Origin of the sequence: Pseudomaricurvus sp. HS19 (genome assembly GCF_009857815.1) — a bacterium.
Classification (GTDB): domain Bacteria; phylum Pseudomonadota; class Gammaproteobacteria; order Pseudomonadales; family Cellvibrionaceae; genus Pseudomaricurvus.
In genome coordinates this window covers 1-114,064 of the sequence record NZ_WVVW01000002.1, presented here as the reverse complement: position 1 = coordinate 114,064, position 114,064 = coordinate 1, and the positions used below count along the sequence as shown (strand labels likewise).

Sequence of the window (114,064 nt, the reverse complement as noted above, 5' to 3'; positions counted from 1 at the left end):
GTCGCCCTTTTTTACATACTGGCCATCGCGGAACTGTTTCTCCTGCAGGTAGCCGGTGACGCGGGCACGTACCTCTACACGAGCGACTGCCTCAAAACGTCCGGGGTACTCGGTCCACTCAATCAGCTGGTGGCGCAGTGGTTGGGTGACGTCTACTTCCGGCGGCGTGGGGGCTGCCCCTGGAGCGGCGGGTTCATTACAACCAAGCAAGACGAATGGCAGCATCAGGCCGCAGAGTGCAAACAGTTTCTTCACGTAATTACCTCGGATGACAACAGTTCCGGACACAGTTAACGGCATAGACCCCTGCCGTGATTGTGGCAAGGTCCGGGTGGGCTGTGCGGCGGTATGCAGGGCTTGGTACTGAGTGGTACCAGTAGAGCCGGAAAGGATAAATCAGATTATTGTTTAGAAAAATGCTAGATTTCTTAATGATCTTTTAAGTGGGGCTTAATAATGGACAAGCGACAGCTGGATGGCTTGCTGGCTCTGAAGCTGGTAGCGGAAAGCGGCCACTTCACCGCTGCAGCCAAGACCCTGGGGGTGACCCCCTCGGCGGTAAGCCAGATGATCAAGCAGCTGGAAGGGCGGCTGGGTGTGGCGCTGCTGAGTCGCACCACCCGCAGCACCAGCCTGACAGAGGCGGGTGCGCGTTTTATGGCTGAGGCGGGCGTGGCGCTGGACCAGATCCTGGTTGCCATGGAGAACGTCCGCTCCTTTGCCGCCAGGCCGGCGGGTACGTTAAAGGTGACCTTGCCGCGGGCAGTGTACCCGGCTTTTATTTCGCAGCACATTGCCAGTTTTACCGCCAAATACCCGGAGATCACCCTGGAGCTGCACTTTGAGGATGAGCGCACCGATATTGTTGGCCGGGGATTCGATTGTGGCATACGGCTGGCGGATATTGTGGCCAGGGATATGGTGGCGCTGAAACTCTATGGCCCGGTGCAGTTCTCCATCGCTGCGTCGCCGGGCTATCTGGACCGCCATGGACGGCCGCTGCACCCCCGTGACCTGCTGCAGCACAATTGCATTCGCCCCCGCTCCGGCTCGTGGATCTATGACAGCTGGGAGTTTGTAGTGGATGGCAAGGAGGTGGCGGTACAGGTGAGTGGTTCCCTGATTTTCAGTGATACCTTGCTGATGCTGGACGCTGCCTGCCGTGGCACAGGTCTGGTGTTTGCCACGGCCGATATGGTGAGTCAGTTTGTGGCAGAGGGACGACTGGAAACGGTGCTGGATAAGTTCACCATTCAGCGGGAAGGCTTCTACCTCTACTACCCGCATCGGGCACAGGTGCTGCCCAAGTTGCGGGCCTTTATCGATCATCTGCGCGCCGCACGGCTTTCGGTGCCGCCGGTTCCCGGGATTTCGATATAGCCCGGGATTTCGATATAGACAGGCGGCCAGCGTAAAGCGAGCAGGACGTTTCCCTGCCGTGCGGTCCCGGGAAGGGTTGCCTGCGCGATGGTGCAGGCGTTCAATCAGCAACAATGATTAACCGTAATCCCCTCATAAGAGAGATAACTATGGATTTGGGCTTAACCAACAAGGTGGTAATCGTTACCGGTGCCACAGCCAATATTGGTCGCGCAGTGGCGCTGGAGTTTGCCGCTGAAGGTGTGCAACTGGTGGCGGTGGGTCGCGACCGGGAGGCCGGTGCCCGGCTGGTGGCCGACGCGCTGGAACGCGGCGCTGAGGCTGCCGAGTTTGTAGTGGCAGACCTGCTCGACCCGCAGGCGCCGGCGCAGATACTGGCAGCCGCCGAGGCCCTGGGGGAAGTCGAGGTACTGGTCAACGGTGTCGGCGGTAATGTGGACCAGGGTTTCTTCGTGGACTCAGATCCCGACAAGTGGGCCGGCGATATGGACCTCAACTTCGGCACTGTACTGCGCATGACCCGGGCGGTGTTGCCGGGCATGGTGGCGCGCAAGCGTGGCAGTGTCATCAATATCGGCTCCACCGCCGGGCTGGTGGGTGATTACATGCTGCCGGTCTATTCGGCCATGAAAGGCGCGGTGCACAGTTTTACCACCGTACTGGCGAAGGAGGTGGGACAACACGGTGTGCGGGTGAATGCCGTAGCGCCTTACGCTACCTTTGCCAAGGACCCGTCCGCCTTCAGTCGCGGCAGTCGTTTCCATCCGGAGAGCGGTTTTTTCAGCAGTCAGGCGCAGGAGCTGTCCGACTACGATCGCAGCATGCGCCAGCGCCGCCCGGTGGTGGGTCGTCCCTTTGCCGTGCCTGAGGAGATCTCCGGGCTGGTGGTCTACCTGGCGTCCGAGCGGGCCGGCTTTGTCACTGGTCAGGTGTGGTCGGTGGACGGCGGGTCGCTGCTCTAGACCATGGTCTGAATTCTCTCCGCCATGGCGGGTGCTACACTGCCGCCACCGCAGGCTTCCCCCTTTGAGAACCAGAAACAGGCCGGCGGTGTGGAGGAGAGAGAATGGCTGTACGTCAAAGGGTGGGGTTGTTTGCTTCCTGCCCGGTGGACCTGATGCGACCCAGCGTTGGCTTTGCCAGCGCCACCCTGTTGCAGCGCGCTGGCTTCGCGGTAGAGGTACCACCGCAGAGCTGCTGCGGGCAGGTGAACTTCAACAGCGGCATGCCGGAACAGACCCGGCAGCTGGCGTGGCAATTGATCACCACCTTCGAAGCTTACGACTACACCGTGGTCCCCGCCGGCTCCTGTGGCGGCATGATCCGCCACCACTACCCCGAGTTATTCAAAGGCGATCCGCGCCTGCCGCGGGTGCGGGAGTTCTGTGAGCGGGTCTATGAGTTGACCACCTTTCTGGCGGAAGTCGCCAACGTTTCACTGGAGGACATTACCTCCGCGTCGGCACTCACCGATGTGGTTACCTACCACGACAGCTGCGCCGGTCTGCGGGAGATGGGTATCAAGGCGCAACCCCGTGAACTGCTGCAGAGCAGCGGCGTTACCGTCACCGAGATGGCAGAGACCGATGTCTGCTGCGGTTTCGGTGGCGCGTTTTGCGTGAAGTTCAGCGACGTCTCCGGTCGCATGGCCGACAACAAACTGGATAACGCCTGTGCCGCCGGTGCCAACCTGGTGGTGGGGGGCGATGTCTCCTGCCTGTTGCACCTGGCCGGGCGTGCCCAGCGTCGCGGCCTGCCATTGCAGTTCCGTCACGTGGCCGAAGTGCTGGCCGGTGACTTTGGCACTCCGGCCATCGGTGAGGCAGAAGGTGGCAGCCATGAGTCATAACTTCATCGTGCGCTCACAGGAGGCGCTCACCAACGAACAACTGCAGTCGGCGCTGGCCAAGGCCGGTGGTGGCTTTGTGGCCCGCAGGCAGAGTGCCATTGACCAGGTCCCCGATTTCGAACAGATGCGCGACCAGGCGCAGGCGGTGCGGCAAAAATCCCTCGCCAACCTGGACATTTATCTCGCCTACTTTGAGCAGCAGGTGGAGGCCGCTGGCGGCAAGGTGCACTGGGCCCGGTCGCCGGAAGACCTGCGCCGTATTGTGATCGGCATTTGCCAGCAGGCCGGTGCCCGCACCATCGCCAAGGGCAAATCCATGGTGGGGGAGGAGGCACACCTCAATGCCGCGCTGGAAGCGGCGGGCATGATCCCCTGGGAGACCGATCTCGGCGAGTACATCCTGCAGCTGGCGCAAGAGCCCCCGAGTCATATCGTTGCCCCGGCGCTGCACAAGACCAAGGCCGAGATCGAAGCCCTGTTCCGCAACGCCCACCAACTGGGAGAGCGTGACCTGCAGGAGGTGAAGGCCATTGTGGACGAAGCCCGCGATGTCATCCGTGAGCGCTTCCTGACCGCGGATGTGGGCATCACCGGCGCCAATATGCTGATTGCCGAGACCGGCACCGCAGTGCTGGTCACCAACGAGGGCAACGGCGACCTGAGCAGCTGTTTGCCCAAAACCCACATCATCACCACCACCTTTGACCGGGTGGTGCCCACCTGGGAAGACGCGTCCAAGATTATTCGGGTGTTGGCCCGCAGCGCCACCGGCCAGCCCATTACCTCCTACACCAGTTTTTTCTCCGGCCCGAAAGGCGAGAACGATCACGATGGACCGGAGGCGTTCCATGTGGTGCTGCTGGATAACCACCGTTCGGAGATCCTGGCCAGCGATTACCGGGAAATGCTGCACTGCATCCGCTGCGGCGCCTGTATGAATCACTGCCCGGTCTATCAGGCGGTGGGTGGCCACGCCTACGACAGCGTCTACCCGGGCCCCATGGGCGCAGTGCTGTCGCCGCTGCTGCGCGGCTACCCGCAGGATTACGAACTGCCCAACGCCTCTTCCTTCTGTGGTCGCTGCGAGTCGGTGTGCCCGGTGCGGATTCCCCTGCCGGGCCTGATGCGTAAGCTGCGGGAGCAGGAGCGTCAGGTGGCACCGCCACCCCGCGTCAACCGCACACTGCTCAGCAGTTTCGCCTGGCTGGCGAGCAAACCGGCACTCTACCGCCGGCTCACCAGTGCGGGCAGCTGGCTGCTGCACAAGTTGGGTCGCGGTAAGGGCCGCCTGCACAAGGTACCGCTGGCCAGAGGCTGGTCGCAGCAGCGGGAGCTGCCTTTGCCGCAGGGCGCCAGCTTTCAGAGCCAATGGGAGCAACACCTTAAAGACAAGGCGAAAAAGTCTTCACCGCAAGGAGGTGGCCGTGGCTGATGCAGGCTTCCGCCAGAAATTGTTTAACCGCATTTTGGCGGCCAATAACAAGACCGCTCTGCCTGACGATCTGGAGAGCGCGTTTCACCAGTTGATTGCCGCGGACAAAGGCAAGGATGCCGGACTGGCTCCCATGAAAGATCTGCTGGCCAGCTTTACCCGCAATGCGACCTTGAGCGGTGCGGAGATCTTGCCGGTGCAGGCGCTTGAGGAATTACCCGCGCTGCTGGCCAGCCGTATTCCGGCAGGCAACTCGCTGGCACTGTCTCCGCAGGCAGAGTTGAACTCCCTGACCTGGCAAACGCCCGTCTCGGATGAACGCAGCGCGCAGTGGGGCATAGCTTGTGCCGAGCTGGCCATCGCCGAGACCGGCACCTTGTGTCTGAGCAGTCGCAGTGTGCCCAGTGCATTACTCTACCTGGTGGAGTTTCTGGTGGTGGTGATAGAGCCGGCGCAGATCGTGGCGCGACAGGAGGGGGCATGGCGCAGTGCGGGTATCAGCTCCGGCCACCGGCCCCGCGCCATGCACCTGATCACCGGCCCGTCGCGGACGGCGGATGTGGAGCAGACCCTGCAGGTGGGCGCTCACGGCCCGAGGGAGTTGTTGATTGTGGTGCTGGATCCCTCGTCCGTGCCCTAGCCGGTCATCTGGGGTGCAGCCATCCCGGCAGCAGTGCCCAGGGATCAAGACCCTCCACACTCCTTGGTTGTATGCCATTTTCGCTCAGCCACCCGGCGAGGGTGCCGCCGGTGTAACCATCAAACATATCGGTGCAGCCGCCGCGAAATTCTCCACCGATAAAAATCTGCGGCAGGGTGACAGATTCGGTTTGCTGGCGCAGCCACTCGCGAATGATGCCGCCGCGGTTGTTCTCCTGATAGGCCACGGAATCCACATCAATGCTGCGGTAGGGAATCCCCAGCTGCTCAAACAACTTGCGCACCGACCAGCAGAACTCACACCACTCCAGGGCAAACATCACCACCGGTTGGTCCGGATCGGCAATCACTGACTGCAGCCAGGCGGCAGTTTCGGCATCAACTTCCGGTACCTGTGTGGGGACGGCGGCGCTGCCGGTGGCATCGAAACGGTAGCCGGGGGTGGAGCGGGAGAGCTGCAGTTCCAGCTCGCTCATCTCCGCCGGGATATCCTCGAACAGTGGTGTGCTGATGTAGCGCTCGCCGGTATCCGGCAGCATGCACAGGATATTGCTGCCGGGCTCCGCCTCGCGGGCTATGGCCAGCGCGCCGGCAAAGGTCGCGCCCGAAGAGATGCCCACCAGAATGCCTTCACGGCAGGCGAGCTGCCGCGACCAGTGCAGGGCGTCCTTGCCATCAATAGGCATAAAGCGGTCAATACGCTGTTGCTCCAGCACCTCGTTGGCCAGCCCGGGAATAAAATCCGGCGTCCAGCCCTGCATCAGATGCGGGCGAAAACGGGGGTGGCTCTGGCCTTGCGGCTGGGGTTCGCCACTACCGAGAATGGGGGAGTTATCCGGCTCGCACACCACAATCCGGGTCTGCGGGCTGCGTTGCCGCAACACCCGGGAAACACCACTGAGGGTACCGGAGGTGCCGGTGCCGGTGACCCAGTAATCGAGGGTGGTATCGGCAAAGTCGTCGAGAATCTCCACCGCCGTGGTGCGGGCGTGAACCTCGGCATTGGCGGGGTTCTCAAACTGCCGCGGCTGCCACCAGCCATGTTTTTCCGCCAGTTCCCGGGCCTTGTTGACCATGCCGGTGCCCTTCTCGGCGGCGGGTGTCAGTATCACCTTGGCGCCGAGGAAGCGCATCAGGCGGCGGCGTTCCACACTGAAGTTCTCCGCCATGGTGATCACCAGTGGGTAGCCTTTCTGCGCGCACACCATGGCCAGGCCGATACCGGTATTGCCACTGGTAGCCTCAACGATGGTCTGGCCCGGCTGCAGTTCACCGCGGCTTTCCGCATCTTCAATAACACCCAGGGCCAGCCGGTCCTTGACCGAGCCCATGGGGTTAAACGACTCCACTTTCACGTAGAGGTTGATGCCCTCGGGGGCGAGGTTGTTGATACGCACCACCGGCGTGTGGCCAACGGTGTGGAGAATAGAGTCATAACGAACGCCCATGCTGCTGTCCCTGAAGTGGTGTGCGATTCGGAAAGTATAGATGCTGGGGCGTGTTATCCCTGTGCCCTGTGGGGATTGTCGGTGCCACGGTGTGAGCGCGCAAGTGGCTGCGGCCAGGGGATATCCGCCAGGCACAAAAAAGCCCGGAACATAGGCCGGGCTTTTGGGGCTAACCGGTACAGGAGGATCAGGGATCGACGTAACCGGTCACTTCCAGGTCAAAGCCGGAGAGGGCGTTGTATTTCACCTGGCGGCCCAGCAGGCGGAACTGACGTACACCCAGGTCGCGCAGGATCTGGGAGCCCAGGCCAATGGTCAGCTGTGTGCTGCGACCACCGACGGCGGCAGGGGCGGGAGTCTCGCGCTTGCCAAGGGCGATGTCGACGCTGGCCAGCAGGTCATCCGGGTGTTCCTGACCGCCGAGGATCAGCAGTACACCGCCTTCTTCCTGAATCTTCTGCAGGCAGCGCTGGGTGTTCCAGCCGATGCTGTCACTGGGCTGTGTGCAGATAATGTCACGCAGGGTGCTGGTGAACTGCACCCGTACCAGGGGTTCGGTACCCGGCTCCAGCTGGCCCTTGGTGACGGCCAGGTGTACATCGCCATGGCAGGTGTCGCGGTAGGTGTGCAGGGTGAACTCACCGTGGTCGGTGTTGATGGTGCCCTCACTGACTTTTTCGATACTGCTTTCGTTGTGCACACGGTAGTGGATCAGGTCGGCAATGGTGCCGATCTTGATGCCGTGCTCCTCGGCAAACTTCTCCAGTTCCGGGCGACGGGCCATGGTGCCGTCCGGGTTCATGATCTCGCAGATCACACCGGAAGCATCAAAACCGGCCAGTCGGGACAGGTCGCAGGCGGCTTCGGTGTGGCCGGCGCGTACCAGTACACCGCCGGGCTCGGCAATCAGGGGGAAAATATGGCCGGGCTGCACAATGTCGTCCGCCTTGGCGTTGCGGGCTACAGCGGTACGCACGGTGAGGGCGCGGTCGGCGGCGGAAATACCGGTGTCCACGCCGTGGGCGGCTTCAATGGAGACGGTGAACTTGGTGCCAAAACCGGATTTGTTGCGCTCTACCATCAGTGGCAGCTTGAGGCGCTCACTGCGCTCGCGGGACATGGGCAGGCAGATCAGGCCGCAGGCGTAGCGGGCCATAAAGGCGATGTGTTCGGCCTCGACGCACTCGGCGGCCATAACGATGTCACCTTCGTTCTCGCGGTCTTCGTCATCCATGAGGATGACCATTTTGCCGAGACGGATGTCCTGGATGATTTCTTCAATCGTATTGAGTGCCATGATAAATCCTGGTTTGCCCGGAGGGGTGCTTGCGCTGCCGCCGCAGGGCGGAAAAGCTGGTGATAAAACGACCGGCGGCATACTACGCGCTCAGAGGGCGTCAGTCAAAGCTCCGACAGCCCCGGAGAGGGGAGCAAAACGGTGCCGGATATGGCGTTCCGAAGGTCGGATTTGCTGCCCGCAGAACCAGTATAGAAGCGCCCCGGGTAATTGCCGGGGCTGGTACGGGTGCTTATTTTCGGCCGTGGCCGGCACCGTGGTCCAGGGTACCAAACAGCCAGTCGTAGAAAGGGGTGATGGTGGCGTAGTTACCGCTGGTGAAGCGGGAGTGGTGTACGTGGTGCAGGAACGCCGCATAGTGCCAGTAGCGGAAGGGAAAGCGGGCCTCCGCTTCCACCTGATCGTGGTTGTGGGTATTGATCGCCAGGTAGGCGACGTGGGTAACCAACAGGGTAATCAGGCTGAATTTGCCCAGCAGCAGGCTCAGTACGCCGACGCTGGCCACAAACAGCACCACCCCGATGACCGTCTCCAGCGGGTGCAGGTAGTTGGAATCCTGGCGGCAGGGGTTTTTGTTCTGGTGGTGGATGGCGTGTACCTGCAACAGCGGCCCTCCCAGGGGGCCATCGTGAAACAGGAAGCGGTGGGTCAGGTAATAGAAGAAGTCATAGAACATCAGGATGACGACGATATCGAGGCCGATCTTCCACCAGGGCTGGCTGGCATCGGTAAGACAGAAAGGGAACACCAGCAGGAAGCCGGCCAGCAGGGGCACCGTTCCCCAGAAACGGCTGCGGGACTGGGCCTTGCGATAGTAGTCCCTCTGCATGCGCGAGTCGGCCACCTGTTGATTCAGCACCTGGGTTTGCCGCAGCACCGGAATCAGCCTGCCTAACAGGTTCAGGGCGGTAAGGATCAGGGCAACGCCCACCGCCAGATAGAGGGAGAGCAAAAACTGGTAGTGCTCACCGAGGGTAGAAGCCAGGGTCGACATGGTTGCGCATTCCTGAGTGGGTGTGGTTTTTTATCGTTATTGTTCATGGCGCTCTCCTGCCGCCATCTGCCCCCTGGACCGCTATTTCCGGTATACGCCTGCCGGTTGACGTGGTTCGGGGCTATCCCTAGTATCTTACTGACTAATTGGTCAGTAAGAGGTGATGATGGTAGCGGAGCCCAAAGCCACCCGCAAGCGAGTTGATCCCCGCTTACGCCGCGCGCTGATTATGGAAGAGGCGGTCAGCCTGATTGGTGAGTGCGGGTACAACGGTTTCAACCTCCATGACCTGGCGCGCCGTTGTGGCCTCTCCAATGGCGGTGTGCTTTATCATTTTCCGTCCAAGGAACACCTGTTTCTGGCCATGCTGGAGAGCCTGCACCAACAGCAGGAGGCCCATCTGCAGCCCCTCGTTGATCAGCTGCAGTCCGAGCTCGCCACCGGTGGAGTCAGTCGCAGTACACTTCGTCAATTACTTCGTGGCATCGCCGTGGCCGGGCAGGACAGGCCGGCGGTGGCGCAGGTATTTCTCACCCTGAAGGTGGAGTCCTCTCACCCCGGCCATCCGGCCTACGACTATTTTCAACGTGTGGACAGGCAAACCCGCGACCTGTTACTCAGCGCCTGCAGTGGGCTGGTAGCGGAGCCGTTACGCCTTGCGCGGCAGTTACAGGCGGTGCTGGATGGATTGCTGGTGGTGTGGTTGCGGGAGGAGAAGGGTTTTGACTTTGTGGCCGAAGTGGATGCGGCCTTGGAAACATTGCTTCCGGGCGGTTGAGTCCGGGCTGTGAATTCTGGGCGGGGCCAGTGGCGCTCACTGGAAGGTGCTGCGTAACGGATCTGTAGCTGATCCGCCAGGCATACCGCTATCGGCATGCCTGGCGAAGTGCCGAAGGCTGGGGATCAGACCCGCTGCAGGGATTTTTCCAGATCGAGCACTTTGCGACGTGCCAGCGCCAGGTTGGAATTCTTTTTATCCAGCACCTGATAGAGGAACAGGCCTTCGTTGGAGGTGCTGGGGCGAATGATGTGCAGCTGGGTGCCCAGGGTAATGAGGATATCCTCAATACCACCTTCAATTCCCAGTGACTTCATGGTGTTGAGTTTGGCTTTTACCACCTCGCTGTTACCGGCAGCTGCCAGCTCCAGGTCCACACCGGCGCCAGCACTGCCCAGCAGCATGCCCGAGGTGTAGTCGACGATAGCGCAACCCAGTGCGCCATCAATGTCCATCAAACCCGAAAGTGTTTCATTGATATTGGCCATCTTGTTAATTCCTCAGTGCTTGGTAATTTGACAAAGCGTGTTGACGTTCTGTCAGTGAAAAAATCAGTGAAAATTATTGCTAATCTGTTCGGCCAGGCGGCTGATCATGACCCTGAGCTGACCGATGTTCATTGACTCATCGGCTGACATGGTGAGCACAAACTCCCCCTGCTGCAGTTGCAGTGAGACAAAGGCTACATTGCCCTTTTCCGATTCAATAAAGGCAACCCGGAATGGTTTCAGCAGAATCTGTTTGGAAACCGCGTTGCTGACAGAGTGCAGGGTACTGGATGCTGCCGCCAGGGTGTCCAGCTCGAAGTGGATCCTGTCCAGTGAGCGACTGACAATGGGGAAGCCGTCGGAGGTGGCCAGGCAGATCAGGTCAATGGCGGCGTAGTTTTCCATGTGCTGGCCGAAGGCGCTGTCGGCATAATCTCTCAGTTCTGTGTTAGCTGGCATCGGCTACTCCCACCTCAACGAACTCCGGTTGCTGAAATATATCGCCTGCGCTGTCGAGCGAATGGAACAGCTCCAGCAGCATAATGGATGACTCCACATCCCGGGGATCCACTGGCAGGATCGGGGCCACCAGGTTGTGCGCCGCGAGGGTAAACTCGATGTAGTCAACGAGGACTTCCAGTTCATCGCCGGTGGCGTCTTCGGTATGACTGATGCCCACCACTACTGGCAGGCCGTTGCTGTGGGGCTGGTAAAACCGCAGTATGTGCTCGAGGTCCTCCAGGTTCAGGCCGTCGCCATATTTCACCAGGATTAACAGACCCCACAGCCCCTGCCGCACGGTTTCCCACAGCAGTGAAAACCGCCGCTGACCAGGCAGGCCGTAAAGCCCGAGCGCGGTGTCTTCATCCAGCGACAGGCGCCCATAGTCGATACCGACTGTGGTGAATTCTTTGCCAATATCAACGCTGGAGCGGGCCTCTGTGGCGAACGGCGAGATCTCGCTGATGGTATTGATAAGTTGGGTTTTTCCGGCGCCGACCTCACCGACAATGGCGAGCTTTTTGTAGATTTTGTTCATAGGATCAGCTGACCCGTAATCTGGTGTTGGTCAGGAATTTTCTCATTAATGCACCGAAGCGATCTCCCGACGACGTTTGGACCGGTTCGGTTTCGGTTGCTTCTGAGCTGCTGGCGGCGGCCTCCATGGGAGCGAAGACCAAAACGCCAATGTGATTCAGTTGGCTGAGAAATTCAGTAAGCTCCGCTTCACTGCGCCACAGGCAGTGCCGGAATAATTCCTGGTAGCTGATCTTGCCCTTGCTCATCAGGGCGCAGGCCTTCATGACCTGGGAAGAGAGCTTGACCTGACTGGCCTTGGGCCAGGCGCGGATCGACAATAAATGTGTGTGCAGGCGTTCGGTGTCTGTGCCCGTATCAACGGCGTCTGCGGTAACTTCCCGGGTTGCGGCAGGTAAGGTCTCTGCAGGTGCGGTGACGATGGCTGGTGAAGGCGTAAATATGGTGTGAAAAAGCGCAGTAGCTGCTGGCTGGTCGGTTTTAAGATGCGGCTCCAGCTCGGTTTTAATACGTTCCAGATGGGCTGGTGTGGTGTGTCCGCCGGGACGGATGTAGCGCATGTTCCAGCCGCTGAATACCGGTTTTTCGCAGCGATAGTTGGCAATGATTGTCAGCGTTTCTATCTGGTAGTCGCGTCGGGCTTTGTAAATTGCTTCGCCAATGGTGTCCTGATGACCTTCAAGAATCTGGAAGATGATATCTTCCTGCACCAGGAATATTCCCTGAATCTGCTTGCTGGAATTGAAAATTCGCGATCGGTTGAATATATCAAGAACCTGTTCGCAGAGTTGACTTCGATTCGAGCTTGATAGCTTGCCGATGCAAGCGATTCGTCTCATAGGATAACTTAACCCCGATGCCATCTTGGCTTACCACAAAATGCAGACGACCTGGGTGTCGTCGCCAAAAGGAAAACTGAACCACGCAATATAGTTTGTACTTTTGGTCGTGCTTCTTCCTGATTTGTTTTCGATCCTAGTCATCTTTTGTATTGCCAGCAATGGGCTCTTTATACGTTTTTGTCACAGGAAAATTGCAATATTAAAAATTTGGTTCTGATGTTTGTTGCGGTTTATTTTTTGTGATTATCTTTTGTTCGGATCGCATGTAGTTAAGTGTCTTTCGTTCAAAATACGAACATAAAAGCCTTTCGGAGAAAATGGTTTTATGCGGCGCGGATCTGCTGCGATATGTACAGCGTTTGCTGAAAAGGTAAACTGGCTCACAAAAAAATAAGTCGTCAGTTAATGGTCAGGGTGCGTGCACCATAGTGGTTGTGCATGCACCACGGCGGTTCGCGAGTTGTCCGGTTCAGCATGCGCGGAAGTCGTTCAAGGATAGCTGTGCACGGCAGCCGGGGCGGTCATTCTTTCGGATAGTTCGGGTGCGACTTGGGTCGTGCGCCGATCGGTGACTGAGGATGGCTCGCCGACACCCATCACTGCAATTATTCCCCGGCGTGAAGCCGGTATGATGTTGCCGCACTAGACCAACCGGATTCGGGGGCACGACCGGATGCACAATCTTCCTGTAATCGCCATTTGTGGTGTGCCCGGATCGGGCAAGTCTTCACTGACCGCTGCGCTGGTACTAGAAACCGGCGGCCTGCATCTGGATATGGATGAGTATCAGACCTTTACCGACCAGGATGTTCACGCAATTGCCGCCCAGGCCGATCACACAGGGTTTTATAATCTTTTCGATGTGCCGGAGCTGGATACCCACCTCGCTGGCCTCAAGTCCGGGCAAGCGGTAGCATTACCAGGCGCCCGGGAGGCGCTCAGGGCCATGGGCCCTATTGTGTTCGAAACCCACTTTGGACGTGCGCATCACAAAGCCGGGCAATATATAGATGTAATGATCTGGCTCGATTGCCCCCTCGCCCTGGCGCTGACACGCAAGCTCAGTTTTTTCCTGGATGAATTCCTGCGGGATGACCACCAGTACCTGCCGCTGCTGGAACACTGTGGTTTTGAACCGCTGTCGATTACATGCCTGCCCCTGGAGAGCGATTTCCGCCTGATCCTGGCTCGCAAACGATAGCGGTGCCGCGGGTTTGACTGATCCGTTCGGATAACCATCTGCCGGTGGAGCCGGACCGTGTTGCCGGGAGGGCGGCACATTACTTGCGTGATGTTTTACTTTTGCGCAGTTGATAAGGAGGCATGATGAGTTTGCGTAATGCCGTACAGTTGATCTGCTATCCAAACCGGATGGGAGAGAATCTGCAGGACCTGCATGAGGTCATTAATCACTATTTCTCCGATTGCATCGGAGGTGTTCACATACTCCCCTTTTTCCCCTCCAATGCGGATGGTGGCTTTGCGCCATTAACCCACCGCGAAGTAGAGCCCAGCTACGGGGGTTGGGCCGATATTGAAGCGATCTCCGCGGAATATGATCTGGTCTGCGATGTGACCATCAACCATATCTCCGACGAGTCGGTGGAGTTCCAGGACTATATCGCCAACGGCAAGGATTCGGAGTTCGCCGAGCTGTTTGTGGATGTGGATGCGCTGGGTGAGATCAGTCACGATGATCTGGCCAAGATTCACATACGCAAGGAGAAAGAGCCCTTTCGCGATGTTGTGTTCGCTGATGGTTCACAAGGACGGGTGTGGTGCACGTTTACCGAGCATCAGGTAGACCTTAACTACCAGTCAGAGAAAACCTACCAGTTTATGGCGGAGAATATGCAGTTCCTCGCCGGCAAGGGTGTGAAGTTGTTTCGTCTTGATGCTTTCGGTTACACCACCAAGCGCATCGGCAGCAGTTGTTTCCTGGTGGAGCCGGAAGTTTACCGGCTGCTGGAGTGGGCTAACGAGGTGGCACAGATGCACGGCGCGGAGATCCTGCCGGAGGTGCACGACCATCCCAGCTACCAGTACGCCATTAGTCGCCGCAATATGCACCCTTATGGTTTTGCGTTGCCACCGCTGGTGCTCTACACCCTGCTGGATCGCAACAGCAAATACCTGAAGGACTGGTTGCGCATGTGTCCGCGCAATATGGTCACGGTGCTGGACACCCATGACGGCATCTGCATCCCCGATGTGGAATCCATCCTGCCGGAAGACAAGATCGCTTTCCTGATTGATAACATCGACAGCCGCAGTGCCGATCCGATCCTGCGTCGTTCAGCGGTAAATGTACACAGTGTCGGCGCGATTTATCAGCTCACCTGTACCTTCTACGAAGCGTTAATGAAAAACGACGACGCTTACATTGCGGCCCGCGCCATTCAGTATTTCACGCCGGGAATTCCGCAGGTCTATTACGTCGGGCTGTTGGCGGGTTGCAACGATTATGACCTGATGGACAGTACCGGTGAGCTACGGGATATCAACCGCCACTTCTACAGCAAGGAGGAGATCGCTGAAGCTGTGGAGCTTCCGGTGGTGCAGCGGCTGCTGCAGCTGACCCGTTTCCGCAGCGGTTATCCCGCGTTTGACGGGCACTTCGAGCTTAACTATTCCAGCGCCTGCAGTGTCAGCATGGCCTGGCGCCACGGTGACTACTACTGCAGCCTGTTTGTGGATCTCAACTTCAATACCACGACTATCGAGTACTGGGATGAGGAAGACAAGGCGATGGTCAGCGAGCGTTTCTGAGACTTTTGCTGCGATTACCAGAAAGCAATCACAACCGTTGCAGTTAACAGTGTCAGCAGGGTGGCACCAACACGCAGGCCAGCGCTGACGGCAGCCGGCTCCCTGCCGGTTATGATCGCGGCCTGCTCAGCGCTGGCAGGCTGCCAGTTGCAGACTTGTTGCAACAGCAGGATAAAGATCAGGGTTGCGGCGAAGAGGATGCCGGCAAGGATAGTGAAATGCAGCCCCAGCCATCCCAGCTGTTGGGCGCAAAAACAGATCAGTGAAAGGGCGTGCCCGGCGACCGTGCCAGCCAGCGCAGCGCGGGCGCCGACCCGATGGCTGATAAACGCGGCGGCAAACAGTGCCACCAGTGGTGGCGTCACAAAGGCAAAGGTCTGCTGCAGGTAGGCAAATATCCCCGGGAAGCTGTCAATCATCGGTGCCCACAGTGCCGCCAGAACCATCAGTATCAGTGTGGTGATTCTCCCCCAGCGCGCCAGTGCCTGCGGTGACAGTTGGTGATGCCGTGGCTGCACAAAATCCACCATCACCAGTGTCGAGCTGGAATTCAGGGTGGAGTCGACACTGGACATGATCGCTGCCATCAGTCCCGCCAGCATAAGGCCCGCCAGTCCCGGTGGGGCGTATTCGGCAATCAGCCGCGGAAACACCGTATCGGCCCGTTCCAGGTCGCCGAACAGGCTTATCGCCATCACCCCGGGTAACACCATAATAAACAGCGGCAGCAGTTTGAGTGCAGCGGCTATCAGTGCGCCGCGCCCGGCCGCTTCGGCACTGCGGGCACCCAGCAGGCGCTGCGCCACATACTGGTTCATGGTCCAGTAGTAAAAGCCGAGAATGGGCAGGCCAATAAGGGTGCCGAGCCAGGGCAGGGCGGGATCATCCAGCGGCCGGATCAGTGACAACTTCTCCTCGCTGACGCTTGCAGTTACGGCCTCCCAGGAGTAGTCGAATTCGCCGAACACAATAAGGGTCAGTACCAGCGATCCCAGCAGCAGGATCACAGCCTGGAGTACGTCGGTGTAGACCACTGCACGCAGGCCCCCGGCGGTGGTGTAGAGACCGGCAAATAGTGCCATCACGGCGATGGTGGGTGCCAGCTCCAGCCCTGGGATAAACAGCATCATCACCAGGGCGCCAGCGTAGAGGCTGCCGGCGGTATCCAGCACGATACTGAGAAACAGGGTGCAGGCGGAGAGGTACTTGCGCAGGCGACTGTCGAAGCGCCGCTCCAGAATCTCCGGTACCGTGGTCAGCCGCTGGCGGATGAAGACCGGCGCCACAAACAGCGCAGAGAAGAGCAGCACCAGTGCCGCCATCCATTCGTAGTTGGCCACCGAGATCCCATACTCCCAGGCGGCGCCGGGCAAACCGATCAGGGTGGTGGAGGAGATGTTGGAGGCAAACAGTGACAGGCCAATCACACCGGCGCCGAGGCTGCGGCCGGCGAGAAACAGTTCGTCGGCGTTGGGCTGGCGCCGGGTAACCAGGGCGCAGACGCCAACCACCAGTAACAGGTAGAGCACAAGGATAGTGATATCGAGTGAATGCAGAGCCACGGCGAGGCTGTCCCCGGTTGTGTTGTCGATTCCGTTTGCGCCGGTACAGTTGACCCAATGGTAAAACATTCATGGCGCGCAATTGCAAATTTGGGCGTTGCCCTGCTTCCGGATTGCGAATGTCGCAGGGGATTTCGACTCTGCTATGCTCTCAAGGGCAGCACTAACGGTGCATGAGAGATAACAAGCTATAACAAGCCAGAGAGAACAAGGAGTTCGACCAATGAAAGTACGTGGCTCAAGAGTGATGATGGCAATCCTGGCAGCGGGATTGCTGGGCGCCTGTGCACAGCTGAACCCACCACCGCCGGAAGTCAGCCACGACGGCCTGCTGCTGGTGCCGGACACCAAGTTTGCCATGGTGTACCGGGCCGCCGATGCCGACTTCTCGGCTTACCGCCAGGTGGCGTTGGCGCCCTGTGCGGTAGCTTTCCGCAAGCGCTGGCTGCAGGACCAGAATAACTCCCGCATGGACCTGTCCAGCCGGGTGACCAAAAAGGATATGGCCCGCATTCAGGAGAGCCTGGGCGGCATCTGCGACAGCCACTTCCATGAAGCCATGGCCGCCAGCGGCCAGTTCACGCTGGTGGACGATGCGCAGGCATCGGATCAGCCCGCGCTGCTGTTAAAGCCCGCCATCGTTAACCTTGATATCAATGCTCCGGACACCATGAGCGCGGGCATGAGTCGCAGCTACACCACTTCCGCCGGTGAGATGACGCTCTATCTGGAGATCTACGACGCCACCACCGGCGCTATCCTGGCGCGGGTGGTGGATCGTCGCAAGGACCCGGACAGTTCGCGTATGGAGTGGAGTAACAGCGTCACCAACCGCGCCGATGCCGATCGCATCTTCCGTCGCTGGATGACACAGTTGCAGGAGGGACTGGCAAAAGCAGTCGCAGCCGGCGGCTGATACCGGGCTGCGACTGCGGTGAGCGGGGGTCCGAATGGCCGCCGCTGTCACCAGTCACTGACAAGCGCTGGCGCAGTCCGTATCATCTGCCTCCAGATTTATCTGGAGACCCGACTATGACTTCGTCCCCCATTCGCCTCACCGAGTACAGCCACGGCGCCGGTTGTGGCTGCAAGATCTCCCCCCGGGTGCTGGACCAGATTCTCGTTTCACAGCTGCAGCTGCCGGATTTCCCCCAGCTGCTGGTGGGCAACAGCAGCAAGGACGACGCTGCTGCCTTTGACCTGGGTGGCGGTCAGGTGGTGCTAAGTACTACCGACTTCTTTATGCCCATTGTGGATGACCCCTTCGATTTTGGTCGTATCGCCGCCACCAACGCCATCAGCGACATCTACGCCATGGGCGGCCAGCCGCTGATGGCCATCGCCATCCTCGGCTGGCCGGTGAACAGCCTGCCGCCGGAGGTGGCGCAGCAGGTGGTTGAAGGTGGACGCCAGGCCTGTGCCGATGCTGGCATTCCCCTGGCCGGTGGCCACAGCATTGACGCGCCGGAGCCTATCTTTGGTCTCGCGGTTACCGGTCTTACCCGTCGCGAACACCTGAAGCAAAACAACCAGGCGCAGGTGGGGGATCGCCTCTATCTCACCAAGCCGCTGGGTATCGGCATCCTCACCACCGCCCAGAAGCAGAAGAAGCTGCTCCCGGAGCACACCCACCTGGCCCGCGACATCATGTGCCAGCTGAATAAGGTGGGTGCCCTGGCCGCACAGCTGGATGGGGTGACCGCCATTACCGATGTCACCGGCTTCGGCCTCATGGGGCACCTGCTGGAGGTGGCGGAGGGCAGTGGCGTACAGGCACTGGTGAATGCGGCCGCCGTACCGGTGATCCCGGAGGCGCGGGACTATCTGGCGCAGGGATGTGTCCCCGGTGGGACGGGCCGTAACCTGGAGAGCTACGGCCACAAACTGGCGCCCATGGCGTCGCCGGTGCAGCAGCTGTTGTGTGACCCGCAAACCAGCGGTGGCCTGCTGATTGCGGTACGGCCAGAGCAGGCGCAGGCGTTGGAAGCCCTGCTGGCCGGGCACGGACTCCACGCCTCCAGCATCGGCGAACTGGCCCCGGCGGGTGAGTTTGCGGTCATCGTGCGCGGAGAGATTGAGCTGTGAGTCGCCCGGACGCCAAAGCCGACGCCAACGATTTTCGCCATATATTCCTCAACGATATCCCGTTGATCGATACCCGCGCACCGGTGGAGTTTGCCAAGGGGGCCTTCCCCACCAGTATCAGCCTGCCGTTGATGACCAACGAGGAGCGGGCCCAGGTCGGCACCTGCTACAAACAGCGGGGTCAGGAGGAGGCCATCAAGCTGGGGCACCAGCTGGTACAGGGTGAGGTCAAGGCGCAGCGGGTAAACGCCTGGATCGACTTTGCCACGCAGAATCCGCAGGGCTACCTATATTGTTGGCGCGGCGGCCTGCGCAGCCAGATATGCCAGCAGTGGATGCATGAAGCGGGCTGCGATTTCCCCCGCGTTGGTGGCGGCTACAAGGCCATGCGCCGTTTCCTGATCGATGAATTTGAACGTATCTGTGCCAGCCAGTCGTTGCTGCTGTTGGGCGGCCGCACCGGCTGTGACAAGACCGGGCTGGTGCAGGAGGTGCCGCAGGCGGTGGACCTGGAGCAGTTGGCCAACCATCTCGGCTCCAGCTTTGGCCGTCGTCCCGGTGGCCAGCCAACCCAGCTCAATTTTGAAAACGCGGTAGCGGTGGCCATGCTCAAGGCGGAGCAGCAGTCACAGCAGCTCGGCCAGCCTATCCTGTTGGAAGATGAAGGCCGTTTGGTGGGTCGCTGTTCACTGCCTCTGCCATTGACCAAAGCCATGAGTGGCTCCGCCATTGTGCTGCTGGAAGTGTCGCTGGAAGAGCGCATTGAGCACACCTACCGCAACTACATTCTCAATCGTCAGCTGGAGTGGCAGCAGCACCTGGGCGAGGAAGCGGGCTTCGACGCTTTTGCCGACGACCTGCGACAGTCGCTGCACCGGGTGCGGCGGCGGTTGGGCGGCGTACTCTACCAGGCACTGGAGCAGTTGTTGTCCGTGGCACTGGAACAGCATCGCCAGGGCAATACCGAGTTGCACCGGCAGTGGATTCGCGCGCTGCTGGTGGAGTATTACGACCCTATGTACGACTACCAGTTGAGCAAGCGCCAGCAGTTGATTGTGTTCCGCGGCGATCGCGCCGCGGTGCGTGACTATCTAAAAGGTCATCTAAAGGGCAATCTGCAGACCACTCCGCAGACCGGCCGTCATTAATTTATTTACCGAACATCAGACACAGGGAACTGTTATGAACTTTCTGCGTTATATCCGCCATACCTGCCTTCTGGCTTTGTTGCTCTGCGGCGCCGCTGTGCAGGCGGAGACTTTTGTTTTCACTGCTATTCCCGACCAGGATGAAACCCAGCTGCAGGAGCGTTTCGGCAAGGTGGCGGACTACCTCAGCAAGGAACTGGGGGTGGAGGTGCGCTATATCCCGGTGAAATCCTACGCTGCGGCCATTACCGCTTTCCGCAACAACCAGGTGCAGCTGGCCTGGTTTGGCGGTCTCTCCGGTGTGCAGGCGCGGCGTCTGGTGCCGGGCTCGGTTGCCCTGGCACAGGGTTATGAGGATCAGTTCTTCAAGAGTTTCTTTATCGCCCACAAGAGCGCCGGCCTGCAGCCAGGTGAGACGCTGCCCGAGGCCCTCAAGGGCAAGACCTTTACCTTCGGCAGCAAGGGTTCCACCTCCGGTCGCCTGATGCCGGAGTTCTACCTGCGGGAGCAGTTCGGTATGGCGCCGGAGAAACTCTTCTCCCGGGTCGGCTTCTCCGGTGATCACAGCCGCACCATTGCCCAGGTGCAGGCGGGCGCCTACCAGGTGGGGGCGGTGAACTACGCCGTGTGGGAGAGCGAACTGGCCGCCGGCAAGATCGACACCGACAAGGTGCAGGTGATCTGGACCACCCCTACCTACCCTGATTACCAGTGGAGCATTCGCGGTGATGTGGACAAGCGTTTCGGTGCCGGCTTCCAGGACAAGGTGCGTGCAGCGCTGCTGGACATGAAGGATCCCGAGCTGCTGGCCAGTTTCCCGCGGCAGAGCTTTGTGCCCGCCAGCAACGACGACTACGACCCCATCGAAGAGACGGCCAAGGCCATCGACCTGCTGGACTGATGCATGACTGAGGACGCGCTCCTGTTCCGGCTCACCGGTGTCAGCCACAGTTACGGTGAGCAGCCGGTGCTGCACGGGATTGACCTGTGTGTGCGCCGTGGCGAGAAGCTGGCATTGCTGGGGCCGTCGGGGGCGGGCAAGTCCACGCTGCTGAACCTGCTGTATGAGCAGCGCCCGGGCGAGTGCGCCCTGCAACCCCAGGGCGGCGCCCTGGTGGAGTTGCTGTCGGTCTATCACAACATTTTTATGGGCGGCCTCGACCGGGTTGGTACCCTGGCCTCGCTGTGGAACCTGGTGCGGCCGCTGCCGGCAGCGCGACGGGACATTACCGCCATGGCTCACCAGTTGGGCCTGGAGGAAAAACTGTGGCACTCGGTGGATCGCCTCTCCGGCGGCCAGCGCCAGCGGGTGGCCATTGGACGCGCGCTTTACCGGCAGCAACCCATCTACCTGGGTGACGAGCCGGTGTCGTCGCTGGATCCGCTGCAGGCGCAGCTGCTGTTAAGCCACGTGCTGGCGCAGCACGAAACCGCGGTGGTGAGCCTGCACAACCGGCGCCTGGCATTGGAGAACTTTGATCGTGTCGTGGTGCTGCGTGACGGTCGCATCTGTTGCGATAGCCCGGCGGCGGCACTGAGCAGCGAGCAGCTGGATGCCTGGTACCTGCAGGCCAGTTCCCCTGATGGGCACCCGGTCGCTGGTACCACCGATGACGATAGCTGGGTGATCCGCACCTCATGATGGTCGCCCTGCGCCAGTCCCTGCAGCAATCCAGTGTGCGCAGCCTCAACAGTGTCTGCCTGCTGATGATCATCGCCGCGCTGCTGGCGCTGCCCTTTGCCGACTTCCGGATCTACAGCGTCGACCCCTGGAGTGAGTTGTCGCGGATCGGCATGGGCCTGCTGCTGCCGGGGTGGCAACAACCGCTGTCGCTGCTGCAGGCCATAGTGCACACCATCGCCTTTGCCCTGTTGGCGGTGGCCATCGCGGCGCCGCTGGGGTTACTGCTGGCCATGGTGTTTCGCTGGCGGGTGGTACGCCTGTTTTGCGCGGCGGTACGCTCGGTGCACGAGCTGTTCTGGGGGCTGATCTTTATGCAGCTCTATGGCATCAGCGCCCTCACAGGTCTGCTCGCCATCCTGGTGCCGTTTACCGGCATGTTCGCCAAGGTGTTCGCCGAGATCTTCGAGCAGCAGTCCAATACTCCGGCACAAACCCTGCCGCAGGCGGCCCCGGCGTTGGCGCGTTACGTCTACACTCTCATTCCCCAGTCGCTGCCGGCGCTGCTCAGTTACACCCGCTATCGCTTTGAGTGCGCCCTGCGTTCCAGTGCCATCCTCGGCTTTATCGGCCTGCCCACCCTGGGATTTCACCTGGAGAGCGCCTTCAAGCAGGGGTACTACAGTGAAGCCGGCGCCCTGCTGTGGGCGTTCCTGTTACTGATTGCCTCCATCCGTTACTGGTTGCGTCCGCGCCTGTTGCCCCTCTACCTGCTGGCGGCCATCTGGGCGCTGCCGGAGACGGTGGGTTTCAGCAGTGGCGGTTCACTGTGGCGCTTTATCAGTGAGGATATCTGGCCCACACCGCTGCTGCAGGGGGATTGGCCGGCGCTGGCGGAGTGGGGCGCGGAGATGTGGCAGCGGCAGGTGTGGCCTGGGCTGCTGCAGACCCTGTTGCTGACCCAGGTGGCGGTGGTGCTGACCGGAGTGGTCATTCTGCTCACCTATCCGCTGGCATCCAGGTCACTGGCAGGGCCCTGGATGCGCTGGCCCGGACGCTTCCTGTTGCTGGCCCTGCGCTCGGCGCCGGAGATGGTGCTGGCCTATATTTTCCTGCTGCTGTTTGGTCCCTCCGGCCTGCCGGTGGTATTGGCGCTGGCGCTGCACAACGGTGGCCTCATCGCCTTCCTGGTGGCCAACGCCAGCGATGCCGAAGAAGCCAGCCGTACGCGGCGACCGGATGATCCCACCGGCCTGAAGCGCTACGCCTACGTGGAGACGCCGCGGCGCTTTCCGGCCCTGCTGGCGCTGCTGTTCTATCGCTGGGAGGTGATCCTGCGGGAGAGTGCCATTATGGGATTGCTGGGGGTGGCGACACTGGGCTTCTTTATCGACTCGGCGTTTGAAGAGATTCGCTACGACCGTGCCATGTTGCTGATCGTGGTGGGAGCGTTGCTGAATATGGTGGTGGACACGGTTTCCCGGCGCCTGCGACGTAGTTTTGCTGTAGCGCCGGTGTGACGTTTGGTACTGCCCCCTGTCATTGCGTCAGCCCATAATCGGTTTATGATTCTGCCCTGGCTTATCTGAGCAATCGCACACGGGTTACCCATTACAACAATAAAACGACATCAGGGACTGTTAACAAAAGGACTGTTACCAGAGAGATTATGACCAAATCAGACTTGTTAAGGCATTGGCGCTTCCGGGTACACCGGGTGCAGATCGGTCACTACGAAGCGGGCCGTGCCTGCGAGCGGCGTCATCTGTGGCTCGGCATTCCCGCGGTGGTGCTCACCACCCTGGTGGGCACGGCGGTGTTCTCCTCGCTGCAGGAGTTCTCCGATCAGCAGGCGCTGATCTATCCAAAAATTATTGTCGGTTTTTTCAGTGTCACTGCTGCGGTGCTGGTGGGGCTGCAGACCTTCCTGCGTTATTCCGAGCAGGCCAGCAGCCATAAAAACGCCGGTGCCAAATACTCCCACCTGAAACATCGCATTGAGTTGCTGGCGGTACTGCCGCCAGCCACCGATGAGGCGTTGAAGCGGGAGTTGGCGGATATCGAGCTGGAGTGGGACCGGGTGCGGGAAGAGAGTCCCAACCTGCCAACGTCTATCTGGCGCCGCATGGAAGCCGAGATCACTTTTGAAGACGATCTCGAGTCCCAGCCCGGGTTTGGGGCTCTGCTCTGAGTCGTGCGCCTGCTGACGCTTTGTTGGCAGTTGCAGAGTTCAAGCGGGTGGGTCGTGTTTGTGTTGTCCCGGCCAGCGGATTAGCATGGGGTGGTGTTGAGTTGTGACTCCCCTGCTGTTTTATGTCTGTTTTACGCCGTTTCCACCGTTCTCTTGAGCATCAACAATTTCTCTCCGCCCTTGCCAATCGCCGCCGGTTGCTGGTCATACAGGACCTGGATGGCGTCTGCATGGGGCTGGTGCGTGATCCCCGTGAACGCGTTATGGATATGGCCTACATCGAGGCCGTCAGGCGCATGCAGGGCCGCTTCTTTGTCCTCACCAATGGCGAGCACATCGGCTCCAGGGGAGTGAATGGTATTGTCGATACCGCGGTAGCCGCGAGCGGGTCTGCGGCTGCCAGTGGGTCTGGCTGGTATCTGCCCGGGCTGGCGGCAGGGGGCGTGCAGTTGCAGGACAGCTGCGGCCGCGTTTCACACCCGGGCGTCAGTGAGCGGGAGCTGGCATTCCTGGCCTCGGTGCCCGCCTGGTTGCTTGCGCGCCTGGGGCCGCGCCTGGTTGCCCCGCCCTTCAATCTCTCAGCAGAGGCGGTTGAGCAACTCCTGCAGGTTATCGTACTGGATAACCTGGTCTCCCCGACCCTGAATATCGGCGCCTTGCTGAACCATTTTCGCGGCGACCTGATGTTGAGCCAGGGCGCCCAGCAAATGGCGCTGGGCTTGCTGTCAGAGCTGATGCAACAGGCAGAGCAACAACAGTTGGGGGAGTCGTTCTTTATTCACCTGGCGCCCAACCTTGGCAGCAGCGGTGGTGTGGAGCGCCTGAAGCTGGCGAGTGCCACAGATATGGGGACCACCGACTTCCAGTTTATGTTGCGGGGTGCCATCAAGGAGGCGGGCGTACTGGTGCTGCTCAACCACTACTATTTTGCCGGCACTGGTGAGTTTCCGCTGGGCGAGGATTTCAGTGCCCGCAGGGCACCGATCGATATCGACTCCATGGTCGCGCTGGCAAAAGCGCAGTTTGATCCGCAGTTGATGCCAACCCTGGTCGGGGTGGGCGATACCGTAACCTCGGTTGCTGCTGAGCCGGGTAACTACACCCGTGGTGGCAGTGACCGGGGGTTTTTAACCCTGGTGCAGCGCCTGGGTGGGGTGCTCGACAGCGACACCGCGGTGGTGTTTGTTGACAGCAGTGGTGGCGAGTTGGACCGTCCGGGCGTCAATCCCCGCCCAATAGACTCCGGCTCCCCTGTGCCCATCGGTGCCCTGCAGGGCATTACCGATAGCGCGGACCCGCTGGAGATCAACGTGATATTCCCGGATGGTTACCCGCAATACACAGACTTCTTTGTGCGGCTTGCCAATCAAAGGTAAGCGGTCGGCGCTGACGTAACATTACTCGCTGTGGCTGAGAATCCGGTCGTAAGTCACGGCCATATTCTCGCTGCTGACATCCGCTACCTGCGCCGCTGCCAGCACATCTTCCGAGGCCAGCCAGGCTCCCTCGGCATCCTCATGTGCCAGGGCGATACTGAGGGCGTGGTTCAGTTCGTAGGTGGCCCAGGGGAAGTTGGAGGAACGCAAGGCGGACTGCATGGCGTTCTGCACCAGGCTGCGCACACTCATGTGCACGTCTGAAAACGGCACCTCGTCGACGCGACCGGCAGCGGCATCGACACAGGCTTTCTGGCTGTAGGAGATATGGCTGCGGCAGGCGAGCGGTCGCACCGGGTAAATCACACAGGCGCCCTTGTGGATGTAGGGGCAACGCTGCCGCAGGGCCACGCGCTCCTCCTCACTGCAGTTACGGGTCATTTCATCCGCGTCCGCCAGCCGCTGGCGGATATCCAGCCCCCGGTCGCGCAGCTGCACTTCGGTAGCCTGCAGGTAGCGAGCCACCAGGAACACCTCCGGTGCGGTAGCCACCACGCGGATACTGCAACAGGTGGCGCAACCTTTTGTGCAGTCCGGCTCCGGCAGCCCTTCTGACTGCAGCTCTACAGAACCTTCGTAACTGGTGAAGAGAAGGGTCAGCAGGGCGGAGAGCATGGTGTCGTTGCCGCGCTGCGCAGTGAGTACCTGACTGAACTGTTCATGCATGGCGCGGAAGAAGTCCAGCGCTCCCTCATCGGGCTGACTCACTCTGCGTTCTCCTGTTGTGGTTTACGGGCATACAGCGTTCGTCGAAAAGTCTACGGCCACTCAGGAGTTGTTGTTTTGATGTAGCTCATGGAGCGCTTGAAAACAGGTAGCAGCTGTCAGGCGTGCAGTCGGGAGTATCTGCCTTGCCGGGGAGGGTAGAGAATAACGGCGGAGAAGTGCTGGAATGACACCTGCTACTGAGGGCCGGGCCTCGCGGAACGAGGCCCGGATGCAATTTTAAAAATTAAACGTGGCTCCGATATTCAGTGTACCGATGTCCATGGCGTACAGGTCAAAGCCTGACTCATCTTCCAGAGAGTCATCGACGAAGATGTCACCTTCGTAGGCAATGCGGAAGGTCAGCGCTGACATGTTCTGCGGGGTAAATTCACCGCCGAAGCCATAATGGAAACCGAGATAACGGTCGGAATCATCGGCATCCACGTCAACACTGGAGAGGCCAACAATGGCGAAGGGGCGCCAGCCGCTATTGAAGGTGTAGCCAACGTTGGCCGCCAGCGAGATGGCGGCAATCCCAAAGGTGAAGGCCTCATCACCATTAATCTCATAAACCACATCGCCGTAATCAATGTAGCTCACCTCGACACCGACAATGCGGTTGAAGCGATAGCCGGCCTTCAGCAGCAGAGCAGTGTCATCAGTCTCGGTGTCGACGTCATAGCGGTCGCCGGTAATGAAGCGCAGCTCATCTTCCAGGTCATCCGAAAAACCATCGTCATCAAAACCCACAGAGCCAAAGCCAGCACCAACAAACCAGCGTCCGCTATTGCCGGTGTGGTGACTGTCGGCGGCTTGGACAAGGCAAGGCACAGCCAGTAACAGGCCAGCAAGTACTCTCTTCATTGTTTCATCCCTTTTTGTATTTGGTCAGTACGCAACAAAAATTGAACCCATCAATCCCTGAGTCAATTCTGGTCGCAGATTGTAGCGGAAATATCCACGACTCTGGCTGACAAAGTACCACTTTATGGAATAATTACACATTCAGTTGTGTGCCTGTGGAGACCTTCAATCCCGGGCGCGCCCCGCAACTCTCATTTGGGCAATTTCGGAATTCAATATGATCAGTCTGTGGATGGAGCAGGTCGCTCCACAGCCGGCACGCCCGGCCTTGCAGCAGAACACAGACACGGATGTTGTTATCGTGGGTGCGGGCTTCACCGGCCTCTGGACTGCCTACTACCTGAAGCAGGCGCAGCCACAGCTGCGCATCACCATTCTCGAAGCCAGACAGGTGGGCTATGGGGCCAGTGGCCGCAATGGCGGCTGGCTGCTGGGAGAGATCGCCGGCGGCGACAAGCTGCTGCAAGCCCTGCCCGGGGCGGAGCGCCAGTCCGGGCACCGGCTATTACAGGGAATCCCCGACGAAGTGGCACGGGTGACAGAACGCGAGGGCATTCACTGTGATTTCAAAAAAGGCGGTGTGCTTTATTGCGCGGCTCGCTACCCGGAACAGCAGCAGCGCCTGCAGGCACACCTGAGCGAATGCCGGGACTACGGTTACAGTACCAGTGACCTGCAGTGGCTTGATCAATCAGGCCTGCAGCAGCGCTTGCAGATGGCCAACAGCTACGGTGCGCTGTTCACTCCCCATTGCGCCACGGTGCAGCCCGCCAAACTGGCGCTGGGGCTGGCGGCGGTGCTGGAGCAATCCGGGGTAGAGATTTTTGAGAGCAGCCCGGTGGTGCGCTGGCAGAGTGGTGAGGTTGCCACGCCATCAGCGACCATCAAGGCCCGCTGGGTGGTGCCGGCGGTGGAAGCCTATGGCAGCCAGCTCAAGCCCATGCAGCACTACCAGCTGGCGGTGCAGAGCATGATTGTGGCCACCGAGCCGCTGCCGGAATCTGTGTGGCAGTCCATCGGTCTGGCCAACGGCGAAGCCTTCTGCGAGGCATCGCGCCTCATCAGTTACGGCCAGCGCAGTGCGGACAATCGTATGATCTTCGGCGCCCGTGGTGGCTATCGGTTTGGCGGTGGCTTGCGTGCCGATGCGCCCCTGAGTGCCGGCGAGATGGAGCTGCGCCGGCACCTGATGCAGCAATGTTTTCCCCAGCTGGAGGGCGTCAGGATCACCCACAACTGGGGTGGCAACCTGGCGCTGTCACGCCGTTTCCATCCGCACATGCTGTGCGACTACGGTCCCCGCATCGCCGTTGCTGGTGGCTACGCCGGTGAAGGGGTGGGTGCCAGTAACCTGGCAGGACGCACCCTGGCGCACCTGATTACGGAGCAGGAGTCGGAGCTGGTACGCCAGCCCTGGGTGTTGCGTGACAAGCCCCTTTCCGCCTTAAAGCGCTGGGAGCCTGAACCGCTGCGCTGGCTCACCTACAAAACCGTGAACCAGCTGTATGCGCTGGAGGATCGGGTACTGTCTGCGCCTACCCCCGCCTGGCAGCGGCGCCTGGTGAGCGGGTTGGCGGATGTTTTGGAAGGAGTGATCTCCTGAGTCCTGCCACTGGCTGATCATTGCAGTCACTGGCTGTCCCGGCTGTTTTCGGACGTTCCTTTACGGGCAGCAACCATAGATCGGTGGCGCTCTGTTTTGGGGCGCCCGGATTTTCTCCTGGTCTGTTTTGAATCAATTTGCCGCGGCTGTCCAACCCGGTCTCGACTATTCTCCTTTTAAAAAGACGCCGTGCCAGTTCCGCGATGGGGCAGCACGTCCCCGGGTGGCGGCCAATTACTCTCCCGAATCCAGTGGCCGATTCCCTTTGCCGGGCAGGCAGGATCTTTGTGCCGCGTAATCTTGCTGACAACCGGTTGTCACAGGAACGATTTATGCTAGGCGAGAGTAGCGGGATAGCGGCCAGGGATTTGGGGCCGGGAAGGTTTCCGTTTCGCAGTAGCGCCGGGCGAATCCGGTGGCAGGTTACAACGCCAGTCATGCCTGGTGTGGCAGTAGCAGTACAGTTCTATCAAGCGCAATTTCTATTAAGAATAGTTATTCGTAAGTGTTGTTGCTATTTGGGAGCTTTCTTGGATACGGAACCTGAACACGGCTGTCTGGAGCAGTTGCTCGGCGCCTACGGTGTTGCTACAGATTTTATCAATTACGCGGGTGAAACCGTTGCCATTCCCTGGGAGAACCGGCTCAGGGTGCTGGAGCTGCTGGAGGTGGATGTCAGCACCAGGGCGGCGGCCGAGGCGTCCCTGTTGCAGATCAACAGCCAGCGCTTTGACAGCTGGTTGCCAAAGGCGCTGGTGGTAAACGCCGGACTCGCCGAACAGATTCCCGTGCACCTGGACGTGGTGGACCTGCCCATCCAGGTTCGCTGGAGTATCGTTGCTGACGACGGTAGCCGGTACGAGGGGGCGGTAGCACCGCTCGAACTGGCTGAACGCGACACGCACACCCTGGCCACGCACACCATCAGTACCCGCATGTTGCCACTGCCGCCACTGCCGCCGGGCTATCACCAGCTGACACTCTCCTCCATCAAACAGCGTATCCAAACCACCCTGATTGTGGCACCGGCTACCGCTTACACCCCCGACTGGCTGGCACACAACCACAAGCTGGCGGGGCTGTCGGTGCAGGTGTACAGCCTGCAGTCCGGGCACAACTGGGGTATGGGTGATTTTTCGGATCTGCAGGATACGGTGCTGCGGGCGGCAGAACTTGGCCTGCACTTCCTGGTCCTCAACCCGCTGCATTTGCTGGATTCCGATCACCCGGAAAATTGCAGCCCCTACAGCCCCATGGACCGACGCTTCCTCAACCCGCTGTACATAGACCCCCGGCAGGTGGAGGATTACTCCGATAACCCGACCCTGCAGGAGTACGTTGCCAAAGAGTCGATACAGCAGGAGCTGAGCGAGCTGCGGCAACTGCCGCAGGTGGATTACACCGCGGTGACCAAACTGAAGTTCAATATCTTCAACCGCATGTACCGCCACTTTAAGAAAGAGCACCTTAAGGCGGGCTCGCCGCGCGCCGAGGCGTTTCACGCCTACATCGCTGCCAAGGGGGAATCCGGCCAGGTGTTTGCCCGGGATCAGGCGAGCAAGAACCGCTTCTCTTTCGACAATGCCCGCGATCCCCTGTTTCATTTTTACCTGCAGTGGCTGGCGGAGATCCAGCTGGAAGTCTGCCAGCAGCTGGCCCTGGGGCATGGCATGGCGGTGGGCCTGATCCGCGACCTGGCGGTGGCCAGCAGCAGCAACAGTGCCGAGGTGCAACTGAACCCGGACCTGTTCTGCACCCGGGCCAGTATCGGCGCGCCGCCGGATCCGCTGGCGCCGCAGGGACAGAACTGGGGCCTGCCGCCCATGAAACCCACCGAGCTGGTGGACAGCGGCTACGCCCACTTTATTACCCTGCTGCAGAACAATATGGCCCACTGCGGGGCCTTGCGTATTGACCACATCATGGCGCTGATGCGACTGTGGTGGTGTCCCGGTCCTGGCGATAGCAGCACCGGCGCCTATATTTATTATCCGGTGGCGGAGCTGTTTGCCATCCTGCGACTGGAAAGCCTGCGCCAGCAGTGTGTTGTGATCGGCGAGGACCTGGGCGTGGTGCCGCCGGAAATTCGCGAGCGCATGGCCCATTCGACCATCCTGTCGAACGCCTTGTTCTATTTTGAGAAGTACGACGGTGTGGTCTTCAAGCGCCCGGAACATTTCGCGCCCCGGTGCCTGGCGATGGTGGCCAATCACGATGTGCCAACCCTCACTGCCTGGTGGAATAAAACCGACATAGCCCTGCGTCGGGAGATCGGCCTGCTGGATGACGACGGCATACTGGCGGCCACTATTCACGACCGTGAGTCGGACCTGATACAGGTGCTGCACTGGGTCAACAATGCCGGGCTCCTGCCCCAGGGATGGCAGGACTTTAATATTCACCGCCCGTTCGACGACGAATTGTGCCGGGCCATTTTTCACACCAGCGGTCGCATGGCGTCGCAGCTGGTGTCGGTACAAATTGAGGATTTGTGTTTCACCGAGTTGCCGGTGAATATTCCCGGTACCTGTGATGAATACCCCAACTGGCGCAGGAAGCTGCCGCTGGCCGTGGACGAACTGTTGGCAGGTGAGCAGCCCCGGCGCTTGCTCGCCGGCCTGGTCGAAGGTCGCGGGCAAGCATGAGTCCTGGCCTCTGTTTTGATGCCCCCGGCGACCTGCAAGAGCATGTCGTGCCTGCACACTCATTTGGCGGGGATGGGGCGTCAGCTGGCGAACCTGTGAACAAGGCAGTAACGATGGTGAACCTTTCCGACATCAGCGCCCGTGAAACCCTGGCACAGCACACCATCGACGCTATTGTCGGTGGTACCTGCTGCGACTACTTTTCACTGTTCGGCATACACGCCACCGGCAGTCCGGAGGTCAAGGTGATCCGCGCCTTCCTGCCGGGCGCGGTGCAGGTGGACATTGTCGGTGCCGCAGACGATGAACCGCTGGCCAGCGCTGCACGCTTGCACGATGACGGCCTGTTTGAGGCGTTTGTGGCCAGCCGCGGTTTTTTCCCCTATCGCCTCAGGGTTCACTACCCGCTGGCCACTGTGACGGTGGTCGACACCTATGGCTTTGGCGTACAGCTCGGGGAGATGGATTGCTACCTGTTCAACCAGGGCACACAGGAGCGCGCCTGGGAGTTTCTGGGAGCTAATCATCGTCGCGTGGACGGTATCGACGGCGTGTTGTTTGCGGTGTGGGCACCGAACGCCAGCCGGGTAGCCATTGTCGGTGACTTCAATCACTGGGATGACCGCGTGCATGTACTGCGCAAGAATCACGAGTGCGGTATCTGGGAGCTGTTTATTCCCACCGACCTGAGCGGCTGTCACTACAAGTTTGCCATTACCGCTGCCGGTGGATCGCAGTTGCCCCTGCGAGCGGATCCGTTTGCACGGCGGATGCAGCTGCGACCCAGCACCGCATCGGTGGTGAGTGGGAAGGGCGCCTACTCATGGCAGGACCAACAGTGGATGCAGGAGCGTGGTGACAGGCAGCGCCGCGACGCACCCATCTCCATCTATGAAGTGCACCTGGGTTCGTGGCGGCGTACCGGTAATGGCCAGGAGTTTCTCACCTATCAGGACTTCGCTGAGCAGTTGGTGCAGTACGTGGTCGACATGGGCTTCAGTCATATCCAGCTGATGCCGGTCAGTGAGCACCCGTTCGATGGTTCCTGGGGCTATCAGCCCATCGGTATGTTCGCCCCCAGCTCACGCTTTGGCGACCCGGATGGCCTGCGCCACCTGATCGACACTGCACACCGGAACAGTATCGGCGTACTGCTGGATTGGGTGCCGGGTCATTTCCCCACCGATGAGCACGGGCTCGGGGTGTTCGACGGTACCTCGCTCTACGAGCACGCAGACCCGCGCCGCGGCTTCCACCCGGACTGGAATACCCTGATCTTCGATTACGACCGGCCGGAGGTGGTGAGCTACCTGTTGAGTAACGCCCTCTACTGGTTGAGTGAATTCCACTTTGATGGCCTGCGCTTTGATGCCGTGGCGTCCATGTTGTACCTGGATTACAGTCGCAAAGCCGGTGAGTGGCTGGCCAACGAATACGGTGGCCGTGAAAATCTCGGCGCCATTAAATTGCTACGGTTGGTGAATGAGCGGGCCTACCACCACTATCCCGACATTATGATGATCGCCGAAGAGTCCACCGCCTGGCCGGGTGTGACTCACATGACCTCCAGCGGCGGGTTGGGTTTTGGCTACAAGTGGAACCTGGGCTGGATGAACGACACCCTGCGCTACATGGCCCGCGATTCAATTCACAAGCAGTATCACGCCAACGAAATCACCTTCGGCCTGTTCTACGCCTTCAATGAAAATTTTGTGCTGCCCATCAGTCACGATGAGGTGGTACACGGCAAGTGCTCCCTGCTGGAAAAGATGCCCGGCGATGACTGGCAGAAGTTTGCCAACCTGCGGGCCTTCCTCACCTTTATGTGGTCCCATCCCGGCAAGAAGCTGTTGTTTATGGGCTGTGAGTTCGCCCAGCGCATCGAATGGAACCACGACCAGAGCCTCGACTGGCACCTGCTGTCCGACGGTCGCCATACCGGTATCCAGAGTCTGGTGCGGGACCTGAACCGGGTGTATGACGCGCTGCCGGCGTTGTACACCCACGATGCGGATTACCGTGGTTTTGAATGGCTGGAAGCTGCTCACCCGTCAGGTGCGGTGTTTGTGTTCGCCCGCCGTGACCCGGACAGCGGTGCCATGGCCATCATCGCCTGCAACTTTACCCCGACGGTGTACGAGAACTTCCGCGTCGGCGTGCCGGAGCCGGGAGATTACCTGGAGTGCATCAACAGCAACAGTGAATTCTACGGCGGCACCGGCCAGGGCAATCTCGGTCGCCTCAGTGCAGAGGCCTGTGACAGTCACAATCGCCCATGGTCATTGCAGCTGACCTTGCCACCACTGGCCACTCTGGTGTTGCAGTGGGAGCAGGAAGCTTCAGGGAATCAGAAAGCACCGGGGAATCAGGAAAAGGCGACTGTCGTTGATGCGGAACCTTTTGCTGAGTCCTTGCCCGGCAGCAAGCAGAGCAGGGGGCCGGAAACATTATGACGGCCGAAGCCATGCGCGTTGGGTTGCCGTACCCCCTGGGCGCCACCTGGGATGGTGACGGCGTCAACTTCGCGCTGTTTTCCGAACACGCGGTTCGGGTGGAACTGTGTCTGTACAGCGACGACGGCGCCCATGAAATAAAACGTTACGACCTGCCGGATGTCTCCAACCACGTCTGGAACGGTTACCTGCCCAAGGCAGCGCCCGGCACCGTCTATGGCTACCGGGTACACGGCCCTTACCAGCCTCACCTGGGGCATCGATTTAACCCCCACAAGCTGTTGCTGGATCCCTACGCCAAAGCCCTGGTGGGGGAGTTTGTCTGGTCCGACACCCATTTCGGTTTTGAGAGCAGCGATGCGGACAAGGATACGTTGCTGGACAGTCGCGATAACCAGCACTTCGTGCCCAAGTGCAAGGTGGTGGTGGATCCGCAGGCGCTGCAGGTCAGCCCGGCCAACCGTATTGCCAAGTCGAAGTCGGTTATCTATGAGACGCATCTGAAAGGCTTCACCATGCTGCACCCGGCGATACCGCAGCAGGAGCGTGGTACCTTTGCCGGTCTCTCACACCCGGAGTCGCTGGCCTATTTAAAGAGCCTGGGGGTCACCAGCATCGAGTTGCTGCCTGTGCAGAGCTTTATCAGTGAATCGTTTCTGGTAAACAAGGGCCTGAGCAACTATTGGGGTTATAACACCCTGTCATTTTTTACCCCGCACCAGTCCTACCTCAGTGGTAACGATATCCTCGAGTGTCGTCACGCCATTGAACGCATCCACGATGCCGGTATGGAGGTGATCCTGGATGTGGTGTTTAACCACACCGCCGAAGGCAGTCGACTGGGACCGACACTGTCGTTCCGCGGCATCGACAATCTCTCTTACTATCGCCTGCAGGCGGAAGATAAACGCTTCTATATCAACGACACCGGCTGCGGTAATACCGTCAATCTGTCACACCCGCGGGTGGTGCAGCTGGTGATGGACTGCCTGCGTTACTGGGTGACGGTAATGGGTGTGGACGGCTTTCGCTTTGACCTGGCGCCGGTACTGGGCCGCGAGGCACACGGCTTCGACCAAGGCAGCGGCTTTTTCGATGCCCTGCTGCAGGATCCGGTGCTGGCGGGCATCAAATTTATCGCCGAGCCCTGGGATATCGGTCCGGGTGGTTACCAGCTGGGACGGTTCCCGGCGGGCTGGAGCGAATGGAATGATCGCTTCCGCGATACTGTGCGCCGCTTCTGGCGTGGCGACCCGGGTGTGCTGCCAGAGTTCGCCCGTCGCATACACGGTTCCAGCGACATCTTCGAACACTCCGGCCGCAGGCCTTCGTCCAGTATCAACTTCGTCACCAGTCACGATGGTTACACCCTGGCGGACCTGGTCAGCTATAAGGAGCGCCATAATCTGGCCAATGGCGAAGACAATCGCGATGGGCATCACGAGAACTACAGCGATAACTTCGGGGTTGAAGGACCCACAGAAGACACCGGCGTGAACATCTGGCGCCGTCGCCAACAGCGCAATATCCTGGCCACCAGTATCCTCTCCCAGGGCATTCCCATGCTGTTGTCCGGCGACGAAATAGGTCGCAGCCAGGCTGGCAACAACAACGCCTACTGTCAGGACAATGAGCTCAACTGGTTCCCCTGGGAGGATATCTCCGATACCGCGGACCAGCAGAAAATCTTTACCCGCCACCTGTTGGCACTGCGTCAGCAGCTGCACATTTTTGCGCTGGACGACTATATCCACGAGCCCAGTGACCCTAACGATCCCAGTATGGAGTGGTATGGGCCCACCGGTCAGCTGATGCAGGCGAGCCACTGGGGTGAACACCACTCAAAGACCGTTGGCAGCCTGTCGACCTGCAAGATTCCCGGCACCGATCAGCAGGAACGGGTGCTGATGATCTTTCACGCCGGCCGCGACGCCATTACTTTTCAGTTACCTGAACTGCCCGGCGTCGCCAGCTGGGAAGTGTTGTTCGATACCGGTCTTGTCACTGGTATACCGGATCCCGATAACTGCACCGTGGAAAGCCGGTTGCGGTTGTTTTCCTGTTCTTCCGTACTGCTGCGGGCGCGCATGGACGCGGCCACAGAATCATCTGAATCCTGAGAGGTACTAGTTCAATGGGCAAGTCTGGTAAATCGCCTGAAAAATCGTCCGGCAAGAGCGCCGGTAAAGAGTGGCTGGGCCTGGATGCGAAGTCCTTTGCCACAGATCTCGACCGCCACCTGAACCTCACCCTGGGCAAGGATCCCGTGGAGGGCAGTCACCTCTACCTCTACAACGCTGCCGCCCTCACCATACGGGATCGCCTGGTTGAGCGCTGGCGTGCCACCCGCGACAAGTACGCCACCGAAAAGCCAAAGCGGGTTGCCTACCTCTCCCTCGAATTCCTGATGGGCAGAACGCTCACCAATGCGGTGCTCAACCTCGATATGGATGAAGCCCTGCGCAAGGCACTGAAAGACTATGGCGTGACCCTGGAAGAGCTGGCGCAGGAAGAGCGGGACGCGGGCTTGGGCAATGGTGGTCTGGGGCGTCTGGCGGCCTGCTTTCTCGACAGTTGCGCCACCCTGGAGTTACCGGTTACCGGTTATGGTATTCGCTATGACTACGGCATGTTCCACCAGAAGATCAAGGATGGTTACCAGATCGAACTGCCGGATCAATGGCTGAAGGAGGGCAACCCGTGGGAGTTCGAGGCGCCGGAGAATATTCGTCGCATCAAATTCCACGGCCACACGGAGACGCACGCGGACGCGGATGGCAACCTGCGGGTGCAGTGGGTGGATACCGACGACGTCTTGGCAGTGCCCTACGACATGCCCATACCCGGCTACCGCAACAACACCGTAAATACCTTGCGCTTGTGGAAAGCCTCGGCCACCGACGAATTCAAACTGGATCAATTCAACCAGGGCAGCTATACCGAAGCTGTGGCGGCCAAGAACGAGGCCGAACAGATCTCCATGGTGCTGTACCCCAATGATGTCAGCGAGAACGGCAAGGTTCTGCGGCTGCGGCAGCAGTATTTTCTCTCCTCTGCCAGCCTGCAGGATGTGATTATTCGCTGGAGGCAGCGCAACGGAGACACCTTTGAGGGTTTTGCGGACAAGAACTGCTTCCAGCTGAACGACACCCACCCGGCCATTGCGGTGGCGGAGCTGATGCGCCTGTTGATGGACGACTACGGCATGGGCTGGGATGAGGCCTGGGAGATCACCCGCTCCACCATGGCCTACACCAACCACACGCTGTTGCCGGAAGCATTGGAGCGCTGGCCGGTGCGTCTGTTCCGGGACATGCTGCCACGCCTGCTGGAAATTATTTACGAGATCAACGCGCGCTTCCTGCGCCAGGTGTCATCCCATTGGCCACACGACGAGGGCAAGCTCAGGGAGCTCTCCATCATCGAGGAGGGAGGTGAGCCACAGGTACGCATGGCCTACCTGGCAATTGTGGGCAGTCACTCGGTCAACGGTGTGGCGGCACTGCATACCGAGCTGTTAAAAAGTGGTTTGTTCAAAACCTTTTATGAGCTGTGGCCGGAGAAGTTCAACAACAAGACCAATGGTGTCACGCCACGACGCTGGCTGGGGTTCTGCAACCCGCAACTGGCCAGCCTGATCAACAAAACCATTGGCGAGGGCTGGCTTACCGACCTGGATCAGCTGCAGCAACTGAAACCCCTGGCTGACGACAAGGCTTTCCAGAAAAAATGGATGGCGGTCAAGAAACACAACAAAACCCTGTTGGCAGAGATGGTGGAGTGTGCCTGCGGGGTCAGCTTCGACACCGACATGATGTTCGATGTGCAGGTGAAGCGGATTCACGAGTACAAGCGGCAGCTGCTCAATATCCTGCATGTGATTCACCTGTACGATCGCATCATGCGCGGCGATACCGAGGGCATGGTGCCCCGCTGCGTGCTGATCGGCGGCAAGGCGGCACCGGGCTACTTTATGGCGAAGTTGATCATCAAGCTGATCAACAGTGTGGCGGAGGTGGTCAATGCCGAGCCGCTGGCGGACAAGCTGCTGAAAGTGGCCTTCCTGCCCAACTACCGGGTTACCGCCATGGAGATGATCTGTGCCGGCACGGACCTGTCGGAGCAGATCTCCACGGCGGGCAAGGAGGCCTCCGGCACCGGCAATATGAAGTTCATGATGAACGGTGCCCTGACCATTGGCACTCTCGACGGTGCCAATATCGAGATTCGCGACGCGGTGGGGGAAGAGGACTTTTTCCTGTTTGGCCTGAAAGCCGATGAGGTGGAGCAGGTACGGAAAAGCTACGACCCCGACAGCATTATCGAGAGCGATTCGGACCTGAAATCGGTGATGCACCTGCTGGAGTCCGGCCACTTTAACCTGTGCGAGCCGGGCATCTTTAACCCGATCATCAATACCATTCGCGATCCCCACGATCAGTGGGTAACCGCGGCAGATTTCAGGAGCTTCACAGACGCCCAAGTGGCAGTCGGGGAGGTGTATCAGCAAAAGGCACTGTGGACCAGAAAAAGTATTTTGAACACGGCCAGCAGCGGGATGTTTTCCAGTGACCGCACGATTGGCCAATACGCCGATGAAATATGGAGACTAAAGCGATAATGATTACTCCAGGACCCAGGTATGTCAGTAACTTAACCCGTAACACCTACGCCCTTATTCTGGCGGGCGGCCGCGGCTCGCGCCTGCACGAGCTAACCGACTGGCGCGCCAAGCCGGCGCTCTATTTCGGGGGCAAGTTCCGCATTATTGATTTCCCCCTCTCCAATTGCATCAATTCCGGTGTGCGGCGGGTGGGCGTGGTGACCCAGTACAAGGCTCACTCGTTGATCAAGCACCTGGTGCGTGGCTGGGGTCACTTCAAGAAGGAGCTGGGAGAGGGAATTGAGATCCTGCCCGCCTCGCAGCGCTTTTCCGACAACTGGTATATGGGCACGGCCGACGCGGTGTACCAGAACATCGACATTATCCGCGGCGAAATCCCGGAGTACGTCCTGGTGCTGTCCGGTGACCATGTCTATCGCCAGGACTACGGTGACATGCTCGCGCACCATGTGGAAACCGGGGCGGATATGACGGTCTCCTGTATGGAGGTACCCATAGAGGACGCGGCAGGGGCTTTCGGTGTGATCACAGTCGATACCGAAGACCGGATCCTGGATTTTAGCGAGAAGCCGGCAGCGCCGGATCCGCTGCCGGACAGGCCGGACCATTGCCTGGCCAGCATGGGTAACTATGTCTTCAAGACCGAGTTCCTGTTTGAGCAGCTGCGCTACGACTCCGAGGATGTGAGTTCGGATCACGACTTTGGCAAGAACATCATTCCGTCCATCATCAAGGAGCACAAGGTATACGCCTATCGCTTCAATGATCCGGCCCTGGGGACAACCCCTTACTGGCGTGACGTGGGCACACTGGATTCATTCTTTGAAGCCAATATGGAGCTGGTGGATCCCACCCCGTCACTGAACCTCTATGATGCAAAATGGCCCATCTGGACTTTCCAGGAGCAGCTGCCACCGGCCAAATTTGTCTTTGACGATGATCAGCGGCGAGGGGCGGCCTACGACTCCATTGTCGGAGGTGGCTGCATCATCTCTGGGTCAATAGTGAGAAAATCCCTGCTGTTTTCCAATGTGCGTATTCACTCCTACTCCCTGATCGAGGAGGCGGTGCTGCTGCCGGAAGTGACCGTTGAGCGCCACTGCAAGCTGAAGCGGGTGATCATTGATCGTGGTTGTGTCATCCCCGAAGGTATGGAAATCGGCTTCAACAAAGAGGAGGATGTAAGCCGTGGCTTTCGCGTGACTGCCAAAGGGGTCACCCTGGTCACCCGGGAGATGCTTGGTCAGCAGGTGGGCAGTCTCGGCTAATGGCGGGGGCCGGCCTTAGCGGCTGGCGCTTACCGGTCTTTTGTATCCATCCGGAAAAGTGGTTCTGTGTGAACCACTGTTGAGTAAGACGATTTCGACCAAGGCTGTATAAAACAAGGCTGTGTAAAATCAGGCTGTGCAGAGAGTCGCCGAAGTTGTAAGGAATAGTATGCATATCTTAATGGTGGCGGCGGAGAACGACGCCCTTGCGGGGGGCAAGGTTGGCGGCCTGGGTGATGTGGTCCGGGACCTGCCATTGGCACTGGCCGCCAGGGGGCACACCGTGTCGGTGATCAGCCCCGGCTACGGCATCCTCGCGGCCAACGACCGGGCAACACGGGTTACCACGTTCAATGCGCCTTTCTCCGGTGGCTCGCAATCCCTTGAGCTGTTTCGTGTGGCAGCCTCCAAGGACTCCCACCCCAATGTCACTCACTATGTGCTGGAGCACTGGTTGTTTTCGGCGGGCGGTGCAGGCGCTATCTACGTCTCTGACCATTACGGCCCCTTTGCCACCGATGCTCACAAGTTCGCGCTGTTTTGCAGCGCGGTGTGTGAGGCACTGGTACAAAAGGTATTGCCGGCGGCCGACGTAATTCACTGCCACGACTGGCACAGTGCCAATGTGTTAATCCTGCGCCAGTACGCACCGGCCTATCGTGCGCTGCAGTCGGCGCGCACCGTCTATTCCATACATAACCTCTCCATTCAGGGGGTCAGGCCACTGCAGGGGGATGACTCCTCGCTGCAGAGCTGGTTTCCCGGGTTGGCCTATGACGTCCGCGATGTGGGCGATCATTTCAGCCACGACTGCGTGAACTTTATGCGCGCCGGTATTCGGCTGGCAGACAAGGTGAACACTGTCTCCCCCACCTATGCCGAGGAGATTCTCCAGCCCAGCCATTGGGAGGAAGCGGTGGTTGGTGGCGAGGGGCTGGAAGCGGACCTGCTGCAGGCGAAAGCGGAAAATCGCCTGTTCGGCATTCTCAATGGCTGCGATTACAGCCATCCGTTGCCGGAACTGGACAGCAAGGCACTCTACCAGTTAATGGATGAGTGCCTGGACAAGTGGGCCTCTCTCGCCAACAGCAGCTCACACAATCACTCCGCCAGCTACTACTTTGCCCTGCGCAAGCTCAGCCACTGGCGCAAGCGGCGCAAACCGCACCTGCCGGTACTGCTCTCCATTGGCCGCATGACCTACCAGAAGCTGGGGATGTTGATAGCACCCTATGGTCAGCACACCGTACTGGAAGAGCTGCTGTCGCGCCTGCAGCAGGGTATCTTCATCATGGTGGGCAGCGGCGACCCGGAATATGACCGGCTGTTTACCCGCTGCATGGCCAGCCACGACAACTTCCTGTTCCTCAATGGCTACTCGGAAGCACTGGCCAACGCGCTCTACAACTACGCCGACCTGTTCGTCATGCCCAGCATCTACGAGCCCTGTGGCATCAGCCAGATGCTGGCCATGCGCGGTGCCATGCCCTGTATTGCCCACGCCACCGGGGGGCTGAAGGATACGGTAATTGATGGCCACAATGGCTTTACCTTCACCGGTCGGGATATGGCGAGCAAGGCGGCGGCGTTTATCGAGACTACGACAACAGCTGTGGCGCTGTATTCCGACAATCCCCAGGCCTGGAGCGAGTTGAAGGCCAATGCGGCGGCGTCGAGGTTTTTGTGGGATCAGTCTGCGATGGAGTATGAGCAGCTGTTGTATGCGAAGTGATGGATGAGAGGGGATGGTGATCTTGCCCGGCTGGAGTGAATCCAAACAGGCTAAGGCCTGTTTGTCCCCTGCGAGCCGAGGCCCTGTGTGCATTTTTGTTGATGAGCACCCGGTCGCTTCCACTCGAAGCAGATTGCTCTAACGAACCAGCCGTGCCGGTCTGGAGGCAGATCGGCACCGAACCATGGCCCGACCCCGTGCCCGCCAGTGGCGAGCCTCCGTTAGATCAGACTTCCGTTACACAGGCTATGGTGGCTATGGCCATCGGCAGGTAGGGCGCCGGACTGTCGCCGTGCCCCTCAGTGCTCTACCACCTGCACCACTTGAAACCCGATATCATGCGCCGCTTCTGATGCCGACTCCAATGAGGGGAATCGGCAGACTTCGCCGGAGGCGGTGGTGAGGTGGAGAACGTGGCCCCAGAGGTCGCAGCAGTCGACGTGCCAGCTGCCGTCCTTGTTGTTGGGGATGGCCATGACGTTGCTGATTCGGCCGATTTGGTAGAGGGAGCGCATGTGCGGCATGTCCATAACTTTCTCCTGACCTTCACTCGTTATATTTAGAGATCGCTATAATCTGATCCTTCCAGTGTAGACGGCTTCTGGGGAATTGCTGTTGTATCTTCCCGGTCTGCGCTCACTGATCAATTCAAGACAGTCAGGTACTCTTCAGTGGCCGCTTTCTTCGCTTCCAGGCCCAGACCGGACTGTCCCTGCTTCTGGGTGGATGCCCGCAGGTAAGCGACGTAACGGCTTCCTCGGGCTTGATGGGGATGGTTCATAAGGTCTTCTCCATGGATACGGCCCCTGGAGCGGTCGCGGAGTTTGCCGCAGGTGCACCCCCTCCACCCCCCTGCCATTGCCCGATCCGCAGCCGACAGACCCCAGAGGCCACACGGCACAAGGCCTGCAGCAACCGGGAGTGACAGATGAGACGGAAAGGTGGTGGAGGTGGGGGGAGGGGGTGCAACAGGCGAAACTTTGCATGTCGCTAAAGGGACGTTTTGCGTAATGTGAAGTGAGAGTCTGCTCAGAAAATGAACAGGGGGCGTTGAGGGTTACTTCTTGCGGGGTGCCTTACCTGCAGCAGCTTTCACCTGAGCAATCAGCGCCTCACGCTTGGCCTCCACTTCGGCTTCATGCAGGGCCACCTCATCTTCCAGAGCGGTGTTGTTCTGGATCAGCTTGCCAATACCGTCTGAGAACGCCTTCATGCCGCCGAAGAGGTTGAGGTAGGGCTTGGTATCCACCGCCACCAATATGCCCTCCTGACGCAATGCAGCCGCCAGAAAGCCGTGGTTGTTGGCTCCACGGGATTGGTAGAGGGGTTTCAGCACCAGCGCCGGGAAAGGCTCTTTGCGGGGCAGTACCTCAATGACATTGGTGATGGCCTCCAGGGCAATCCATTCGTTGCTGAAGAAGCCACCACCAGAGTTGGCAGTGATACGGATGAAGAGGGCATGGGAACTGTCGCTGTAGCCGATGTTGTAGGTCAGTTCAGCATCTGTGGTACGGGAGAGCTGAGGGCAGGTGCCCTTCTTGAGGATGCGGGATGGTTTATCGGTGGGTTGTTTCTTGGTCGCCATAGTGGCCTCCGGGGTATCTTAGTGAATGATTACGGAGACCTTGAATGGCCTCCATATAAGATACCAGGAGGTGCGCGGCTGGAGATGAAGGTGAAATAAGCGTGCACGGTATTCAGAAATTAGTTGCGACGCAGTCGGGGCATCGGTTATCTTGGTTCCAGGCTTGATGGAAGCCTGCCGCTTGCACTGGCGAAGCTCTGCACCATTCTGCACAACCCCACATATCTGTATGTAGCACTCGACCAAGGCGCATATGGTTAGCAAGCAACTGAATGACAGCGCCGACGGAATCAGTGTTATGTCTAAATTCAGCTGTATCAATATCCTCAAGTCTCAAGCCAAAGAACTGGCCAGTGAGCATGGCCTCCAGCTTTCAGCAGCCCTTGAGTCGGTCGCAAAGCAGTCGGGCTTCAGTAGCTATCATGATCTGGCGACCGTTGCGAAACGGGACCCAAGGGAAGTGCGCTTGATGCGTGCAGCACTGGGGACTGACGACCTGAAGGAGGTTGTCTATGAAAAGGATGTTTTCCAGGCCATAGATTCTTTGGTCGAGGACGCTCTTTCAAGCGATATTGCAATGACCAATGCATCCGGGTTCGTGGTAGATAACTTAGTGGCTACCGACGTTGATTTTGATGAGCGGACGGGGGCGCTGTATACAGAGATCTCTTTTGAGTACTGCGGCGAGCAGGACCCAGACGACGTGTTCCACGGTTCCACCTTTTATGTTTCTGCAACGCTGGGCCTGGTTCGACGCCAAGGAGAGTGGCAGGTTGCTGAGCCGTACGGAATCGAGCTTCATTCTGTTGAGCGTGATGTTGACTGGATGAGCGAAAGGGACAGTTGGGATCTGGAAGTTAGCAGGGAAGAAAAATAGTATGTCTTTAGAAGAAGCGGATACCTGTCGAGTTTACGTCACTCCAAAAATTAAAGAGGCTGGCTGGGATAAGCTCCCTCATGCGATTACAGAGCAGAAAACATTTACAGACGGTAGAATTACTGTTCATGGGAAGATGGTAAAGCGTGGAAAACGTAAGCGCCCCGACTATTTGCTCAAATATACGCGTGACTTTACGATAGCAGTTGTGGAGGCGAAGCCTGAAAAATCCTCTGTTGGTCAAGGTCTTCAGCAAGCGAAGGATTATGCCATAAGTTTGGGACTGAAGTTTGCCTACTCTACAAACGGCCATGAGATTTTGGAGTTTGATTTTACGACGGGAGAGGAGAGCCTGGTCTCTCGTTTTCCTACTCCAGATGAATTATTTAAAAGGCTATGCGAAGATGCGAGCATCGATAAGAGTGGCGCCGATACACTACTGACGCCCTATCATCACGTCTCTGGGTATACGCCTCGTTATTACCAGCAGATTGCTATTAATCGCGCTGTCCAATCAGTGTTGCAAGGCAAAAAACGCGCCTTGATTACTATGGCTACCGGCACTGGAAAGACGGTGGTTGCCTTTCAGATTTGCTGGAAGCTTTGGAGTGCACGATGGAATATATCTGGCGAGTACAGGAAGCCACGGGTTCTTTTTTTAGCGGATAGGAATGTTCTCGTTGACGATCCTAAAGATAAAACTTTCGCCCCTTTTGGCGATGCACGCTACAAAATTGAAGGAGGTAAAATAACAAAAAGCCGAGAAATTTACTTCTCTACCTACCAATCAATTGCCCGTGACGAACGAAGGCCGGGACTATATAAGCAGTTCTCCTCTGACTTCTTTGATCTGATTATTATTGATGAGTGTCACCGGGGAAGTGCCAGAGACGACAGTAACTGGCGAGAAATTCTAGAATATTTTGAGCCGGCCTATCAGATAGGTATGACCGCAACACCTCTTCGAGAAGATAGTCGAAATACGTACCGCTATTTTGGTAAAGCCATTTATACCTATAGTCTCAAGAAGGGTATTGAGGATGGATTCCTTGCGCCCTATCGGGTTCATAGAGTTGTTTCGGAGGTCGATGCCGTCGGGTGGCGTCCAAGTAGGGGGGATGTCGACCGATACGGGAGAGAAATACCCGATGGAGAATATCAAACTAAGGATTTTGAGCGTGTGATTGCACTGAGAATGAGAACTGAAGCATTCGCAAAGCATTTGTCAGATTTCATGGCTCGAACTGATCGTTTTGCAAAAACAATCGTCTTCTGTGTCGATCAGGAGCACGCTGACGAAATGCGACGGGCTTTGAGTAATTTGAATGCTGATCTCGTTCGTAAGTACCCTGATTATGTCGCACGCGTGACCTCGGAAGAGGGCGCTATAGGTAAAGGTCATTTAAGTCGCTTTCAGGAGCTGGAAACCACTGCGCCAGTTATATTGACGACTTCACAACTACTAACCACAGGTGTGGATGCGCCGACCTGTAAAAATGTGGTGCTTGCTCGTGTCGTGAATTCTATGAGCGAGTTCAAACAGATCGTAGGACGAGGAACACGGCTGCGAGAAGACTACGGTAAATTGTGGTTTAACATCATCGATTATACAGGCTCAGCCACACAAAATTTTGCAGATCCCGGTTTTGATGGCTACCCAGAAATTGAAGATGAGGTTGTCATTGACGCGGCCGGTGATGAGATTCACGAAGAAACCATTATCAGCGAAACCGATGATCCGGCTGTAGCCGAAGAGCGCGGCGACTATGACGTTGGGCAAGATTCTGGGGTCAATGCTGGCGACGGCAATGACGAACCACGGAAGTATTACGTTGATGGCGGAAGTATAAAAATAACCTCGCATTTGGTTTATGAGCTAGACGAGGAAGGCAAGCAGCTTCGTGTTATACAGTACACCGATTACACCGCAGAGAAAGTCAAAACACTCTTTTCATCTCTGGATGAACTAAAAGATCGATGGGCAGATCCTGTTAAGCGTGAAGAAGTGATACTGGAGCTGCAAGAGCGGGGAATACAGTTTGATGATTTAGCCAATGAGTCTGGGAAGCCTGAAGCGGACCCATTGGATCTGCTATGTCATATTGCTTTTAATGCGCCACTTCGAACCAGAAAGCAGCGCGCAGACTATTTGCAGAAAAATAAACCAGATTTCTTCGATCAGTATGGTCCGGAAGCGCGCAAGATATTAACTACCCTGTTAGATAAGTATACAGATCACGGCCCCAAGCAATTCAGTATCCCTGATTCGCTCCAGGTACCGCCCATTTCTGAGTATGGCAATGTGATAGAGATAGCCAACCTCTTTGGCGGCGCTCTACAAATGAAAACAGCCGTGGATCAATTACAAACACTGCTCTATACCGAGCAATAACATAAGCGACAAATCTATTTATGGCACGAACAAAAAAAGCTGACCAGCCAATGACGACTGCTCAACAGCTGGGCGCTATCGTTAAGTCGTCCCGGCAGATCATGCGTAAAGATAAAGGCTTAAATGGTGATCTAGATCGCCTGCCAATGCTGACATGGATAATGTTTCTTAAATTTCTCGACGATTTAGAGCAAATGAGGGAAACAAAGGCCGTACTAGAAGGTAAAAAATTCCAGCCAGCGATTGAAGCGCCATACCGTTGGCGTGACTGGGCTGCCATAGAGGGCGGCATCACCGGTGATGAGCTGATCGCGTTTATCAATAATGATGAAGCTGTTCGCCCGAATGGAACTCGTGGAATTGGGCTGTTCGCCTACTTGCGGAGCTTGCAAGGTGAGAACGGAGGCGATCGCCGAGATGTTATCGCGATGGTTTTTAAAGGTATGCAGAACCGTATGATCAACGGTTATTTACTACGTGATGTGGTAGACAAAATTAATGGCATACATTTCAACTCATCTGAGGAAATGCATACCCTGAGCCGCCTTTACGAAACCATGTTGCGCGAAATGCGTGATGCCGCTGGCGATTCCGGCGAGTTTTACACGCCGCGCCCAGTGGTTCGCTTTATGGTTGAAGTGACCAATCCACAACTCGGCGAAACCGTACTTGATCCGGCCTGTGGCACGGGCGGATTTTTGGTTGAAGCTTTTGAGCATTTAGAGCGCCAATGTAACACAGTGGAAGATCGAGAGGTATTACAAGAAAGCAGCATTTATGGGGGCGAGGCAAAATCACTTCCTTATTTGCTGGTTCAAATGAATCTGTTATTGCATGGCCTGGAGTATCCGAGAATTGATCCAGAAAACAGCTTGCGCTTTCCGTTGCGTGAAATGGGGGATAAGGATCGCGTAGACGTTATTCTGACTAACCCTCCCTTTGGTGGCGAAGAAGAAAAAGGCATTCTCGGCAACTTTCCTGAAGACATGCAAACCGCTGAAACCGCCATGCTGTTTCTTCAGTTGATCATGCGTAAGCTCAAACGTCCCGGTCATGGTTCTGATAATGGTGGTCGAGCAGCTGTTGTAGTGCCGAATGGAACGCTTTTTAGTGATGGCGTATGCGCAAGGATTAAAGAAGAGTTACTCAAAAACTTTAATCTTCATACTATTGTTAGGCTGCCTGAAGGGGTTTTTGCTCCCTATACCGATATAGCCGGGAATTTATTGTTCTTTGATCGCTCGGGTCCGACAGAGGATATTTGGTATTACCAAATCCCTACGCCTGAAGGCCGAAAGAAGTATACAAAGACAAAACCAATGGAGTACTTCGAGTTCGAAGAATGTTTGAAGTGGTGGTCTAGCCGCTCTGAGAATTGTCACGCATGGGCTATCAAAGCTAATGACATCATTAAATATGATGGCGCCGGAAAGCTTGTTTCAGTTAATTTGGATATTAAAAATCCAAATAGTCTTGAGGCAATGGAGCACAAAGACCCTCAAGATCTCCTTCGCGCTATGATGGAGAAGGAGGTCAAGGTAACTCGTCTAATGGCTGAAATTAAAGAGCATTTACTCAAGGGTGTTAAATTATGAGCTCTTGGCCATTAGTAAATATTGGCTCAGTGCTCGATAAATCGGAGGCTTGGATCGAAGTTGAGCCTGATCATGACTATATGGAAGTAACTGTAAGGCTTTGGGGCAAAGGAGTTAATCTCCGCGGCGTGAAGTCCGGTAGCGAAATCGGTTCCTCACGACGTTTATCAGTTTCCGAGGGGCAGTTTATCATTTCTCGTATTGACGCGAGGCATGGGGCATGCGGCTTGGTTCCGGCAGAATTAGAGGGTGCAGTTGTAACCAATGATTTTCCAGTATTTATTCCAAGACAAGAAAAGATACTGCCAAGATTCTTGGAGTTGATCAGCAAAACTCATTTTTTTGTTGATGCCTGCAAAAGGGCAAGTGAAGGTACCACCAACCGTGTTCGTTTAAAGGAAGATCGGTTCTATAACATAGAAATTCCACTCCCTGATTTAACAACGCAAAAGACCGTTGTAGAAAAGCTCGATTTGATTCTTGGTAAGCTGGAAGAAACTAAAAATCTAAGGTCTTCAATGCTAGACGACGGGCAGGCGATGCTAACCAGTGCCTTCCATAAAATCATTGAAGGTGCTGATTATAGGCCTATGGCAGAGGTTGCACCGCTTGAACGAAGAAAAGTTGATGTTGATGTGAGCGCCGAGTATCCCGAGTTGGGAGTCCGCTGCTTCGGAAATGGTACTTTCCATAAGCCGATTTTGGATGGAATGGAGGTTGGAACAAAGCAGCTCTACCAAATGATCCCTGGGGATTTGGTGTTTAGCAATGTATTTGCTTGGGAGGGCGCGATAGCGGTGGTTAAAGATGAAGATGAAGGTCGCGTAGGGTCGCATCGTTTTATTACGTGTCTACCTAAGCCAGGTGTAGTGACATCTGATTTTCTTTGTTTCTACTTCCTAACATCTGAAGGCCTTGAAAAAATTCAACTAGCTTCACCCGGAGGAGCGGGAAGGAATCGTACACTGGGACTTAAAAAGTTGGAAAAAATTGAAGTCCCTGTCCCTGACTACGACAAACAGCTTTGGTTTAATCAACTTCAGAGTTATGTCGCGAAAATCAAACAAGCACAATCTGAGAATGAGATTGAGCTGGAGGCGCTTATGCCTTCTGTTTTGGATAAGGCGTTCAAAGGAGAATTGGTGTAATGCCGATGCCCGTTCCTCAACTTTCCTATGATACTGGCACTCCGCCTGTCATTGCCCATGGCTTGTCCTATGACGATGAGCAAGTGGGTGAGATTTTGTCTGGGCCGGTGAAGGAAATTCTGCAGGATACAGCGGGTAATGATGAGCTACAGGAGCTGCTAGGTAGCGTCGTTAGCACAGAGTTTGAGCAAGAGGGGCTTCGAGAGCTCCTTGCCGATGATACGGTTCCCAATAATTGGCGTGTGGGTGAGGCCATAGCCGAGGCCTTTGTGGCGGATAAAGGCGATTGTGTTTTTCCTTGGCCCACTGGCCGTGACTTGAAGAACCCGAATGCCAGTCCAGCAGGTTGTGATCTGACCGGTTTTCAGCCTGTGGATGATGAGGCGCTTCCCTACCGGTTTGCCTTTGGTGAAGTTAAGACCTCTGAGCATAACCAATCACCACCGAGTGTTATGACAAGCTTGGGTGGCCAACTCTTTGGATTACGTGACAATCGTAAAGTGAAAGATGCGCTCTGCCGTTATCTGGGTCATCATGCCGTGCGAGCAGGCTGGGAGCCTATGTTTAAAAGTGCAGCAAAGCGCTATTTGAGCTCCGATACAACGGATGTCGCGGTTTATGGTGTGTTGGTGCGCGATATTGAGCCAAACGCCTTAGATATTTCTGGGCGTGCGAGGGCGTTGGCAGCGAACTGCCCGCAGCAGACTGATATTGAAATGTATGCTTTGTATCTTCCTCTTAACGCCATCAGTAGCCTATCTGGTCGCGCTCAAGCTGTCATGAGGGAAGCGTCATGACACTTTCGCAAGAGCACTTAATACAGGTTGATCAACATTGGGCCGTGCAGTCCATTGGCGATGAGCTTCGTGTGCGGGCTATGGAGATGGCTGAGCTGCGCCTGGTTGATGTTGCCTTAGGTAATTTGCTTGAGCATCCGCAAGCTGAGTTTGATACCGATTTGCTGGAACGGGTGGCGACAGCCTATGAATTGGCAGCTATCGAAGGCCTTGGTGCATTACTGCATCCTGTCGCAAATCAAGGCAATAAACACCTTCGTGAACTGGCACAGGCAGGCGCTTACCGCGCTTTTGGCTTCTTCCGCGTACTACCAATACCCAATGATAATGAGGCACGACTATTTCACGTTCTGCATGTTGCAGGGCTTGCTTACTGTGGAGACCGCTGGACTGATTTGCGTCGCTGGTTTGAAGAGCAGCGCAACGCTTTAGATGTGCCAAGTGTGGCCGGTGCTTCATGGGATAAGCGTTTGCTGTATCGGATTTTTGATTGCTGGTTGCGTTTGCTGCGCAAGAATCGCTGGGATGATCTTGATCAGGTTTCCGAGATAGTGCTTGGGCTTCGTAATGATCAGGCAAATCATGAGAAAGCTCTGTTAGAGCAAACTCAGGGAGCTGAAGCCCAGAGTATCGCTATGCGTTTGGTTGCGCTCTATCACTGGGCGAAGGCAACTGAGCGACTTGCTGTCTATATGCTCCAGGGGGAGCCTGTAGCAATAGATGCTCAACTGGATCAGCACTTTGAGGCTGCACAAAAGGCAGCTCAAGCATCCAAAGACCCACAACTAGAGATGATTTTGCGTTGGTTGCATGTCACCAGTCGAAAGATGGTCGCAGGGTCTTTGTGGTGGGTCGCTCATACAGTGAACTCCCGTGTGACACGCTTTGTTTCTCATGTCACAAAACATAAGAGCTTGTTTGAATTGCTACCGCCACAAAGGGCAGCTCTCCAAGAGCAGGGCTTATTGGACCAGGCAAGCAGAGCGGTGATTGTCGATCTGCCCACATCAGGCGGAAAGACTGCGCTTGCTCAGTTCAGGATGCTGCAAGCACTCAATCAATTTGATTTGGATGATGGTTGGGTGGCCTATGTGGCTCCCACTCGAGCCCTCGTATCACAGATTACACGGCGACTGAGAGAGGACTTTGGTCCGCTTGGTATACAGGTAGAGCCTCTAACCGGAGCTGTGGAAGTAGATGCATTTGAAGAAGCGCTGTTAGGCGAGGCTCGTGCATTTCAGGTGTTGGTAGCCACGCCTGAAAAACTTCAGTTGGTGATGAGGAATAAAAAGGTTGCTCGTCCGCTGGCTTTGGTGGTGATGGATGAGGCGCACAATATCGAAGACGAATCCCGAGGATTAAGAATTGAGCTGTTGCTAGCCACGATTAAGCAAGAATCGCCTCGGGCTAATTTTCTATTGTTGATGCCTTTTGTTCCTAATGCCAATGATCTCGCTCAGTGGTTAGCCGCAGATCGTGGAAGGAGTATCAGTCTCGGCACTTCAGCCTGGCAGCCGAACGAACGAATCGTAGGGCTTTTCAATATACACAAGGGTGAGAAACGCGGAGATTGGAATTTAAGTTTTGAGACGCTAACAACGACTCAACGTACGATACACCTTAAGGGAGTTCATCACGTTGATGGCAATCGTCCGTTGCAGAATTTAACTTATTCAAATGCTAAAGGATTGGCAACTCAGGCTGTATCAATGGCAAAGGTTTTCTCTAAGAGGGGAACCAGTATCGCCGTTGCCCAGACGATTCCAGATGCCTGGAGTATTGCCCGTAAAGTGGCAGCAGAGCTTGACCCTTATGTGCAAGTCCACGATGACATAAAGCTGGTTCAGCGTTTCTTGGTGGCAGAAATCAGCGAAGACTTTGAGCTGATCGATATGCTGTCAAAAGGCGTCGTGGTTCATCATGCTGGCTTGCCAGCGGAAGCACTGTCTTTGATCGAGTGGCTCACCGAGGCTGGCCATGTTCGTGTTATGTGCGCGACAACGACGATTGCACAGGGACTCAATTTTCCCGTTTCTTCAGTCTTCCTGGCGACAAGAAAGCTGCCTTACGGCAATGAGATGTCGCATAGAGCATTCTGGAACTTAGCCGGACGTGCTGGTCGAATTGGTCACGATAGTGTTGGTGTTGTCGGTATTGCAGCGGGATCGCAGCCAAATGAGATTCGCCAGTATGTCAGTGATGCTACCGCGGCACTGGTATCTCGACTTGAGGAGATGCTGAATGAATTGCAGGCCTCCGGTAACTTGGCAAATCTATCAATCGTTATTCAAGAAGAGCAATGGGCAGACTTTCGAAGCTATATCGCTCATCTGTGGAATGAGAAACGCAACCTCGATGCAGTAATTGGAGAAGCAGAGCAGTTACTTCGAAATACTTATGGATTTGGTTCTCTTCGAGCAAAGGCGGATCAAGCTTCACAGGAAAAAGCCGATGCCTTGCTTGAAGCTACCAAAGGGTATGTGCGTAGACTTGCTGAGCATCCAGAAAACGCTTCTCTTGCAGACGTAACAGGATTTTCTCCAGAGGGTGTTCGCTCAACGTTATTAGACTTGAATAACCTTGAGAACAAACTAACGCTTGCAGATTGGGAGCCGTCGAGTCTGTTTGGCGATAAAGCTCAATCCGTGCTGCCTGCTCTTATGGGAATCATGATGCGTGTCCCTCAACTACAGGATGGATTGCGCGATATCAGCAAAGGCGAAGGCAATAGTTATCGCAAGCTAGCGGATATTACCCAAGCTTGGGTAACTGGTAGCTCCATAGAATCCATCGCTAAAACCTATTTCCAGGGTGACACACTGACTGATCAAATCTCGAAGGCTTGTAGAGCGGTATACCGAGATTTGGCGAACAATGGTGCTTGGGGGCTTTCGGCACTGAGTAAGATGCCTACATCAGGGCTCGACTTCGAGAATATGACGGATGAAGAAAAGCGCAGGTTAAATAATCTGCCTGCTATGCTTTATCACGGTGTTCAAACTGAAGAAGCTGTCCTGATGCGCATGAACAGTGTACCTAGAAGCATCGCTGAGCGAGCAGGAGAAGATTTCAGGGCGCAGGCGGGTGATGGTGCTAGTGTTTCTTTATCACCCCGTAAAGCAGGTGAGTATCTGAAAGCTCTCAGAATTGAAGACTGGGCACGACTAAAGCCAGAGAATTCAGTTTTGTCCGGGGAGGACTACCTTAAAGTCTGGAAGCAGCTTTCTGGCGAGGTTTAGTTGAGGGTCGAGAGTTTTTAGACCTGGTTCCGCAGTCTGCGCTCACTGGAGCCCGGGCGCTTAACGAGCAATCCCCCGCCCAACGCCCAGACACAAAAAAGCCCCCGGGGTCGGAGGCTATTTTCGATAGATGGTGGGCCCAGCTGGACTTGAACCAGCGACCTGCCGATTATGAGTCGGATGCTCTAACCAACTGAGCTATAGGCCCGTAATCTCGTTTCTAAGTCCTTGATATTCAAACACTTAGAAAGACAACGGGGCGCATTATAAAGCGCCCCGTTGAATCTGGCCAGTGGCCTTATTGCTCGTCGATAAAGCTGCGCAGGTGATCGGAGCGGGAAGGGTGGCGCAGTTTGCGCAACGCCTTGGCTTCGATTTGACGGATGCGCTCACGGGTGACATCGAACTGTTTGCCCACTTCTTCCAGGGTGTGGTCGGTGTTCATGTCGATACCGAAACGCATGCGCAGTACTTTGGCTTCGCGGGCGGTGAGGCCGGCCAGTACTTCGCGGGTGGCTTCCTGCAGGCCGTGGGTGGTTGCAGAATCCACCGGCGAGACAATGGTGTTGTCCTCGATGAAATCACCCAGATGCGAATCTTCGTCGTCGCCGATGGGCGTCTCCATGGAGATTGGCTCTTTGGCGATTTTCAGGACCTTGCGTACCTTGTCTTCCGGCATGTCCATGCGCTCACCCAGCTCTTCCGGGGTGGGCTCGCGACCCATCTCCTGCAGCATCTGGCGGCTGACACGGTTGAGCTTGTTGATGGTCTCAATCATGTGTACCGGAATACGGATGGTGCGCGCCTGGTCGGCGATGGAGCGGGTGATGGCCTGACGGATCCACCAGGTGGCGTAGGTGGAGAACTTGTAGCCGCGACGGTATTCGAACTTGTCCACCGCCTTCATCAGGCCGATGTTGCCTTCCTGGATCAGGTCGAGGAACTGCAGGCCGCGGTTGGTGTACTTCTTGGCAATGGAGATCACCAGACGCAGGTTAGCTTCCACCATCTCTTTCTTGGCGCGGCGGGCACGGGCTTCGCCGATGGACATGCGACGGTTGATCTCTTTGACGCTGGCCAGGTCGAGGGAGCACTCTTCCTCGATCTGCTTCAGTTTGCGCTGGGCGCGAACCACTTCGTCACACACGGCTTTGAGAGCGTCGGAATAGTCGCGCTTCTTGCCGATGATGTTGGGGATCCACTCTTCGTTGATCTCGTTGCCGGGGAACTCCTTGATGAAGGTCTTGCGCGGCATCTTGGCGTGACGTACGCACAGCTCCATGATGCGGCGCTCTTCGGCGCGCACACGGTCGAGGCTGCCACGAACGTTGGCATAGAGTGGGTCAAACTGACGTGGTGGCAGCTTGAAGAATTTGAACAGATCGCCCTGGGCAGCCAGTGCCTTCTCGGCCTGCTTGCTGTCACGACCGCCTTTCTTCAGGATCTTGTCAACGGCGGCAGCGGCTTTGGCCAGTTCGCCAAAGCGGGCCTTGGCCTCCTCCGGGTCTACGCCGGAAGTGGTCTCGTCGTCGTCGGAGGCGGAGTCATCGCCATCTTCGTCTTCGTCGTCATCGCTGTCGTCACTCTTGGCTGTGCTGGCGCTGGCCGCTTGCGGGGCCTCGGCCTGCGCACCTTCGGGCACTTCGTCAGCGGGGTCGAGCCAGCCGGCGATAACGTCGGGGAGGCGGCGCTCCTCTTTCTCAACCAGGGCGAACTCTTCGATCAGGGCTTGCACGGTGCCGGGCCAGTAGGACATGGCGTGCATAAGCTCGCGGGTGCCCTCTTCGATGCGCTTGGCGATGGCGATTTCGCCTTCGCGGGTCAGCAGCTCGACAGTACCCATTTCACGCATGTACATGCGCACGGGGTCGGTGGTGCGACCGGCTTCGGTCTCCACGGCGGCCAGGGCTGCGGCTGCTTCAGCGGCGGCAATTTCGTCTGCAGACGAGTCGCCGTCGGTCATCAGCAGGGTGTCGGCATCGGGAGCGGTTTCAAAGACCTGGATGCCCATGTCGTTGATCATCTGGATGATGTCTTCGACCTGATCCGGATCGGAGATATCTTCCGGCAGGTGGTCATTCACCTCGGCATAGGTGAGATAACCCTGTTCCTTGCCGCGGGCAATCAACTCTTTGATGCGGGACTGTTGCTGTTCAGACATTCGAGACCCTGTTCACTTGGGTGGCGGAAAACATGAAATTATAGCCTATTTATTGCGTCATGTTCTATAAGTTCAAGGGGTTAAAACGCAATGCTGCATGGGAATCCTGCCATTGGAGCCCTTGAATTACGGGGCTTTCAGGGCTTTGGCTGGCCCTGATGGTATTCCCGGATCAGCTGCTTCTCAGATTCGCTCAGCTCATTAAAGTTCTTGCGACGCAGGATTTCCAACTGTGAGCCCTGTTTTTCCCGTGCCAGACGCGCTTCCAGCCGGTTCAGGGTGTCCTGGTACTCCTGCTGCACGTCGTACTGGCCGCTGAGGCGGGCGGCGTTGATGAGGTCTATCTGCGCCAGTTCCGCCAGCTGGTTGGTGGCCTGCTGGCCGTGACTGCCACGCCAGCGGCCGAGAATGCCGGGCAGGCTGAGGCCGGGGCGCTGTTGCAGCAGTTGCAGCAGTTGGAGGAACAGCTGCAGTTGCGGATCCGGGCTGTCGCCAATGTGGGGCAGCTCCGGGGTGTTGATGGCCAGTTCCGGGTGTTGCAGCAGCATGGAGCAGAGCAGCTTGGCCGGTGGCATACGGATGGGGCCGTTGCTGACCGGGATCAGCGGCGCTTGCCGGCGCGGTCGCGACTGTCGGGGCGGCAGCTGCTGCGGCTCCTGCAGCCAGGATGGGGGCTCGTCGTAGCCCTGGTCCACGGGTGGCGCGGCGTTCGGAGCAGGCTGCCGCGGTTCCGCTACCCTCTGCGGGCGTGCAGAGGGCTGGGGTGGGGGCGTCGGAGCCGTTGGCTCAGGTGGCGCGTCCACCAGTTCCATAAGCGTGTCCAGCGGCAGGCCGGTGCGCTGTGCCAGGCTGGCAAACATCAGTTCGCGGAAGACGCCGTTGGGCAGCCGGTGCAGCATGGGGGCGACGCGTTTGCTGTAGCGGGCGCGCCCTTCCATGGATTGTATGTCGATGCCATCGGCGAGGCTGTCGAACAGGAAGTCTTCCAGCGGCAGCGCCAGATCCACCATGCGGGAAAATTTCTCCGCACCCACCTGGCGTACCAGTGAGTCCGGGTCCTCGCCGTCGGGCAGGAACAAAAACTTCACCTGGCGGCCGTCCTGCATGGCGCCGAGGCTGTTTTCCAGCGCGCGGCGGGCGGCGTTGCGACCGGCCTGGTCGCCGTCGAAGCAGAATACCACTTCCTGGGTGTATTTGAAGGCCAGGGCCAGGTGGTCCTCGCCGCAGGCGGTACCGAGGGTGGCGACGCCGTAGCGGATGCCGAACTGGGCCAGTGCCACCACGTCCATGTAGCCCTCTACCACCAGCAGGCGATCCAGCTGGCGGTTGGCCTGGCGTGCTTCGAACAGGCCGTAGAGCTCCTTGCCCTTGTGGAACACCGGGGTCTCCGGCGAGTTCAGGTACTTGGGCTTCTCGTCGGCACTGAGCACACGACCACCGAAACCGATGATGCGGCCGCGCACGTCGCGGATGGGGAACATGATGCGGTTGCGGAAGCGGTCGTACTGGCGGCCATCCTCGGGGCGCTCCACCAGCAGGCCGGCCTCGGTCAGCAGGCGCGCTTCGGCGCTGCTCTTGCCCAGCTCCTTGAGCAGGTTGTCCCAGCCGGGCGGGGCGTAGCCGATGCCGAAGTCGCGGGCGATTTCGCCGCTCAGGCCACGGCTCTGCAGGTAGTTGATGGCGTGCTGGCGCGCCGGGCTCTGGCGCAGTTGCAGGCGGAAGTGTTTGTCGGCCAGCTCCAGTACCTGGTAGAGATCCTTGCGCAGTTTTTGCTGTGGTGATTCGTCGCGCTGCTCCCGCGGCACCTCGACGCCGGCCATGCGGGCCAGGCTTTCCACGGCGTCGGGAAAGGAGAGGTGATCGTGTTCAATGACGAAGCCCAGGGCGGTGCCGCTGGCACCGCAGCCAAAGCAGTAATAGAACTGTTTGTCGGGGCTGACGGTGAAGGAGGGGGTCTTTTCGTCGTGAAACGGGCAGCAGGCGCTGTAGTTTTTGCCGGTCTTTTTCAGTTTGACGCGACTGTCCACCACATCGACGATGTCGATGCGATCCAGCAGGTCATCAATAAAGCTTTGGGGGATTAGTCCGGCCATCGCGACAGTGTAGCGGCCTTTCAGGTGGCCCGATAGACTCGGGCGGGGCAGGGAGCTGGAGCGGGGTGGATCAGCCCAGCAGGGCCTTCACTCGCTGGCTGACGGCGCCCATGTCGGCGCGACCCTGTACCTGTGGCTTCACCAGGCCCATCACTTTACCCATGTCGCGGGCGCCTTCGGCACCGCTGTCGGTAATAGCCTGGGCGATGATCTGGTCCAGTTCGGCCTCGCTCAGGGCGGCGGGCAGGAATTCCTGGATTACAGTCATCTCGCTGCGTTCGATAGCGGCGAGGTCTTCGCGGCCGGCCTCTTCGTACTGGCTGATCGAGTCGCGGCGCTGTTTGCACATCTTGTCGAGAATCGCCAGCAGGCGATCGTCTTCCACCTCAATGCGTTCATCCACTTCAACCCGCTTGATTTCGGCCTGAATGCTGCGAATGGTCTGCAGGCGCTCCTTCTCTTTGGCGCGCATTGCTTCCTTCATGGCAGCTTTGATGGTTTCTTTGAGGCTACTGGACAAGATTATTCTCCACGCACGAATGCCGCAGGCAGGGCCTGCGGCATCAGGTGAATTGCAAGAGCTGGGTAGCAGCTATCAGTACAGACGCTGGAACTTGCGGGACTCGCGCTGTACTTTCTTGGCGTGACGCTTAACAGCTGCAGCAGCTGCACGCTTACGAACGGTGGTGGGCTTCTCGTAGAATTCGCGGCTGCGAACTTCGGACAGAACGCCGGCTTTCTCACAAGCGCGCTTGAAGCGACGCAGGGCTACATCAAATGGTTCGTTTTCTTTCAGTTTTACTGCTGGCATCGGGTTACCTGTTTACTAGTCAATTCACCTGGAGCTGGATCCGGTCGGAATCCAACTCGATATCTAAGGGGCGCAGATTTTATACGCTTACCCCCATGACTGCAATACGCAGTTAGGTGTTGTGGAAAAGGCTCCTGTGGCTGGCTACCGGGGCCGGGGCTGTTTATCATGCGCGGCTATTATTAACTGCACCGGCGCTGCCGGTGCAGGGTAGACAAAATTACCGGGTGGGAAGGCCGAAACATGCGCGTACTGGGCATTGAAACCTCTTGTGACGAGACTGGCATCGCTCTCTATGACAGCGAGAACGGGCTGCTGGCACACCGGCTCTACAGCCAGATCGCGCTGCACAGCGAATACGGCGGCGTGGTGCCGGAGCTGGCCTCCCGCGACCATGTGCGCAAGACCCTGCCGCTGATCAACGAGGTGCTGGAGGCTGCCGGCCTGCAGAAGAGCGATATTGATGCGGTGGCTTACACTTCCGGCCCCGGCCTGGTGGGGGCGTTGATGGTGGGGGCCTGTATCGGCCGTGCCCTGGCCTATGGCTGGGGTGTGCCCGCCATTGGTGTGCACCATATGGAGGGGCACCTGCTTGCGCCCATGTTGGAGGCGGAGCCGCCGGCGTTTCCGTTTGTGGCGCTGCTGGTCTCTGGCGGCCACACCCAGCTGGTGGAGGTGAAGGGCATTGGCCAGTATCGGCTGTTGGGGGAATCCCTCGATGATGCCGCCGGCGAGGCCTTCGACAAGGCGGCCAAAATGCTGGACCTGGATTACCCGGGCGGGCCACAGGTGGCAAAACTGGCGGAAAAGGGGGATCCTTCCCGCTTTACCTTTCCCCGTCCCATGGTGGATCGCCCCGGCCTCGACTTCAGTTTCAGTGGCCTGAAAACCTATACCCTCAACACGGTCGCCGAGCACGCACTGGAAGATGGTCTGCCCGATGACCAGACCTGCGCCGATATCGCCTGCGCCTTTCAGGAGGCGGTGGTGGATACGCTGGTGATCAAGTGCCGGCGGGCGCTGCAGGAGACCGGCTTCAAGACCCTGGTGATCGCCGGCGGTGTATCGGCCAATACCCGGCTTCGGGAGCGGCTGGAAGCGGCACTGGCCAAGATCGGTGCCCGGGTCTTTTACGCCCGGCATGAGTTCTGTACCGATAACGGTGCCATGATCGCCTACGCCGGTGCCCAGCGCCTGCTGGCCGGCCAGGGGCAGGACTTGGCGGTCAAGGTCACCCCGCGCTGGCCGCTGGACACCTTGCCGGCGCTGTAACCCGTCATTTTATTGCGTCACCCCATACCCGGAGCTGGTTATATGGATATCGTGTTTATCGAAGACCTGCGCATCGATGCCATTATCGGCATCTACGATTGGGAGCGGCAGGTGCACCAGACCCTGAGCCTGGACCTGGAGATGGCCTGGGACAATCGCGCCGCGGCGGCCTCGGATAACATCGAGGATGCCCTCAACTACAAATCGGTGGCGGATCGACTGATCCAGTTTATCTCGGGCAGCGAGTTCCAGCTGCTGGAGGCCATGGCCGAGCAGGTGTGCGATATCGTGCTGACGGAGTTTGCGGTGGAGTGGCTGCGGTTGCGCCTGCGCAAGCCGGGGGCGGTACCGCAGGCGAAGGCGGTAGGGCTGTTGCTGGAGCGCGGTCGGCGCACTCCGGATCCGGCGGGTGTCTGACGTCCGCTGAGCCGACGTCAGACCGGCTGTGTCAGTGGGTGCCGTTGACGCAGTGCAGGCACAGATCAGCGTCCGGTACGGCCCGCAGGCGCTGGTGGCCAATTTTGTTGCCGCAGTTGATGCAGATTCCCTGCGCGCGTCCCCCCAGTTTCTTCAAAACGTGTTTTACGTGCAGCAGCTCTTTGGCGGTGTAAACGGCCAGCTTTTCCAGCATGTCGTCACTGTCACTCACCTGGCTTTGCCCGCACTCCCCGGTGGTGGTCTTGCGGCGCAGGTGCTCATCCAGTGTGGCGAGTCGGGCTGACAGTTCCTGCTGGCGACGCAGCAGCGTCTTGCGGGCTTCGATGTTGTTCATAGGTTCGCGCGGATCCTGTGAGTGATGCGGGCGGCAGTGCCGCCCGCGGGTTTCAGCTGATATCAATGCGGCGACTGGTGGGCGGCGGCAGTTCATGGCGCGGGATGGTCAGGGTCAGTACGCCATTGTCGAATTTGGCGTTAATGTCGCTGTCCATCACGTCGCTGCCCAGGTTGAAGCTACGGGAAAACCTGCCGTAGCGACGTTCCTGGCGAATGATCTTGCCGTCTTTCTCTTCCTTGTCTTCCTGGTGGCTCTCGGCTTCCAGGGTCAGCACGCCATTGTCCAGTGTGACGTGGATGTCTTCTTTCTTAACGCCGGGTAGTTCAGCGCTGATCAGGTACTGGTCAGCTTTCTCCTTGACCTCGATGCGAGGTACCAGGTGACCGCCTTCCTTGTCGCTGAAAATCGCCGGGGTGCGGAAGTTGTCAAAAAAGTGATCGAAATCGAACAGTGAACCTCTGGGAACAAGACTCATAGCGACCTCCTCGGTTGACGAAACCAACAGTGGGATTCCCGACCAAGGATAGTATCCGGCGCAAAAACCGGAAAGTTGTTGAGCTGGATCAAATAATGGTGAGGGACTAGGGACTAGGGACTAGGGACTAGGGACTAGGGGATTGGGGGCGAGGGGTGAGGCAATCGTAGGAGCCCGCTCCCGCGGGCGATCTTTTTCTCCGGGACCGTTAAGGCCCCAAAGGATAGCCCGCGGGAGCGGGCTCCTGCGGGAGGCAGATCAGGTCTTGATCTTCTTGTACTGAGTACGCTTGGGCTGGGCGTCGGCACCCTTACGCTTCACCAGGTCCTCGTGGTACTCGGTGTAGTTGCCGTCGAAGAATTCGATATGGCCGTCATCCTCGTAGGCGAGGATGTGGGTGGCAACGCGGTCGAGGAACCAGCGGTCGTGGGAGATCACCAGCGCACAACCAGGGAAGTTGTTGAGGGCTTCCTCCAGGGCGCGCAGGGTTTCCACGTCCAGGTCGTTGGACGGTTCGTCCAGCAGCAGCACGTTGGCGCCCTGCTTGAGGGTGTGGGCCAGGTGCAGGCGGCCGCGCTCACCACCGGAGAGTTCGCCGACGCGCTTCTGCTGGTCGGATCCCTTGAAGTTAAAGCGGCCTACATAGGAGCGGGAGCTGACTTCGTAGTTGCCGATCTTGAGGATGTCCTGACCCTCGGAGATCTCTTCCCAGACGGTCTTTTTATCGTCGAGGTTTTCACGGCTCTGCTCCACGTAGGCGATCTGCACGGTGTCACCGATCTCGATCTCGCCGGAGTCCGGGGTTTCGGTGCCGGCGATGAGGCGGAAGAGGGTGGACTTACCGGCACCGTTGGCGCCCACAATCCCGACGATGGCGCCCTTGGGGATGGTGAAGCTGAGACCGTTGTAGAGCTCACGGCCGTCGAAGTTTTTGAACACGTTGTGGAAGCTGATCACCTTGTCGCCCAGGCGCTCACCCGGCGGGATATAGATCTCGTTGGTCTCGTTGCGCTGCTGGAATTCCTGGGACTGCATCTCTTCAAAGCGCGCCAGGCGCGCCTTGTTCTTGGCGTGACGGCCTTTGGGGTTCTGGCGAACCCACTCCAGTTCCGCCTTCATGGCTTTCTGGTGTGAAGCTTCGGTGCGCTGCTCCTGGGCCAGGCGGGCCTCTTTCTGCTCCAGCCAGCTGGAGTAGTTGCCCTCGTAGGGGATGCCGCGGCCGCGGTCCAGTTCCAGGATCCAGCCGGCGGCGTTGTCGAGGAAGTAGCGGTCGTGGGTAATGGCTACCACGGTGCCGGGGAAATCCACCAGGAAGCGCTCCAGCCAATAGACGGATTCGGCATCCAGGTGGTTGGTGGGTTCGTCCAGCAGCAGCATGTCGGGACGAGACAGCAGCAGGCGGCAGAGAGCCACGCGACGGCGTTCACCACCGGAGAGTTTGGTGACGTCGGCATCCCAGGGGGGCAGGCGCAGGGCGTCAGCGGCTACTTCCAGGGTGTGCTCCAGGTTGTGGGCGTCCCAGGCCTGGATGATGTCTTCCAGTTGTCCCTGTTTCTTGGCCAGGGCGTCGAAGTCGGCATCGGGCTCAGCGTAGGCGGCGTAGACCTGATCCAGCTCGGCCAGTGCGTCTACCGCTTCGCGCACGCCGTCTTCCACGTTGCCACGCACATCCTTTTCCGGGTCCAGCTGCGGTTCCTGGGGCAGGTAGCCCACCTTGATGCCGGGCATGGGACGGGCTTCACCGCTGATGTCGGTATCAATGCCGGCCATGATGCGCAGCAGGGTGGATTTACCGGCGCCGTTGAGGCCCAGAACACCAATCTTGGCGCCAGGGAAGAAAGACAGGGAGATGTCTTTCAGAATTTCGCGTTTTGGGGGAACAACTTTGCCCACCCGGTTCATTGAATAGACGTACTGTGCCATAGGGGCAGAAACCTCATGCGTTGGCTGGGTTTGGAATTGGCCGCAAGTTTGGGAAAAAGGCCGCAGGGAGTCAATGCACACGCCGCACAAAGAGGGGGCGGGTGGCAATCTGTGCGCTGCTCCGCTGTTTTGCACAGTGGCGCCTGCGTTTGTCTTTGGCGGCCTATACTCAAAGGATGCCCTGCGATTTGTGGGCTTCACTATTATAAGAATAGCCGTGGAGGGTCTGAGTGTCCGAGCCTCAATTCAGGAATGTGCCAATGAGTTCATCCGAGGGTAGTGCGTTGTCCGGCGTGCCGTGGAATGCCGGGGTAGGCAAGCTGCTGCAGCGCGTTGCCGATCAGCTCAGTGACCTCGTGCTCGGTGTCGACAGCAGCGGCGGGCTCTACTATGTCAGCCCTTCGGTAGAGGCCATTCTTGGTTACAGCCCCGAGGACTTCCGCCGCCTCTACAACCGTGCCCTGGCCTTCTCCGCCGATGCCCGTTTCCGCATGTTGCAGGATTTTGTACAGGAGCGCCTGCAGGGGATCAGTGACCTGCTGGGGGAGGAGCAGGTTCCGGAAACCCTGGTGCTCAACCACCGCGACGGCTTCCGGGTGACCCTGCAGGTGCGCTGCACCACGGTGCAGGGGCGGCGGGGGGAGTCCCGCGGCGCGGTATGCGTCTGTCGTGACCTTACCAGCCGCCGCGATACCTTTGCCTCCACCGCGCTGGCGACCCGCATCTTCGAGAACAGCCTTACCGCTATCTATATCACCAACAACCAGGGCCGCCTGGTGCAGGTCAACCGCGCCTTCTCGCGCCTGACGGGTTATGACAGCGAGTTCCTGACCGGGCAGAAGCCCGAGCTGCTGGGGGCTGACTTTGCCTCGGCGGAATTTACCTCCCTGGTGGCCTCCGAGCTGCAGGCATCCGGTGTGTGGGAGGGGCAGGCCCTGTTGCGCCGTCGCGACGGCAGTGTCTTTGCCGCGGCGGTGCACATCAACCAGTTGCGGGATGAGAGTGGCCGGGTGCTGTTCAATGTGGGCTGTTTTTCCGATGCCGAAGAGGACGGGCGCTGCCAGAGCGGTGTGGGGCCGAGGGCGTTCCTGGATGCGCTGACGCGCCTGCCGAACCGCAGTCTTTGTCTCGACCGGCTGGAGCGGGCCATTGCCCGGGCGCGGCGCGGAGCGGCACAGATAGCGGTGCTTTACATCAATGTGGACGATTTCCAGTCGATCAACGAAGCCCTCGGATGCGAGGTGGGCGACAGCGTGCTGCGCCAGGTGGGCGAGCGGATCCGCTGCAGCCTGCGCAGTGGTGACAGTGTGGCGCGGCTGGGTGGCGATGCCTTTGTGGTGCTGCTGGAGGATTTACGGGGCGGTAATGTCTGCCTCTCCGATGCGGCGGCGGTGGTAGCCAAGGTACGCTCGGTTATTGGCAGACCTTATCGTACCGAGACCATGGAGCTGGCATTGCAGACCAGCATCGGGGTGGCCTGTTGTCCGCTGGACGGGTCCGATGCGGAGCAGTTGCTGCAGCGCGCCGAGGTGGCCATGCAGCGGGTGAAAGCCTCCGGCGGCGACGGCGTACAGTTCTACAGCCAGGCTATCAGTGCCCGGGTTTACGCCGGGGTACAGCTGGCGCAAGGGGTGCCGGAGGCGCTCAGCCGGGACCAGTTCGAACTCTGTTTCCAGCCCATTGTCTGCCCCCGCACCGATGCAGTGGTGGGGCAGGAGGCATTGCTGCGCTGGCAGCACCCGCTGATGGGCAGTGTGCTGCCGGAGGAGTTTATCGCCCACGCCGAGCGCGCCGGTCATATCAAAATGCTGGGCGCCTGGGTGCTGGAAGAGGTGGGCAGGCAGTGGCAGCAGTGGCAGCAGCAGGGCTGCCGGGTGCCTGTTGTCACCGTAAACCTGTCGGTGGAGCAGCTCCGGGACGATGACATAGTACAGACCCTGCAGGCGGCGCTGGAGCGCTACGGCATGCCGGCCGGGGCGTTGCTGCTGGAGCTGCGGGCCGCGCACCTGCAGCGGCGCGGCGCAGTGGATATCGAGGTGCTGGAGCAGCTGCTGGCGCTGGGCGTGGGCTTGTCTGTAGAGGGCTTCGGCGACAGCGGGCTGGCCCTGGAGGCGCTGCGTCAGTTGCCACTGGCGGCGCTGAAGCTGTCGCCAAGGCTGATTAAAGGGCTACCCGATGAGCAGGGGCGGCGGTTGCTGCGCGGTGTGGTGGCGCTGGCCCGGGAGATGGGTACCCAGGTGGTGGCGCTGGGGGTGGAGACCCCGGCGCAGCTGGAGGCGGTACAGGCGGTTGGCTGTGATGGCATCCAGGGGTATCTGCTGAGCCGGCCGGTACCGGCGGCACAGGTGGCGTTCGCCTGAAACCGCCCCGCAGGCCCGAGTGTAGGCCGCTTTGGCCACATTCCGTACTCCCCTTTTGTGCAGGAAAATGGATTGGACGTTCCCGGTAAACGCCTTTAAGATGCGCGTTTGGTTTATTTTCAGCCACCCGGGCGATGTCACGGTTTCTCAGCGTAAGGAGCCTCTGGCCCGTCCCCCCTTGTACGTCAAACGACAGAGATAGAGGTTCCAATGGCACTAGAGAAGCAGATTGCCGATACCGAAGAGGCCCGTCAAATCGCGGCCATGATGGAGCGCGCCCGTGCCGCTCAGAAACAAATTGAAAACTACTCCCAGGAGCAGATCGACGAACTGATCACTGCCATGGTGTGGGTTAACTGCCGTCCAGGCGTTGCCGAGAAGATTGCTCAGCACACTGTGGATGAGAGCCAGCTGGGTGATTACAACGGCAAGTTCCTGAAGATCTCTGTCAAAACCCGCGCTGCCCTGATGGACATCATCAACGACAAGTCCATCGGTGTTATCGAGGAAGACAAAGAGCGTAACCTGATCAAGATCGCCAAGCCTGTGGGCGTGATCGGTGCCCTGTCGCCGTCCACCAACCCCGAAGCGACTCCTGTGATCAAGGCCATCAACGCCGTTAAAGGTCGCAACGCCATCATCATCGCGCCACACCCGCGCGCCAAGATCACCAACAAGATGATCGTGGACAACATGCGCTCTGCGCTGGAGCAGCTGGGTGCCCCTGCTGACCTGGTGCAGGCCATCGAGCTGCCTTCCCTGGAGCTGACCAACGAGCTGATGCAACAGTGTGACCTGATTCTGGCTACCGGCGGTCCCGGCATGGTTAAGTCTGCCTACTCTTCCGGTACCCCGGCTCTGGGTGTGGGTGCAGGTAACGCCTGTATCACCGTTGACGAAACTGCCAACCTGGACGAAGCGGCCGAGAAAATCCGCATCTCCAAGACCCTCGACCTGGCCGCCAGCTGCTCTTCCGACAACACCGTGATCGCGGTTGAGTCTGTGTACGACGAGCTGCTGAAGAAGCTGATCGAGCAAGGCGGTTACCTGGCCCAGGCCGGCGACTACGAAAAAATTGCCGCTGTACTGTGGGAAGATGGCCACCTGAACGCCAAGGCTGTGGTTAAGCCTGCGCCTGTGCTGTGTGAAATGGCCGGTGTCGAAATCCCGTCCGACCGCACCTTCATCATCATGCCCGAGACCGGTTACGGCCCTGAGCACCCTTACTCCGGTGAGAAGCTGTCCGTGATCATGGCGTTCTACAAAGTGAAGAACATCGATGAAGCGGTTGAGCTGACCAACAACATCCAGGCTTACCAGGGTATGGGCCACTCCTGTGGTATCTACTCCAACAGCGATGAGAACATCATGAAGCTGGCCATGGGCACCAAGACCTCCCGCGTCATGGTGAACCAGCCGCAGGCACCTTCCAACTCCGGTAACCTGTGGAACGGCATGCGTCAGACCTTCTCTCTGGGTTGTGGTACCTGGGGTGGTAACTCCACCAACGAAAACATCTACTGGAAGCATCTGGTGAACGTGACCTGGGTATCCAAGCCACTGCCAACACCAAAAGTGATTCCTGCTGATGACGTGCTGTTTGCCAAGGTGATCAACAAGGTCAACTAATCGACCTTCGTCACCGGGCGCGCAGCGCTGCGAAAACCCGCACTGGAAACAGTGCGGGTTTTTTTATGCCCGCGAGGCCCTGGCCCAAAACTGCAACAACGAGTTGCCGTAACGTTTGGTTGTGGCGGGTTGCCGTCGGTGCGGACTTTGCCTTAGCATGGGGCGGATAATAATAAAAACTCCGGTCACTGGCCGGGTGGCACTGCATCAAAAAATCTCCAGAGCTCAAAACCAGAAGTTAAAACCAGAACTTTAAAAATAATCACTCTGTATCCGACCCATAAAAAAATAATTAATGGAGGAGTACCCATGAGAAGCACCAAAGGCTTTGGCCTTGGCTCGTTGACCGCACTGGCAATTGCCGTTTCCCCTGTTACCTTTGCCCAGCAAACCCAGTCCGGCGGTTACGCGCTGGAAGAGGTCACTGTAACGGCGCAGCGACGCAGTGAAAGCGCAGTGGATGTGCCTATCAGTATCACGGCGCTGAGTGCCGACCAGCTCGGCAAGGGCGATGTGCAGCAGTTGGGCGACATCATGAAGTTGACCCCCGGACTGCGCTATGACGATCTGGGTGCGAACGCCCAGCCCACCATTCGTGGTGTGGGTACGTCAGTGGTGGTGGCGGGTGCCAGCTCCAACGTGGCGGTCTACACCGACGGTTTCTACTCCCCCAGCATGTTGATGGCCGACTCGGAGCTGCTGAACGTTGAGAGCGTGCAGGTGCTGAAAGGCCCGCAAGGGACGCTATTTGGTCGCAACACCACTGGTGGTGCGATCCTGGTCACCAGCAAGGACCCGCAAAGCGAAGCGCAAGGACGTTTCGAGGCGTCCTATGGCAGCTATAACGCCCAGCGTTACCAGGTTTACGCCACCGGCGGCCCCACTGAAGATCTGGCGTTCGATGTCTCTGCGTTGGTACGTACCGGCGATGGTTACATTGACAATATTACGACCGGATCGGATTCCGATGGTGAATATGAAAACTGGGCGATTCGCCTGGGTGCCAAGTGGAATGTCACTGACTCCACCTCGGTACTGTTGCGCTACTCCCATTCCGATACCGATGATCCATCGCCGGTGGCGACCGGATTATACGAAGAGAATGGCATGCCTGTGTCGACGGCGGCAGTCTATGGTTCTAACGTGGCCACCAAGCCCCACGAGGTTTCCTACGGTTATAAGTCGCAGTATGAGTCCGATGCCGATGTGATCCAGCTGACCGTTCGCTCGGAACTCAGCTTTGCTGACTTTACCTCCTACACCCAGTACCGCGATGAGTCCGGTACTCACTACTACGACTTTGACGGCTCGGCACTGCCAATCTATCACTACAATTTTGAAACCACCGACAAGGTGTTCTCGCAGGAGTTTTTGCTGGCCTCCAATGGTGACGGGCGACTGCAGTGGACCACGGGCCTGTTCTATTTCACGGATGAAACCGAGTACCCGCATAACGAAGCTTCCGTGGGAGGCTCGCCGTTTGTACCTACTGGCGGTTCCGGAGTGAAGTCCAGCTCCATGGCGATCTTCGGTGATGCTACTTACGCCTTGCTGGACAACCTGTTTCTCACCATTGGTGCACGCTACAGCGTTGATGAGGTCAAGGATGCCTACTTTATCTATGACAATACGGGCGAGAAGTACGTCCTCGATGATGCCGATGATGACAGCGTGACCCCGCGGGTTGCCCTGCGTTATGAGATCGATGACAACTCCAGTGTCTATGTCTCTTATACCGAGGGCTTCAAGGCCGGGATTATCAACGTGGCCGGCGGCACCAGTGCACTCAATAACGGCGATATCAATTCGGTGTATGTGGATCCGGAGGAGATCAAGGCCTGGGAAGTGGGCTACAAGTACAGTGGCGGCAACCTGGTGTTTGATGCGGCGGTCTTCTCCTACGATTACGAAGGCCTGCAGGTGGCCAGCTACGCGCAGACCGACAGTATTATCCGCAATGCCGCCAGCTCCAGTGTGTTTGGTGTCGAGACCCAGGTGCGCTATGCCTTTACCGAGCAGTTGCACGTCAACCTGGGTGTCGCTTATCTGGATGCCGAATACGACGAGTTTGAGGAGTCCCAAACCTGGGATCAGTGCCTTGATGCGGTGAGTTGCGGCTCCTTTTTGGGTGTGTTCCTGCCCAGCTATGGCGATGCTTCCGGCAAGGAGATGCAGCGTGCCCCCGAGTTGACCGCCACACTGGGTGTAAGTTACGAAGCGCCGGTACAGGATGGCCTGCTGGTGTTGTCCGGTAACCTCTACCACACCTCCAGCTTTTACTTTGACTCCTCCGAGTTGTTCGAGCAGGACAGCTATCAGTTGCTTAGCATGCGAGCAGAGTGGACCGATCCCTCGGAAACTTACAGTGTGGCCCTCTATGGCGATAACCTGACCGACGAAGAGTACTACTCACAGGTATTGCCGCAGTTCTACGGCCCGCTGGTCACCTGGGGTGCTCCACGCACTGTGGGTGTCTCCCTGGCCGTCAACTTCTGAAGTTGATGTTTGTGTCGTGTTGAAAAACTCCCGGCCTCGTCCGGGAGTTTTTTGTTAATCCCCCAGCTCCGCCAGCTTGCGATAGAGGGTTCTTTCAGAAACGCCCAATCGCCGGGCCAGTTCGCCGGTGCTGCCTGCAAACTCCCGGTTCACCTGGCGCAGATACTGTCGTTCGGCCTCTTTCAGGGAGAGGATGTGCTGCGTCGCTGAGGGCATCTTTTCCGGGTGGGTTGAGTTGTCCAGCGGTGGCAAATGCGCAAGATCAATCCAGCGATCATCTGACATCAGGGCAGCGCGTTGCAGTATGTTGCGCAGCTCGCGCACATTGCCGGGAAAGTCGTAGCGTTCCAGGGCGGCCATGGCTGCAGGCGTGAGCTGCTTGGCGGGCACTTGCTGGCCGAGGAACAGGGAGCAGAGCAGGGGCAGGTCACCGTTTCGCTGGCGCAGCGCCGGCAGCTGAATGGGGAAGGCGGCGAGACGGAAGTAGAGATCCTGGCGAAACTCCTCGGCGGTTACCAGTGCCGGCAGGTTTTTGTGGGAGGCGCTGATCAGGCGGAAGTTGGCTCGCCGCACTTCGACGCTACCCACTGGCCGGTAGGTGCCGGTCTCCAGCAGGCGTAACAGTTTCACCTGCAGTTGCAGGGGGATGTCTCCCACCTCATCCAGGAACAGTGTGCCGCCATTGGCGGCGTCTACCAGCCCCGGCTTGTCCCGGTTGGCGCCGGTAAAGGCGCCCTTGCTGTAGCCAAACAGCTCGCTCTCGAACAGGCTCTCATTGAGGCCGGTACACTCCAGTACCACAAAGGGCTTTTCGCTGCGCAGGCTGGCCCGGTGGATGGCCTCGGCCACCAGCTCCTTGCCGGTACCGGATTCCCCCTGCAGCAACACGCTGACATCGGTGGGGGCCACCCGGTTAATGAGTGACAGCATCTGCTGGAATGCCGCTGATGTGCCGCAGAGGATCTTGTCCTGCGCCTGATGGCTGGCGTGTCGCACTGGTTGCTGGGTCTCCCGATAACCCAGAAGAGTGCCGGAATTGTCATACACCGGCTCCATCATAATGTCGCAGTACTCCGGTCCGTGGCGGGTTTGGTGGATATGGAGCACGCGCTGTGCCAGTCCGCTCTCCCGGGTACGCTGCAGTGGACACGCCTCGCCGTTCTCATGGCAGGGGCTGCTGAAGCCGTGCGACACCTGATGGCAGCTGCTCTCCCCCGTATTAACCGGTTGTTGGGAGTGGCTGCGAAAGGCGCTGTTGCAGGCCAGCAGTTTATAGTCGGGCGAAATCAGCGCGGTGGGGGTGTCGCTGCAGTCCTCATTAATGGCCTGGATGAAGTCGTTGGAGCTTCCGGAAATGTGCATGGCTGACAATTTTGGCGGACATTGTTTGTCAAATATGGCAGCTTGGGTGGGTTGCGGCAAGTTTACCGCGGCGAAAAATGGCGCCAGAGGCCCCGGTTGCATGGCCCCGGGTGCTTTCTCTGGAGTTGGCACTACCGTTGCTATCCCCGGTACAGGGGCGGGTATTACGGATCCTCAAACAACGCTTGGCAGCAGCCCTCGGACTCCGAAGTATTGGATGGAGCCTGTTATGTTTTTGCAAAAACCCTTTGCCCTGACTCTGCGCAGGGAGATCGCGCTGATACTGCTCGTTAAGTTGCTGGCGGTAGTGGCGCTGTACCAACTGTTTTTTGATGAGCCGGTTACAGCGATAGAGGCTTCCTGGCTCGCTCCGTTGGAGGCTGATGTTGACCGGGTCTCCACCCAGCCTGATCCCCGGATCGAAACCGAAGAGGAAACACCATGATCGATACCGCAGCGGTGGAGCTGTCGCGCCTGCAATTTGCGCTGACGGCGATGTACCACTTTCTGTTTGTGCCATTAACGCTGGGGATGAGCTTTATCCTCGCGATCATGGAGTCGGCCTACGTGCTGACGGACAAAGTTATCTACCGCGATATGGTGAAATTCTGGGGCAAGCTGTTCGGCATCAACTTTGCCCTTGGTGTGACGACCGGTATCACCATGGAGTTTCAGTTTGGTACCAACTGGAGCTACTACTCCCACTATGTGGGCGACATCTTTGGCGCGCCGTTGGCGATTGAAGGGTTGATGGCGTTTTTTCTGGAATCCACCCTTATTGGCCTGTTTTTCTTTGGCTGGGAGCGGCTCAGCAAGGTGCAGCACCTGACGGTCACCTGGCTGGTGGCGCTGGGCTCCAACCTCAGCGCACTGTGGATCCTGATTGCCAACGGCTGGATGCAGAACCCGATCGGCGCCGAATTCAATTACACCACCATGCGCATGGAGATGGTCAGCTTTGCCGAGGTGATCTTTAACCCGGTGGCGCAGGTGAAGTTCGTGCACACGGTGGCCTCGGGTTACGTTACCGGTGCCATGTTTGTATTGGGTATCTCGTCGTACTACCTGTTGAAGGGGCGTGACATTGCCTTTGCCAAACGCAGTTTTGCCATTGCTTCCAGCTTCGGGCTGGCCTCCATTCTGTCCGTGATTGTGCTCGGGGACGAGAGTGGTTACGAGGTGGGCGACGTACAGAAAGTGAAGCTGGCCGCGATTGAGGCTGAGTGGGAAACGCACCCGGCGCCAGCAGCCTTTACCCTTATCGGTTTTCCCGACGATGAGCAGGAAAAGACCCACTACGCGGTGCGCATTCCCTGGCTGCTGGGGCTGATAGCAACTCGCTCCATTGATGAGGAGGTGATGGGCATCAAGGATCTGAAGGCGATGCATCGCGAGCGTATCCTCAATGGTATGGAGGCCTATTCGCTGTTACAGAAGCTGCGCGCTGGAGATATCTCCGATGCCACCATCGCCGACTTTGAAGCGGTGAAGGATGATCTCGGCTACGGTTTGTTGTTAAAACGCTACACCGACGCAGTGGTGGATGCTACAGAGGAGCAGATTGACGCGGCGGTGGATGACTCCATTCCCGGGGTGGCACCACTGTTCTGGGTGTTTCGCATGATGGTCGGCCTGGGCTTCGCCATGCTGTTTGTGTTCACAGCGGCGTTTATCCAGTCTACCCGCCATCGCAGCGATGCCAGCCGCTGGGTTTTACGCATGGCCTTGTTCTCCATTCCCATGCCGTGGCTGGCTGCCGAAGCTGGTTGGTTTGTGGCGGAGTATGGTCGCCAGCCCTGGTCGATTGCCGAAGTGCTGCCCACCCATCTGTCCGCGTCAGCCATCAGTGCCGGTCAGGTGACCAGCAGCCTGACCGCAATCATTCTCTTTTATACCGCGCTGCTGGTGGTGGAACTCTACCTGATGTTTCGCTTTGCCCGCCTCGGTCCGTCGTCGTTGGGCGTTGGCCGCTATCACTTTGAAACCGGCGATGACGCCGTCCCGCAGCAAAAACAACAGCCACAACAGGTATAAGGAGAAGCGAAGATGCTGGATTATGAGAGCCTTAAATTGATCTGGTGGCTGTTGATTGGTGTTCTGTTGGTGGGGTTTGCCATCACCGACGGCTTTGACATGGGTGTCGCCATGCTCCTGAAAATCGTGGGCAAGGATGACGTGCAGAGGCGGGTGCTGATCAACACCATCGCCCCGCACTGGGATGGTAACCAGGTGTGGTTTATCACCGCCGGAGGTGCCATCTTTGCCGCCTGGCCGCTGGTGTACGCCACGGCGTTTAGCGGTCTGTACGCCGCGCTGATGATTACCCTGATGGCCATGTTCCTACGCCCGGTGGGTTTTGATTACCGCTCCAAGATCGATAACCCCACCTGGCGCAGCCGCTGGGACTGGGGGCTCACCATTGGCAGTTTCGTACCGGCGCTGATTTTCGGTGTTGCCTTCGGCAATCTGTTGCAGGGGGTGCCTTTCAGTTTTGATGACGTGATGCGTTCGCACTATCACGGCTCCTTCTGGCAGTTGCTCAATCCGTTTGCGTTGCTGTGCGGCCTGTTGAGTGTGGCTATGTTTGTCACCCAGGGGGCCTCCTGGTTAATGCTCAAGACGCGCAATGACATCCTGCAGCGTAGCAGTCAGGCGGCGCTGATCAGTGCGTTGTTGGTGGTGGTCATGTTTGGTGTAGCAGGCTTGTTCCTGAACATGGGGATGCAGGGCTATCGCGTAGTGACAACACCTGAGGTCGGTGGTGTGGTGACGCCGGTGATGAAAACCGTGCTGCAGGATAATGGCGGCTGGCAAGCCAATTTCAACACCTTGCCCTTGCTGTGGTTGTTGCCGATAGCGGGGTTGTTGAGTGGTATGTTGGTGGTGTTGTCGGCGGCCCGTCGCTGGTGTGGCCTGGCGTTTTTTGCCAGCAGTGTGATGCAGGGAGCAATCATCGGCACTGCCGGGGTAGCCATGTTCCCGTTTGTGATGCCATCCAATTTCGATCCCAACCACAGCCTGACGCTGTTTGATGCCGTTTCGAGCCGCCTGACCCTGAACATCATGTTCTGGGTGGCCATGGTGTTCGTGCCCATTGTGCTGGGCTATACCCTCTGGAGCTACATCAAGATGGCAGGCCGTCTCGATGAAGAGACTATTCACGGCAACCCCCACGGCCTCTACTGAATTAAGGAGACAAACCCATGTGGTATTTCACCTGGATACTGGGCGTGCTGCTGGCTTGCAGTTTCGCTATCGTCAATGTGCTGTGGCTGGAGCACAGCGGGGATATGGATCACACCAGTGATGAGCAGGAGTCATGACTGACAGGGCGGCAACTGTGATTGATCGCCCTGCTACGGTGCCACCACTGCGACGCTACAGCCAATGGTTGCTACTGGTGATAGCAGCGCTGCTGGTAGGGGCTGTCATGTGGCTGCCGTCGTTACTGATGCCGGAAGGACGGTTACTGTCCCATGGGCTGCTGTCACTGCTGATGGTCGGGTTGTGCCTGGCATTGTTGGTGGGTGCAGGTTTATTCCAGTACTCCGCGCCCTGGTTGTGGTGGTTGTTGATGGGGATCAGTGTTTTGGTGGTGCTGGCTACCTTAAGCTTGCACTGGTGGGCCTGAGAGTTGCTCGGGCGTGCTGCCGGGGATAATGAGAGGGGTGTGTATGAACAGATGGATGCTGGCGGCATTGACGATGTGTGCACTGACGGCGTCGGCGGGAGACAATTTTGAACCGCAGGCGGCGGTACGTGTACAGCTGCTGGGTGCGCAGTTAAAAGCGGCATTGCAGGGCAGTATGGCGGCAGGTGGCCCGGTGGCGGCGATTGACACCTGTCAGCTGCAGGCACCGGCTATTGCCGCAGGCCTGACGGAAAGCGGCTGGAGTGTGGGTCGCACCAGCGAGCGGCTGCGTAACCCCGCCAACAAACCCTCGCCGGAATTGATGGCACTGTTGCGGGAGTATGCCGCCAACAGTGAGCTGCCCGCCCGGGCGACGCTGCTTGAGGATGGCAGCAAGCTCTATGTGTCCCCGATCAAAGTGGGGCCGCTGTGTCTCAATTGCCACGGTACCGAGCTGCAGCCGGAGGTGCAGCGGCAACTCAGTCTGCGCTACCCCGAAGATCAGGCAACGGGGTATCAGGCGGGGGATTTTCGCGGCCTTTTCTGGGTTCGCTATCAGCCTCAGTAACAGTTCGCTCCATTGAGTCGCAAGCCGGGTGCAGCAAGAGCGCTGCGCGCGGGCGATGGCGGGGGTAGAATAGCGCCCCCTTTCGCCTGATAGCCGTCACATGAAATTCGTTGCCCCACCCGCCGAGCTGGCGGTGTTCAGCGCTGCCTGTATTTTCGGCCTGGCCGGTGTCTTCGTGAAGCTGCTGGAGATGCCGGTCACCGTGGCCGCCGGCTTTCGCCTGTTTGTTCCCGGCGTGCTGTTGCTGCTGTTTGCCCCGTCCTTGCGTCGGCGGGTGTTTACCCATCACTCGCCCCTGTTGTTGCTGGCCTCTGCCATTACGGTGGTGCGGATACTGCTGTGGGTGGCAGGCCTGTCCTGGGCGCCGCTGAGCAAGGCGGTGGTGGTGCTGTTCAGCTGGCCACTGCTCTTCACCCTGATGAGTATCGTCGCCGGGCAGGAAAGGCCCAGCCTGCGGACGCTGGCGCTGTTGGGGTTGGCGGTGGCCGGGTTGGGGCTGTTGCAGCATGGTACCGAGTGGCGCTGGGATAGTCGTGAAACCCTCGGCTTGCTGAGTATGTTCGTCTCGGCGCTGCTGTTCGCCGGCAACATGTTTATCTACCGGCAGGCGCTGCAATCCCGGTCTCCCATGGAGGTGGTGTTGCGCGACTGTCTGCTGGGCGGGGTGGTGTTTCTGCCGTTTATACTCTGGTACCTGCCTGGCTTCAGTGTGCCGCAGGTGGTCGGCGGGGTGGGCTACGGAGTGCTGATCGGGTTGCTGGGCTACGGACTGCTCTACTATGGACTGGCCCGGGTCAAACCGTCGGTGGCGTCGGTGCTGGCCTATGGCGAAGTGTTGAGTGCGGTGTTGCTGGGGGTGGTGGTGTTCGATGAGCGGCTCAGTGCGGTGCACTGGCTGGGGGCGGGCTGTATTTTGCTGGCGGCGGCGCTGGCGCGACGTGCCCATTGATTGTTCTGTCTGATCAGAGGCGCGCGACACCGACCGGCATCGCGCGCGTCCACAACTTAGTTGGTGCCTTCAACAGCAGCCTTGGCGTCGTCAGCAGCGGCTTGCATGGCGTCAGCGGCGTCTTCAGCAGCTTCAGCAGTTGCATCGGCAGCTTCTTCAGCGGCTTCACCAGCGTCGGCAGCAGCTTCTTCAACGGCTTCGCCGGCTTCAGCAACGCTGTCTTTTACTTCTTCAGCAGCTTCTTCAGCCATTTCCTGGGCGCCTTCCACCGCAGCGGCGGTAGTGTCAGCAGCTTCCTGAGCCATTTCTGCAACAGGCGCCTCGGCTTCTGCAGCGGTGTCAGTGGCGGCTTCCTGGTTACAGGCGGTCAGCAGCATGGCGGCGAAAGCAATAGCAGCGGTAGTCATCAATGGTTTCATGTCGGGATTCCCTCATGGTTATTATGGACGTGACGTCGGATTAATTATTCAGTCAGGACTGGCGAGTATTTAGGTCGAAAGACTGGGCCAATCAGGACATTGCACCGAGTGTACCCAGCGCGGCAGTGCACTGCATGGGCAACCCGGAGAACTGTGTGCTGGCGCACGTTAAGGGGTACGATTGGTTGGCGCTTAATTCAAAATTGGAGCTAACACTATGACCCTGTTGAAGATTTTAGGGCTGCTATTGCTGGCATTGGTGATATTGGTGCCGCTGATCGAGCGTTTCGGCCCGCGCCCCGATGCGCAGGCTACCGCGCGTATGTCGCGCTGGGTGCTGCCACTGCTGATGTTACTGGCGGTGTTGCAGCTGCTGATCTACTGGTTCGGCTGAGTCCGGCAGGGGTGGCGGTGTGGTATGCTATACCGCTCGCAGAACGGCCCCGGCGGTGAGCCATTGGCCCACCAGCATTCAATTCATGAGGCAAACAGATGAAGTTTCAGGTGATCCCCGTAACCCCCTACCAGCAAAACTGTACCCTGCTCTGGTGTGAAGAGACCAAAAAGGCGGCGGTGGTGGATCCGGGCGGAGACCTGAGTCGCATCGAGCAGGCTATTGAGAAGCAGGGGCTGACGCTGGAGAAAATTCTCTGTACCCACGGTCACCTGGACCATGTGGGCGGTGTGGATGCGCTGGCCAAAGCCAAGGGCCTGCCCATTGAAGGGCCACAGGAGGAGGATGCCTTCTGGATTGAGCAGCTGCCGGCCCAGACCAAACAGATGGGTTTTCCGCCGTCGGAGGCTTTTGTCCCGGATCGCTGGCTGCATGACGGAGACAGTGTCACTGTGGGCAACGAAACCCTCGAAGTACGTCACTGCCCCGGCCACACTCCTGGCCATGTGATCTTCTTCCATCCCGCCAGCAAGGTGGCCATGGTGGGTGATGTGCTGTTTCAGGGCTCTATTGGCCGCACCGACTTTCCCCGCGGTGACTTCGACACCCTGATCAACTCCATCCGCGAGCGTCTCTGGCCGCTGGGTGACGATGTGCAGTTCATCCCCGGCCACGGCCCCGTCTCTACCTTTGGCCATGAGCGCAAGACCAACCCGTTTGTGTCTGACAGCGTGATTGGCTGACAGTGCGACGGGCTAAAGAGGCTCGGCACAGAGCCTCTTCATGGTAGGGTCATTACAAGGTAAGGTCATTCCAGAGTAAGGTCATTCCCGCGGAGGCGGGAATCCACAGCGAGCAGTATCGAAGATCGCTAGGCCACTTCCGATTTAAACGCGTACTGCCCCAGCGCCTCTTTTACCGCATGCGCCTGGCTGCTGTCGGTCAGGGTCACAGTGACCGCCTGGCCGTGCTGCTTGTCGATACGCACGTTGAGCCCATAACTTTTCACACCCAGCTCTGCCAGCACTTCGCTCACGGTGAGCTCGGTGATGTGATTGCGCAAATCCGGTTTGAAAATCTTGCCCACCGCCGTCAGCGGCATGGCGTCGATAAACAGTATGCGTTTGGGAACGGCGGCGCGCTCGGGGATGTGCTCTTCGCAGAACGCCAGCAGTTCTGTTTCGCTGACGTCGGCGCCGGGCTTCAGCTGTACGTAGGCGGCTGGCAGTTCGCCGACACGGGGATCGGGTTTGCCGACAGCGGCGGCTGCCGCCACGGCGTCATGCTGGAACAGCGCCTCCTCAATCATCTGCGGGTCAATATTGTGGCCGCCGCGAATAATCAGGTCCTTGCTGCGACCGGTGAGCCATAAATAGCCGCGCTCATCGAGTCGTCCCAGGTCGCCGGTATTGAACCATCCGGGTTCGATCCACTGGCCCTCGTTCTGTTCCGGGTGTTTGTAGCCGTTAAAAACGTTGGGGCCGCTGATGGCAATGATGCCGGCTTCGTTGGTATCGCAGTCGCGCAGCAGTGCTCCGGTTTTTTCATCCACCTCTACAATGCGGATTTTCAAATAGGGTACCGGCGCCCCGACAGAGCCAATAAAGCGATCGCCAAAGCGCGGGTTGAGTGTGCTGACGCAGGTGCCTTCGGTCTGCCCGTAGCCTTCCACCAGCACCAGCCCGGTCTGCTTCTCAAACTGCCGCGCCAGCTCGGTGGCCAGGGGGGCGGCACCGCAGACGGCGAACTTCAGTGAGGAGAGGTCAAAGCCAGCGGTGGGGAAATTCAGCAGGCCGGAGAGAATGGTGGGCACGGCGCTGAACAGGGTGACCTGGTATTTCTCCACCAGTGGCCAGAAGTTTTTCATTACTTCCGGGCTGCGGTAACCCTGCGGCGTTGCCAGCAGCACCTCGCCGCCGCACATCCACGCCGACAGGCCGGTAAAGACGGCGTTAACGTGAAACAGCGGCAGGCCGATGAGAATCACGTAACCCTCTTCCATGTTACAGGCGGTGCTGATCTGAAAGGCGCAGGCGAGTTCGTTAAGGTGATTATGGGGGGCCAGCTTGGGGGTGCCGGTGGTGCCGCCGGTGTGGAAATAGGAGGCGATGTCGGTTTGGGTAATTTGGCGGCCGCTGTCCAGCCCTGCGTCGTTGTATTGGCTGATGAAGGTGTCGAAGTCGAGCACCCCGTCGCCGAGATAGCTGCCCCGCTGTTGGTCTATGGCATCGCGCATGCCGGCGGGCAGGAAAGCGGCCGGGTCGACGGTGATAATGGTGTGCAGAGAGGGCACCTGCGTCTTCAGCTCCAGCGCCTTCTGCCACAGTTCGGTGCCGGGGAAAGGCGCCAGGGTGATCAGTACCGGGCAGGCGGTGTCGTTGAGGATAGCGGCAATGTGCTCCACTTCCAGCAGCGGATTGATGGGGTTGATGATGCCGGCGGCTTCGCCACCCCAGAGGGCAAATTCGGTTTGCGGCAGGTTGGGCAGCAGGATGCCGATGGTATCGGTGGCGCCCACACCCAGGTGGTGCAGGGCATTGGCGGTCTGGGTGATACGCTGGCAGAGCTCGCGGTAGCTGTAGTCGGTGGGTGTTTCGTCCGGCGTCCCCTGCATCAGGAAGCGTAGCGCTACCCGGTCCTCGTAACGTTCTGCAAGGTCGCAGAACAGTTGGTAGGTGCTGGGTGGCAGGCCCCGCTCGGACAGGGGGATGGACTCTACGGCTGGCAGAGACTCCGGCCCTGTGTTGCGGTAATCGGCGGGGCGATATTGGCTCATCTCGGTTCCTCCTTGAGCGCACGGGCGTGAGAGCAGAGATTTGGGGGCAACGGTATGGGGGCAAAGCTACTGTTTCATCTTAAAACTCTCACCCGCCCCCGCAAGCGCGGCGGTTGGCAGGGGGCTGCCTAATTGGCCAAACAGGTGTCCAAATTCGCCATGCTGCAGTTTGCCCGCCGTTGCCTTCACCTGCCGGGTCATTCGCGCTCCGGTTTACAGCTGCAAGCGTTCTCCCGGGAGTGGTTGCGGGCTGGCATAGAGCACGTAGCGCAAAGGGCCGGATTGCACACCGTCAAACGGGTAGCAGGTGACAAGCAGCAGCTGCTGCCGGGCGGGATCCACGATTAATCCCTGACGGCTATCGATAACCGCACCATGGTCAACCTGATAGTGGAGCCAATCGCCGCTGCTGGTTTGCAGGCGCAGTTGGTCGCCGGGTTGCAGCTGCTGCAGCACCCGGAAGTGGGTGTCGCGGTGGCCGCCGATCAGGGTGGTGCCCTGTCCGGGAGGCTGCGAGGCAGTGGCATAGCCGGGCCCGAAGGCCAGGGCATTACCCTGCGCCCCGTGCAACACGTAGAGATCTTCGTGCCCCAATTGCAACCGTGCTACCGGCCAGGTGTCGGCCCAGGGCCAGGGCTTCTGAACCTCTTCCGGTTGTTGCAGGGTATCGGCCCAGGCGCCGGCAATCAGTTGCTGTGCCAGCCAGGCCTTGGCGTGAATCCAGCCGGCCTGACCCCAGTGCCACAGGGTCAGCAGCAGCAGGGTGGCGCTGAACCAGGGGCGCAACCTTTGCCAGCTGCTAGTCGTGGCGGCGGCCATGACGGCCTCCACACAGGTGCAGGGACAGCAGCAGTGCAAAGGTGAGCAGGCCCAGCAGCAGGTTAAGGCTGGCGTTGGTGGCGGTTTTTGGCAGTGCCAAGGCCTGTTGTCCCTGGGGTACCAGATTGCCAACGGCTTTGCCTTTCAATGCGTCAGTCACAGGCCGGCGCGGGGTTTTGTCCACCGCAATAAAACTGGTGTAGGGCGACAGCAGTTGATGTTGCAGGGCCAGTTCCAGCACCTGCTCGCGGGTCTCACCGGCGTCGGCCCCGCGCGCCTTGTCGTCCAGCAGGTCGCTGATACGTTGCCGTGCCCAGAGGCGGGCGATGCCCTTGCCCTGGTTGTCGGCGCCCGGCTTAAGCCTGATGGTCTGTTGCCAGCGGCTGTGCCCCAGTTCCCCTTGCAGCTGCACGTCCATCCCGTTTGCCGGCAGTGATCCGGGCAGGCGGGTTTTGATCAGCAACGGCTCGCCCAGGTAGAGGTCCGGCAGTCGTCCCGGCAGGGTTTGCGCTTCCACTCCGGCGGGCCAGTGGATGCTCAGGTTACGCAGCACCGGGCTCTCCAGCTTGCTGAACAGCTCACCCATTTTTGCGCCGACTTCACTGCTGTCACCAATGTGGGTGAAGCTGCCGCGGCCAAAGTGGGCGGCCTTGCGCATAAAGTGGCTGTTGGGGGCAGAGCCTATGCCGACGGTGAACAGGCGGGTGTTGCCCAGCTGCCGGTCAATGAGTTCGAACAGCTGCTCCTCGTTGCCGACACTGCCGTCGGTGATAAAGATCACCTGTCGCAGCTGTTCGCCGGTGTCGTGGTGGCGCAGCGCCGACTGCAGTGCCGGCAGCATCTCGGTGCCGCCGCCGGCCTCCAGTGAACTCACAAAGTGTTTCGCCTTTTGCAGCAGTTCCGGATTCGCCAGTTGGCTGTTGCTGAACAGCTGGCGATAGTGGGAGTTAAACTCAATCACGTTAAAACGATCCTGTGGCAGCAGGCGATCCAGGGCCAGCAACAGGCTGGCGCGGGCCTGCTCAATGGAGGTGCCACCCATGGAGCCGGAGGTATCGATAATAAATACTGTCTCCCGTGTCAGGCGGCTGCTCTGTTTGGCAGCCGGTGGTAACAGCATCAGCAGGGCGTAGTTGGCCATTTGGTTGTCAGCCTCCAAACGGGACTCGGTAAAGGTGGCAGCCTGCGGCGCGCGACCCGCCACCGGTCGCCACTGCAACACAAAATCCCGGTCCATGGGGATGCTCTCTGAACGGGTGGTGATGCTGTGTTGGGGACCATGCTTCTCGATCACCAGGTCGTGGTAAGGGCTGGTGATGGATTGCAGTGGTAAACCGGCATTGAGCTCGATAGCGATGCGGATCTCGTGTGACCCCGCCGCCTTCAGGGTTTGCGGGGGCGTGATCTCGTGGGCGTCGGGCACCGCACTGGTGGGCATGGCCCAACCCCAGCTGCCATCCATCTGCAGGCTGCTGTGAGTTGCCGATGGCTGTGTTTCGTCATCAGGGCCAATGGATTGCAGGGCGCCGGAGGCAAGCCCGGGGATATAACGCGGCGTGATGGTGGTGGGCAGGCGGGTGCTGAACAGCCCCTGGTCGTAGTGCACCGTGTCGGTGTACTCCAGAGTTACCGTGACGGTTTCCCCGGGGCCGATGTTGGCGACTTTCTGGGTGAACAGGTTGGGGCGCTGCTGTTCGGTCAGGCTGGCGGTTTTGCCGCTGGCTTTGGCCTGCTGGTACTCCTGCCGGGCGGCCTGCTTTTCACGGATCTCGCCTTCGATAAGGCGCTCACCCACCTGCATGGTCATGCGGCCAATGGCGGCGGTGTCCGGCAGTGGAAAGCGGTAGATACCTTCCACCCAGGCGTCGCGGGAAGGGTTGCTGAAGCTCTGCCGGAATCGGGTATGGATGACCATGCCGTTGACGGTGATCTCCGCGTCGCTGTTGAGCAGCAATGCCGGCAGTCGCTGGCCGTCGGCCTGCTGCAGTAGCAGCTCGCCACTGCCGCCCTCGTTTTCACTGGCGCGGGCCCGTTCCGCCAGCCAGATAAGCGCGACGGCCAGCAACAGCGACAGGCCGGTAACCTGCCAAAGTCGGCGACGCCAGCGGTTGGGTCGGTGCCACAGCGCTTTACGCGGATAAGGCCCCGGGGTCAGCAGGCGGCGCCTGGGTATGCGTGGGTTGTGAAAGCTCATGAACGTTCCTCCTTGTCGATGGAGGTATTAGAGCGGGGCAATCGGGCGCAGGAGCGGAACAATCATGGCCATGGTCGGGTCAATTGTGATCAATTGTGGCAGCGGGCTGCAGGTCCGCCGGATTTGGTTACAATGGCGCCACAATCGTTAGAAGGATCCGAGATTTATGGCCCGTCAGATCGCCATCGTGGAAGACGAAATTGCCATTGCCGAAAACTACCGCGACGCGTTGACCCGCCAGGGCTACGCGGTGACGCTGTATCAGACCCGCTTTGCGGCCATGGAGGTGTTCCGTCACAGCCTGCCGGACCTGGCCATCATCGATGTCGGTCTGGGGGATGATGTGGAGGGCGGCTTCGAACTCTGCCGTGAATTGCGTTCGCTGGCGCCGGAGCTGCCGATCATTTTCCTTACCGCGCGCGACAGCGACTTCGATGTGGTCTCCGGCTTGCGCCTGGGAGCCGATGATTACCTCAGCAAGGATATCAGCCAGCCCCACATGCTGGCGCGCATCGTGGCGCTGCTGCGCCGGGTCGATACCCTGCGCCAGCGGGGCGGGGCACAGCCGGAAGAGGAGCTGCAGCGGGGTCCGCTGACGCTCAATATGGATCGCATGTGTGCACTATGGAATAGCCAGCGTATCGACCTGACGGTGACCGAGCTGTGGATGGTGCACGCCCTGGCGCGACACCCCGGCCACGTCAAAAACCGCCAGCAACTGATGGATGCGGCGAACGTCGTGCTCGATGACAACACCATCACTTCACACATCAAACGCATCCGCAAAAAGTTTGCCCGCATGGACAGCAGTTTCGACGCGATCGAAACCGTCTACGGCATGGGTTACCGCTGGCGATGAAACTGAAAACCCAATTGCTGCTGGTGAGCCTGCTCACCCTGGCGCTGCCCTGGGCCGGTTACCAGTACATCGTGGAGATGGACGCCGCGCTGCGTTTCGGCCAGCAGCAATCCCAGGCGGCTACCGCCAAGGCGGTCGCCAGTCGCATTGCCAGTGAGCCGGCGCTGCTGGACGAGTTACGGCAGCCGCAGTGGCAGGCGGATGCGGGTGGTGCGCTCTACGCCTCGCCGCTGCGAATCGATCCACTGCTGGACGGCTATGACGATGAGTGGCGCTACTGGCAACAGCCGTTCCGCCGCTACGATTCGCTGCAGTCGAGCGCCAGTCTTACTTTGTGGCTGGGTACCCGCGGCAGCGACCTGTGGTTGTTCGCCCGTGCGGATGATCAGCACATTGTCTATCACAACCCGGCGCTGGATGAGCTGGCCAGTGGCGACTACCTGCTGCTGCGCAGTGAGCTGCCCGATGGGCGCCAGCGCGACTATGTCCTGCGCGCCAGTGCCCCCGGTTCGTTAACCGCGGTCTATCGTGACAGCCGCGGCCGGGTGCGCAGCGAGCCCCGTATCCGCGCCCAGTGGCAGGAGCGCTCCGACGGTTTTCAGCTGGAGGTGCGTCTGCCCCGCAGTTTGCCGGGTGAACGGCTGGGACTGGCCTGGATTAACCGCGATACCCATCACGACAGCCGCCGCCAACCCAATGGCCTGGCGCCAAGGCCGGCAGCGTCCGAGTGGCTGGGCAATATTGCTCCCGGCGACAGACCGCCCTGGTGGTTGACGCCAAGCAACACACTGCAGCGGGCCATTGCGGTCTTCGCCCGTGATGGCTTGCAGCTGCAGTTGCTGGCACCGAACCAGGCGCAGGTGGCAGTGGCGGGCGCGCTTTCTGCGCCGGCGGATGTGGCGGCAATGCCGGCCTGGAAACGTTATCTCTACAACACCTTGCTGCACAGTTCGGCCCTGCTGCCTCTGCCGGAGGATGGGCAGCCGGGGTTCCTGCGTTCTGCAGAAACCGTGGGGGCTCTGCAGCAGGGTGAGGGTGCGCAATGGTACCTGCAGGGACAGCGACGGCTGGGACGAGTGGCGGAGGCGGTGCGTGATCAGGATGGCAATATCGTTGGCGCCGTCAGTGTGGCGCAGGGCAGTGATCGCCTGCTGGCGGTGACCGACAGTGCCGCCCTGAGCCTGCTGGTGTACGCGCTGGGTGCCACACTGGTGGCGGCCGTGGCGTTGCTGTTTTATGCCTCACTGCTCTCCTGGCGTATTGGCCGGCTCAGCCGGCAGGTGACTCATTCGGTGGATGAGGGCGGAAAAATCCGCGGTGATTTTTCTCCCTCCCGCCGTGGCGACGAGATTGGTGAGCTCTCCCGTCACTACCATCAGATGTTGCTGCGCCTGCAGCAGTACAACGAATACCTGCGCACCCTGGCGAGCAAGCTTTCCCACGAGTTGCGTACACCGCTGGCGGTGATTCGCACCTCGCTGGATAACCTGGGTCACGAGCCCCAGAGTGAACAGGGTGAGGTCTACGCGCGCCGTGCACTGGAAGGCAGCGAGCGGCTCTCGGCGATCCTCACCGCCATGAGTTCTGCCAGCCGGGTGGAGGAGGCGATTCGTCAGGCGGAGACGGAAACGCTGCCGCTGGCACCCTTGCTGCGCAACATGGCGGGAGTCTATGACGCGTTATTACAGGGCCAGACACTGCAGTTGCTGATCGATCCCTCACTGGAGGAGGTGCAGATTGAGGCGGCACCGGAGTTGCTGGTACAGATGCTCGACAAGCTGGTGGATAACGCGATCGACTACTGCCCGCCGGGCCGGGTCATTCAGCTGAGCCTGCAAGGTGACAGTGGTGGTGTGCTGTTGCAGGTGAGCAACGATGGCCCGCTGCTGCCGGATACCATGCAGGGGCAGCTGTTTGAATCACTGGTCTCAGTAAGGGAAAGCAGTGACAAGGATGGGCGGCTGCATCTCGGACTGGGATTGCACATCGTGCGCCTGATTGCGGAGTTTCACGGCGCCGCGGTTGAGGCCCGTAACCGCGATAATCGCTCGGGCGTGGAATTTAATATCCAATTTGCCAGGGGAGTCAGTGAGCCTGGGTGACAGGTTTCAGGACGCTTGGCTACAGGACGCTTCGCTACAGGATTCAGGACGCTTCGCTACAGGACGCTTCGCTACAGGATTCAGGACGCTTCGCTACAGGTTACAGGTGATTGAACCGCGTCGCTTTGTGTCGATACCGTAAAAGATCGCCCGGAGGACCGGGCTCCTACAGGTGCTCTGCGCTGGCGTAGGAGCCCGGTCCTCCGGGCGATCTTTTTGCGTGCTCCAATATATTTACCCACCCCGGTACCTGGTGAGATTTAAATGATCGCGCACAGGAGTGCGCCTCCTGCAAAAGAATAGATCCCCCTGTAGCGCCAGCGTCCTGTAGCGAAGCGTCCTGAATCCTGTAGCGATAGCGTCCTGTCCCCCGTAGCAACGCGTCCTCAAACAAAACCGGCGCCATCAGGCGCCGGTTTTGTGATTCGGATTGCAGCGAATTACTTACTTAACCCGTTTCAGCTTGTTGCTGTCACCGTGGTCGAAGGTCTTGCCGTAGATATCGAGCATGGTGGATTCCGCATAACTCATTTCGTCACCCTTCACCTCAATGCGGTGGGTGAAGCCGGTGGTTTTGGCGTTGTTCTCCATGAAGGGCGATTGCAGGATGCCCCAGGTGGTTTCTCCGGCCGTGGCTTTTACTTCAAAAACGGTTGTGTCGCCAGTGACGGTGGCCTTGCCGCCAGCCAGCAGGCAGACGCCGCGGGGGATGGTAATGGTCTGCATGATGGTGCCGTCGGCGGCATCGTAGAGCCAGTAACCAAACTGGTGGTGGAAGACTTCGTCGTTGGATTTGCGTTTGACGATCTGGGTGTAAGGCACAATGGCGAGGGTCTGTCGCTCGGCATTCTGCAGGTCACCACCGGCTTCAAAAGTGATGGTCTCGTAGTAGGGGTTCTCTTCCGTGCCATCGGGTTCGGGGGCGATATCCATGCCGCTGTCGCCTTCCCATACGCCAATCAGTGCCGTCAATGGGCCGTAGTCAACCGGATCAACTGGATCTGTCATGTTGTGTAACTCCCTGATGTGGTTGCCGGCGGCCGCAGCTCTGGTGCGCCACCGTGCAAATAAGAATTCGGTTGTCAGCGCTTGCAGGCCAACAGGGAAAAATTAGCATCGCTCCGGTTGAATTGCCACCGTTGCGGCTGTCGTGGTTGATATGGGTCAGTGGGGGGAGGGTGACAGGTGCACCGCAAGGTGCACCTGCAGGCGGTTGTGAATTAAAGACCCAGCTTCTTCTCAAGATAGTGGATGTTGACGCCGCCTTTGGCAAAGCCGGCATCCCGTACCAGATCCTGTTGCAGGGGAATGTTGGTGCGGATGCCGTCAATCACCAGCTCGTCGAGGGCGTGGCGCATGCGTGCCAGTGCTTCCTCGCGTGAGTCGGCGTGGGTGATGACCTTGGCGATCATGGAGTCGTAGTTGGCGGGCACGGTATAGCCATCGTACAGGTGCGAATCCACCCGTACACCGAGTCCGCCGGGCTGGTGGAAGTGGTGGACGGTGCCGGGGCAGGGCATAAAGGTTTTCGGGTCTTCAGCGTTGATACGACACTCGAAGGCGTGACCGCGAAAGACGATATCTTCCTGCTTGATGGAGAGGCGTTCACCGGCACAGACACGGATCTGCTCCTTGATCAGGTCGCGGCCGGAGATCATTTCAGTCACCGGGTGTTCCACCTGGATGCGGGTGTTCATCTCAATGAAATAGAAGCGCCCGTCTTCATAGAGAAACTCGAAGGTACCGGCACCGCGATAGCCGATATCGATACAGGCTTTGACACAGGCGTCGAGCACCTCTTGCCGCGCCACTGGATCTATACCGGGGGCAGGGGCCTCTTCCAGAACTTTCTGGTGACGGCGCTGCAGGGAACAGTCGCGATCGCCAAAGTGCACGGCGTGGCCCTGACCATCGGACAGCACCTGGATTTCCACGTGCCGCGGGTTCTGCAGGAATTTCTCCATGTACACCGTGTCGTCGCCAAAGCCGGCCTTGGCCTCCGACTTGGTGATGCGGATGGAGTTCATCAGTGCCGATTCGGTGTTCACCACCCGCATGCCGCGACCACCACCACCGGCGGCGGCCTTGATGATCACCGGGTAGCCGATATTGCGACCGTGGCGCATGCAGATCTCCGGGTCGTCCGGCAGTGGGCCGTTGGATCCGGGCACCGTGGGTACGCCGGCCTTTTTCATGGCGGCGATGGCCGAGACCTTGTCACCCATCAGGCGGATCACATCGGGATCGGGACCGATAAAGGTAAAGCCACTCTTCTGTACCTGTTCGGCAAAGTCGGCGTTTTCCGCGAGAAAGCCGTAGCCCGGGTGTACCGCCTGGGCGTCGGTAATCTCCATGGCGGCGATGATGCGGGGGATATTCAGGTAGCTTTCCGGTGACGGGTTGGGACCGATGCAGACGGACTCATCGGCGAGGCGTACGTGTTTCAGGTCGCGGTCGATCTGTGAGTGAACGGCCACGGTTTTGATGCCCATCTCCTTGCAGGCGCGCAGTACCCGCAGGGCGATCTCGCCGCGGTTGGCGATAAGAATTTTCTTAAACATGCCCGGCTCCTCTGGCTCTGCGGATCCTTAAACGATGGTGATCAGGGGCTGGTCAAACTCAACCGGATCGCCGTCTTCCACCAGAATCGCTTCTACCACGCCGGCTTTGTCGGCTTCGATCTGGTTCATCATCTTCATGGCTTCAACAATGCAGATCACGTCGCCAGCCTTGACGTGTTGCCCCACGGCCACAAAGGCAGGAGAGCCGGGGCTGGGAGCCGCGTAGTAAGTGCCCACCATCGGGGATTTGATGACGTGGCCGGAGGTCTTGGGAGCTTCTTTCTTCTCCTCTCCGGCGGGGGCAGCGGCTGCAGGCGCTGCTGCCTGGGGTGCCGGTGCTGCCATTGGGGGGTAATAGGGCGCGGCGCTTACCTGGTGCCCGCCACGGCTGATGCGTACAGATTCCTCACCCTCTTTGATCTCCAGTTCACTGATATCGGACTCTTCCAGCAGCTCGATCAGCTTTTTGATTTTGCGTATATCCATAAGTGTTCCACCGTTTTGTGTTGATGGTTTAGGAAAGGAAGTCAGTTGGACGACAGATGATGAAAGGCCGCGGTCAGTGCCAGATCGTAACTTTGGGCACCGAAGCCGCAGATCACGCCTTTGGCGATATCGGAAAAGTAGGAGTGCTGCCGGAAGGCTTCACGGGCATGCACGTTGGAGAGGTGCACTTCGATAAAGGGGATCTCGACACCGGCCAGGGCATCGCGGATGGCAACGCTGGTGTGGGTGAAGGCTGCGGGGTTGATGATGATGAAGTTGATGCCTTCGTGGCGGGCGTCGTGAATGCGGTCGATCAGTTCGTATTCGGCGTTACTCTGCAGGGTTTGCAGGTGATGGCCAGCCTCGCGGCAGCGCTGGGTCAGCGCCAGGTCAATGTCTGCCAGTGTGGTGGAGCCGTAGATTTCCGGTTCACGGGTGCCCAGCAGGTTCAGGTTGGGGCCGTGCAAAACCAGTATGCTCGCCATAATCCCTATCAGCCTCAAACGTGTAGTGAAAGTTATTGTTTTGTCGCGTCCGGATGGGTTCCGGAGCGGAAAATGCTGTTTTTTGCTCGAATGCAACTGAGTGTGACGCAAAATCCCGGGTGCGTCCAGCGTACCGCAGAAACTTGTGAAGTTGATGAATTTTAACGACAAGATAGCCGATTATCGGACACCTTTGTTGAGTAATTGAGCAGCCACCCGTGACTGTTTTGACGAAATTGGACGCCAATGGCGTCCGATTGTCCGTCGGATTGGCGAAGTTGTCGGACTTTAATCCTAAAATGAGGCGATCATCGGCAATCGTGGCCCTAATTGTACGGGGCGACCTGGTTGATGGCTTCCAACACCGTCTTTTCCCGCAGGATCTGCGGCAGAATCAATGGCGGGCTACCGGGAGCGCCGTTGTAGAGGAGGTACAGAGGCACACCGCTGCGGTCAAATTGTGCCAGCAGGCCGGTGATTTCGGGATTGTAGTTGGTCCAGTCGCCCTTCAGGCGCACGATGCCGGCGTCACGAAAGGCGGCGACGGTGGTCTCTGTGTCCAGGGCGCTCTTCTCATTGGCCAGGCAGGTGATGCACCAGTCGGCGGTGAGATTCACAAACACCGGTTGGCGCTGTTGCAGCAGCTCCTGCAGGCGCTGGTCGCTGTAGGGCTGCCAGTCGTGTGACTCACTCGCCTGGACGGGGGTGGTTTCAAGGCTGGCCAGTGGCCACAGGGCGGCCAGCAGGGCGGCGATGGCGATGAACTGTTGCCAGCGGCGGCGGGGCTGGTGTTGCCACAACCAGATGGCAAAGCCCAGTGCCAGGGCGCCACAGAGGATGGCCACGAGGCCGTCACTGCCGGTCTGGCGGCCGGCCACCCACAGCAGCCATAGGGCTGTCAGCAGCAGCGGGAAGGCCAGTAGCTGGCGCAGGGTTTCCATCCAGGCGCCGGGTTTTGGCAGGCGTCGGGTCAGGGCCGGCGAATAGGTGAGCAGCAGGTAGGGCAGGGCCATGCCGAAGCCCAGGGCCGCAAAGACTCCCAGTGCGACCCAGGGGGTTTGGGTGATGGCGTAGCCCAATGCGCCCGCCATAAAGGGAGCGGTACAGGGACTGGCCACCAGGGTGGCGAGGGCTCCGGTGAAAAAGGAGGCGCGCAGGCTGTGTCCTTCGGTGAGGGATTGGCCGGCGCCGCTGAAGCGATGGCCCACCTGCCAGAAGCCCAGCAGGTTCAGTGACATCAGCAGGAACAGGTAGACCAGCAGGGCGACAAAGACCGGATTCTGCAATTGAAAGCCCCAGCCGATGGCTTCGCCGGAGGCGCGCAGCGCCAGCATCAGTGCGGCAATGGCGGTAAAGGTAGTGACAGCACCAGCGGTGTAGCTCCAGCCATGCTTGTGGAGGCTGTGGGCTGACTGGTGGCTGCCGGCAATGCTCAGCGCCTTAAGCGATAGCACCGGGAAAACACAGGGCATAAGGTTGAGCAGAGCGCCCCCCAAAACAGCCGCCAACAGGGCGCCGAGCAGTGAGAGTGGATTGCCGGGCAGGGAGCTGTTGCGCTCCGGACGTGCGCTTGGTGCGGGCCCAGCGGGAAGGCTGATGCTGGTGATACCGGCGCTGTCGATGGAGACCAGCTCCACCTGGGGTGGATAGCAGAGGCCGGCGTCAGCGCAGCCCTGGGAGTGTACCTGCAGCACCGTTGGCAGGGCGGTGTCTGCCGGCAAGTTCACCGACAGCGTGAAAAGGTCGCGGTAGAGCACCACATCGCGCTGCAGTAACTCATCATACTTGGCTTTGCCTGCAGGCAGCTCCAGCGGCAGCGCCGTCCCGTTCAGCTCCACCTTGAAGGCGTGCTGGTAGAGAAAGTAATCCGGGGCAATGGTCCAGCTCAGTTGCAGTAAGGTCTGTTCGCCGGGCAGGTAGGTGGCCCGCAGCTGATACGCCTGGTGCACCGGCAGGAAGGTCTGCTGTTGCGGTGTCAGCAATGCTGAACTGTTGCTGGCCGAGGAGAAGGAGCTGCTGCCGGGAAAGGCATCGCTGGCTTGCGCGAAAGGTGTCAAAAGCAGGGTGGCCAGGGTCAGGCAGAAGAGCAGGGTACGGCTGACATGCATGCGGGAATTATCCGTTTTTGGGGTGCCTGCGGCGGTTTTAAGAGCGGCGTCTGACATTGCGTTGTCGCATAATATGGGGCAGAGTTGCCGGCATTGTAACAATGGCTCCTGTAATCTGCATGAACTGCTTCCGCTTCCCGTCGCTCCTTGCTGTCCTGCTGTTGAGCGCCCTCTTGTTAGGTGCTTGTGCGCAACATCAGTCTCCACCACCCCAACCGGTGGTTGCCAAACCAGCAGTGCCCGCACCGCCACCCGGTCCCACGGCCGCTGAGCGTCGCGAGATGGTTGTACGCAGTTTGCTGGCGCAGGGAGAGGCGGCTCTGGAAGCGGACAAGTTACTGCAGCCCGAGGCCAACAACGCCTTTGACCGCTTTCAGGCAGTATTGTTGCTGCAGCCGGACAATCAGCAGGCGCAAAGCGGCCTGAAGCAGATTTCCGCTCGCTATGCGCAGCTCGCCCGCGACGCGCTGGCGCATTCAAAACTGACTATCGCCAGGGAGTACGCCCGCAGCGCCGAGCTGGTGGATCCGGACAGCCCACTGCTGCCGGAGTTGCAGGTGGCTATCGCGCGGGCTGCCGCGCAGCAGGCCAGGGCCACTAAAGAGCTGGAGTTCCCGCTGGCGCTGACGGCGCTCAACCAGCGCGATGCAGAACAATTGCCGGTGCTGGCAGAGTTGGTGGCGAGGGTGCGGGAGAGTCACGAATCCCTGCTGATTGTGGCCCGCAACGATGCCGAAGGACGTTGGGTGTATCAGCAGCTGCGCAACTATGCCGAGGGTTACCGTATTCGCGGCGATATCAAGGTAGGTCCGCAGCCACATATTGTCGTACTGCCGCCCATCGATTAAGGCGGTATTCCCGGGGGCGACTGCCGGGATTGTGGGCAAGAGGGTCGCCAGTGGCTCCCTCACACAACCATTAAGGATAGGGTCGTTATGACACTTTACCGGCAATTGAGCGTTGCCATCACCCTGCTGATCGTCGTGTTAATGGCCGGTAATGTGACGGTTACCGTCTTCAATGCGCGCAGTTTTCTCGCCGAGCAGATGCAGGTGCATGCGCAGGATACTGCCACCTCCCTGGGGCTCACCATCTCCCACGCCGCGCAGGGCCTCGACCGTGCCCAGGTGCAGTCGGTTATCGATGCGGTGTTTGACCACGGTTTCTACCAACGTGTGGCGTATCGCAGCTATAACGGCCAGCTGATGCTGGAGCGCAAGGCGTCGGCAGAGGTCAATGGTGTTCCCGGCTGGTTTGTGGAGCTCCTTGCCGTGCCGGTGGCCCAGGGCAAGGCGGAAGTGGTGACCGGCTGGATGCGGCTTGGCGAGTTGACGGTAGTGTCCCATTCCGGACTGGTTTACCGCGACCTGTGGCGGGTGTTTGTGGGTCAGGTGTGGCTTTTCCTGCTGACGGCTCTGGCCAGTTACGGCCTGCTGGCGTTGGGGTTGAGAGTGTTGCTGCGTCCGCTGCAGCGGCTTGAAGTACAGGCCGACGCCATTACCCGGCGGGAGTTTCCACTGCAGGAGCGGCTGCCCCGCACCCGGGAGCTGCGCAGCGTGGTGCAGGCCATGAATCACATGGTGCGCCGCTTGCAGGTGATGTTTCAGGAACAGCTGGAGTTGACCGAGTCGTTGCACCAGCAGGCCTGTGTCGACAGTGTTACCGGGCTCTCCACCCGCCGGGATTTCGACAACCGCTTCACCGCCTTCGTCAATTCCGACAGCAGTGGCAGCAGCGGTTTGTTATTGCTCTTGCACGTGGAAGGGTTGATTGGACTTAACACACGCGAAGGGCGTCAGGCCGGCGATCTATGCCTTTTCCAGTTGGCGAATATGCTCGGCGTGCAGTTTGGCCGCCAGCAGGGGGCGATCCTGGCGCGGCGCTCCGGCACCGACCTGTGTGTATTTGTACCCTGGCTGTCGCAGCCGGAAGCGGAGCAGGCGACGGCGGAGCTCTGGCGGCAGATCCAGGGTCTCAGCTGGTTTCAGAATGGCAACGATCTGCAGGTAACCATTGGCGCGGTATTCGAGCGCTCGGTAACCGTCTCCAGCGGTTTGCTGGATCAGGCGGACAGTGCGCTCGGTCAGGCGCAGGGTGACGGCGGGGTGCACTGGTACGAACACGAGCACCATGGTGGTCGCAGCGCGGCCGAGTGGCATGAATTCCTGCAGCTGGCGCTGGAGCAGAGATTGTTCCAGTTTCATGTGCAGCCGGTGTACCAGCGCGACGGGGAGACGGTCGAGCAGTTGGAGGTGCTCTGTCGGGTGCGCGACGGCGATGCCCTGCTCAGTGCCGGACAGTTCCTGCCCCGTGCGGAACGCTTTGGGCTGGCCGCTGCCATTGACCAGCAGATGATTGAGCTGCTGACGGACTATTACACGCAGGCCGATGGGCCGCGTGTGTGCGTCAACCTGGCGTCCGGTGCCGTGGCTGACGAGTCCTTCTGCCAGTGGCTGCAGCAGTGGCTGCTGCAGCATCCACTGTTTGCCCGGCGACTGGTGATCGAGCTGCCGGAACACGCCCTCAACCGGGGCGACGAGCCGCTGCGGGAGTTCGGTCGCCGCCTGTCGGAGGCCGGCGCGTCGTTATCACTGGATCACTTTGGCGTTGGCGCCCGCGCCTTTGCCTGCCTGCAGAGCCTGCCGCTGCAGGCGCTTAAGGTTCACCGCTCTTTTGTGCAGGGTATTGACCACAACCCGGATCATCAGTTTTTCGTCAAATCCCTGCGTCAGATTGCCCACAGCTGTGGCATTCGTTTGCTGGCAGAAGGTATCGAAAGTGAGGCCGAGTGGCAGACTTTGCTGGATCTTGGTATCGATGGCGGGCAGGGCTATTACCTGACAGAGCCGCAGGCGCCGGGCCGCTACGCCGGCAATCCTGTGGCGGGATAAGTGGCCGCACTTCGTGATACGCTGACGATGTCTCTGCTCACCTTACTCCGGAATTACTAAGGCACGAACCATGGAAAAGCACTCTGGCTGGAAACAAAAATACAGGGATCAGTTGGAGGACTGGCGGGAGGACTTTGCCGGCAGCGGTGTGTTGATGCGCCTGCTGGGCATTGTGTTGCTGGTCTATCTGTTGATTGCCCTGGCGCTGGGTTTCTATTGGAGCAGTGAGCCGGAAACCTTTTCCGTGCGCGACACCGCGGCACTGGACAGCAATGGCCGGCCTCTGGTGGTGGGGGCGGCAACTACCGGCACCCTGATCAAAGTGATGGACACGCTGCTGGAAAAGCCGGGTGGCTTTCTCTCCAACGATATTATGCCCCCGGGGGTGTGGCTGGATGATATCCCCAGCTGGGAATACGGGGTGTTGATCCAGAGTCGCGATATGGCCAAGGCGCTGCGGGAAGCGTTCAGTCGTTCCCAATCCCAGTCCACCGAAGATCGCTCCCTGGCACGGGCGGAATCCCGCTTTAACTTCGACAACAAGAGCTGGGCACTGCCGGCCTCCGAGGCGGAGTACCGCGATGGTATCCGCGAACTGCACAACTACCTGGGTCGACTGGTGGATGAAGACCAGCACAATGCCCAGTTCTTTTCCCGTGCCGATAACCTGCGCTACTGGCTGTCAACGGTGGAGACCCGCCTGGGCAGCCTGTCGCAGCGCCTGAGTGCCAGTGTGGGCCAGCGCCGCCTGAATATTGACCTGGCCGGCGAGGAGCGGGCCCAGCGCTCTACGCCCGCGCCGGTGGAGATGGAAGTCAAAACCGAATGGAGCCAGATCGATAACGTCTTTTACGAGGCCCGCGGCAGCGCCTGGGCGCTGTTGCATTTCCTCAAGGCGGTGGAGGTGGACTTTGCCGATGTGCTGGAGAAAAAGAATGCCCGCGTGAGCCTGCAACAGATTATTCGCGAATTGGAAGGCACCCAGCAAACCGTGTTCAGTCCCATGATCCTCAATGGGGGTGGTTTTGGCATGCTGGCCAACCACTCGCTGGTGATGGCCTCCTACATCTCCCGCGCCAACGCCGCCATTATCGATTTACGTGAGTTGCTGGCCCAGGGTTGATGGCGGCAACCTGTGGCAGAGATAAAAAGCCGGGATAAGACCCGGCTTTTTCGTTTATTCCGCAGGTGAATTCCGCCGCGATCACGAACCCCGGGTTGCGCTTGCCAGATCGGCGGGCGCAACTTCACCCCGTGCCATTCTGCGAAAAACGGGTACCGGGTAGAACTCCTGGTTATCGCCCCAGCAGGCAGTCCCATCCCAGTCCCAGCGGGTGAGGGACCAGACCACGGTGTGGGTGGTATTGCCACTGAACAGCAGACCGTCGTCGAGCTGGCCCTGCACGTGCAGTTCGCGTCCCAGTGCATCAATAGCGTCAATGGTGACGCGACGGGCACCATAGCGGCCGTACTCTTCGATGCGGCGCACACCTTTGGTGAGGCTGGCGGTCTCACCATCCTGTTGCAGGAAACCGGTGAGAATTTTTTGCTCTCTCCTTGTACCCATGCTGAGGGTTTGAAACAGGCTTGAACCGGTTGAGCCCCAACAGTAGGCACCGGGGTGAATGCTGGCGTAATCCCGCACGCCGTAGGAGAGGTCCCGCAGGCTGGCGCAATCAACATCAATACGTCGCCCGTCGATGCTGAGCCAGCCGCTCATGCGGCCGGGCTGTTCGGCGTGAAAACTGTTGGCGTCACGCTGGGGGGCGGCGTGTAACGGGCTGGTGGCCTGCCACTGCAGTGCCAGCTCCAGGCCGCCGGAGTTGTAGCTCAGCCCATAGCGGGTGTGAGGCTCCAGGGTGGTGACGCAGAGGGAGTTCGCCGCTGCGAAGTTAAACTTCTGCGCCGGCTGCGGCAGTGGCTGGTTGTGGCTGAAGTTGTAGTGCAGGCAGTCGAGCACGGTCTGCCCGGACCTGTCCCAGATCACCGGCCCGCCGGTCAGCATGTTCAGGTTGGGCCGGAAGAAGTAAAAGATGATGCCGTGCAGGTGCAGTTCCGGCACCGTCAAATAGAAGCAGGCACTGTCAATCCAGTGCGGATGTGCAGGGGGCTTCGCAAACAGCAGATCCGGGTCTGTTGTGCTCATAGGAGAATCACCGTCCATTGGTGCCGGTCGCTCCCCTGGAGCGCCGGCCATTATTATTGTGTATCGCCGGGCCGCAGCGGCTCAGGCTCAGCCGGCGTTGAACTCCTGCAGCAGTTGGGCGTGCTGCTCGGGGCGCAGGCGCGGGCCAAACTGGCTGACCACCTGGGCGGCGGCGCGGCTGGCCAGGGCCCCGGCGCGGGCGAAGTCCAGGCCATGACTGATACCGTAGAGAAACGCACCGGCAAACATATCGCCGGCGCCGTTGCTGTCGATGGCGGTTACCGCGTGCGGGGCGACCTGGTGGTGCTGTTCACCATCGAACACCAGCGCGCCCTTGCTGCCCAGGGTAATGGCGTAGGTGCGGGCGATCTTTTGCAGCTCGGTGGCCGCGCTTTGCAGGTCACTGCAACCGGTGAAGCCCAGTGCTTCGCCTTCGTTGCAGAACAGCAGGTCCACACCGTCACCCAGCATCTCCTGCAAGCCGTCGCGGAAAAACTGCACCATGGCCGGGTCGGAAAGACTCAGCGCGGTTTTGACCCCGGCGGCTTCGGCCTGGCGGCGGGCTTCAATGGCTGCGGCGCGCCCGGTCTCCGATGACACCAGGTAGCCTTCGAGGTACACATAGCCGGAGCTGGCGATGGCTTCGGGATGCAGCTCATTGACCGACAGCGTCTCGCTGATACCGAGGTAGGTGTTCATGGTGCGTTCGGCATCCGGAGTGATCATGACGAGGCACTTGCCGGTAACGCCGGCCTCGCGTTGCAGTTCGCGGTGGTAGTCGACACCGGCCGCCTGCAGGTCATTGAGGTAGAAGTCGCCGTTCTCGTCGTTGGACACCTTGCAGCTATAGAAGGCGCTGGCGCCGAAGTAGCTGGCGGCAATGATGGTGTTGGCGGCGGAACCTCCGCTGGCGCGGCGGGAAGCGACCAGGTGATCGGAGAGGTGGTCAATCAACTCCTGCTGTCGGCTTTCATCCACCAGCGTCATAACGCCCTTGTCGATACTGAGGTTGTGCAGATCCGTGTCGCTGACTTCGATCTCGGTATCCACCAGTGCGGCGCCGATGCCGTAGATGTGATAATGACTCATTGTGATTCCTTAGCTGTTTCAGGCGGTTGCCGACCGCAAAGGCTGACATTATGCCTTGTCAGTAAGGCGCGAGTCAGTACACTTGCGCCATGACACGCAAGCGCACTTCTTCCCGGGGCCGTAAACGCTCCTCCCGTACTCCCTCCCGATTCTGGCGCTGGCTCGCCATTATGCTGCTATTGCCCACCGTGGTTGTCGCCCTGTGGCTGTTGTGGCTCGACTTTGAGGTGCGGGACAAATTTGATGGCCGCAAGTGGGCGCTGCCGGCACGGGTCTACGCGCAGCCGCTGGAGTTGTACCAGGGGCGGGTGGTGAGTGTTGAAGATCTGCGTTTTGAACTGCAGGTGCTGGGTTACCGGGAAGTGGGCCAGGTTTACTCCCCCGGCCAGTGGTCGCTGCGAGGCAGTGAGTTCGATATTTATGTCCGCCCCTTTGCTTACAACCAGCGCCAGCACCCCGAGCGGCGCCTGCGGCTGCAGATCGCCAATGACCGGGTGGCCTCATTACAGGTGGTTAAGGGGACATCGGCATCGGTGATGCTGCTGGAGCCGGCCATCGTCGGCGGCATCTATCCCACCCGCCAGGAAGACCGCGAGCTGATCCGCTTGCAGGATATCCCGCCGCTGTTGGGAGAGGCGTTGATCGCGGTGGAGGATCGCAGCTTTGTCCAGCATTGGGGCGTATCACCGGTCGCCATCGCCCGCGCTGCCTGGGTCAATGTGCGCTCTGGCCGCGTGGTGCAGGGGGGTAGTACCCTGACCCAGCAGCTGGTGAAAAACTTCTTCCTTGACGATCGTCGCACCTTTTCGCGCAAACTCACCGAAGCTTCCATGTCGCTGCTGCTGGAGTTGCACTACAGCAAGGCAGAGATCCTCGAAACCTACATGAACGAGGTCTACCTGGGGCAGAGCGGTCCGCGGCAGATCCACGGCTTCGGGCTGGCGGCCCGCCACTACTTCGGGCGCCCGCTGACACAGCTGAAAACCGAACAGCTGGCGCTGCTGGTGGGCATGGTAAAGGGGGCCTCCTACTACAACCCTTGGCGCAACCCGCAGCGGGCCCTGGAACGACGCAACCTGGTACTGACGGTGCTGCAGAAGCAGCAACTGCTTACTGCGGCCGAAGCAGATCGCGCCCGTCGCGCGCCGCTGGGGGTTATTGCGGAGGAACGGCGCAAGCTGCAGGAGTACCCGGCATTCATTGACCTGGTGCGGCGGCAGCTGCTCAGTGACTACAGCGAGGAGGCGTTAAGCAGCGAGGGGCTGAAGGTGTTTACCACCCTCTCTCTCAGCGCCCAGCGCCGTGCCGAGGCGGCGCTCAGTCGCCAGCTGCAACGGCTGGAGCGGGGTTACAAAATCCCGGACCAGCAAATGCAGGGTGCGGTGGTGGTCACCGGCGTGGGCACCGGGGAAGTGCTGGCGCTGGTGGGCGATCGGCAGACCAAGTTTTCCGGATTTAACCGCGCCCTGGATGCCACCCGGCCCATCGGCTCACTGGCCAAGCCGGCGGTCTACCTCACGGCACTGCAGCATGGTTACAACCTGGCGTCGCTGATCAGTGACGGTCCGGTCAAAGTGGCCGGCCCCGGCGGCTCCCTGTGGGAGCCCAGGAATTTTGATCATCAGTCCCATGGTGAGGTGCTGCTGATCGACGCCCTGACCCGCTCCTACAATCAAGCCACCGCCCGCCTCGGTATGACTGTGGGCCTGGACAAGGTGGAGCGCACCCTGCGCAATCTGGGGGTGACGGCGGAATTCGATGTGGTGCCGGCCATGCTGCTGGGCGCCATAGAGTTGTCACCCCTGCAGGTCTCCGCCATGTACCACAGCATTGCCAACGACGGCGTGGTGATGCCGTTGCGGGCCATTCGTGCGGTGGAGACGGCGACGGGCGAGCCGCTCTCCCGTTACGCCATCGAGCTGGACCAGTCGGTGGACGAAAACAGTGTGGCGTTGTTGCAGTACGCGCTGCAGGCGGTGGTGCGGGAGGGCACCGGGCGCGGCCTCTATCAGGTGCTGCCGCCGGAGCTGTCGCTGGCGGGTAAAACCGGCACCACGGATAACCAGCGCGACAGCTGGTTTGCCGGCTTCAGCGGTCAGCACCTGGCGGTGGTATGGCTGGGGCGGGACGACAACGGCGCAACGCCGCTGACCGGCAGCTCCGGGGCGCTCACCGTGTGGCGGGAGATGTTCCGCGACTGGCCGACCCGGGGGCTGGATATCTACGCCGATGACAAGGTCGAATACCTGTGGGTGGACCAGACCAGCGGTTTGCTCAGCGGTGAAAATTGTCGCGGTGCGCGCCTGATTCCGTTTGACGGCAACAACCGTCCACTGCAGAGTGCGGCCTGTGATTATGTTGAAAATCCCGTTTTGCATTGGATGAAAAAATGGTTTTGAAGCGAGTAGTTCCGGGTTTGCTGTGCGCCTCCCTGTTGTTGCTGGCAGGTTGCCAGTCCACCCGGCCGCCATCGCCGGTAACCGCGCCGGGTGAGCAGGAGGGCGGCGACTATTCGCAGGAGCAGGTGCCGGGCTCGCCGGAGCCTGTCACCGTTCCGCCCTCCCCGGAGCCGGGGCGGGAGTCCGGTGTGCAACCACCGCCGCAACTGGTGCTGGAACTGGAGCAGCGCGGGGACCAGCTGGCCCGCTCCGGTGAGTGGCAACAGGTGATCGAAGTGGCGGAGCAGGGGTTGCGGGTGGATCGCCGCTTCAGTGGTTTCTATCGCTTGCTGGGTGAGGCCTATGCCGAACTTGGCAATCTCTCCCAAGCCCGTCGTTTCGCCCGTCAGGCGACCCGCCTGTGCCGCGATGACTGTCGTCGTGAGCAGGGACTCTGGCGGCAGCTCAATCCCTGAAGTGGCTGATTTCACCCGGGCGGCCGTGTGTGACATGTATCACAACAATGCTACTATTGACGCCGCATACCACGGTTACCCGCTCGGCACAGGGCGGTTTTCGAATATAGTTTCCCTCGGGCTGCAACGAATGGACTCCTCCCCGGCATAAGCGGTGCTGTCGGCAGGTTGACGCCGTTGCGGCGTGTCCCTCGCCCTGTCGCGTTGGTCACCGGCGGGCCTGGCTCGGCCGACCGCCTGGTGTGATCAAGGAAGCAACCAATAAGAACCGGATACTATGAGCAGCGCAGATACCCCTTCCGAAAGCCACTCCGGTGGAGCCAGCCTGACCGACGAGCTGGTGATCCGGCATCTGAAAGCCTGTCAGGCACTGCTGCTGCAGCAGGCGCAGCCCCACTTTGATACCTTTGTCGAGCAGTTGCAGGCCACCTTGCAGGAGCGGGTAGACGCGGCGCGCAGTAACAAGGAGCAGGTGGAACTGGCGGAGCAGCTGCGGCTGTTGCGCGAACAGAGAGCAGAGTTGCGGCACTACTTCCTCGGCTATCTCGGCGAGGGGTTTGTAAAGTTCAAGCGCGGCGAACTGCGCACCACCACCGGCGAAGAGAAGTACCAGGATGACATGCTGGCGCTGGTGGAAAATGATGATCTGGAAGAGACCATCGCCATCAGCTCCATCACCCACCGTGCCGAAAACCAGTATTCCGAGCCACTCTGGGCCATGAATCAGCGCCTTGCTCTGCTCAATCGTGGTGAGCGGGTACAGGATCGCGGCAATCCTGCGGGGCCGATCCAGTACTGCGAGTCATTGCGCAAGGGGCTCGCCCGCACCAGTCTCAGGCTGGGCACCCGTATACTCGCCTACAAGGAGTTCGATCGCAGTTTCATCCCTTCACTGAATGAAGTGTATGAGGGGGTTAACGATTACCTGCAGAAGCAGGGGTTGCTGGCCAACCTGCGCTATCGGCCGGTGAACCTGTCACCGCCGCCGGTGCCGGAAGTGGAAGAGATGGCGGCAGCCGAACCGGCCTCCCCTGGCGCTGCCACAGCTACTCCCGCAGCGGCCGCTGCCCCGGCGGCCGGAGAGGTGGTCGCCAGCGGTGTGCCGATGCCTGACAGCTCCCTGCCCAGTGAGCAGTATCAGGGGCACCTGCTGGCAGCCATCCGCAGTCTGCAGAGCCATCTGGGCGGTGTACTGACACGCTCCGGCCCAGCGGGTGCCGGCGGTGTGGCGGGTACTGCCGGTGCCGCTGTGCCATCGGCGGCAGGGGAGGGCGTACAGCCCGCGATGGCGCCGCAAGGCGGCGCAGCCCTGCCGGGTGGCCGCTCGGCCGTGATCTACTCCAACGAGCAGCTGGTCACCGCGTTACAGAGCATCCAGACCCAGGCGCTGGCGGTCACTGGCCAGCACCTGGCGGTGGCGCAGCCGGGCAACCTGGAGCCGCAGAGCATCGCCGAGGTTAACGAGCAATTGCTGGGGCACCTGCAGGCGGCGGTCGAGGATGGCAGCATCGATGAGAACGATATGCACACCATTGACCTGGTGGGCTTGCTGTTTGAGTACATGCTGTCGGACGAAAACCTGCCCGACGCCATCAAGGCGCTGCTCAGTTACCTGCACACGCCTTTCCTCAAAGTGGCGTTTATCGACAAGAATTTCTTCGAGAAGACCGGTCACCCGGCGCGTCTGCTGCTGAACAACATGGCGGAAGCGGCGGTGAAGTGGGTCGGCAACGACGGCAGCAGCCAGTACGACATTTACGACAAGATCAAAAGTATCGTCAACCGGGTGCTGGAAGAGTTCACCAACGACACACGCCTGTTCGCCGAACTGCTGCTGGATTTCAGCGGCTATACCAAGAAGATCTCCCGTCGCCAGGAGTTGATGGAGCGGCGCGCCATGGAGAAGGTGCAGGGAGAGGAGAAACTGCGGGAGGTGAAGCTGCGGGTCAATCAGGAGGTGCGCAAACGCACCGATGGCCGCGAACTGCCCTCCGCCGTATTGCTGATGCTGTTGCAGCCCTGGTCCGATTACCTGGCCTTTTTACTGCTGCGTTACGGTGAGGAATCCGAGAGCTGGTTGCGGGCGGTGCGGGTCATAGATGAGGTGCTGTGGACCATTGAGCCGAAGCAAACCAATGCCGACAAAACCCGCCAGCTGGAGATGCAGAACAGTTTGCTGGATACGCTCGAGTCCGGTTTTGAAACCATCGGTTACGAGCAGGCCAAGGGCAAGAAGCTGCTGGAGGCGCTCTTCTCGCTGCAGAAAATGGCTCTGCAGAGCCGGGCCGTGGAGCCTGCTTCCGAACCCGCACGCAGCAAGCTGGAAGAGATGGCCGCGCTCAAGGCCGGACAGTCCCCCGGTGAGCAGGAGAGTGCGACGCCGGAAGAGCAGCGCATGGTTGAGCACCTGAAGATGATCGAGTTTGGTACCTGGTTTGAATTTGAAGGCGGCAAGCGCCTCAAGGTGGCCTGGTACAACTCCAAGACCATGCACTACATGCTGGTGGACCAGATGGGCAAGAAGGTTGCCATGATGTCGGGGCTGGAGCTGGCCCGGGCCATGCTGTCACGCTCCGCCAAGGTCATTGCCGGCAGTTCCAAACCCTTCTTTGAACGCGCCCTGGAGAACATCCTCCAGAGCCTCAATGCCCGCGCCGAAGAGTTGCGCTCGGAGACCGCCGTATGAGTGAACAGCAGCCACACACCGAGCAGCGCCGGCTGCAGCGTCACCGCCTGAACGTGCCGGTGGTGGTGTCCGACTGCAATCGCAACCTGCGATTGGGGCGGCTGGTGGATATTCACAGGGAGGGCTTGATGCTGATGGGGGAGCAGCCTCTGCAGGTGGATCACCTGTACCAGCTGGATTTGCACCTGCCGGAGCCGCTGGAAGGACTGGATACCCTCCACCTGGGCGTGGATTGTCTCTGGACCCGTTGCGATGAAGGCTCCACTTCCCACTGGTCGGGGTTTCATATCATCGACCTGTCGGAGTTGGCGGAGAGTCAACTGGAAGCCCTGATAGACATGATGGCACGGCCCTGACCAGACCTGCGCACGCCGATACAAAAAAGCCCGCTGACAGCGGGCTTTTTTGTATCGGCGTGTGGCCGCAAGGCGGGCATCAGAAGGCGGCCATCACCTTGTCCGCCGCCGCCAGGGTGAAGTCGATATCGGCATCGGTGTGGGCAATGGAGAGGAAGCCCGCTTCATAGGAGGCGGGGGCCAGGTAGACACCTTCATCCAGCATGCCGTGGAAGAAGCGGTTGAAGCGCTCAATGTCACAGGCCATGACCTGCTGGTAGTTGGTGATCTGTGGCTCTTCGGTAAAGAAGAAGCCGAACATGCTGCCCACGTGGTTGGTGGTGAAGGGGATGCCGTGTTTAGCAGCTACGTCACGCAGTCCCTGCACCAGGCGGTCGGTACGGGCGAACAGCTGCGGGTAGAAACCGTCGGCGGAGATCAGCTCCAGGGTTTTCAGCCCCGCCGCCATGGCCACCGGGTTACCGGACAGGGTGCCGGCCTGATACACCGGGCCAAGGGGAGCGATGTGGGACATGATCTCCCGCTTGCCGCCAAAGGCGCCTACCGGCATGCCGCCACCCATCACCTTGCCCAGGGTGGTGAGGTCCGCCTCGACGCCATAGTGGCCCTGGGCGCCGGTAGGGCTGACGCGGAAGCCGGTCATCACTTCGTCGATAATCAGCACCGCACCGAACTGGTCGCACTGGGCGCGCAGGCACTCCAGAAAGCCGGGGATCGGCGGCACGCAGTTCATGTTGCCGGCCACCGGCTCCACAATCACACAGGCTACCTGCTCACCCACTTCGGCAAACGCCTGCTCGACACCGGCAATGTCGTTGTAGGTGAGGGTGATGGTGTGGTCCGCCAGTGCTGCCGGCACGCCGGGAGAGCTGGGGACGCCGAGGGTAAGGGCGCCGGAACCGGCTTTCACCAGCAGTGAGTCGGAGTGGCCGTGATAGCAGCCCTCAAACTTGATGATCTTGTCGCGACTGGTGTAGCCACGGGCCAGGCGGATGGCGCTCATGGTGGCTTCGGTACCGGAGTTGACGAAACGCACCAGGTCCATGCCCGGCATGATCTCGCACAGGCGATCGGCGAGGGTGGTTTCGATGGCGGTGGGGGCGCCAAAGCTCAGTCCCAGGCGCGCCTTCTCAATCACCGCGTCAATAACCTCGGGGTGGGCGTGGCCGAGAATGGCCGGACCCCAGGAGAGCACGTAATCCACATAGCGTTTGCCGTCGGCGTCAAACAGGTAGGCGCCCTCTGCCTTCTCGAAAAAGACCGGCGTTCCGCCGACAGCCTTGAAGGCGCGCACCGGCGAGTTAACGCCTCCGGGAATGTGTTGCTGGGCTTGTTGGAACAGTTCGGCAGAGCGGCTCATGGCACTTCCTTAACGGGACAAGAAAACGGAACGGACGAAATCGCAGAGGCGGCATTATCCCCGAGGCGTTGGCGGATTGCGAGTTCAGGGCCTCAGGCGTGGCCGCTGCCGGACTGGCTGAGGTGGCCGTTGGCCCAGAAGAAGCGGTTGGGCAGGTGGTGCCCCATACCCAGCCGGCGGCTGTGGGCCAGCGCCTGCCAGGTGAAGTTCTGCCCCTGGGAGATGGCCTCTTCCGGCAGCAGTCCATGGGCCAGATAGCAGGCAATGCTGGCGGCCAGGGTGGCGCCATTGCCGTGGGATTGCATTGGCAGCCGCTGCCACTGGTATTTACGCAGCAGGCCGCGGCCGTTGTAGAGATGATTCTCCACTGTGTCCTGGGTACGGCGGGCTCCGCTGATCAGCAGGTAGTGGCAGCCGCTCTCCAGTATCTGGTGGGCGCAGGCTTCCGGGGTGTCGCTCTGCGGGGAGATCTCCTGGGCCTCGCCCATGTCCGGGGTGACTACGGTGGCCAGTGGCATCAGCAGGTTTTCGGTGGCATTGACAATGGCGTCAGCGTCAGCCAGCTCACCGTTGCAGATGCTGGTGGCGGGGTCCAGTACCACCGGCAGTTGCGGATAGTCCCGCAGGATGGAGTGGATAGCTTCGGCATTCTCCACACTGCCGACAAAGCCGATACGGATTGCCTGCACCGGCATGTCTTCCAGCAGGGAGCGGGTCTGTTCGATCAGCAGGGCGGCGGGCAGGGGGGAGATGTTGTGGGTGTGGCGGCTGTTCTTGCTGCAGAGGGCGGTGATGACCGAGGTGGCGTGGCAGCCGAGGCTGGCGGCGCATTCAATATCCGCCTGGATACCGGAGGCGCCGGATGGGTCGTGACTGGAGAGGCTGAGTACTACCGGTGTAGCGGTCCCGAATTCGGTCATGCTGTTACCCTCGCTGGAGCGATGCCTCTTTCGAGTCTAACACAGGCCCGGCGCTTGTCCCGGTCAGCGGGGGGATTGTTTTCAGGTCTCTGGTTTCAGGCCCCGGGTTTCAGTACCGCCAGCAGCACCGCGGCAAACAGAATCAGTACCGGCAGTTCATTGAATACGCGGTAGAAGACATGGCTGCGGCTCTCCGGGTCGCTCTCCAGCAGGCGGATACAGCGGCCACAGTAGAAGTGATAGATCACCAGCAGCGCGACCAGCGACACCTTGATGTGAAACCAGATGGCGCCACTGTAGTAGGCCCAGTTGAGACTGGCCAGAGCGATGCCGAAGCCGATGGTGAGAAACATAAACGGCGTGATGAAACGGTAGAGCTTACGCTCCATCAGCAGCAGCTGTGCGCGGATGGCAGTGTCTTCCACCATGGCGTGATTCACAAACAGGCGCGGCAGGTAAAAAATACCCGCGAACCAGCACACCATGAAAATAATGTGAAAGGCTTTCAGCCAGAGCATCAGCATGAGAGGGGGTTCCTAGGCAGTGGGTAGGGCTTTGTCCCGGCGCTGGCCATCATACCTGATAGTGATCGTCGATGTGTTGCTGGGTGACAATGCCAATCACCGGTGACAGCCAGGGGGTGGCCCGCCGCTCCACGCAAAGGGCATCGGCCTTCAGTTGCTGCAGTTGCTGCTGGGCTTCGAACAGGCTGGCCTGGTGGTCTATGGGCTTCAGCAGCCAGCGGCGCCCGGGAATCTCCAGCAGGTTGATGCTCTCATCCCCCGCGCGCTCCTCACTGTTCAGGTAGGCGGATATATCCGCCGCCGCCACCAGATAGCGCTCCCGTTCCGGCTCGTCCACCACCAGCCACCTGGGTTGCTGGTTGAGGCGCTGCTGCAGCTGGGTCACGGTCTGGCGGTGATTGCTGCGCTGGAAGCGGGTCTCCATCACGCTGCGTACACCGATGCGGTCGAGCACCCGCCGCATGGGGCCACTCTTGAGGGAGTAACCGTTGGCCTCCAGCTGGGCGACAAACAGCCCCTCACAGCGGAACAGTTGCCGCGTGGTGAGAACGGCGACGACGATCATCAGCATGGCGGGGAAGATGGTGCTGGGGTTCTGGGTCAGTTCAAATACCGAGATCAGGGCCGCCAGCGGCGCGTTGATCACCGCGGCCATCATGGCGGTCATGCCCAGCAGCACATAGAAGGCGGGGTTGGGGCCTGCGTCCGGGGTGACTGTGCCGATGAACCAGCCGATCGCTCCGCCCAGTGTCGCGCCGAGAAACAGCATGGGGCCGATGCAGCCACCCGGGATGCCGACACCGCCACTGATGGCGGTTGCCAGCAGTTTGGCCAGCAGGATGCCCACCAACAGTTCCACCGCGAGTTGCCCGTGCATGGCCTGGCCAATCGTGTCGTAGCCCACACCCAGGATTTGCGGGTACTGCAGCGCCAGTGCTCCGGTAATGGCGCCGGCCAGGGATACCTTCAGCCACACCGGCAGTGTCAGCCGGCGATTGACCAGCAGTTGCAGCTTGATAAACGCCGCCGCAAACACGGCTACCACCAGGCCCGCCAGGGCGATCAGTGGCAGTTCCCACAGGACGTTTAACTGCAGCGCGCCCACGCTGAAGGCGGGGTCGCTGCCAAACACCAGCTGCCCGATCAGGGCGCCGGTGACAGAGGCCAGCATCACCGGAATAAATCCCGCCACCGTGTACTCCATCAGGATCACTTCCATGGAGAAGATGACCCCGGCCATGGGGGTGTTGAAGGAGGCGGCGATGGCGGAGGCGACGCCGCAGCCCACCAGGGTTCGCTGGCAGTTGTTGGGCAGTCGCAGCCACTGTCCCAGTTGACTGGCCGCGCCGGCACCCAGGTGCACCGCCGGCCCTTCGCGGCCCACGGACTGGCCGCTGATCAGTGCCAGAATACCACCGAAGAACTGTACTACCCAGTTGCTGGCGGGCAGCCGGCCCTGATGATTATGCAGTCGTTCCAGTACATGGCCGATGCTCACCTGGCGGCTCGCTGGTGGCAGCCATTGCAACATCAGCCCCAGGATCACTGCGCCAGCGAAAGGCAACAGAAAGTGCCAGTGCTGTGGCAGGGATTCAAAGTCGTCCGCCCCGCCGGCCAGCAGGCTTTGCAGGGGTAGCTCTATACTGAGACGAAAGGCGACGATCAGCCCTGCCGCGGCAATGCCACTGAGCAGCCCCAGCAGCGTCAGCTGTGGCAGCGCGTCGAGGTGGGCCAGGCGGTGTTGCAGCCGATCCATGCGCACCTGCAGCTGATGCTGAAAGCCGGGTTTGGGGGGTGGCACGGGTGCGGGTGAAGGATCGTTCATTAACCAGGGCTACGGGTAGAGGGTGCATTGCTTATAACAAACATTGATATACACTAGGGCGTTTTCACCTGGGTCCGGTGTTTGGCCGGCTCGGGCAGTCCTGTCTATATCGGCATTCGGTATAGGGGTTGGCTGCTATTCTGGCGTCAAAGTGACTGGCGGGCAAACTCGGGTGGACGAATTCAGACAGTGTTTGTACAGGGCACCCGGCGGGTGCGGAGAGGTTAGCTGCAGTGAGTAAAATTCAGATTGGTATCGTCGGCGGAACCGGTTACACAGGGGTGGAGTTGCTGCGCCTGTTGGCCAACCATCCCCATGCCGAGGTGAAGGTGATTACCTCCCGTGCCGAAGAGGGGCTGCCGGTGGCGGATCTCTATCCCAGTCTGCGTGGCTTTTTTGACCTGCAGTTCAGCGTGCCGGATGTGGCCGAGCTCTCGGCCTGCGACCTGGTATTCTTCGCCACGCCTCACGGCGTGGCCCAGGCCATGATGCCGGAACTAATCAATCGCGGGGTGCGGGTAGTGGACCTGTCCGCCGATTTCCGTATCCGTGATGCGGCCCTCTGGTCGCAGTGGTATGACCAGCCCCACAGCTGCCCAGAGTTGCTGCCAAAGGCTGTGTACGGGCTGCCGGAAATCAACCGTGAGGTGATTGCCGGTGCGCAACTGGTGGCTTGCCCCGGCTGCTATCCCACTGCCATTGAGCTGGGCTTTTTACCCTTGCTGGAACAGGGTTTGGTGGATGCGGGTGACCTGATCGCCAGTGCGGCTTCCGGCTCCAGTGGTGCCGGGCGACAGGCCAAAGTGCCTATGTTGCTGGCGGAAACCGGCGAGAGCTTCAAGGCGTATGGCGCAGCCGGTCACCGCCATCTGCCGGAAATTGAGCAGACCCTGAATGATGTGCAGCCGGCGGGGAGTGCCCCTGCCCAGGTGACGTTCGTTCCTCATCTGGTGCCCATGGTGCGCGGTATCCACGCCACCCTCTACGCCAACCTTAAAGGTGAGGCGGGAGATCTGCAGGCGCTGTTTGAAGAGCGCTTTGCCAACGAACCGTTTGTGGACGTGATGCCAGCTGGCAGCCATCCGGAGACCCGCAGCGTGAAAGGCTCCAATGTCTGCCGTTTGGCGGTTCTGGAGCCGCAACAGAGAGGTAAGGTGGTGGTGCTGTCGGTGATCGATAATCTCACCCGGGGCTCCTCTGGCCAGGCAATTCAGAATATGAACCTCATGTTTGGTTTTGACGAGACGGCGGGCCTCAATCAGGTCGCGTTGATGCCTTAACAAGGTTTGGAGTCGGAAAGGATCTGATGAGCTCAGTAAAAGGCAGCAAGCAGTACAGTCTCAAGGTGGTGAAGTACCGGCCGTGGGTGCGGGTTACCGTCATTGCCATCCTGACCCTGCTGGTGGCCGCGGCCATTGCCGGCGCCTTTGGCGGCGGCCTGTTTCTGGGGCAGTCGTTGCAGCAGGAGGCCACGGCTGAGCGCGACCGCTTGCGGGTGGAGCTGCGTGAGCGTCAGACCGAGGTGGACGACCTGCGCCAGGAGGTGGCCAACCTGAAACTGGGCTCCACCGTTGACCGGCAGGCCAGCGAAGGGGTGCGGGAGGAGGTGATCGCCCTCAAGAGCGAGATTGCTGCCCTGCAGGAAGATATCAGTTTCTATCGCGGGCTGATGGCCCCCAGCGGCAACCAGCGTGGCCTGACCATAGGCTCCGTCAACGTGATCTCCACCGGGTCGCCCCGGCAGTTTGAGTATAAGGTGGTGGTGCAACAGCTGGCCACGCGTCACGTCTTGCTGAAAGGGAGCCTGCGCTTCTCCATTGTCGGGCGTCAGGGTGAGCGGTTGGTCACGCTTCCGTTGAAAGATGTGTCAGACAATGTGGATGCAGAAGAGATTCGGCTACGGTTTAAGTATTTTCAGACCATCGAAGGACGCCTGGTGCTGCCGGGTAACTTCGAGCCTGAGAGAATTGAGTTGGTTGCCAGTTCCACCGGCGCAGACGCGGTGGTGGTTGAGAAGAAATTTGGCTGGCTGGTGCAGGAGAGTTAAGTCACGTGTTTGGCAAAAAAGATAAATCCATGGCGTACGCCGCTGGTGGTACTACGCTGATTTCCGGTGCAACCGAGCTGGTGGGTGATATCCACTTCAAGGGCAGCCTGGAAATTGAGGGCCGCGTACGCGGCAACATTTTCGCGGAAGAAGGTTCCGAAGCCCGTGTACGGGTGATGGAAAATGGCATGGTGGAAGGTGATATCAACGCCCCGACTATTGTTATCAATGGCTCGGTGCGGGGTGACGTGCACTCCTCCAAGCATGTTGAGTTGGCTGCCAAGGCCATTGTTGAGGGCGATGTTCACTACTGCATGATCGAGATGGTCAAGGGTGCCCAGGTGAATGGCAGCCTGGTGTTCAGTGATGCCACCCAGCGCAAGGCCCTGCCCAAGCCAGAAGCCCCTTCCGCCAGCGATGACAGCAACGTCAGCGCCATCGGCAATACTTGACTAAATTAGTGGGGTAACGGGATAATGCCGTCCAGCTGCAGGGCTTCTTGAAGAGAGTGGCCTGCAGCGGTTGTAGTTACGGGAGCGAGCATGAGTACCGCAGAAATTTTTACCCCACAAGCTGTCCTGGTCACCGATAACGCGGTGGCCAAAGTGAAATCCCTGATTGAGGAAGAGGCCAACGAGGAGCTGAAGTTGCGGGTGTTTGTCACCGGCGGCGGCTGTTCCGGTTTCCAGTATGGCTTCACTTTCGATGAGCTGGTGGCGGACGACGACGCGGTGATCGAGAGGGGTGGCATCACCGTGCTGGTGGATTCCATGAGCTATCCCTACATCGCCGGTTCCGAAGTGGATTACCAGGAGGGGCTGCAGGGCTCCCGGTTTGTGATCCAGAATCCCAACGCCAGTTCAACCTGCGGTTGCGGGGCCTCTTTTGCCGTCTGAGTGAGACGGTCTTTTTCTGAGCTTTCCCCAGTCTGCACCTGCCAGGCTGGCTTACCCTTCTGTTGAACCAGGTGTGCCGGCACTCTCCGGAACTGGTCTCTGGCTGTCCGGACGTTTTATCAGGCGGGGTAAATCGCCCCCAGAATGCGACTGCCACTGGCACCGGTCACCGATGGCAGGTTGCCAGGCTGCCGGTTGAGGGTCTGGTGAGCCAGCCAGGCGAACGCCGCGCCTTCTACCTGTTGCGGTGCTATGCCCAGCTTTGCCGTGGAGTGACAGGGCTTGCCGGACAGCTGCTGCAGCCGATTCATCAGCGCGAGATTGCAGGCGCCGCCGCCACAGATGTAGAGGGCGTCGTAGACAGTTGTCGTCGCTGCGATGGCCCGCAGCAGAGTATGGCTGGTCAGCTCCATAAGGCTGGCCTGTACATTCTCCGGCGGAATGTCTTTGTAGTCCTTCAGTGTCCCTTCCAGCCAGGGACGGTCAAAATCCTCCCTCCCGGTACTTTTGGGAAACGGTGCCGCAAAAAACGGATGCCGCAGCCACTGCTCCAGTAATGCTTTGTTCACCGTACCGCTGGCCGCCCAGCGCCCATCCTCATCGTAACTGCGCCCCAGGTGCTGGCTGGCCCAGGTGTCCATCAGGGCATTGCCCGGCCCGCTGTCAAAGCCGGTCACCGGGTCGTCGCGGGTGAGGTCGGTGATATTGGCCATGCCACCAATGTTGGCGATAACCCGCCTCTCGGTAGCCGAGTGAAAGGCGGCCCGGTGAAAGGCTGGTGCCAGCGGCGCCCCCTGGCCACCCGCGGCCATATCGCGGCGGCGGAAGTCGGCAACCACAGTAATCCCGCTGCGCTCGGCGATAAGGTTGGGGTCGGCAATTTGCAGGGTAAAGGGAGAGGTATAGCCCGGCCGGTGACGTACGGTCTGGCCGTGGCTGCCGATGGCAGTGATGTCACTGGCGGAGAGTCCACATTGGGCGAGCAGCTGTTGCACGGCGCCGGCAAAGGCTTCGCCCAGCTGCCGGTCCAATTCCCCCAGGCGGTCAATTTCGTTGTCGCCCGGTTGGCAAAGGCTCAGTATCTGTTGCCGGACTGGCTCTTCATATGGCAATTCCAGGTGTGCCCTGGTGTTAATGCCCGTTTCATCAAGGCTGATCAGGGTGGCATCAATACCATCGGCGCTGGTGCCTGACATCAGGCCGATGTAGTAGCTCATTGGGTGGCGCGTCCGCTGCTGGCCAGCAGGGTTTGCTCGCGGTGTTGGTCCAGCGAAGCCAGGATGGGCTGGGTCTGGTTGCGGAAGTACTCCATCTCCGAGTCGGGCACCGACTGTGCTTTGGGCAGCTTGTCGAGGATGGTGCGCGGGTTACGGTGCACACCGTTGAGCAGGAATTCGTAGTGCAGGTGCGGCGCGGTGGAGTAGCCGGTATTGCCCACTGTGCCAATCTGCTGGCGTTGCTTGACCCGCTGGCCGTTCTTGACGGTGCGCTTGTGCAGGTGCAGGTACTTGGTCTGGATATTGTTGCCGTGCTGGATCACCACGTAGTTACCGTTGGCCTTGGTAAAGGAGGAGGCGATCACCTTGCCGTCACCTGCAGCCCACACAGGGGTGCCCCGGGAAGCGGCGTAGTCGGTGCCACGGTGGGGTTTGACGGTCTTGAATACCGGGTGCAGTCGTTTCGGGTTGAAATTGGAGCTGATACGGCGGAAGTCCAGAGGTGCGCGCAGGAATGCCTTGCGCATGCTCTTACCGTCAGGGGTGAAGTAGTGTACCTGCCCCCGGGGATCCTCGTAGCGCACGGCGCGGAAGCGATGGTTCTGGTTGATAAACTCGGCTGCCAGCACGGCGCCGTTGCCGATCTTTTCGCCATCCAGGAACTGCTCTTCATAGAGCACCATAAACTGGTCGCCCTTGCGGATATCGAGGCCGAAGTCGATATCCCAGCCAAAGATATTGGCCAGTTCCATGATCAGGTCAGCGTCCATCCCCGCCCGCTGGCCGGCCAGGAAAAGGGAGTCGTCAATACTGGCCTGGCGGTAGGCGCGGTGGACGTCCGGCTGGCGGATTTTGGTTTCGTGGTTGAAGTGAGTGGCGTCGGCGCGGGTAAACAGTTCGCTCTCCAGCCGGTTGCGTCGATACTGCAACCCCTGCAGTTGCCCGTCGGCGATATGGAACTGCAGCTCGTGTCCGGGGTGGATGCGTTTCAGGATGGAGGATTCCGGATTGCCGGACATGAACTCCCACAGGGCCCGGTCGCTGAGACCGGCTCGCTGGAAGATCAGGGACAGGCTGTCGCCGCTGCGCACCTCCTCTTTATGCCAGCTTATGGGGGGTACGATATCCTCGGTCACCGGTTCCACGGGCTTGTCCAGCAGCTCTTGCAAGCCGGGCTTGAGGGAAGAGGGTTTGAGGTTGAGCGTCAGCTTTTCCTGGTGCCGCTTGGTCACCGGTGGCCCACTGGGAATCAGCATCATGGTGACGCCGAGACAGGCCAGCAACGCAATGGCAATGCGCAGGTGGCGGCGGGGAAAACTGCGTATCAGCAGCGTGCTTCGTTTGGGTGGTTGAGTCTTTTTATTGGGTGTCATACAGCTGCTGGTTCCGGCACTCGCGAAGACCTGTGGTGTTATCGGGAACGCTTGGAGGGTTTATAACAGAAATGATTCCCTAAAAATACCGCTGTTGCGGTTTGCAGGGCGGTCCTTCGCGCTTGTTTTTGATGGGGGATTCGGTATTGTGCGCGTTTATTTTTCAGCCGAGCCCCCTGCGGGGCCTGATTCTACAGGATAGAGAGCTATGACCGCAGCAACCAGCAGTCTGATCGAAGAGTTGCGGGCCCGGGGCCTGATTGCGCAAATGACTTCCGAAGAGGAGTTGAATGCTCACCTGAGTGAAGGTCCGCGCGTCCTCTATTGTGGTTTTGACCCTACCGCTGACAGCCTGCACCTCGGTCACCTGGTGCCGCTGCTGGTATTGAAGCGCTGCCAGGACGCGGGCCATCACCCGATCGCCCTGGTGGGTGGGGCTACCGGCCTGATTGGCGACCCGAGCTTCAAGGCGGCGGAGCGTCAGCTGAATACCCCGGACGTGGTGGCGGGCTGGGCGGACAAGATTCGTGGCCAGGTCAGCCAGTTCATTAAATTTGAGGGGGTGGACAATCCGGCCCGCGTGGTAAACAACCTCGAGTGGATCGGCTCCATGAATGTGCTGGATTTCCTGCGTGACGTGGGCAAGCACTTCTCCGTGAATAACATGATCAATAAAGAGTCCGTGCAGCAGCGCCTGCAGCGGGAAGGGGCGGGTATTTCCTTTACCGAGTTCTCCTACGCGTTGTTGCAGGGCCTGGACTTCGCCGAGCTCAATCGACGTTACGGCTGCACCCTGCAGGTGGGCGGCAGTGATCAGTGGGGCAATATTGTCGGTGGTATCGATCTGTCCCGGCGCCAGAATCAGGCCCAGGCCTTCGGTCTGACCGTGCCTCTGGTGACCAAGGCCGACGGCACCAAGTTCGGCAAGACCGAATCCGGTGCCGTATGGCTGGACCCGGCCAAGACTTCCCCCTACAGCTTCTACCAGTTCTGGCTTAACACTGCGGATGCGGATGTCTACAAGTTCCTGCGGTACTTCACCTTCCTGCCGGTCGCTGACATTGAGGCTATTGAGGCTGCTGACGCTGCCGCAGAGGGACGCCCGCAGGCGCAGTCCATTCTTGCCCGGGAGGCGACTCTTATGGTGCACGGGCCGGAGGGCCTGGCGGCGGCAGAGCGTATCACCGACGCCATGTTCAGTGGCTCGCTGCAGGATCTGGGTGAGTCGGACCTGGCGCAGTTGGCGCAGGACGGTCTGCCCAGTAGTGAGCTGCCCGCCGATTTTGCCGAGAAACCCCTGACCACACTGTTGGCAGATGCCGGTATGGTGAAAGCGGCCCGCGAAGCCAAGGATGCCCTGACCCGCAATGCGGTGCTTATTAATGGTGAGGCGCGGGGGATGGCTGACAATATGGAAGCTGCCCGCTGCTTTGCCCCGACTGCTGCGCTCTACGGCCGCTATTTCCTGGTCAAGCTGGGCAAGAAAAAGAACCACCTTTTCGTATTGTCCGCTCAGTAATAACTGGGGTGTGCGGGCGCTGGCGCAGGTGCTCGCAAAATTTTGTAAAAAGTTTACAAAAGCCTCTTGCGCAGTCCGAAAGGCTGCGTATAATGCGCGCCTCCT

General features: G+C 59.3%; 96 protein-coding genes, 1 tRNA gene and 1 pseudogene (1 of these 98 cut by a window edge). 57 read left to right on the top strand and 41 right to left on the bottom strand.

From position 1 onward, the window contains the following. Positions 1-255 carry the beginning of an efflux RND transporter periplasmic adaptor subunit gene (locus GSF27_RS08265; protein WP_202410357.1) on the bottom strand. The gene continues 948 nt to the left of window position 1, outside the view, so only the first 255 of its 1,203 coding nucleotides appear in the window; it begins with the start codon at positions 253-255; its stop codon lies beyond the left edge, outside the window. A gap of 201 nt (positions 256-456) precedes the next feature. On the opposite strand from GSF27_RS08265, the gene GSF27_RS08260 reads away from it, so the two are divergent. From GSF27_RS08260 to GSF27_RS08240, 5 genes are all read left to right on the top strand, one after another. Then, the gene (locus GSF27_RS08260) at positions 457-1,380 is read left to right on the top strand and encodes a LysR substrate-binding domain-containing protein (RefSeq protein ID WP_160967804.1); all 924 of its coding nucleotides are present in this window, start codon (positions 457-459) and stop codon (positions 1,378-1,380) included. A 149-nt stretch (positions 1,381-1,529) separates the two neighbouring features. Next, on the top strand, positions 1,530-2,342 hold the full coding sequence (locus GSF27_RS08255) for an SDR family NAD(P)-dependent oxidoreductase (RefSeq protein WP_160967802.1): 813 nt from the start codon (positions 1,530-1,532) through the stop codon (positions 2,340-2,342). A gap of 104 nt (positions 2,343-2,446) precedes the next feature. Then, positions 2,447-3,229, top strand: coding sequence for a (Fe-S)-binding protein (locus tag GSF27_RS08250; RefSeq protein WP_160967800.1), 783 nt, complete (start codon positions 2,447-2,449; stop codon positions 3,227-3,229). Further along, complete coding sequence (locus GSF27_RS08245; RefSeq protein WP_160967798.1) at positions 3,219-4,661, top strand: LutB/LldF family L-lactate oxidation iron-sulfur protein; 1,443 nt, start codon at positions 3,219-3,221, stop codon at positions 4,659-4,661. Before GSF27_RS08250 ends, GSF27_RS08245 begins: the two co-directional genes overlap by 11 nt. Continuing rightward, on the top strand, positions 4,654-5,301 hold the full coding sequence (locus GSF27_RS08240) for an LUD domain-containing protein (protein ID WP_160967796.1): 648 nt from the start codon (positions 4,654-4,656) through the stop codon (positions 5,299-5,301). Before GSF27_RS08245 ends, GSF27_RS08240 begins: the two co-directional genes overlap by 8 nt. A gap of 4 nt (positions 5,302-5,305) precedes the next feature. On the opposite strand, the gene GSF27_RS17865 is transcribed toward GSF27_RS08240, so the two are convergent. The 4 genes and pseudogenes from GSF27_RS17865 to GSF27_RS08225 all read right to left on the bottom strand — a co-directional run bounded on the left by GSF27_RS17865 (position 5,306) and on the right by GSF27_RS08225 (position 9,060). Continuing rightward, positions 5,306-5,641, bottom strand: coding sequence for a glutaredoxin (locus GSF27_RS17865; RefSeq protein WP_237457482.1), 336 nt, complete (start codon positions 5,639-5,641; stop codon positions 5,306-5,308). 117 nt (positions 5,642-5,758) lie between these two features. Continuing rightward, a pseudogene (gene cysK / locus GSF27_RS08235) lies at positions 5,759-6,769 on the bottom strand (cysteine synthase A); the annotation flags it as partial. A 187-nt stretch (positions 6,770-6,956) separates the two neighbouring features. Continuing rightward, positions 6,957-8,066, bottom strand: a complete 1,110-nt coding sequence (gene ribBA, locus GSF27_RS08230) for a bifunctional 3,4-dihydroxy-2-butanone-4-phosphate synthase/GTP cyclohydrolase II (protein ID WP_160967792.1) — start codon at positions 8,064-8,066, stop codon at positions 6,957-6,959. 232 nt (positions 8,067-8,298) lie between these two features. Further along, positions 8,299-9,060, bottom strand: a complete 762-nt coding sequence (locus tag GSF27_RS08225; RefSeq protein WP_160967790.1) for a sterol desaturase family protein — start codon at positions 9,058-9,060, stop codon at positions 8,299-8,301. A 163-nt stretch (positions 9,061-9,223) separates the two neighbouring features. Between GSF27_RS08225 and GSF27_RS08220 the strand changes: the two genes are divergently transcribed. After that, positions 9,224-9,838, top strand: coding sequence for a TetR/AcrR family transcriptional regulator (locus GSF27_RS08220; protein WP_160967788.1), 615 nt, complete (start codon positions 9,224-9,226; stop codon positions 9,836-9,838). Between the two features lie 125 nt (positions 9,839-9,963). Here GSF27_RS08220 and GSF27_RS08215 read toward each other — a convergent pair whose 3' ends face one another. The 4 genes from GSF27_RS08215 to GSF27_RS08200 all read right to left on the bottom strand — a co-directional run bounded on the left by GSF27_RS08215 (position 9,964) and on the right by GSF27_RS08200 (position 12,203). Then, on the bottom strand, positions 9,964-10,326 hold the full coding sequence (locus GSF27_RS08215; protein ID WP_160967786.1) for a hypothetical protein: 363 nt from the start codon (positions 10,324-10,326) through the stop codon (positions 9,964-9,966). A gap of 63 nt (positions 10,327-10,389) precedes the next feature. Next, positions 10,390-10,785, bottom strand: coding sequence for a hypothetical protein (locus GSF27_RS08210; RefSeq protein WP_160967783.1), 396 nt, complete (start codon positions 10,783-10,785; stop codon positions 10,390-10,392). After that, entirely contained in the window at positions 10,775-11,365 is a 591-nt protein-coding gene (locus GSF27_RS08205; protein ID WP_160967781.1) for an ATP/GTP-binding protein, read from the bottom strand. Before GSF27_RS08205 ends, GSF27_RS08210 begins: the two co-directional genes overlap by 11 nt. A gap of 4 nt (positions 11,366-11,369) precedes the next feature. Beyond that, entirely contained in the window at positions 11,370-12,203 is an 834-nt protein-coding gene (locus tag GSF27_RS08200) for a BLUF domain-containing protein (RefSeq protein ID WP_160967779.1), read from the bottom strand. A gap of 676 nt (positions 12,204-12,879) precedes the next feature. Here GSF27_RS08200 and GSF27_RS08195 point away from each other — a divergent pair. Both GSF27_RS08195 and gtfA read left to right on the top strand, forming a co-directional pair. Then, entirely contained in the window at positions 12,880-13,407 is a 528-nt protein-coding gene (locus GSF27_RS08195) for a hypothetical protein (RefSeq protein WP_160967777.1), read from the top strand. A 122-nt stretch (positions 13,408-13,529) separates the two neighbouring features. Further along, complete coding sequence (gtfA, locus tag GSF27_RS08190; RefSeq protein WP_237457462.1) at positions 13,530-14,975, top strand: sucrose phosphorylase; 1,446 nt, start codon at positions 13,530-13,532, stop codon at positions 14,973-14,975. A 14-nt stretch (positions 14,976-14,989) separates the two neighbouring features. Here gtfA and GSF27_RS08185 read toward each other — a convergent pair whose 3' ends face one another. Next, the gene (locus GSF27_RS08185; protein WP_202410356.1) at positions 14,990-16,537 is read right to left on the bottom strand and encodes a sodium/solute symporter; all 1,548 of its coding nucleotides are present in this window, start codon (positions 16,535-16,537) and stop codon (positions 14,990-14,992) included. Positions 16,538-16,760: 223 nt separating this feature from the next. Here GSF27_RS08185 and GSF27_RS08180 point away from each other — a divergent pair, with 223 nt between their 5' ends. The 8 genes from GSF27_RS08180 to stpA all read left to right on the top strand — a co-directional run bounded on the left by GSF27_RS08180 (position 16,761) and on the right by stpA (position 24,958). Next, positions 16,761-17,453 carry a DUF3313 family protein gene (locus GSF27_RS08180; protein WP_160967772.1) on the top strand — a complete coding sequence of 231 codons (693 nt, stop codon included), beginning with the start codon at positions 16,761-16,763 and terminating at the stop codon, positions 17,451-17,453. A 116-nt stretch (positions 17,454-17,569) separates the two neighbouring features. Next, positions 17,570-18,622, top strand: a complete 1,053-nt coding sequence (selD, locus tag GSF27_RS08175) for a selenide, water dikinase SelD (protein WP_160967770.1) — start codon at positions 17,570-17,572, stop codon at positions 18,620-18,622. Beyond that, entirely contained in the window at positions 18,619-19,770 is a 1,152-nt protein-coding gene (gene mnmH, locus GSF27_RS08170; RefSeq protein WP_160967768.1) for a tRNA 2-selenouridine(34) synthase MnmH, read from the top strand. Before selD ends, mnmH begins: the two co-directional genes overlap by 4 nt. A gap of 34 nt (positions 19,771-19,804) precedes the next feature. Next, complete coding sequence (locus GSF27_RS08165; RefSeq protein WP_160967766.1) at positions 19,805-20,671, top strand: putative selenate ABC transporter substrate-binding protein; 867 nt, start codon at positions 19,805-19,807, stop codon at positions 20,669-20,671. Positions 20,672-20,674: 3 nt separating this feature from the next. Continuing rightward, positions 20,675-21,412 (top strand): ATP-binding cassette domain-containing protein, encoded by a 738-nt coding sequence (locus tag GSF27_RS08160; protein ID WP_160967764.1) that lies wholly within the window; start codon positions 20,675-20,677, stop codon positions 21,410-21,412. Continuing rightward, positions 21,409-22,911, top strand: coding sequence for an ABC transporter permease (locus tag GSF27_RS08155; RefSeq protein ID WP_237457461.1), 1,503 nt, complete (start codon positions 21,409-21,411; stop codon positions 22,909-22,911). Before GSF27_RS08160 ends, GSF27_RS08155 begins: the two co-directional genes overlap by 4 nt. Positions 22,912-23,060: 149 nt before the next feature. Beyond that, positions 23,061-23,582 carry an SLATT domain-containing protein gene (locus tag GSF27_RS08150; protein ID WP_160967762.1) on the top strand — a complete coding sequence of 174 codons (522 nt, stop codon included), beginning with the start codon at positions 23,061-23,063 and terminating at the stop codon, positions 23,580-23,582. A 122-nt stretch (positions 23,583-23,704) separates the two neighbouring features. Further along, positions 23,705-24,958 carry a glucosylglycerol 3-phosphatase gene (gene stpA, locus GSF27_RS08145; RefSeq protein WP_160967759.1) on the top strand — a complete coding sequence of 418 codons (1,254 nt, stop codon included), beginning with the start codon at positions 23,705-23,707 and terminating at the stop codon, positions 24,956-24,958. Between the two features lie 21 nt (positions 24,959-24,979). Here stpA and GSF27_RS08140 read toward each other — a convergent pair whose 3' ends face one another. Then, positions 24,980-25,726 (bottom strand): YkgJ family cysteine cluster protein, encoded by a 747-nt coding sequence (locus GSF27_RS08140; protein ID WP_160967756.1) that lies wholly within the window; start codon positions 25,724-25,726, stop codon positions 24,980-24,982. Positions 25,727-25,963: 237 nt separating this feature from the next. After that, positions 25,964-26,590 (bottom strand): outer membrane beta-barrel protein, encoded by a 627-nt coding sequence (locus tag GSF27_RS08135; RefSeq protein ID WP_160967754.1) that lies wholly within the window; start codon positions 26,588-26,590, stop codon positions 25,964-25,966. Positions 26,591-26,807: 217 nt separating this feature from the next. Here GSF27_RS08135 and GSF27_RS08130 point away from each other — a divergent pair, with 217 nt between their 5' ends. The 7 genes from GSF27_RS08130 to GSF27_RS08100 all read left to right on the top strand — a co-directional run bounded on the left by GSF27_RS08130 (position 26,808) and on the right by GSF27_RS08100 (position 40,915). Beyond that, the gene (locus GSF27_RS08130) at positions 26,808-28,193 is read left to right on the top strand and encodes an FAD-binding oxidoreductase (RefSeq protein ID WP_160967752.1); all 1,386 of its coding nucleotides are present in this window, start codon (positions 26,808-26,810) and stop codon (positions 28,191-28,193) included. Positions 28,194-28,723: 530 nt separating this feature from the next. Further along, positions 28,724-30,838, top strand: coding sequence for a 4-alpha-glucanotransferase (malQ, locus tag GSF27_RS08125; protein ID WP_160967750.1), 2,115 nt, complete (start codon positions 28,724-28,726; stop codon positions 30,836-30,838). Positions 30,839-30,951: 113 nt separating this feature from the next. Next, positions 30,952-33,291, top strand: a complete 2,340-nt coding sequence (gene glgB, locus GSF27_RS08120) for a 1,4-alpha-glucan branching protein GlgB (RefSeq protein ID WP_160967748.1) — start codon at positions 30,952-30,954, stop codon at positions 33,289-33,291. After that, entirely contained in the window at positions 33,288-35,411 is a 2,124-nt protein-coding gene (glgX, locus tag GSF27_RS08115; protein ID WP_160967746.1) for a glycogen debranching protein GlgX, read from the top strand. The genes glgB and glgX overlap by 4 nt, the downstream gene beginning before the upstream one ends. Positions 35,412-35,425: 14 nt before the next feature. Next, positions 35,426-37,912 carry a glycogen/starch/alpha-glucan phosphorylase gene (locus GSF27_RS08110; RefSeq protein ID WP_160967744.1) on the top strand — a complete coding sequence of 829 codons (2,487 nt, stop codon included), beginning with the start codon at positions 35,426-35,428 and terminating at the stop codon, positions 37,910-37,912. After that, positions 37,912-39,183, top strand: a complete 1,272-nt coding sequence (gene glgC, locus GSF27_RS08105; RefSeq protein WP_160967742.1) for a glucose-1-phosphate adenylyltransferase — start codon at positions 37,912-37,914, stop codon at positions 39,181-39,183. The genes GSF27_RS08110 and glgC overlap by 1 nt, the downstream gene beginning before the upstream one ends. A 169-nt stretch (positions 39,184-39,352) precedes the next feature. Then, the gene (locus GSF27_RS08100; protein WP_160967740.1) at positions 39,353-40,915 is read left to right on the top strand and encodes a glycogen synthase; all 1,563 of its coding nucleotides are present in this window, start codon (positions 39,353-39,355) and stop codon (positions 40,913-40,915) included. Positions 40,916-41,214: 299 nt separating this feature from the next. Here GSF27_RS08100 and GSF27_RS08095 read toward each other — a convergent pair whose 3' ends face one another. From GSF27_RS08095 to GSF27_RS08090, 3 genes are all read right to left on the bottom strand, one after another. Further along, the gene (locus GSF27_RS08095; RefSeq protein ID WP_160967738.1) at positions 41,215-41,445 is read right to left on the bottom strand and encodes a hypothetical protein; all 231 of its coding nucleotides are present in this window, start codon (positions 41,443-41,445) and stop codon (positions 41,215-41,217) included. A 113-nt stretch (positions 41,446-41,558) separates the two neighbouring features. Then, on the bottom strand, positions 41,559-41,696 hold the full coding sequence (locus GSF27_RS17735; protein WP_202410355.1) for a hypothetical protein: 138 nt from the start codon (positions 41,694-41,696) through the stop codon (positions 41,559-41,561). A gap of 276 nt (positions 41,697-41,972) precedes the next feature. Beyond that, positions 41,973-42,500 (bottom strand): hypothetical protein, encoded by a 528-nt coding sequence (locus GSF27_RS08090; protein WP_160967735.1) that lies wholly within the window; start codon positions 42,498-42,500, stop codon positions 41,973-41,975. 298 nt (positions 42,501-42,798) lie between these two features. Between GSF27_RS08090 and GSF27_RS08085 the strand changes: the two genes are divergently transcribed. The 6 genes from GSF27_RS08085 to GSF27_RS08060 are packed head-to-tail and all read left to right on the top strand — an operon-like array spanning position 42,799 to position 52,548. Further along, on the top strand, positions 42,799-43,377 hold the full coding sequence (locus tag GSF27_RS08085; protein WP_160967733.1) for a hypothetical protein: 579 nt from the start codon (positions 42,799-42,801) through the stop codon (positions 43,375-43,377). A gap of 1 nt (position 43,378) precedes the next feature. Beyond that, a complete protein-coding gene (gene hsdR, locus GSF27_RS08080) occupies positions 43,379-45,769 on the top strand; it encodes an EcoAI/FtnUII family type I restriction enzme subunit R (RefSeq protein WP_160967731.1) in 2,391 nt (796 codons plus the stop codon). Positions 45,770-45,789: 20 nt separating this feature from the next. Continuing rightward, entirely contained in the window at positions 45,790-47,364 is a 1,575-nt protein-coding gene (locus tag GSF27_RS08075) for an N-6 DNA methylase (protein ID WP_237457460.1), read from the top strand. Then, on the top strand, positions 47,361-48,512 hold the full coding sequence (locus tag GSF27_RS08070; RefSeq protein WP_160967729.1) for a restriction endonuclease subunit S: 1,152 nt from the start codon (positions 47,361-47,363) through the stop codon (positions 48,510-48,512). The genes GSF27_RS08075 and GSF27_RS08070 overlap by 4 nt, the downstream gene beginning before the upstream one ends. Continuing rightward, complete coding sequence (locus tag GSF27_RS08065; RefSeq protein ID WP_160967727.1) at positions 48,512-49,309, top strand: hypothetical protein; 798 nt, start codon at positions 48,512-48,514, stop codon at positions 49,307-49,309. Before GSF27_RS08070 ends, GSF27_RS08065 begins: the two co-directional genes overlap by 1 nt. Beyond that, positions 49,306-52,548, top strand: coding sequence for a DEAD/DEAH box helicase (locus GSF27_RS08060; RefSeq protein ID WP_160967725.1), 3,243 nt, complete (start codon positions 49,306-49,308; stop codon positions 52,546-52,548). Before GSF27_RS08065 ends, GSF27_RS08060 begins: the two co-directional genes overlap by 4 nt. A 131-nt stretch (positions 52,549-52,679) precedes the next feature. On the opposite strand, the gene GSF27_RS08055 is transcribed toward GSF27_RS08060, so the two are convergent. The 5 genes from GSF27_RS08055 to rpsU form a co-directional block, all read right to left on the bottom strand. Next, positions 52,680-52,756 (bottom strand) — tRNA-Ile (locus GSF27_RS08055). Positions 52,757-52,846: 90 nt separating this feature from the next. Then, entirely contained in the window at positions 52,847-54,709 is a 1,863-nt protein-coding gene (rpoD, locus tag GSF27_RS08050; protein ID WP_160967723.1) for an RNA polymerase sigma factor RpoD, read from the bottom strand. Between the two features lie 137 nt (positions 54,710-54,846). After that, the gene (dnaG, locus tag GSF27_RS08045; protein WP_160967721.1) at positions 54,847-56,802 is read right to left on the bottom strand and encodes a DNA primase; all 1,956 of its coding nucleotides are present in this window, start codon (positions 56,800-56,802) and stop codon (positions 54,847-54,849) included. Between the two features lie 70 nt (positions 56,803-56,872). Then, complete coding sequence (locus GSF27_RS08040; RefSeq protein WP_370462593.1) at positions 56,873-57,325, bottom strand: GatB/YqeY domain-containing protein; 453 nt, start codon at positions 57,323-57,325, stop codon at positions 56,873-56,875. 72 nt (positions 57,326-57,397) lie between these two features. Further along, positions 57,398-57,613, bottom strand: coding sequence for a 30S ribosomal protein S21 (rpsU, locus tag GSF27_RS08035; RefSeq protein ID WP_160967716.1), 216 nt, complete (start codon positions 57,611-57,613; stop codon positions 57,398-57,400). A 243-nt stretch (positions 57,614-57,856) separates the two neighbouring features. Here rpsU and tsaD point away from each other — a divergent pair, with 243 nt between their 5' ends. Beyond that, positions 57,857-58,885 carry a tRNA (adenosine(37)-N6)-threonylcarbamoyltransferase complex transferase subunit TsaD gene (gene tsaD / locus GSF27_RS08030; RefSeq protein WP_160967714.1) on the top strand — a complete coding sequence of 343 codons (1,029 nt, stop codon included), beginning with the start codon at positions 57,857-57,859 and terminating at the stop codon, positions 58,883-58,885. A gap of 42 nt (positions 58,886-58,927) precedes the next feature. Then, on the top strand, positions 58,928-59,302 hold the full coding sequence (gene folB, locus GSF27_RS08025) for a dihydroneopterin aldolase (protein ID WP_160967712.1): 375 nt from the start codon (positions 58,928-58,930) through the stop codon (positions 59,300-59,302). 31 nt (positions 59,303-59,333) lie between these two features. Here the strand turns inward: folB and GSF27_RS08020 are convergent, their stop codons facing one another. The 3 genes from GSF27_RS08020 to ettA form a co-directional block, all read right to left on the bottom strand. After that, positions 59,334-59,657, bottom strand: a complete 324-nt coding sequence (locus GSF27_RS08020; protein ID WP_160967710.1) for a TraR/DksA C4-type zinc finger protein — start codon at positions 59,655-59,657, stop codon at positions 59,334-59,336. 52 nt (positions 59,658-59,709) lie between these two features. Further along, positions 59,710-60,135, bottom strand: coding sequence for an Hsp20/alpha crystallin family protein (locus GSF27_RS08015; RefSeq protein ID WP_160967708.1), 426 nt, complete (start codon positions 60,133-60,135; stop codon positions 59,710-59,712). Positions 60,136-60,393: 258 nt separating this feature from the next. Continuing rightward, on the bottom strand, positions 60,394-62,058 hold the full coding sequence (ettA, locus tag GSF27_RS08010) for an energy-dependent translational throttle protein EttA (protein WP_160967706.1): 1,665 nt from the start codon (positions 62,056-62,058) through the stop codon (positions 60,394-60,396). 260 nt (positions 62,059-62,318) lie between these two features. Here ettA and GSF27_RS08005 point away from each other — a divergent pair, with 260 nt between their 5' ends. The 3 genes from GSF27_RS08005 (at position 62,319) to GSF27_RS07995 (ending at position 68,543) form a co-directional block, all read left to right on the top strand. Continuing rightward, complete coding sequence (locus GSF27_RS08005; protein ID WP_160967703.1) at positions 62,319-64,418, top strand: EAL domain-containing protein; 2,100 nt, start codon at positions 62,319-62,321, stop codon at positions 64,416-64,418. 210 nt (positions 64,419-64,628) lie between these two features. After that, positions 64,629-66,047, top strand: a complete 1,419-nt coding sequence (locus GSF27_RS08000) for an aldehyde dehydrogenase family protein (RefSeq protein ID WP_160967701.1) — start codon at positions 64,629-64,631, stop codon at positions 66,045-66,047. 309 nt (positions 66,048-66,356) lie between these two features. Continuing rightward, a complete protein-coding gene (locus GSF27_RS07995; protein WP_160967699.1) occupies positions 66,357-68,543 on the top strand; it encodes a TonB-dependent receptor in 2,187 nt (728 codons plus the stop codon). A gap of 54 nt (positions 68,544-68,597) precedes the next feature. On the opposite strand, the gene GSF27_RS07990 is transcribed toward GSF27_RS07995, so the two are convergent. Further along, the gene (locus tag GSF27_RS07990; RefSeq protein WP_160967697.1) at positions 68,598-69,905 is read right to left on the bottom strand and encodes a sigma-54-dependent Fis family transcriptional regulator; all 1,308 of its coding nucleotides are present in this window, start codon (positions 69,903-69,905) and stop codon (positions 68,598-68,600) included. On the opposite strand from GSF27_RS07990, the gene cydP reads away from it, so the two are divergent. The 7 genes from cydP (at position 69,904) to GSF27_RS07955 (ending at position 75,053) form a co-directional block, all read left to right on the top strand. Further along, positions 69,904-70,350: a cytochrome oxidase putative small subunit CydP gene (gene cydP, locus GSF27_RS07985; protein WP_160967695.1), complete on the top strand. Its 447-nt coding sequence runs from the start codon at positions 69,904-69,906 to the stop codon at positions 70,348-70,350. The genes GSF27_RS07990 and cydP overlap by 2 nt on opposite strands. Next, a complete protein-coding gene (locus GSF27_RS07980; protein WP_160967693.1) occupies positions 70,347-71,939 on the top strand; it encodes a cytochrome ubiquinol oxidase subunit I in 1,593 nt (530 codons plus the stop codon). Before cydP ends, GSF27_RS07980 begins: the two co-directional genes overlap by 4 nt. A 12-nt stretch (positions 71,940-71,951) precedes the next feature. Then, entirely contained in the window at positions 71,952-73,091 is a 1,140-nt protein-coding gene (gene cydB, locus GSF27_RS07975; protein ID WP_160967690.1) for a cytochrome d ubiquinol oxidase subunit II, read from the top strand. A gap of 17 nt (positions 73,092-73,108) precedes the next feature. Next, on the top strand, positions 73,109-73,228 hold the full coding sequence (gene cydX / locus GSF27_RS07970; protein WP_160967688.1) for a cytochrome bd-I oxidase subunit CydX: 120 nt from the start codon (positions 73,109-73,111) through the stop codon (positions 73,226-73,228). Then, positions 73,225-73,536, top strand: coding sequence for a hypothetical protein (locus GSF27_RS07965; RefSeq protein ID WP_160967686.1), 312 nt, complete (start codon positions 73,225-73,227; stop codon positions 73,534-73,536). Before cydX ends, GSF27_RS07965 begins: the two co-directional genes overlap by 4 nt. 43 nt (positions 73,537-73,579) lie before the next feature. Continuing rightward, positions 73,580-74,104 (top strand): DUF3365 domain-containing protein, encoded by a 525-nt coding sequence (locus GSF27_RS07960; RefSeq protein ID WP_160967684.1) that lies wholly within the window; start codon positions 73,580-73,582, stop codon positions 74,102-74,104. Positions 74,105-74,204: 100 nt separating this feature from the next. Then, positions 74,205-75,053: a DMT family transporter gene (locus GSF27_RS07955; protein ID WP_160967682.1), complete on the top strand. Its 849-nt coding sequence runs from the start codon at positions 74,205-74,207 to the stop codon at positions 75,051-75,053. A gap of 56 nt (positions 75,054-75,109) precedes the next feature. Here GSF27_RS07955 and GSF27_RS07950 read toward each other — a convergent pair whose 3' ends face one another. Beyond that, positions 75,110-75,472 (bottom strand): hypothetical protein, encoded by a 363-nt coding sequence (locus tag GSF27_RS07950; protein WP_160967680.1) that lies wholly within the window; start codon positions 75,470-75,472, stop codon positions 75,110-75,112. Positions 75,473-75,689: 217 nt separating this feature from the next. Between GSF27_RS07950 and GSF27_RS17730 the strand changes: the two genes are divergently transcribed. Together GSF27_RS17730 and GSF27_RS07945 are read left to right on the top strand one after the other, a co-directional pair. Next, positions 75,690-75,866, top strand: coding sequence for a hypothetical protein (locus GSF27_RS17730; RefSeq protein ID WP_202410354.1), 177 nt, complete (start codon positions 75,690-75,692; stop codon positions 75,864-75,866). Between the two features lie 98 nt (positions 75,867-75,964). Then, positions 75,965-76,609, top strand: a complete 645-nt coding sequence (locus GSF27_RS07945) for an MBL fold metallo-hydrolase (RefSeq protein WP_160967678.1) — start codon at positions 75,965-75,967, stop codon at positions 76,607-76,609. A 128-nt stretch (positions 76,610-76,737) separates the two neighbouring features. Here the strand turns inward: GSF27_RS07945 and GSF27_RS07940 are convergent, their stop codons facing one another. The 3 genes from GSF27_RS07940 to GSF27_RS07930 all read right to left on the bottom strand — a co-directional run bounded on the left by GSF27_RS07940 (position 76,738) and on the right by GSF27_RS07930 (position 81,655). Continuing rightward, positions 76,738-78,642: an acyl-CoA synthetase gene (locus GSF27_RS07940; protein WP_160967676.1), complete on the bottom strand. Its 1,905-nt coding sequence runs from the start codon at positions 78,640-78,642 to the stop codon at positions 76,738-76,740. A gap of 213 nt (positions 78,643-78,855) precedes the next feature. After that, positions 78,856-79,461: a class GN sortase gene (locus GSF27_RS07935; RefSeq protein ID WP_160967674.1), complete on the bottom strand. Its 606-nt coding sequence runs from the start codon at positions 79,459-79,461 to the stop codon at positions 78,856-78,858. After that, on the bottom strand, positions 79,442-81,655 hold the full coding sequence (locus tag GSF27_RS07930; protein ID WP_160967672.1) for a marine proteobacterial sortase target protein: 2,214 nt from the start codon (positions 81,653-81,655) through the stop codon (positions 79,442-79,444). The genes GSF27_RS07935 and GSF27_RS07930 overlap by 20 nt, the downstream gene beginning before the upstream one ends. A gap of 166 nt (positions 81,656-81,821) precedes the next feature. On the opposite strand from GSF27_RS07930, the gene pdsR reads away from it, so the two are divergent. Both pdsR and GSF27_RS07920 read left to right on the top strand, forming a co-directional pair. Beyond that, positions 81,822-82,514, top strand: coding sequence for a proteobacterial dedicated sortase system response regulator (pdsR, locus tag GSF27_RS07925; protein WP_160967670.1), 693 nt, complete (start codon positions 81,822-81,824; stop codon positions 82,512-82,514). After that, complete coding sequence (locus tag GSF27_RS07920) at positions 82,511-84,616, top strand: ATP-binding protein (RefSeq protein WP_160967668.1); 2,106 nt, start codon at positions 82,511-82,513, stop codon at positions 84,614-84,616. The genes pdsR and GSF27_RS07920 overlap by 4 nt, the downstream gene beginning before the upstream one ends. A 444-nt stretch (positions 84,617-85,060) precedes the next feature. Here the strand turns inward: GSF27_RS07920 and GSF27_RS07915 are convergent, their stop codons facing one another. From GSF27_RS07915 to GSF27_RS07895, 5 genes are all read right to left on the bottom strand, one after another. After that, positions 85,061-85,624: a heme-binding beta-barrel domain-containing protein gene (locus GSF27_RS07915; RefSeq protein ID WP_160967666.1), complete on the bottom strand. Its 564-nt coding sequence runs from the start codon at positions 85,622-85,624 to the stop codon at positions 85,061-85,063. 212 nt (positions 85,625-85,836) lie between these two features. Further along, positions 85,837-87,177 (bottom strand): acetyl-CoA carboxylase biotin carboxylase subunit, encoded by a 1,341-nt coding sequence (accC, locus tag GSF27_RS07910; protein ID WP_160967664.1) that lies wholly within the window; start codon positions 87,175-87,177, stop codon positions 85,837-85,839. A 27-nt stretch (positions 87,178-87,204) separates the two neighbouring features. Next, complete coding sequence (accB, locus tag GSF27_RS07905) at positions 87,205-87,663, bottom strand: acetyl-CoA carboxylase biotin carboxyl carrier protein (protein ID WP_160967662.1); 459 nt, start codon at positions 87,661-87,663, stop codon at positions 87,205-87,207. Between the two features lie 41 nt (positions 87,664-87,704). Further along, on the bottom strand, positions 87,705-88,148 hold the full coding sequence (gene aroQ, locus GSF27_RS07900; protein WP_160967660.1) for a type II 3-dehydroquinate dehydratase: 444 nt from the start codon (positions 88,146-88,148) through the stop codon (positions 87,705-87,707). Positions 88,149-88,474: 326 nt separating this feature from the next. Beyond that, on the bottom strand, positions 88,475-90,256 hold the full coding sequence (locus GSF27_RS07895) for a protein-disulfide reductase DsbD (protein ID WP_160967658.1): 1,782 nt from the start codon (positions 90,254-90,256) through the stop codon (positions 88,475-88,477). A 281-nt stretch (positions 90,257-90,537) separates the two neighbouring features. Here GSF27_RS07895 and GSF27_RS07890 point away from each other — a divergent pair, with 281 nt between their 5' ends. From GSF27_RS07890 to GSF27_RS07880, 3 genes are all read left to right on the top strand, one after another. Beyond that, positions 90,538-91,104, top strand: a complete 567-nt coding sequence (locus GSF27_RS07890; protein ID WP_160967656.1) for an N-acetylglucosaminyltransferase — start codon at positions 90,538-90,540, stop codon at positions 91,102-91,104. A gap of 87 nt (positions 91,105-91,191) precedes the next feature. Beyond that, complete coding sequence (locus GSF27_RS07885; protein WP_160967654.1) at positions 91,192-93,147, top strand: EAL domain-containing protein; 1,956 nt, start codon at positions 91,192-91,194, stop codon at positions 93,145-93,147. A gap of 70 nt (positions 93,148-93,217) precedes the next feature. Beyond that, positions 93,218-94,270, top strand: a complete 1,053-nt coding sequence (locus GSF27_RS07880; protein ID WP_160967652.1) for a DUF2333 family protein — start codon at positions 93,218-93,220, stop codon at positions 94,268-94,270. A gap of 81 nt (positions 94,271-94,351) precedes the next feature. Here the strand turns inward: GSF27_RS07880 and GSF27_RS07875 are convergent, their stop codons facing one another. Both GSF27_RS07875 and GSF27_RS07870 read right to left on the bottom strand, forming a co-directional pair. Beyond that, on the bottom strand, positions 94,352-95,293 hold the full coding sequence (locus GSF27_RS07875; RefSeq protein WP_160967650.1) for a hypothetical protein: 942 nt from the start codon (positions 95,291-95,293) through the stop codon (positions 94,352-94,354). Positions 95,294-95,380: 87 nt separating this feature from the next. Next, positions 95,381-96,382 (bottom strand): adenosine kinase, encoded by a 1,002-nt coding sequence (locus GSF27_RS07870; RefSeq protein ID WP_160967648.1) that lies wholly within the window; start codon positions 96,380-96,382, stop codon positions 95,381-95,383. 89 nt (positions 96,383-96,471) lie between these two features. Between GSF27_RS07870 and mrcB the strand changes: the two genes are divergently transcribed. From mrcB to GSF27_RS07850, 4 genes are all read left to right on the top strand, one after another. Next, positions 96,472-98,781 (top strand): penicillin-binding protein 1B, encoded by a 2,310-nt coding sequence (gene mrcB, locus GSF27_RS07865; protein ID WP_160967646.1) that lies wholly within the window; start codon positions 96,472-96,474, stop codon positions 98,779-98,781. After that, entirely contained in the window at positions 98,778-99,236 is a 459-nt protein-coding gene (locus GSF27_RS07860; RefSeq protein ID WP_160967644.1) for a tetratricopeptide repeat protein, read from the top strand. The genes mrcB and GSF27_RS07860 overlap by 4 nt, the downstream gene beginning before the upstream one ends. 277 nt (positions 99,237-99,513) lie before the next feature. Continuing rightward, the gene (locus GSF27_RS07855; protein WP_160967642.1) at positions 99,514-101,922 is read left to right on the top strand and encodes a DUF1631 family protein; all 2,409 of its coding nucleotides are present in this window, start codon (positions 99,514-99,516) and stop codon (positions 101,920-101,922) included. Next, on the top strand, positions 101,919-102,278 hold the full coding sequence (locus GSF27_RS07850) for a PilZ domain-containing protein (RefSeq protein ID WP_160967640.1): 360 nt from the start codon (positions 101,919-101,921) through the stop codon (positions 102,276-102,278). Before GSF27_RS07855 ends, GSF27_RS07850 begins: the two co-directional genes overlap by 4 nt. A gap of 79 nt (positions 102,279-102,357) precedes the next feature. Here the strand turns inward: GSF27_RS07850 and hemL are convergent, their stop codons facing one another. From hemL to GSF27_RS07830, 4 genes are all read right to left on the bottom strand, one after another. Then, positions 102,358-103,638 carry a glutamate-1-semialdehyde 2,1-aminomutase gene (gene hemL / locus GSF27_RS07845; protein ID WP_160967638.1) on the bottom strand — a complete coding sequence of 427 codons (1,281 nt, stop codon included), beginning with the start codon at positions 103,636-103,638 and terminating at the stop codon, positions 102,358-102,360. A gap of 92 nt (positions 103,639-103,730) precedes the next feature. Next, positions 103,731-104,558, bottom strand: coding sequence for a hydroxymethylpyrimidine/phosphomethylpyrimidine kinase (locus GSF27_RS07840; protein WP_160967636.1), 828 nt, complete (start codon positions 104,556-104,558; stop codon positions 103,731-103,733). 95 nt (positions 104,559-104,653) lie between these two features. Then, entirely contained in the window at positions 104,654-105,082 is a 429-nt protein-coding gene (gene hemJ / locus GSF27_RS07835) for a protoporphyrinogen oxidase HemJ (RefSeq protein ID WP_304627208.1), read from the bottom strand. A 49-nt stretch (positions 105,083-105,131) separates the two neighbouring features. Then, positions 105,132-106,907: a chloride channel protein gene (locus GSF27_RS07830; RefSeq protein ID WP_160967634.1), complete on the bottom strand. Its 1,776-nt coding sequence runs from the start codon at positions 106,905-106,907 to the stop codon at positions 105,132-105,134. Positions 106,908-107,140: 233 nt separating this feature from the next. Here GSF27_RS07830 and argC point away from each other — a divergent pair, with 233 nt between their 5' ends. The 4 genes from argC to erpA all read left to right on the top strand — a co-directional run bounded on the left by argC (position 107,141) and on the right by erpA (position 109,850). Continuing rightward, complete coding sequence (gene argC / locus GSF27_RS07825; RefSeq protein WP_160967632.1) at positions 107,141-108,187, top strand: N-acetyl-gamma-glutamyl-phosphate reductase; 1,047 nt, start codon at positions 107,141-107,143, stop codon at positions 108,185-108,187. Between the two features lie 26 nt (positions 108,188-108,213). Continuing rightward, on the top strand, positions 108,214-108,954 hold the full coding sequence (locus tag GSF27_RS07820) for a DUF6776 family protein (RefSeq protein ID WP_160967630.1): 741 nt from the start codon (positions 108,214-108,216) through the stop codon (positions 108,952-108,954). Positions 108,955-108,983: 29 nt separating this feature from the next. Next, on the top strand, positions 108,984-109,406 hold the full coding sequence (locus GSF27_RS07815; RefSeq protein WP_160967628.1) for a polymer-forming cytoskeletal protein: 423 nt from the start codon (positions 108,984-108,986) through the stop codon (positions 109,404-109,406). A 90-nt stretch (positions 109,407-109,496) separates the two neighbouring features. After that, positions 109,497-109,850 (top strand): iron-sulfur cluster insertion protein ErpA, encoded by a 354-nt coding sequence (gene erpA, locus GSF27_RS07810; RefSeq protein ID WP_160967626.1) that lies wholly within the window; start codon positions 109,497-109,499, stop codon positions 109,848-109,850. A gap of 119 nt (positions 109,851-109,969) precedes the next feature. Here the strand turns inward: erpA and GSF27_RS07805 are convergent, their stop codons facing one another. Together GSF27_RS07805 and GSF27_RS07800 are read right to left on the bottom strand one after the other, a co-directional pair. Beyond that, positions 109,970-111,067, bottom strand: a complete 1,098-nt coding sequence (locus tag GSF27_RS07805) for an anhydro-N-acetylmuramic acid kinase (RefSeq protein WP_160967624.1) — start codon at positions 111,065-111,067, stop codon at positions 109,970-109,972. Then, on the bottom strand, positions 111,064-112,440 hold the full coding sequence (locus GSF27_RS07800; RefSeq protein ID WP_160967622.1) for a peptidoglycan DD-metalloendopeptidase family protein: 1,377 nt from the start codon (positions 112,438-112,440) through the stop codon (positions 111,064-111,066). Before GSF27_RS07800 ends, GSF27_RS07805 begins: the two co-directional genes overlap by 4 nt. A gap of 208 nt (positions 112,441-112,648) precedes the next feature. On the opposite strand from GSF27_RS07800, the gene tyrS reads away from it, so the two are divergent. Further along, positions 112,649-113,959 carry a tyrosine--tRNA ligase gene (gene tyrS, locus GSF27_RS07795; RefSeq protein ID WP_160967620.1) on the top strand — a complete coding sequence of 437 codons (1,311 nt, stop codon included), beginning with the start codon at positions 112,649-112,651 and terminating at the stop codon, positions 113,957-113,959. The last annotated feature ends 105 nt before the right edge of the window (positions 113,960-114,064 follow it).

What these genes read in the sequence shown, in the direction of transcription:
- aroQ (WP_160967660.1), bottom strand. Translation starts at nt 88,148, where the DNA reads ATGGCGAGCATACTGGTTTTGCACGGCCCCAACCTGAACCTGCTGGGC.
- hemJ (WP_304627208.1), bottom strand. Translation starts at nt 105,082, where the DNA reads ATGCTGATGCTCTGGCTGAAAGCCTTTCACATTATTTTCATGGTGTGC.
- GSF27_RS08070 (WP_160967729.1), top strand. Translation starts at nt 47,361, where the DNA reads ATGAGCTCTTGGCCATTAGTAAATATTGGCTCAGTGCTCGATAAATCG.
- GSF27_RS08090 (WP_160967735.1), bottom strand. Translation starts at nt 42,500, where the DNA reads ATGGCGACCAAGAAACAACCCACCGATAAACCATCCCGCATCCTCAAG.
- tsaD (WP_160967714.1), top strand. Translation starts at nt 57,857, where the DNA reads ATGCGCGTACTGGGCATTGAAACCTCTTGTGACGAGACTGGCATCGCT.
- GSF27_RS07980 (WP_160967693.1), top strand. Translation starts at nt 70,347, where the DNA reads ATGATCGATACCGCAGCGGTGGAGCTGTCGCGCCTGCAATTTGCGCTG.
- GSF27_RS08015 (WP_160967708.1), bottom strand. Translation starts at nt 60,135, where the DNA reads ATGAGTCTTGTTCCCAGAGGTTCACTGTTCGATTTCGATCACTTTTTT.
- GSF27_RS07840 (WP_160967636.1), bottom strand. Translation starts at nt 104,558, where the DNA reads ATGACCGAATTCGGGACCGCTACACCGGTAGTACTCAGCCTCTCCAGT.
- GSF27_RS07955 (WP_160967682.1), top strand. Translation starts at nt 74,205, where the DNA reads ATGAAATTCGTTGCCCCACCCGCCGAGCTGGCGGTGTTCAGCGCTGCC.
- GSF27_RS08215 (WP_160967786.1), bottom strand. Translation starts at nt 10,326, where the DNA reads ATGGCCAATATCAATGAAACACTTTCGGGTTTGATGGACATTGATGGC.
- GSF27_RS07995 (WP_160967699.1), top strand. Translation starts at nt 66,357, where the DNA reads ATGAGAAGCACCAAAGGCTTTGGCCTTGGCTCGTTGACCGCACTGGCA.
- tyrS (WP_160967620.1), top strand. Translation starts at nt 112,649, where the DNA reads ATGACCGCAGCAACCAGCAGTCTGATCGAAGAGTTGCGGGCCCGGGGC.
- rpsU (WP_160967716.1), bottom strand. Translation starts at nt 57,613, where the DNA reads ATGCCAGCAGTAAAACTGAAAGAAAACGAACCATTTGATGTAGCCCTG.
- GSF27_RS08250 (WP_160967800.1), top strand. Translation starts at nt 2,447, where the DNA reads ATGGCTGTACGTCAAAGGGTGGGGTTGTTTGCTTCCTGCCCGGTGGAC.
- GSF27_RS08160 (WP_160967764.1), top strand. Translation starts at nt 20,675, where the DNA reads ATGACTGAGGACGCGCTCCTGTTCCGGCTCACCGGTGTCAGCCACAGT.
- dnaG (WP_160967721.1), bottom strand. Translation starts at nt 56,802, where the DNA reads ATGGCCGGACTAATCCCCCAAAGCTTTATTGATGACCTGCTGGATCGC.
- GSF27_RS07800 (WP_160967622.1), bottom strand. Translation starts at nt 112,440, where the DNA reads ATGACACCCAATAAAAAGACTCAACCACCCAAACGAAGCACGCTGCTG.
- rpoD (WP_160967723.1), bottom strand. Translation starts at nt 54,709, where the DNA reads ATGTCTGAACAGCAACAGTCCCGCATCAAAGAGTTGATTGCCCGCGGC.
- GSF27_RS07820 (WP_160967630.1), top strand. Translation starts at nt 108,214, where the DNA reads ATGAGCTCAGTAAAAGGCAGCAAGCAGTACAGTCTCAAGGTGGTGAAG.
- GSF27_RS17735 (WP_202410355.1), bottom strand. Translation starts at nt 41,696, where the DNA reads ATGAACCATCCCCATCAAGCCCGAGGAAGCCGTTACGTCGCTTACCTG.
- GSF27_RS08220 (WP_160967788.1), top strand. Translation starts at nt 9,224, where the DNA reads ATGATGGTAGCGGAGCCCAAAGCCACCCGCAAGCGAGTTGATCCCCGC.
- GSF27_RS08255 (WP_160967802.1), top strand. Translation starts at nt 1,530, where the DNA reads ATGGATTTGGGCTTAACCAACAAGGTGGTAATCGTTACCGGTGCCACA.
- GSF27_RS08075 (WP_237457460.1), top strand. Translation starts at nt 45,790, where the DNA reads ATGGCACGAACAAAAAAAGCTGACCAGCCAATGACGACTGCTCAACAG.
- cydP (WP_160967695.1), top strand. Translation starts at nt 69,904, where the DNA reads ATGGCTGACAATTTTGGCGGACATTGTTTGTCAAATATGGCAGCTTGG.
- cydB (WP_160967690.1), top strand. Translation starts at nt 71,952, where the DNA reads ATGCTGGATTATGAGAGCCTTAAATTGATCTGGTGGCTGTTGATTGGT.
- gtfA (WP_237457462.1), top strand. Translation starts at nt 13,530, where the DNA reads ATGATGAGTTTGCGTAATGCCGTACAGTTGATCTGCTATCCAAACCGG.
- GSF27_RS07950 (WP_160967680.1), bottom strand. Translation starts at nt 75,472, where the DNA reads ATGAAACCATTGATGACTACCGCTGCTATTGCTTTCGCCGCCATGCTG.
- GSF27_RS07855 (WP_160967642.1), top strand. Translation starts at nt 99,514, where the DNA reads ATGAGCAGCGCAGATACCCCTTCCGAAAGCCACTCCGGTGGAGCCAGC.
- GSF27_RS07895 (WP_160967658.1), bottom strand. Translation starts at nt 90,256, where the DNA reads ATGCATGTCAGCCGTACCCTGCTCTTCTGCCTGACCCTGGCCACCCTG.
- GSF27_RS08060 (WP_160967725.1), top strand. Translation starts at nt 49,306, where the DNA reads ATGACACTTTCGCAAGAGCACTTAATACAGGTTGATCAACATTGGGCC.
- hsdR (WP_160967731.1), top strand. Translation starts at nt 43,379, where the DNA reads ATGTCTTTAGAAGAAGCGGATACCTGTCGAGTTTACGTCACTCCAAAA.
- GSF27_RS07960 (WP_160967684.1), top strand. Translation starts at nt 73,580, where the DNA reads ATGAACAGATGGATGCTGGCGGCATTGACGATGTGTGCACTGACGGCG.
- GSF27_RS08005 (WP_160967703.1), top strand. Translation starts at nt 62,319, where the DNA reads ATGAGTTCATCCGAGGGTAGTGCGTTGTCCGGCGTGCCGTGGAATGCC.
- GSF27_RS08095 (WP_160967738.1), bottom strand. Translation starts at nt 41,445, where the DNA reads ATGGACATGCCGCACATGCGCTCCCTCTACCAAATCGGCCGAATCAGC.
- GSF27_RS08020 (WP_160967710.1), bottom strand. Translation starts at nt 59,657, where the DNA reads ATGAACAACATCGAAGCCCGCAAGACGCTGCTGCGTCGCCAGCAGGAA.
- GSF27_RS17730 (WP_202410354.1), top strand. Translation starts at nt 75,690, where the DNA reads ATGACCCTGTTGAAGATTTTAGGGCTGCTATTGCTGGCATTGGTGATA.
- GSF27_RS07890 (WP_160967656.1), top strand. Translation starts at nt 90,538, where the DNA reads ATGGTTGTACGCAGTTTGCTGGCGCAGGGAGAGGCGGCTCTGGAAGCG.
- GSF27_RS07870 (WP_160967648.1), bottom strand. Translation starts at nt 96,382, where the DNA reads ATGAGTCATTATCACATCTACGGCATCGGCGCCGCACTGGTGGATACC.
- ribBA (WP_160967792.1), bottom strand. Translation starts at nt 8,066, where the DNA reads ATGGCACTCAATACGATTGAAGAAATCATCCAGGACATCCGTCTCGGC.
- GSF27_RS17865 (WP_237457482.1), bottom strand. Translation starts at nt 5,641, where the DNA reads ATGTTTGCCCTGGAGTGGTGTGAGTTCTGCTGGTCGGTGCGCAAGTTG.
- GSF27_RS08155 (WP_237457461.1), top strand. Translation starts at nt 21,409, where the DNA reads ATGATGGTCGCCCTGCGCCAGTCCCTGCAGCAATCCAGTGTGCGCAGC.
- GSF27_RS08150 (WP_160967762.1), top strand. Translation starts at nt 23,061, where the DNA reads ATGACCAAATCAGACTTGTTAAGGCATTGGCGCTTCCGGGTACACCGG.
- GSF27_RS07965 (WP_160967686.1), top strand. Translation starts at nt 73,225, where the DNA reads ATGACTGACAGGGCGGCAACTGTGATTGATCGCCCTGCTACGGTGCCA.
- folB (WP_160967712.1), top strand. Translation starts at nt 58,928, where the DNA reads ATGGATATCGTGTTTATCGAAGACCTGCGCATCGATGCCATTATCGGC.
- GSF27_RS07850 (WP_160967640.1), top strand. Translation starts at nt 101,919, where the DNA reads ATGAGTGAACAGCAGCCACACACCGAGCAGCGCCGGCTGCAGCGTCAC.
- accC (WP_160967664.1), bottom strand. Translation starts at nt 87,177, where the DNA reads ATGTTTAAGAAAATTCTTATCGCCAACCGCGGCGAGATCGCCCTGCGG.
- GSF27_RS07940 (WP_160967676.1), bottom strand. Translation starts at nt 78,642, where the DNA reads ATGAGCCAATATCGCCCCGCCGATTACCGCAACACAGGGCCGGAGTCT.
- GSF27_RS08130 (WP_160967752.1), top strand. Translation starts at nt 26,808, where the DNA reads ATGATCAGTCTGTGGATGGAGCAGGTCGCTCCACAGCCGGCACGCCCG.
- GSF27_RS07915 (WP_160967666.1), bottom strand. Translation starts at nt 85,624, where the DNA reads ATGACAGATCCAGTTGATCCGGTTGACTACGGCCCATTGACGGCACTG.
- GSF27_RS07815 (WP_160967628.1), top strand. Translation starts at nt 108,984, where the DNA reads ATGGCGTACGCCGCTGGTGGTACTACGCTGATTTCCGGTGCAACCGAG.
- GSF27_RS08195 (WP_160967777.1), top strand. Translation starts at nt 12,880, where the DNA reads ATGCACAATCTTCCTGTAATCGCCATTTGTGGTGTGCCCGGATCGGGC.
- GSF27_RS07930 (WP_160967672.1), bottom strand. Translation starts at nt 81,655, where the DNA reads ATGAGCTTTCACAACCCACGCATACCCAGGCGCCGCCTGCTGACCCCG.
- GSF27_RS07830 (WP_160967634.1), bottom strand. Translation starts at nt 106,907, where the DNA reads ATGAACGATCCTTCACCCGCACCCGTGCCACCCCCCAAACCCGGCTTT.
- cydX (WP_160967688.1), top strand. Translation starts at nt 73,109, where the DNA reads ATGTGGTATTTCACCTGGATACTGGGCGTGCTGCTGGCTTGCAGTTTC.
- GSF27_RS08165 (WP_160967766.1), top strand. Translation starts at nt 19,805, where the DNA reads ATGAACTTTCTGCGTTATATCCGCCATACCTGCCTTCTGGCTTTGTTG.
- GSF27_RS07885 (WP_160967654.1), top strand. Translation starts at nt 91,192, where the DNA reads ATGACACTTTACCGGCAATTGAGCGTTGCCATCACCCTGCTGATCGTC.
- GSF27_RS07990 (WP_160967697.1), bottom strand. Translation starts at nt 69,905, where the DNA reads ATGCACATTTCCGGAAGCTCCAACGACTTCATCCAGGCCATTAATGAG.
- GSF27_RS07945 (WP_160967678.1), top strand. Translation starts at nt 75,965, where the DNA reads ATGAAGTTTCAGGTGATCCCCGTAACCCCCTACCAGCAAAACTGTACC.
- GSF27_RS07920 (WP_160967668.1), top strand. Translation starts at nt 82,511, where the DNA reads ATGAAACTGAAAACCCAATTGCTGCTGGTGAGCCTGCTCACCCTGGCG.
- hemL (WP_160967638.1), bottom strand. Translation starts at nt 103,638, where the DNA reads ATGAGCCGCTCTGCCGAACTGTTCCAACAAGCCCAGCAACACATTCCC.
- GSF27_RS08260 (WP_160967804.1), top strand. Translation starts at nt 457, where the DNA reads ATGGACAAGCGACAGCTGGATGGCTTGCTGGCTCTGAAGCTGGTAGCG.
- GSF27_RS08200 (WP_160967779.1), bottom strand. Translation starts at nt 12,203, where the DNA reads ATGAGACGAATCGCTTGCATCGGCAAGCTATCAAGCTCGAATCGAAGT.
- ettA (WP_160967706.1), bottom strand. Translation starts at nt 62,058, where the DNA reads ATGGCACAGTACGTCTATTCAATGAACCGGGTGGGCAAAGTTGTTCCC.
- GSF27_RS08225 (WP_160967790.1), bottom strand. Translation starts at nt 9,060, where the DNA reads ATGTCGACCCTGGCTTCTACCCTCGGTGAGCACTACCAGTTTTTGCTC.
- glgC (WP_160967742.1), top strand. Translation starts at nt 37,912, where the DNA reads ATGATTACTCCAGGACCCAGGTATGTCAGTAACTTAACCCGTAACACC.
- GSF27_RS07880 (WP_160967652.1), top strand. Translation starts at nt 93,218, where the DNA reads ATGGAAAAGCACTCTGGCTGGAAACAAAAATACAGGGATCAGTTGGAG.
- GSF27_RS08180 (WP_160967772.1), top strand. Translation starts at nt 16,761, where the DNA reads ATGAAAGTACGTGGCTCAAGAGTGATGATGGCAATCCTGGCAGCGGGA.
- pdsR (WP_160967670.1), top strand. Translation starts at nt 81,822, where the DNA reads ATGGCCCGTCAGATCGCCATCGTGGAAGACGAAATTGCCATTGCCGAA.
- GSF27_RS08000 (WP_160967701.1), top strand. Translation starts at nt 64,629, where the DNA reads ATGGCACTAGAGAAGCAGATTGCCGATACCGAAGAGGCCCGTCAAATC.
- GSF27_RS07875 (WP_160967650.1), bottom strand. Translation starts at nt 95,293, where the DNA reads ATGAGCACAACAGACCCGGATCTGCTGTTTGCGAAGCCCCCTGCACAT.
- GSF27_RS08245 (WP_160967798.1), top strand. Translation starts at nt 3,219, where the DNA reads ATGAGTCATAACTTCATCGTGCGCTCACAGGAGGCGCTCACCAACGAA.
- GSF27_RS08085 (WP_160967733.1), top strand. Translation starts at nt 42,799, where the DNA reads ATGTCTAAATTCAGCTGTATCAATATCCTCAAGTCTCAAGCCAAAGAA.
- GSF27_RS08210 (WP_160967783.1), bottom strand. Translation starts at nt 10,785, where the DNA reads ATGCCAGCTAACACAGAACTGAGAGATTATGCCGACAGCGCCTTCGGC.
- GSF27_RS08205 (WP_160967781.1), bottom strand. Translation starts at nt 11,365, where the DNA reads ATGAACAAAATCTACAAAAAGCTCGCCATTGTCGGTGAGGTCGGCGCC.
- stpA (WP_160967759.1), top strand. Translation starts at nt 23,705, where the DNA reads ATGTCTGTTTTACGCCGTTTCCACCGTTCTCTTGAGCATCAACAATTT.
- GSF27_RS08110 (WP_160967744.1), top strand. Translation starts at nt 35,426, where the DNA reads ATGGGCAAGTCTGGTAAATCGCCTGAAAAATCGTCCGGCAAGAGCGCC.
- erpA (WP_160967626.1), top strand. Translation starts at nt 109,497, where the DNA reads ATGAGTACCGCAGAAATTTTTACCCCACAAGCTGTCCTGGTCACCGAT.
- selD (WP_160967770.1), top strand. Translation starts at nt 17,570, where the DNA reads ATGACTTCGTCCCCCATTCGCCTCACCGAGTACAGCCACGGCGCCGGT.
- glgX (WP_160967746.1), top strand. Translation starts at nt 33,288, where the DNA reads ATGACGGCCGAAGCCATGCGCGTTGGGTTGCCGTACCCCCTGGGCGCC.
- GSF27_RS08135 (WP_160967754.1), bottom strand. Translation starts at nt 26,590, where the DNA reads ATGAAGAGAGTACTTGCTGGCCTGTTACTGGCTGTGCCTTGCCTTGTC.
- GSF27_RS08100 (WP_160967740.1), top strand. Translation starts at nt 39,353, where the DNA reads ATGCATATCTTAATGGTGGCGGCGGAGAACGACGCCCTTGCGGGGGGC.
- mrcB (WP_160967646.1), top strand. Translation starts at nt 96,472, where the DNA reads ATGACACGCAAGCGCACTTCTTCCCGGGGCCGTAAACGCTCCTCCCGT.
- GSF27_RS08065 (WP_160967727.1), top strand. Translation starts at nt 48,512, where the DNA reads ATGCCGATGCCCGTTCCTCAACTTTCCTATGATACTGGCACTCCGCCT.
- GSF27_RS07805 (WP_160967624.1), bottom strand. Translation starts at nt 111,067, where the DNA reads ATGAGCTACTACATCGGCCTGATGTCAGGCACCAGCGCCGATGGTATT.
- GSF27_RS07935 (WP_160967674.1), bottom strand. Translation starts at nt 79,461, where the DNA reads ATGGCCGCCGCCACGACTAGCAGCTGGCAAAGGTTGCGCCCCTGGTTC.
- accB (WP_160967662.1), bottom strand. Translation starts at nt 87,663, where the DNA reads ATGGATATACGCAAAATCAAAAAGCTGATCGAGCTGCTGGAAGAGTCC.
- glgB (WP_160967748.1), top strand. Translation starts at nt 30,952, where the DNA reads ATGGTGAACCTTTCCGACATCAGCGCCCGTGAAACCCTGGCACAGCAC.